This is a genomic window from Flavobacterium sp. (genome assembly GCF_041392085.1).
GTDB lineage: Bacteria > Bacteroidota > Bacteroidia > Flavobacteriales > Flavobacteriaceae > Flavobacterium.
Map to the genome: position 1 here is coordinate 115344 of NZ_JAWKMW010000005.1, position 115343 is coordinate 230686.

Below are 115343 nucleotides of genomic sequence, written 5' to 3' on the forward strand. Positions count from 1 at the left end.
CGGATGAATTTTACTTCCACTTTAGCATTTTTTGCACCTCGCATTAAGGCAGAAGCATCTTCTTTATAATCTCTTAAATTTACATCGCCAATTTGAAAAATTTCATCACCGGCTTTTAATCCTGCTTTGTCGGCCGGATAATCTTTGTAGGGTTCTTTAATAATGATTTTGTCGTCTTTTCGGGTAATCATCGCTCCAATTCCGGTATACTCACCCGTGTTGTTGATTTTAAATTTTACTACATCTGCTTCGTTGAAATAGTTAGTATACGGATCCAAATCGGCCAACATACTTTTGATGGCTTTGTCCATCAGCTCACCCGGATTGGTCTCGTCAACATAGTTCATGTTCACGGTTTTAAACAAATTGGTGAAGATTTCAATTTGCTTGGCAATTTCAAAAAAGTCTTCTCTAAAACTACTACCAACAAATAAAAATCCACTTAAAACTACGGGAATGATATAGCGTTTTTTGAGTTTTTTTAATGGGGAATTATACATTTTTCTTTCTCAGTTTTTTTCTAATGAATAAAATAACAGCCACTAAAATAAGAATAAATGGCCAAATATGAAGCAATCCGATAAAGAAACTCGAAATTCCGTTCCAACCCGATTTAATGGCGTTCCACATTTTGGTGCCATACGAAACTGTGGCATTGTCTGCGTTGGCTACTTTTTTATAAAATTCGATGGTCACGGTGCTCAACGAAACGCGGTTTTGTAAATATTTTAATTGTCCTTCTTTCGCTTCAATTTCTTCCCGAATGACCGATAATTCTTTTTCAATTTCCAAAATTTCGGAAACTTTGGTCGCCTTCGAAAGCAACTCAAGATAACGAGCTTCCAACGTTTTTTTGGCTTTTAATCGGGCTTCAATATCGATAAATTCGGCCGTAACATCTTGGGCAGAAATTTCTTTTCGGTCAAAATAGGCGACGCCTTTTCCAACATCCGCCAAAAAAGCATCAAAATTAGCGTTTGGAATGCGAACCGTAATCGTTCTGTAGAGCGAATTGTAGTCTTTTCCTTCCGCATCACTTTGTACATAGGCTTTGTTTTTCTTGACGGATGCGATAATTTGCTGATAGGTAGCGTCTAAATCTTGCGTTTCATAGCGAAGATTGCTCTGTTTGATGATTTTTTGTTCGGTTTGGGCTTCAAAATTACCTGAAGTGACCTTGTCGTCTATCATTGCCGGAGCGGCTTCTTCCATTACTTCGGTTGCATATTCAGTAGTATCTGAGCCTTTACTGCACATTAGAGGAAAAACCAAGAGGGAAAGGTAGGCTATTGCTAATTTCATAAAGAATTGATTTAGAAGTAAAACGAAAATTTCTCAAAAAACGTACAACAACAATCGAACCAATTTTTACGACTGAATTTCCTTGATAAATTTCTCAAACAATTGAATCGTTTTTTCGTTCATCTCGGTAAAAGTCATCGCCTCTTTGCTTTGGTAAAAAAACATGATGGCGTATGGTTTATCAAGATTTTCCAACAAGATTTTTTTATTCAACCGATAGCATTCGCGAAGCAACCGTTTGTAGTAATTGCGATCGACTGCTTTTTTAAAATATTTCTTAGAAACCGAAACCCCAAACTTAATTTTCTCGTCGTTCTCCAATGCCACCGGAGCAAAAACCAACCGCAGCGGATACTTTGAAACCGATTTTCCATCCGAAAACAGTAAATCAATCTGCTTTTGACTTTTGAGTTTTTCGTGTTTGGGATAGGTGAATGACATGAGGCAAAAGTACTAAAAGCTTTTTAATGATTTTGTATTTGTTATGCACGAATACATTTGAATTGCAGTTGTAAAATTTGATAGTATACTTAAATTGCTGCTACTTACTAATTAATACGTCCCTGCAGTTTTTTATTGATTGTATCCACGCTCGTTAAAACATAAAAATCCGAACGTACTGTCCGGATTTTTAATTTAATTTGTAGTTTGAAAGACTTAAATTTATAACCAGCTAAGTAAAACGTGGTCAAGAAAAAAATAAAACGGAGCTTACGCATTTCACGTTATGTGATTTATAAAGAAACCCTGGTGGACTACAAAGAACACTTTTGGTCCTTTGTGGGAGCGTTTGTGGGCATTGGCCTCATTGCCTATTTTCAAAGTCATTGGTTAACCAAAGAAGAAAACATCTTCCTGATTGGCTCTTTTGGAGCATCGAGCGTGTTGTTGTATGGGGCTATCCAAAGTCCGCTTGCTCAACCTCGAAATTTAATTGTGGGTCATTTAATTTCGGCCTTTATTGGCGTAAGCATTTATAAACTTCTACCGGATATTATTTGGGTTACTGCTCCGCTTGCGGTGGCTCTTTCTATTGTTGCGATGCAAATGACAAAATCGCTTCATCCGCCTGGAGGAGCAACTGCACTAATCGCTGTTATTGGCACAGAAAAAATTAAAGCATTGGGTTATTTTTATATTATATCGCCGGTATTAACGGGCACGTTAATTCTGTTTGTGGTTGCGTTAGTGTTCAATAATATTACAAAACAAAGACATTATCCAGCAGATAAAAAGCTGCGAGAAATCTTTTGGAAATGGAGGTGATTTCTAGTCGTTAAATTGTCAAAGATGTTTTTTAGCATTGTGAAGCAGAGCTGATATCTTCCAGCTAAATAAAAAAACAAAAAATCCGAACTCATCGTCCGGATTCTCTTATTATTTCGTTTTAGGATAACTATTATTCTCTTGATTCACATCGGCCATTAAACCGCTCGGGTCAATCACCACCGATTTAATTTTCGCTTTTGCTTGTGAAAGTGAAAATTCATACGTTGGATACGCCCAATCCCAGCCTTTCAAAACGGTTCGTTTTACTTGTGGGTACGGGTTTTCTTTTTCCCATCGCATCAACGGGTTGGGGATGTAAAAACTTTCTACCGTGCCGTCTTCGTAGGAAACTAAAATATCCAACGGCATGGGCATTCTTCCGATGCGTTCTAAGGTAACTTTTCCGTTATCGTCGATGTTTTTAATGCCGTAATCAATGGTGTTGGTGGTTTGCGTCCAATCGACCAAATACCAGTCTAACACCGCACCTGAAACGCGTTCTGCCGAACGTTTAAAATCATTGGGCGTTGGATGCGTAAATTGATAATCGTGGTAATAGCGTTGTAAGGTTTTAAACATGTTATCCATGCCAATCACATATGCCAATTGGGTCAGGAAAACGGTCCCTTTGCTGTACGAAGAAATACCGTACACCATATTTTCATCATACCGATCAGCATGCGTAGATTGCGGTTGCTCACGACCGGTGCTCACCATATAGAAATAGTTGTTGTACGCACTTTGAAACGGGTTTTCGTCATCCTTTTTGTTTTTAGGGGGCATCACTTGCGTCATCGCCATGTCGGAAATAAATGAAGTAAATCCTTCGTCCATCCATTCGTGCTTACTTTCGTTGGTCGCCAATACGTGCTGAAACCAAGTGTGAGCCAGTTCATGAGCGGTAACGCCTACTAAACTGCCTAACGAACGTTTTCCGGTGATGAGCGTACACATGGCATATTCCATTCCGCCATCGCCACCTTGAATGACTGAATATTGTTTATAGGGATAAACGCCAATTGTTTTATTGAAAAAGCTCAATAATTCCGCTGTTTTAGGTTGTAAAGCTTTCCAGTTTTCAAGAATTTCTTTATCGTTTTTATAGAAGAAATGAAGCTCAACACCATTTTCTCCGATGATTTTGTCGTGGATGTAATTGTTATCGGCACCCCAAGCAAAATCATGTACTTTAGGAGCTACGAAATGCCACGTTAAGGTTTTGTTTTTTTTCGGATGATTCACCACCACGCCTTCGTCTTGATAACCGTGACCAATTTCGTTTTTGTTTTGCAAATAGCCGGAAGCACCAATCGTGTAGGTTTTATCAATCGTAATTTTTACATCAAAATTACCCCAAACACCGTGAAATTCTCTGCCAATGTAAGGGTCAGCATGCCAGCCTTCAAAATCAAATTCACAGATTTTCGGATACCATTGCGTCATCGATAGAGCCACCCCTTCGGAACTATTTCTTCCCGAACGACGAATTTGCTCCGGTACTTGTCCGTCAAAATCCAACGTAAAAGTCGATTTTGATTTGGGAAGAATGGGTTTTACTAACGTAACTTCTAAAATGGTTCCCACCACTTTTGTCGTAGCAACTTGTCCGTCTTGTTTAAAATTAGCGATTTTTAAATAGCCAATTTGCTCCGGTTTCAAGGTAGAAATTCTACTTTCTTTGACTTCTTTGTCGCCTACTTTGAAGCTTTTTACCATTCGTTTATCCGGGTCGGTTATCGTTTGTAAACGAATATCCATTTCGCTTCCCGGTTGAAAGGCATTAAAATACAAATGATAAAACACTTTTCGAAGTGTGTCATTTGAATTGTTGGAATATTCTAATGTTTGTGTTCCTTTGTATTGAGAGGTTTTCACATCCATAGACAACTCCATTTTGTAATCGGCTTGTTGTTGCCAATAACCAGGATTGGGGTTGTTTTGGGCAAAAGCAATTCCAGAAAGTAGACCAATAGAAAGGATAAAAAGTTTTTTCATCGTTTTTTATTTTGACATTTTTTCTGCCATTAAAATAGCATTATACGCATTCACAATTTTTCCTGTTCCTGATAATTCAGTAAAGTTAGCTTTGTTTGAATTTTCTCCACCAATAGCAATCGTTCTGTTGATTAAAATGCCACTTTCTTTAAGGATTTGTTTTACTTGGGCCGCTTTTAAATTGGGATAATACGAACGAATCAAAGCCGCAACACCTGCCGCATTGGGCGAGGCCATCGAAGTACCTTGCTCGTATTTAAATTCTTGGTTAGGCACAGTGGCATAAATTTTTACACCGGGAGCAAAAACATCTACATCTTTTTTTCCGTAGTTAGAAAAAGTGGCAACCATCTTCGTGCCATATTCATAATTTAATGCTCCGATTTTAATGAAATTAGAAGCAATTTCTTGTTCACCTACTCGGTCGTTTGGATAGCTTTCCACCACATCTAAATTGTCGGTGTCGTTTCCGGCTGCGTGCACGAACAATACATCTTTGCTTTCCGCATATTTAATAGCGTCATGCACCCATTCTTTCTGAGGAGAATAGCCTTTTCCAAAACTACCGTTGATCACTTTGGCACCGTTGTCAGCCGCATAACGAATGGCAAGAGCGATGTCTTTGTCATATTCATCACCATTTGGTACTGCACGAATGGCCATGATTTCAACACCTGTAGCCACACCGTCGCCGCCTAAATTATTTCCACGTACTTGGGCAATAATTCCGGCTACGTGAGTACCATGCATAGCATATTTTTTATCCGGTCCCCAAACTTGGTTGTTGCCATAATATTTGGTGGAAAAATCTTCAGCATTGTCCCCTAAAATCTTGCGACCGTCATATTCCAAATTTAAATTATAGTTCAATTGGTCATAGATATAATCTTTGAAGTCATTGATTTCTTTTTTAAACTCTTCAACCGTAGTAGTTGAAAGTACTTGAAGCATAACCAATTTGTAATTTCCCAAAGTAGCATCAGTTGTTAAAATCGATTTGATGTCTTGAAGGGTGTAATTTTCTTTTTTCAAATGGTCGGAAATGGCTTTATCAGCCGCAAGGATAAAATCCAATTGCTGTTTGTTACCCAAAATTTCTTCTTTTTTGCTATCGTATTTTGCTTGAAGCTTTTTATATGCTTCTGAACCGTCATCCCCTTTTTTAAGCAAACGAACAAACTCATAATTTTCATGAATGATATCTCCAAGGAAATTCCAACCGTGAATGTCATCCACATAACCATTTTTATCATCATCGATTCCGTTTCCGGGAATTTCTTTAGCGTTTGTCCAAACGCGACCTTTTAAATCATCGTGTTCAATGTCAGTACCGCTATCGATTACTGCGACAATTACTTTTTGACCTTTTTTACCTTTCAAAAGTTCATTATACGCTCGGTCAACACTCATGCCCGGAATCGTATCTTTGATGAGGTCTAAATGACTCCAACGCAACAATTCTGCATCAGTTATTTTGGCGTTTTTTAAAGGAACGCTTTCAGATGTAATCGGTTTTAATTGTTGGTAAGCTATATTTTTTTGGGTACCGCAACCGGTTAACAAAACACCGGAAACAGCTAAGATAGATAAAGATTTAATAGAATTCATTAATTTGATTTTTTGGAGTAAAAATAGGATTTTTAAAAGCGAAAGTAATGAGATTAACACTATGTTAAGACATCTTCACAACGGAAAACTTCTTTCAAACGAACACCTTTTTCGGTTTTTTCAACCGTGATGATTTCGTTATGAGCATCGTGTTCTAAAAATAAATAGTAATTGTTTTCGGCTGCGGCATTCATGAATTTTGCTTTTTCATCCAAGGTTAAAAGCGGTCGGGTATCATAACCCATCACATACGGAATCGGGATATGTCCGGCTGTTGCCAATAAATCCGCACAAAAAACAATGGTTTTATCTTGGTATTGGATGTGAGGCAACATTTGTTTTTCAGTATGTCCATCCGCATAAAAAATGCCAAAATTTAATTCTTCAGAAAAGCCAAAATCTGAATTTGGTCTTTTGATAAAATTTAGCTGACCACTTTCCTGCATTGGAAAGATATTTTCATGCAAAAAAGAAGCTTTTTCACGTGAATTGGGTTTGGTTGCCCATTCCCAATGGTTTTCGTTCGTCCAAAATTTCGCATTTTTAAAAGCGACTTCGTAACCTGTGCGGTCTTTGTTCCAATTAACACTTCCGCCACAGTGATCAAAATGCAAATGCGTCATAAAAACATCCGTTACATCATCCCGATGAAAACCATATTTTGCCAAGGATTTATCTAATGAATGTTCGCCCCAAAGCGAATAATAACCAAAAAATTTATCCGATTGTTTGTTGCCCATTCCGGTGTCAATCAGGGTCAATCGATTTCCGTTTTCAATCAATAAACAACGAGCCGCAATATCGATGAGGTTGTTTTCGTCTGCCGGATTGGTTCGGCTCCAGATGGTTTTTGGTACTACGCCAAACATGGCTCCACCGTCAAGTTTAAAATTTCCGGCTTCAATGGGGTATAGTTTCATAATCGTAATTTGAAGTAAAATGTTTCGCAAATTACTAAAAACTTATCTTTTCAAAGCGGAATTATAACTATTTTCTATCAATCCATTCGTTATAAAAATGTTAGCAACGCTTTTAAAATTCTTAATTTGATGTATCTTTGCAGTTAATTTAGACAAAATCAAAATAACGCATGATAAAAGTTTCAGATACAGCCAGAAAAAAAATCATCGATTTGATGCAAGATGATGGTTTTGATGCCGCTCGTGACTATGTTCGTGTTGGCGTAAAAAGCGGTGGATGTTCCGGTTTGTCTTATGAATTAAAATTTGACAAAGAAATAGGAGAAAACGATAAAGTATTCGAAGACAACGATATAAAGGTAGCCGTAGAAAAGAAAAGTTTTCTCTACTTAGCCGGTACAATTTTAGAATTTTCAGGGGGATTAAACGGAAAAGGATTTGTATTTAATAACCCGAATGCAAATAGAACATGTGGGTGTGGAGAATCATTCTCACTTTAATTAGACTACAATGGCAAAATATACAGAAGACGATTTAAAAGTTGAACTGGAAACCAAAGAATACGAATATGGTTTTTATACCGAATTAGATTCGGAAACGTTTCCGGTGGGCTTAAATGAAGATATCGTTCGGGCAATTTCACTCAAAAAAGGAGAACCTGAATGGATGACCAATTGGCGTTTAGAAGCCTTTCGTGCTTGGCAAGAAATGAGCGAACCAGAATGGGCTAACGTACGTTATGAAAAACCTGATTTTCAGTCGATTTCATATTATTCTGCTCCAAAAAAAGCAGATCCGAATAAAACCCTTGATGATGTGGACCCGGAATTACTAGCGATGTACAAAAAGTTGGGAATTTCCATCGATGAACAAAAAAAATTGAATAATGTTGCGATGGATATCGTAGTGGATTCAGTATCTGTGGCAACAACCTTCAAAAAAACATTGGCTGAAAAAGGCATCATTTTTATGAGTATTTCGGAAGCTATCAAAGAGCATCCGGAGTTGGTTCAAAAATACATCGGTAGCGTTGTGCCGCCCAAAGATAATTTTTATGCGGCATTGAACTCCGCTGTTTTTTCAGATGGAAGTTTCTGTTATATTCCTAAAGGCGTTCATTGTCCGATGGAATTATCCACGTATTTCCGCATCAATCAAGCCGGAACAGGTCAGTTTGAACGTACGTTAGTTATTGCCGATGAAGGCAGTTATGTGTCCTATTTGGAAGGTTGTACAGCTCCAAGTCGTGACGAAAATCAATTGCATGCTGCAGTAGTGGAATTGATTGCGTTGGACGATGCCGAAATAAAATATTCCACCGTTCAAAACTGGTTTCCCGGAAACAAAGAAGGAAAAGGTGGCGTTTATAACTTTGTGACCAAACGAGGTTTGTGCGAGAAAAATGCCAAAATCTCTTGGACGCAAGTAGAAACAGGATCAGCCGTAACATGGAAGTATCCATCTTGTGTATTGAAAGGCGACAACTCTATTGGCGAATTTTATTCGATTGCCGTAACCAATAATTACCAACAAGCCGATACCGGTACCAAGATGATTCATTTAGGAAAAAACACAAAATCGACTATCATTTCCAAAGGAATTTCAGCCGGAAAGTCACAAAACAGTTACCGAGGTTTGGTTCAAATTTCGTCAAGAGCTGATAATGCTAGAAACTTTTCACAATGTGATTCGCTTTTAATGGGTAATAATTGTGGAGCCCACACCTTTCCGTATATCGAAAGTAAAAATACATCCGCCAAAATCGAACATGAAGCAACGACTTCAAAAATCGGAGAAGATCAGGTTTTTTATTGCAACCAACGTGGAATTCCAACTGAAAAAGCGATTGCTTTAATTGTCAATGGTTTCAGTAAAGAAGTATTGAATAAATTACCAATGGAATTTGCGGTTGAAGCTCAGAAATTGTTGGAGATTTCACTTGAAGGCTCTGTTGGATAATTTGAAAATGAGATAATTTGAAAATGGAAGAGAAAGAAAACGTAATTATAAAATTTACTTTTCAGTTTGCCTTAGATATTATAAAGTACTCTGAGGGTTTGCAAGAAAATAGAAAATTTGTAATTGCTAATCAGCTTTTAAAATCAGGTACTTCTATAGGAGCAAATATCAGAGAAGCTCAAAATGCTGAAAGCAAAGCAGATTTTATTCATAAGTTTAAAATAGCTGCTAAAGAAATTGAAGAAACGATTTATTGGTTAGAGCTCTGTAAATTTTCAGATAATTATCCAAATGTAGATCAATTAATTGAGCAAGTTAACAGTATATCAAGAATAGTCAATAAGATAATAATAACATCAAAACAAAAATAATTTGAAAATTTCAGGGATTCAATTAATTCCAAATTTCCAAATTAACTAATTTCCAAATTAATTATGTTATCAATAAAAAATTTACACGCTTCCATTGAAGACAAAGAAATATTAAAAGGCATCAACCTTGAAATTAAAGCCGGAGAAGTACATGCCATTATGGGTCCAAACGGATCAGGAAAAAGCACACTTTCTGCGGTAATTGCCGGAAATGAAAATTATGAAGTAACCGAAGGTTCTGTTGAATTATTAGGCGAAGATTTATCCGATTTAGCTCCGGAAGAAAGAGCTCACAAAGGCATTTTCTTATCGTTTCAATATCCCGTGGAAATCCCTGGAGTTTCGGTAACGAACTTTATGAAAACGGCCATCAATGAAAGCAGAAAGGCTAACGGAAAAGAAGAAATGCCAGCCAACGAAATGCTGAAATTGATTCGTGAAAAATCAGAATTATTAGAAATTGACCGCAAGTTTTTATCTCGTTCGTTAAACGAAGGTTTCTCGGGAGGAGAGAAAAAGCGGAACGAAATTTTTCAAATGGCGATGTTAGAACCCAAATTAGCCATCTTAGACGAAACTGATTCAGGTTTAGATATTGATGCATTGCGAATTGTAGCAAATGGCGTGAATAAATTGAAAAGCCAAGAAAATGCCGTTTTAGTCATCACGCATTATCAACGTTTATTAGATTATATCATCCCTGATTTTGTTCACGTTTTGATGGACGGAAAAATCGTAAAATCAGGTGGAAAAGAGTTAGCATACGAGTTAGAAGAAAGAGGTTACGATTGGATAAAAGCGGAATTAGTTTAAAATTTGTTTCAGGTTTCAAGTTTCAAGTTTTTCTCGTTTAATTAGTATAAACCATTTAAATATTTATAAGCCATGGCAACAATTACAAAGTTTGAAGATTTAGAAATTTGGCAAGAAGCCAGAAAACTTGCGAAAGAAATTTACATTATTTCTAAAGAAACTGATTTAAAAACAGATTTTAGATTTAAAGAGCAAATAAAAGCATCATCTGGTTCAGTGATGGATAATATTGCTGAAGGGTTTGAGAGAGATGGAAACATTGAATTTCGTCATTTTTTATCCATCGCAAAAGGATCTGCCGGAGAATCAAGATCACAAATTTATAGACTTTTCGATTACGAATATATTTCAGAAGAAAAGTTTGAAGATTTGAAAACAAAATATGAAATTTTAAGCGGTAAGATTAAAAATTTTATAACCTATTTAAACAAAAAAGATTTTAAAGGGAACAAATTTCAATAACTTGAAACTTGAAACCTGAAACTTGAAACCAATAAAATGGATTTAAAAGAAAAACTCATATCATCCTTCATGGCTTTTGAAGAAAAAGTTGATGTAACTGCACAGTTGCATGATATCCGAACTTCTGCCATCAAAAACTTTGAAAATAAGGGCTTCCCCACTAAAAAAGAAGAAGCTTGGAAATATACATCACTGAATTCGGTCTTAAAAAATGATTTCTCTGTTTTTCCTAAACAGGAAAATGCAATTGAATTTAAAGATGTCAAGCAATTTTTTCTACACGAAATTGATACGTATAAATTGGTTTTTGTGGACGGTAAATTCAGTTCGTTTTTATCGTCAACTACGCACGAAGGAATTGATGTTTGTTTACTTTCTTCTGTGTTGACAAAGCCAAAATACAAAATGGTTTTGGATACGTATTTCAACCAAATCGCCAGTAAAGACGAGAGTTTAACTACTTTAAATACTGCTTTTGCACAAGAAGGAGCGTTCATCAACATCCCAAAAAGCAAAGTAGCCGACAAACCAATTGAAATCATTCATTTCTCCACCGGAGTCGAAAGTGCGTTGATGGTGCAACCTCGCAATTTGATTATCGTGGGCGAAAATGCTCACGTGCAAATCATCGAACGCCATCAAAGTTTAAACAGCAATCCGGTTTTGACCAATTCAGTAACCGAAATTTTTGCTCAAAAACGAGCCATTGTCGATTATTATAAAATTCAAAACGACGAACAAACGGCCAATTTGATTGACAACACGTATATTTCTCAAAAACAAGAGAGTAGGGTAGCGGTTCATACGTTTTCATTTGGTGGAAACATTACCAGAAACAACCTGAATTTCTATCATTTTGGCGAACGAATCGATTCCACCTTAAAAGGAATTACAATCATTGGCGACAAGCAACACGTGGATCATTACACGTTAGTGAATCACGCCACACCCAATTGCGAAAGCCATCAAAACTATAAAACCATTTTAGGCGGAAGTTCCACCGGCGTTTTCAACGGAAAGATTTTCGTAGAAAAAGAAGCCCAAAAAACCGATGCTTTTCAGCAAAACAACAACATTTTGTTGAGCGACAAAGCCACCATCAACGCTAAACCACAATTGGAAATTTTTGCCGATGATGTCAAATGTTCACACGGTTGCACAATTGGTCAATTAGACGAAAGTGCAATGTTCTATATGCAACAACGCGGTATTCCGCAAAAAGAAGCCAAAGCGTTATTGCTGTATGCGTTCTCCAAAGAAGTCATCGAAAGCATCAAAATACCGGAACTCAAACAACGCATCATGAAGATTATTGCGACGAAATTGGGAGTGAATTTGGGGTTTGATTTGTAGGGTTTAACCGCAAAGGAAGCTAAGATTTTCACAAAGGACGCAAAGTTTAGATTGTTGACTTTGCGTCATTTGCGATTTTACTTTGATTAAAAATTAGAAAAATCTCTAAGAATTTATTTTTGCTAAGACAATTTTTAGTTTTAGTTCTTCACTAAAATCGTATTCATACAGTATGGAATAAATAATTTCTAGTAAAAGGTCTTTTTCGATTCTATTGTCAGCAACATCGACTGCAATATTCTCCATTTTATCAATAAACTTTGGAACTATAAAACCACAGTTGTTTATTTCTAAGAAATATGCTGAAAGTGCAATAGAAGCTCTTTTATTACCGTCATTAAAACAGTGATTTTTATTTATTGAAAAAAAAAGATGAGTTAGTTTGTCCTCGAAATTAGGATAATATAGGTCATTTTTCGTGTGTTCAATAGAACTTTCAAGTAAGCCATAATTGATTATTCCTAGGATACCGCCTGAATTAATAATTATTTGGTCATGAACTTTTAAGCATGTTCTGCATCAAAATAGATATATTCATTCATTATTTATCTATCTTTTAGTCTCTTGAATATTTCAAGTAGTTGTTCGTCTTCCATAACTCTATCAATTAATTCTTTGCTTTTATCTCCTAAAAAACGATCATATTCATCTCCATTTAATGATCCAATATATGGTTTTAGTCTCTCATGAATTATATTTCTTAAACCATAATCTCTACAAGCCATTTTTGTTCTCACATCTTCTAATTGAGGTATCCAAAACCGATTATTAGAAAAATCCTCAATTAAGGCATCTAATTCAGTTGGTTGAAGTTTCCTTTTTAATTCATCAAATTTAATTCTCATTGCATCTGCAATTCCAATTTCAAAAGAAGCAATAAGTTTTAAAACCTCAGAATACATAGTGTCTCGAGGATTTTCTCTATCTTCAAGTTGCAAGATTTGTTTATATTCTTTCGAGTTTTCATGAAAGATTGCTTCATAGATTTTATCAGTATACATTGAGTATTTGTAATTACCCATATCTAAATATAAATTTAGGGCGTTAGTGAATTCTTTTCTATAAACAGGCTCTCGCATTATCGCAACGATAAAATCTTCATCACGTTGATTTATATATTTTGTTGAACCTCCAACTTTTTGATTTAAAGTATCTATTACAATATCAAGAACAACGCTTCTTAAAGCTTTTGCTTTTTCACTTTCTGTTAAAAGCATTCCAAGATTTAAAAAGGCTCTAAAATTAAACACGCCTAGTTGTGGTGCTTTTGCCCCTTCTCTCAGCATCCAACCAAATTCTTCTTTAAATTCTTTTAATGATTTTCCTTTTAAATTTTCATAACCATTATGCTTTAATTCCTCTTCATTACTCGATAAATATCTTTCAATAGTTGATATATCTACACCATAAAAATCAGAAACTTGTAATTTTGTGAATCTATATTCTCCCTTAAAAAACATACCGCTGACACCTATATATTCTTGAATATTCTCTATAGCTATTTTGTTGTTTAAAATATTCTGTCTGTCAACGGCAGACATAGTTAAATCTTTTTTCATAAACAAAAATTGTTAATAACTTTTATTGTTTCCCTTATTTATGAGGGGAACATTCTTTAAAATACTGATTTTACTGGGGTTTACACAACTTAAAAATATTAACAAAAAGAAAATAATTTTAGTTAGTAAAATAAATTATACAAAGGTATGAAATACTATAGTTCTTTATTTATTCAAACTCCCCAAAACATCCCTCATCATCCCATTAAAATCAAAATCCTCATCTTCCGTCAAACCAAAACGAACAATCACCATTTCTTTAGAGGGAATAATGATGACTTTTTGCCCTTGATAACCACTCGCATAATACATGTCTTTCGGAACATCAGGATAAGTTCCGCCGGCATTTAACCAAAAATGACCACCATAAGCACCGTTGGAAGTAGGAGTAGGTGTTGCCACATACTTTGCCCAATTTTTATCAAAAAGCTGTTCACCATTCCAATTGCCTTCTTGCAAATACAATAAGCCAAATTTTGCCCAATCGCGAGTGGTGGCCCAACCATACGATGAACCCACGAAATTCCCGGCCATATCCGATTCAATCAACATCGAATGCATACCGATTTTATCAATTAATGACGAATACCAAAAATCTAAATATTCCTGATGGGTTGCAAATTTTCTTCGCAAAATTCCGGAAAGCAAATTCGTTGTTCCTGAAGAGTAATTCCAATGCGTGTTAGGGGCAAAAGCAGCCGGTTTTTCCAATTGCACTTTAGGCATATCTTCGGCCAAGAAAAGCATTTCTGTTACATCACAAATTTTTCCATAATCTTCTTCCCATTCCAAACCGGAATTCATTTGAATCAAATGGTGTAATGTAATCTTAGAACGTTCATCTTTCGCCCATTCCGGCAAACCAACGGGTTGATTAATGTCAATTTTTCCTTGTTGCTGTAAAATTCCAAAATAAGTCGCTGTGATACTTTTGGTCATCGACCAACCCAAGAATTTGGTGTTTTTAGAAAATCCGTCTTCGTATTTCTCAGCAATGATTTTGTCTTTATAAATGACCAAAAGAGCTCGTGTTCGTTTGTTTTTTTTACCTTTTTTATCAAAAGCATTCGCAACCGCTTGATTCAGTTTTTCGTAATTCACTTCCGGAAAAACGCTGTCTTTGGGTTCCAAATTTCCATACGGAAAAGGTAAATTAAGAGCTGTTTTATTTCGTTTCGGAACCAAATACGGTTTTGTTTCATCAAAATCATCATTTATTAAAGTAGCTCCCAAACCTTCTCGGTAAATGGCTTTGCGTTTTTTTAATCCGAAAGCAGAAGAAATAACAAATTTTCCTTGTTCATTGATTTCATTGGTTGCCAATCGAACACTTTCAATGTCATTGTCGCCACTTTCAATAATTTCGAGTGATCGTCCGTCAATAAAATGTCCGGAAGCTACACTTTTTGCCGAAAATCCGGAAACGATATCTAATTTTGGATAGGTCGTTATACCAACATAAACGACAGCTAATAAAAGCAAAACACCTAAAAATTTAAAAAACTTTTTCATTTGAATTTTATTTTTTGCAATGTATAAAATAATAGGAAATAAAAAACAGCATTTGAGGTCTTTCAACTCTCACAATTCATAAAAATTCGTGAATTCGTGGCAGATACGCAATCCTTTTTACTACTTTTGTATTTAGAATTTTTCTAAATAAAAAATGATAAACATTCAGAAAATCAGAGCCGATTTCCCGATACTTTCGCAAACCGTAAACGGAAAACCGCTTGTCTATTTCGATAACGCCGCCACTTCGCAAAAACCTCAAGTAGTAATTGATGCCGAAGCGAACTATTACAAAGAAATTAATGCCAATATTCATCGTGGAGTGCATACTTTAAGTCAATTGGCTACCGATGCATATGAAGCGTCTCGTCAAAAAATTCAACAACATATCAATGCTAAATTCAGTCACGAAGTGCTTTTTACTTCTGGCACTACACACGGTATTAATTTGGTAGCGAATGGATTTGCGAGTTTTCTAAAACCGGGTGATGAGGTCATGGTTTCTGCATTAGAACACCACAGCAACATTGTCCCTTGGCAAATGCTTTGCGAAAAAACGGGAGCGAAATTAGTCGTGATTCCGATGAACGAAACCGGCGAATTAATTCAATCTGAATACGAATTATTACTTTCACAAAAAACCAAAATCGTAACCGTTAATCATATTTCAAATGCGTTGGGGACCATCAATCCAATCAAATGGATGATTGAAAAAGCCCGCGAAGTTGGAGCAGCCGTTTTAATCGATGGAGCACAAGCAACTCCACATTTGAAACCCGATGTGCAAGACTTAGATTGTGATTTTTATGTATTTTCCGGACACAAAATCTGCGGACCAACAGGAACCGGAATTATATATGGTAAAGAAGCTTGGTTGAATAAACTGCCACCCTATCAAGGGGGCGGCGAAATGATTTCCACCGTTTCGTTTGAAAAAACCACGTATGCAGAATTGCCACACAAATTTGAAGCCGGAACACCCAATATTGCGGGAGGAATTGTCCTTGGAACCGCCATTGATTATCTCAATGAAATTGGTTTTGAAAACATTGCCGCCTACGAACACGAATTGTTAGAATACGGAACCAACCGATTATTAGAAATTGAAGGATTAAAAATTTATGGCACTTCTAATCAAAAAACTTCCGTAATTTCGTTTAATCTTGATGGCATTCATCCGTATGATGTTGGTACGATTATTGACAAGTTAGGTGTAGCGGTTCGCACCGGACATCATTGTGCTCAACCGATTATGGATTTTTATCAAATCCCGGGAACGTTGAGAGCTTCGTTTGCGTTTTATAACACCAAAGAAGAAATTGACGCCTTGGTGGAAGCCGTTAAAAAAGCAAAACTAATGTTGTCTTAAAAAAAACAGATTATGAAAACGATTACAATGATTTTTCTGTCGCTTTTTTTAGCGAATGATTGCAGTCAAAAGGAAAAAGAAGAAATGAAAAAAGCGACCATCGAATACCAAGCCATTTCGAGAGGAAGCTATTTCAATATACAAATTCAGAATGAAACACTTTCCATTGTTAAAAAAAGAGATGAAAAGACAAAAGATTACAAACTAGCAAAAGAAGATTGGAAAGAATTGGCAGATTTGTTCATGAAATTAGATTTAGACCAATTAGAAAATTACAAAGCACCAACCGAAAAACGATTTTATGACGGTGCCGCAATGGCCAATGTCAGAATTGTGTATGAAGGTAAAGTTTACCAATCTCAAACCTTTGATCATGGTAGTCCGCCAGTTGAAATAGAAGGGTTTGTAAACAAAATAGTTTCGTTTGTAAAAACAGAAAGTAATGACAATTAAAGAAATACAAAATGAAATCGTTGACGAGTTTTCAATGTTTGATGATTGGATGCAACGTTATGAATACATCATCGAACTCGGAAAATCATTACCGTTGATTGATGAGAAATTCAAAACCGATGAAAACATTATCAAAGGATGCCAATCAAAAGTATGGTTACAAGGAGAAGAAAATGACGGAAAAATTATGTTTACAGCCGATAGCGATGCTATTTTAACCAAAGGAATCATCGCCATTTTAATCCGAGTATTTTCTAACCAAAAACCATCTGCCATTTTAGAAGCCAAAACCGATTTTATTGATGAAATTGGTTTAAAAGAACATTTGTCACCAACCAGAGCAAACGGTTTGGTTTCGATGATCAAGCAAATAAAAATGTATGCATTAGCTTTTGAAGCTAAAAATTAAAAAAACAATGTTCAGCGAAAGATGCAGAACTAAATTCAGCATAAAATGGAAGAATATAAAGACGAAATAAACCTAGGCGAAAACGTTGTAAAAGTCCTCAAAGGAATTTACGACCCGGAAATACCAGTCGATATTTATGAACTCGGATTAATTTATGATGTCATGATTAACGAAGACAACGACGTGAAAGTGTTAATGACCTTAACTTCACCCAATTGTCCCGTTGCAGAAACTTTACCACAAGAAGTGGAGGAAAAAATAAAATCCATTGATGCCGTTAAATCATGTGAAGTGGAAATCACTTTCGATCCGCCGTGGAGTAAAGATTTAATGAGTGAAGAAGCAAAATTAGAATTAGGGATGCTGTAACAGTTATCAGTTGTCTGTTATCCGTTTTTCAGACAACCGGCAACCGTCAACCGACAACAAAAATGAACGAAATCATCAACAAAGTAGCCAATTCACCCCTTGAAGTGTTCGATTTAGAGGATTATTATCCTGCCGGAATTCGAACACAAATTGATATTGCTCAATGGTTGGAAAAAGGTTTTTTACTAAAAGAAAAAGACTTCCGCGAAGCCTTAAAAAACCATGATTGGTCGCAATACCAAAATCATTTTGTGGCGATTTATTGTTCTACTGAGGCCATTTTACCGGCCTGGGCAACGATTTTAGTAACGGTACATTTGCAACCCTTTGCCCAAAAAATCATTTTAGGGAAAAAAGAAGAAATCGACACTTTGTTATATAATGAATTACTCAATCAAATCGATTATTCCATCTACAGCGATAAACCGGTAATTCTAAAAGGATGTTCTAAAAAACCGGTACCGGAATCAGCGTATATTTTTGCCATGCAAAATCTTCAAAAAGTAGCCAAAAGTGTGATGTTTGGGGAAGCATGCTCTGCTGTTCCGTTATTCAAAAATAAAAGTTAAAAAAAAGCATTACTTTTGTGCTTATTTTTAACACTAAAATTATGTTTAAAAAATTACTTTTAATGGTATTAATGGTTGGGTCAACAGTGATGGCTCAAGACGGAGTGGTTAAATCTGTTGAAGAAGTGGCAAAAAAAATTGAGGACACCACTGCAACAAAAGGATGGACTAAAAAAGGAAATTTCAATTTTTTAGCCAATCAATCAACCTTTTCAAATTGGTTAGCGGGTGGACAATCAAACCTGGCTATTTCAGCGGGAATTAATTATGATTTCAATTACAAAAAAGAAGATTGGAGTTGGGATAACAAATTAATGGTAAATTATGGCGTTACCAAAATTAAAGGTCAAGAAATTCTTAAATCGGATGACCGTTTTGAATTCAATTCCTTAGCCGGTAAAAAAGCAACCGGTTATTGGTATTATTCAATGTTTTTAAACTTAAAAACACAATTAACAACAGATTTAGGAAATCCGGCACCCGGCTTTACTTTACCTAAATCAACCAGTTTCTTCTCTCCGGCATTTTTACAAGTTGGTCCCGGTATGATGTGGAGAAAAACTGAAAATCTAAAAGTAAATATCGCACCGTTAACTTCTCGTTTTGTTTTTGTAATGGATCAAGATTTGGCTGACTTAGGAGCATTTGGAGTTGATCCGGGCGATAATATGCGTTTTGAATTTGGAGCCTCGCTTTCCGCTTACTACAAAACTCAACTTTTTGAAAATGTAAGCATGGAAAACATTTTGAATTTATATACCAATTACCTTGAAGACCCACAAAATGTTGATTTAGACTATCAAGTAAATATTGTGATGAAAATCAATAAATATTTGTCAACCAATCTTGCCTTTCAAACCATTTATGACGATAATGCTTTTGAAGGATTTCAAACCAGACAAGTTATTGGGTTGGGCGTGAATTTCGGATTTTAAAAAATATTTTCTATAGAATCTTATCATTCCGAGGAACGAGGAATCTCATAAAAAAAATTATGAAATTTTTCGTTTCTCGGAATCTTTTTTGGCCGAACGGGCGGGCTTTCCGTTCCAAGTTTTTCAAAAAAAATTAAGTTTTGCAAGCCACCCAAAGAGCTTCCGTTGGTAGCTTTTGTTTGTCAGCAAAACTAAAAATTTATTTCAAAAAAGCTTTCCACTGCAATCCCTGTCGCAGACAGTGCTAAATGCTATTCTTCATCCACAGCATCCTTATAATCCGGATACAAAAATTTGTTGTAAGGGAATCGAGTAACATGAATTTCCCTCACAGCTTCATAGACTTTTTCTCTAAATTCTTCAAAGTTTTCTTTTTCAGTAGCCGAGATAAAAAGGGCATTTTTTTCACCCACATTGCTCATCCATGTGGTTTTCCATTCTTCTAATGAATAATGTTTTGAGGTTCGCTCAATCATTAAATCATGCTCATCAAAATAAGCGGGTTTATACGCATCTATTTTGTTAAAAACCATGATGGTTGGCTTATCAACACTTTTTATATCTTGCAAAATCTGATTTACGGAAGCAATATGATCTTCAAAATCCGGATGTGAAATGTCTACTACGTGAAGCAACAAATCGGCTTCGCGAACTTCATCCAGCGTACTTTTAAAGGATTCTACCAATTGCGTAGGCAATTTTCGAATAAAACCAACTGTATCCGAAAGTAAAAAAGGTAGATTCTTAATTACCACTTTTCGAACAGTGGTGTCTAAAGTAGCGAACAATTTATTTTCCACAAAAACGTCACTTTTTCCAACAGCATTCATCAACGTTGATTTCCCTACATTGGTATAACCCACTAAAGCTACCCGAACCATCGCTCCACGATTACTGCGTTGAACCGACATTTGTTTGTCAATCGTTTTGATTTTGTCTTTCAACAATGCAATTCGATCACGTACAATCCTTCTGTCGGTTTCAATCTCTGTTTCACCAGGACCACGCATCCCGATTCCACCTCGTTGACGCTCTAAATGTGTCCACATTCCTGATAATCTCGGTAGTAAATATTGACATTGAGCCAATTCCACCTGCGTTCTCGCATACGAAGTTTCTGCTCGCTGAGCAAAAATATCTAAAATTAAGTTCGTGCGGTCCAAAACTTTACAATCTAAAATTTTGGTGATGTTTTTTTGTTGGGCAGGAGAAAGCTCATCATCAAAAATAACGGTTGATACGCTATTTTCTTTGATATAATGATGTATTTCCTCCATTTTTCCTGTCCCAACAAATGTTTTGGGATTGGGTTTTTCCAATTTCTGCCAAAAACGCTTAATCACTTCACCTCCGGCAGTAAAAGTCAGAAATTCTAATTCATCTAAATATTCATTTAATTTAGATTCGTCTTGTTCTTTCGTAACAATTCCTACAACAACCGTTTTCTCAAAATTTATTTTTTCTTTTTCTAACATAGAGCATCTAAAGTCTTGCAAAAATAAGCAATTCAGTCACTTTTTTGACCAAACAGCTTGAACAAATACACTAAATTTATTGAATTATTTAGTTAAATATAAAAATATTGTTACATAATTCTTAATTTTTGTTAAATTTGGCTCTCTAAACCTACGAAAAAATATTTCAAAACAATTTAAACTTTCATTTTATGAAAAGAATTACATTACTTTTACTGTTGTTTATCATGACAGGAACGGTTGCGTATTCTCAGATTCCTCAAAATTTTGAGGGAGGAATACCGACTGGCTGGGCAAGATACAACAATGCATTCGGTAATAACCAATGGACTACCGTAAACACCGTTACAACACCGCCAATTGTTTGTGAAGGGACCATTTCAGCTTTTGTGAATGGAACTGAAAATATTGGAGTAGGAAACACGTCCGAAAAATGGTTAGTCTCTACTGAGGTTACAGTGCCGGATAATGGGCAACTTGTATTTTCAACTCGCTCTACAATTAATGGGTTTCAAAACACCACCTATCAGATTCGGGTTTCAACCGTTGACCAATTTAGTGGATTCCAAATTGTTGCATCATGGACTGAGGCTGAATTAACAGATGTTTTTAATATTTGTGAGGAAAAAACAGTAGACCTTACCGGATTTCAAGGACAAGACATTTATATAGCTTTTGTATTATTAGTGACTCAACCTACAGCAGCTCCAACCGGAGACAGATGGATTGTGGATGATGTTCGTGTAGTAGAAAGATGTTTAAATCCTGAAAATATACAAGTAGGAATGATTAGCCAAGTTGGTGCTACCATTACATGGGATAACCCAAGTGGTGCTCAACTTTTTGAAGTTGAAATCGTTGAGTTTCCAAATGCTCCAACCGGAGTTGGTGTTCAAGTAGGCCCTGCTACGTCTTATTCTCCAACTAATTTAAACCCTACTACGCAATATGAAGTATATGTAAGAGCAATATGTTCTGAAAGTAGTAGTGAATGGGTTGGGCCAGCTAACTTTACAACCTCTTCACCGGGGTTAACATGTGATTCCGCTATTCCAATCGATAGTGGTTTGCCTTATTCTACAACAGATAATACGTCAAATTATTCAGATGATATCGATGGTTCTCCGGGCTCATCGGGTTGTGGTGCAACAGGTAATTTCTTAAACGGGAATAATGTTTATTACAGCTACACAGCCGATTTTGATGGTGTTGTGAATGTAACAATGACACCAACCGGTAACAATTCAGGGTTATTTATTTATAATAGTTGTGCTAATGTCGGGGTAAGTTGTATTGCCGGTGTAGCAAATAATACCGGAACACCTCGCGTTATTGATTTGCCTGTTGTTGCAGGACAAACCTATTATATAGTGATTTCAACCAGTGGTACTCCTGCTACAATACCATATACGTTAGCATTACAAGTAGTTAATTGCCCGCCACCAACCAATTTAGGAGCTGTAGGAGGACAAACAAGTGCTGTGTTAAATTGGGATGCAAACGGAGCAACCTCTTGGGAGTATGTAGTTCAAACGGCTGGGTCTGCTGTACCTGCCGGTGCGGGAGTTCAAACAAATAGTTTTGAAAATGTTACCGTTACTACATTATTTGACAGTACACCGCTTGTAGCTTCTTCGCAATACCAATATTGGGTGAGAAGAGATTGTGGCGATGGTACTTTTAGTGCTTGGGCTGGTCCATTTTTATTCAACACTACAATTTGTGAACCAAATGAGCAATGTTTGTATACATTCAGAATGAGCGATAGTTTTGGTGACGGATGGAATGGAGCCCGAATGGAAATAAGACAAAACGGATTGGTTATTGCTACAATCGGAGAAACATTTACCGGAGGTAATGGTCCTGTGGATGTTACGGTTTCACTTTGTACAGGTGTACCTTTTGAATTATTTTGGACAGTCGGTGGAGGTTTCCCTGGAGAGGTGCGTATTCAAGTAATTAATCCATTTGACCAAATATTATATAACATGAATACTGCTTCAGCTGGTTTGGTGAATACTGAGTTGTATAGTGGTTTGGTCGATTGTGATAATCCTGCGTGTCTACCTCCAGATGGGGTTACGGTTGATAATATAAGTGATGTTTCTGCTGAAGTTTCATGGACTCCAATACCTGGGATTACACAATACGAAGTGATTGTTTTACTAAATGGAGACCCTGCACCAGGAGCTTCAAGTACTGGTACAATTACTTCGGACAGTCCTTTTTTAATTGAAGGATTAACAGCTGCTACCATTTATAATGTATATGTAAGAGCAATTTGTTCTACACCAACACCAAGTAATTGGACACCCGTTACGGTGTTTAATACAACTATTTGTCCTGTTGAAGATCAGTGTGAGTATACATTTAGAATGACGGATAGTTTTGGTGACGGATGGAATGGTGCCAGAATGCAAATTAGACAAAACGGAATTGTAGTAGCTACAATTGGTGCAACTTTTACAGGAGGTACTGGTCCGGTTGACGTAGTTGTTCCTTTGTGTGACGGATTACCGTTTGATTTATTTTGGAGTGTTGGAGGAACATTTGCAGGTGAGGTTCGTATAGAGGTTATCAATCCATTTGATCAAACCTTATACAACATGAACGTAGCATCAGCAGGATTAGTTAACACTGTTTTATATACCGCTATGGTAGATTGTGATAATCCGGCATGTTTACCACCAAACAATATTGTTGTGTCTAATGTTGGTCAAGAAAATGCACAAGTAAGTTGGGATGCAATTCCCGGTTTCGATAATTACGAAGTAATTGTTGTGCTAGCAGGATCTCCTGCTCCTGCAGATACTGATACGGGTACAGTTACTACAGATAATCCGTTTTTGTTGGAAGGATTAACTCCTTCATCAAGTTATACTGTTTATGTTCGAACTCTATGTAGTGATACAAGTATTAGTCCATGGACAATTGCACCGGCTACATTTATTACTACTCAAATTCCGGCAGAATTAAATTATGCTGAAGATTTTGAAGGAACACACGGATGGTCATTTGTCAACGGAGCATCTGTCAACAGATGGACAGTGGGTACAGCTACAAACAACGGTGGTACTCATGCCATGTATATTTCAAATGATAACGGTGTTTCAAACACGTATACTGTCGGAAGTGCAGCTACTACGGTTCATGCTTACAGAGACATTGCCATTCCAACTGCGGTGAACGAAGGTACACTTTCGTTTGATTGGAGAGCTCTTGGGGAATCAACATTTGATTATTTTAGAGTTTGGATTGTTCCAACTTCTTTCAATCCAACGCAAGGAACACAAATTACCGCTGGTGCAAGTGGAGGGGTTCAATTAGGAGCCAACTTCAATCAAAATGGAAATTACACGACTCAGTCATATATTTTGTCTCTTGCTCCTTATGCAGGAACAACAATTCGATTGGTTTTTGAATGGAGAAATGATGGAAGTGGAGGTACACAGCCACCAGCAGCAATTGATAACATCAATTTAAGTTTGGTAACTTGTCCTTCTCCAATTGATTTATTGCCACAAACTGAAATTGGTTCTTTTGCTGTTGATTTATCTTGGACACCTGTGGGAACAGAAACACAATGGGAAGTATTTATACAACCGTTAGGTTCTGGTGCTCCTGCTCCTGATGCAGTTGGTATTATAGTTGATCAACCTAATTATAATTTCCTTGCGGAAGAGGATGTGTTTTATGAATTTTATGTGAGAGCAATTTGTTCAGAAGATGATAAAAGTTTTTGGGCAGGCCCTGAGCAGTTTTCAATTTTTATTCCACCAGGATGTGCTTCTGTAGATGTAGTGGGAGTTGGAGTTGATATTGTGGATGGTTCTGTAGTTGTTTGTCCGGATTCTGATATTGAAGAAATTAACCTCTCTGCTTCTTTTTACGGAATTGCAGCAACGACTTCTTATGCAGTTGAATCTATTGAATATGCTCCACCATTCCCATTTGTTGGTGGAATTCAAACTTCGGTTAATACCGATGACGTTTGGTCAAGTGCAATTGACTTGCCTTTTAACTTCTGTTTCTTTGGACAATCCTATACGCAGGCAAAAGTAGGCTCAAATGGTGTTGTCCAATTTGGGAATGGAATGGCTGATGGAGGATTCTGTCCATGGGCATACACCCAATCTGTTCCGGATCCTGCCTTTCCAATTTTAAATGCAATTTATGGAGTTTACCAAGATATTGACCCAAACATCAATAATGCTTTTGCTAATCCAGATATTAATTATCAAGTATTAGGAACATATCCATGTAGAGCATTGGTTGTTAATTATTCGGAAGTTGCTCAGTTCAGTGGAGCATGTAATAACAATCCTACTGTAGGAGCACAAACAACTCAAATTGTTATTTATGAAATTTCAAATATCATTGAGGTTTATGTTCAACGACGAGTTCCTTGTACTTCATGGAATGGCGGGAGAGGAGTAATTGGTATTCAAAATGCGACAGGAACAGAGGGTTATACGCCTCCTGGACGTAATACTGGAACGTGGTCTGCTACTGATGAAGCATGGAGATTTTTACCAAACGGCGAGTCAGATGTTGATTTCCAATGGTTAATGAATGGAGCGTTTTACAGTGATCAAGAAGATATTTCCATTGTTTTAACACCTGAACAACAGCAAGAATTAGAAACAAACTTGTCTTTAACACTTGAAATGGAAGCGGTTGCAACTTATGCTACTTGTACTCCTGGAGAAGAGGTAACGACTTCTAAAACAGTTGATATTGTTTACATCATCGAATTCCCTAATAATGACCCAATTGATTTAGAGTCGTGTAGTGCAACTAGTACAGCTATTTTTGATTTAACTCAAAACAATGAAGTTATATTGGGAACTTTTGATCCTGCTTTATTCCTATTCAGTTATTATTTGTCAGAAGAAGATGCATTGGTTCCTCAAAATCCAATAGAGAATCCTGAAGCTTTTGAAGGAACGGATGGTCAACAAATTTGGGTACGTGTTTCTGATTTAACCAATACTTGTTCGTTGGTGAAATCCTTTTTCTTAATGTTTGGGGATGATATTGTTACACCAATTGTAGAATTTGAATATGATCCGGCCGTTATTTGTGTGTCAAGTACCAGTGGGCTTTTATTGCCAACGTTAGCTACTGATTTTAATACCGGCGGAGAGTTTACATCTACTGCAGGCTTAGTAATTGATTCAACTACCGGTGAAATTAATCTAGGAACAAGTACCGCAGGTATTTATGATGTTGTATATACATTAGAACCTCAAGGTTGTACCGATGGAGGGACATTTACATTTACAGTAGAATTAGTAAATGCGGTTACTCCAATTACAGAATTTAGTTATGACGACACAGAATACTGTAAGTCCGGCACCAATCCGGTGCTTCAACCTGCTGTAGATTTTGATACGTCAGGTCAATTTTCTGCATCTCCTGATGGTTTAGCAATTGATGCCTCTACAGGTGCTATTGATTTGGCAACCAGTGCAGCAGGAACCTATGAGATTACCTATTTAATTTCATCGAATACAGGAGTATGTGAAATCAATGAAAGTTATACCGTAACGCTTACCGTTATTGATGTTGTAGATCCTGTTTTTGACCCAATAACATTAACTTATTGTATTGGTTCAACCCCAGATGTATTATTACCAACTTCAACAAATGGTATCACAGGGACATGGAGTCCGGCTGTAATTGATACGTCAGTAGCCGTTGTTGATGCAACCTATGTGTTTACACCTGATGAAGGACAGTGTGCCAATACAGTTACGTTGTTAGTTACTGTAACTGAAGAAGTCACACCAACATTTGATCCAATTGGTACGGCTTATTGTTTAAACGCAACACCGGATGCTTTACCAACCTCTACAAACGGTATTACAGGGACATGGAGTCCTGCAACGATTGATACGTCAATAGCCGTTGTAGATGCAGCCTATGTATTTACTCCGGATGCAGGTCAATGTGCTGTTTCGGTTACTCTTTTAATAACCGTATCCACTGAGATTTTACCAACGTTCGATGTTATATCAGTATGTCAGGGAGTAGAGCCACCGGTTTTACCGACTACTTCTTTAGAGGGCGTAACGGGAACTTGGAGTGGAGTGATTGACACGAGTGTACCGGGAATGTTTGATTTCACATTTACACCGGATGGCACACAAGAATGTGCTATTGCGACAACAATAAGTGTTGAAGTTCGTCCTACTGTTGTGGCTACATTTGAACCGATAACTACCACGTATTGTCAGGGAGCTATGGCAGATGCTTTACCGGTTTCGAACAATTCTGTACCGGGAACATGGTCACCGGCAGTCATTGATACGGCTACCTTGGGAGAAGCTACTTATACCTTTACCCCTGATGCGAGTGTTGAGTGTCAAGATACAACAGTAATAACAATAACAATCAGTACCCCAGCAACGCCTTTATTTACGGCTTTAACCACAACGTATTGTTTAGATGATACTCCGAATGCTTTACCTTCTGTATCAGAGAATGGTATAAATGGAACATGGAATCCTTCGGCAATAGACACTTCTGTTCCTGGAGAAAATGTAGAGTATGTATTTACTCCTGCTATGGGTGAATGTGCTGATGTTGTTTCGGTGTTCATTACAATCAACGATAGAGTTGTGCCAACTTTTGCACAAGTAGGTCCATTGTGTGTGGGAGAAACAGCAAGTTTACCCCAGACATCACAAAATGGAATTACAGGAACATGGAGTCCTGCCTTTAGTAGTGCAACAGCAGGACAAACCACGTATACTTTTGAGCCAAGTGAAGGTATTTGTGCTACAACACAGACGATGACTGTTGAGGTTATTGCCCGACCATTGGTTGATACAAGTGTAGACCAAATACTTTGTGCTACAGATGGAGACTATGTGTTACCGGCGTTAACCAATGGTGTTTACTATTCAGAGCCAAACGGAATGGGTAATGTACTTACCACAGTTACCGTTAGTACTACTCCGCAAACGGTTTATATCTTTGCTCAGGGTACTTTAGCAGGATGTTCATCAGAGTCTAGCTTTACGGTTACTTTTGTATCAGTAGAGGCAGATGAGTTAAGTGATGTTGAAGAGTGTACACGCTACTTCTTACCGGAATTATCAACAGGTAATGCGTATTACACAGGTCCCGGTGCCACCGGCACTCAATTATTTGCCGGACAAGCTCTGGAAGAAGATCAAATGGTATACATTTATGCCGGAACATCGCAAGGATGTTTTGACGAATCATCTTTTGAGGTAGTGATAAAGAATTGCGGCATTCAAAAAGGGATTTCACCAAACGCTGACGGGCTGAATGATTTCTTTGATTTAACAGACTTTGATGTTCGAAAGTTATCTATCTTTAACCGTTACGGAACTAAGGTATATGATAGAACAAACTACAGCAATCAGTGGTATGGACAAACCAATAGCGGTGATGAATTACCCGATGGTACGTACTACTTTGTGATAGAGTTCAATAACATTGAAGCTAAAACCGGTTGGATTTATATCAACAGAGAGCGTTAGTAGATATACATAACTCACCATTACAGAAAAACAGTAATGGTGAGTTTAAAAAAATAAACCCTATAAAGAAATGAGAAAAATATATTTTGCAACATTGATCGCCGCGATTAGTTTCTTTGAAACCAAAGCCCAGCAAGATCCACATTATACACAGTACATGTATAATATGAACGTAATAAACCCGGCCTATGCAGGGAGTAAAGAGAATCTATCCTTTGGATTACTTTACAGAAAACAATGGGTTGACATTGAAGATGCTCCCACCACAGCTACTTTTTCCGGACACATGCCCGTAGGAAGAAATGTGGGGTTAGGATTGAGTGTTATCTCGGATAAGATAGGACCTGTAGAAGAGAACAATGCGTATGCTGACTTCTCCTATACGCTTAACTTAGGCGGAGAGCACAAATTGGCTTTTGGATTAAAAGCGGGGCTTACCTTTCATAATGTTGGTTTGTTTAGCGATGTATACAACACGCTCCCACAGGAAAACGACCCGGCTTTTAGTGAAAACATCAGTAACACGTATTTGAACATTGGTTCAGGACTCTTTTATTACACCAACAAGTATTACATTGCTTTTTCGGTTCCCAATATGCTTAAGTCAAAACATTTGGATTTACGCGATAATGGACAAGAGAGAGAATTTGGTTCGGAGGTTTCGCACTACTTTTTAACAGCGGGATATGTCTTTGATTTGAGTCCGAACACAAAATTCAAACCCTTTGCAATGTTAAAGTCAGCTTTTAACGCACCTACTTCCTTGGATGTATCGACCAACTTTTTATTCTTTGAGAAGTTTGAAATTGGAGCGACCTATCGTCTAGAAGACAGTTTTGGAGCGATGATTAATTATGCCATCACCCCCAATCTTCGTGTTGGTTATGCCTATGATCACATCGTCTCAGATTTGAATATCACCACTCCTTCTTCACACGAGTTTTTCTTGTTGTTTGATGTAAATTTCCCCAAGAAAGTATCCCGTTCACCACGATTTTTCTAACCTAAAAAGCAACTCAAACGATGAAAAAAGTATATCTATCGATTCTAAGTATTGTAAGTTTAAGTCTTACCTCACTTAGTGCCCAAAATAAAGACACCCAAAAAGCCGATAAGCTTTTCAAACGATTGGAATATGTTGATGCCGCCCAAGAATACCTTAAACTGACCGAGAAAGGAAAAGCAGACGGGTATGTTTACAAACAGTTGGGCGACAGTTATTTCAACACCTTTAACGCCTCGGAAGCCTCCAAGTGGTACGCCAGAGCCGTTGAAACACCACAAGATGCCGAAACCTACTACCGTTATGCCCAAATGCTCAAAGCACAAGGTAAGTATGAAGAGGCCAACAAACAAATGCAAAGTTTTGCCTCCAAAGCACCTAGTGATCAACGAGCAAAAGATTTTAAAGCCAATCCAAACTACCTTCCGAGTTTACTAGACAAACAAAAGAAGTTTGATGTAAAGTCACTGGATATCAATAGTGAAAAATCAGATTTTGGAGCGGTATTACACCAAAATAACCTTTACTTTACCAGTGCCCGAAACGGAGCCAGAAAGAACTACGGTTGGAACGAAGAGCCCTATTTGGATATTTATAAAGCCACTTATAATGTAGATGGAACCATCACTAATGCAGAGCCGGTAGGCGATTTAAATTCAAAATGGCACGATGGCCCTTCTTCCCTTAGTGCTGATGGAAACACGATTTATTTTTCAAGCGAGAGTTTTAAAGAAAAAGACGGCTATGAGAAAGACAAATCCATCAATGCCAAGTTAGGTCAAGTCAACTTGTTTAAGGCTACCATGGCCAACGGGAAATGGTCAAACATCACCCAATTGCCATTCAATAGCAATACCTACTCTACCGGAAACCCTTCCTTGAGTAAAGACGGTAAAACGTTGTATTTTGCTTCCAACAGACCCGGTAGTATCGGTGGAACAGATATTTGGAAAGTGGCCGTTAATGCAGATGGTTCTTATGGCGAACCGGAGAACTTAGGACCTAAAGTAAACACCGAAGGCGAGGAGAACTTCCCGTTTGTTACAGAAGACAACAAAACGCTTTATTTTGCCTCAAGTGGCAGACAAGGGTTTGGTGGGTTGGATGTCTTTGCCTATGATATGACCAAAGGTGAATCAACCAACTTAGGAAAACCAATTAACAGTGAGAAAGACGATTTTGCATTTTCGTTAAATGCAGAGAAGAACATCGGATTTTTGTCTACCAACCGCTCGGGTGTTGATAATATTTACCTTGCTACACCCGTATGTGGCGTAGAGGTAATCACAGTAGTTACTGATGCTAAAACAGGCAAAGTACTTGCCAATGCTAAAGTAGCCATTGTGGATGATAAGAAAAACGTGATTGCTACAGAAACATCAGGAGCCAATGGTGAGGTGGCGTATTATGTAGAGTGTAACAAAGCCTATACGATACAAGCCTCAAAAGACGGTTATGAGAGCAATACCTTCCCGGTAGCAGCCAGCAAAGGCGAGGCAAGAAAAGTAGAAGCCGCCTTGAACCCAATTGATGTAATTGTGACCGAGAAAGAGATTATCCTTAACCCGATATTCTTCGAGTTTAACAAAAGTAACATCACCCAAGAGGGAGCCTTTGAGTTAGACAAACTGGTTCAAGTTTTACAAAACAACAAAGCGATGGTTATCTTAGTTAAATCACATACCGATAACAGAGGTAGTGATGCATACAACTTACGATTATCCGATGCCAGAGCTAAATCAACGGTTCAGTACATCCTGTCAAAAGGAATTGCAAAAGAACAAATCTCCGGTAAAGGAATGGGTGAAACAGAACCTAAAACAGACTGTAAAGACGCTTGCACCGAAGAACAACACGCAGAAAACAGACGAAGTGAGTTCTTGATTGTGAAGAAATAAAATAAACCCTTTTAAACAAAAAAACGGACAGTTCTTGTGGATTGTTCGTTTTTTTGTTTTTAGACCAACACGAGGCTTAAAACAAGCACAGAAAGGCATTAATTCTTTAGGTAACTACAAGGTTTTGGCAAGGCTTTAGTTTAAAAGTTTAAAAGCATTGCTTATAGTACTAAACATGAATAATGTTTATCTTTTACAAGGCTTTGACTCGGGTTTGATATGGCTTTTATCAGGCTTTGGTATGTTATACTACTACTATACTAGTACTATATCTATTCTATAACTGTACTATTAAAATTTGGAAAAAAGAGGGAAAGCGATAAAAGAGAAAGAAATACTCACTTGAAACAAAGATAGTTTTTTTAGTGAAATAGTGTTTTTTTTTGATTATTATTGAGTTAACTTGTAAAAAAAACAGTAGTTTGATTTTGAAAAATTGGTTTTCTAAAAGGAGTAACAAAACCCCAAACCAACCTTGAACAAAACCTCTATAAAGCCATTAAAAAAACCTGAAGAAAATTTAAAAAGGATTATTTAAAAAATATTTGATGGTATCATTTTAAAAGAAAGTTATTTGTCAAATGAATTAATCACTGATAAAATAAAATTTATCTTAAAAAGGAAAACAAAGTTTATTAAGGTTTGTTTAAAACTATTTAAGCAGATTTATCACATAAAAAAAGCGGAACAATTTTGTTCCGCTTTTTGTTTTTTGTCTATCGTTTATTTAATTTACAACAATGTTATCAATTTGCATGGTTGTTGTTATTCCACCACCGGCACCAACGTATTCAAATATAAAGAATCCATTTCCGGTCACAGAAGCAGGAATATTATAATTTCCACTATTTGTAAAGTTTGTAGGATAACCTGATGCTTGACCCGGAGAAATAGTAAAGTTTGATGTAATGTCAACCAAGGTTGCGTCGTTTATGTTTCCACCAACGATATAATCAGTAGAATAATATACTTTTAAAACACTACCATTAACAAATCCGGCTTTTGACTGAAATGATAATGTGTTTGCTGCGGTCATATCAACAGGAACAATGAATAATGATCTGTTGTTTTCAGGTGTTCCACCAAAAGAAGTCATTTGAATGTATTTGTTTCCTCCAAAAGTTGTATTTGCCCAATATCTTGAACCAATGTTTGCATCATTAATGTAATTTGGAAATTGTCTGTTACCAGGAGAGGAAGTTCCGTAGCTTTCAAAGTTTTCTGTAAAACTTCCCAAATACTGAATATTGTTACCCACAAGAGGAGGAAACAAGTCTATTTCAACTCTTTCATTTGTCATTTGGACATCTTCTAGGGTTCTAATCATAAACTGATAGGTTGATGAAAACTTGGTTAAAACACCTCTTAATTTACCATTACCAGATGGTATCTGAGCAGATGCGAAATTAGCATACTGGCTAACTCTCACAACAATTTTATTTCCGTTGATGTCTGTTATTTCGTGATTAGTTCCTCCTCCAATAGTATAAACATCTTCATCATAATAATTTTGTCCCAAGGATTCATCCGTGAATTGAACAGCATCAAATTCAATTAATTTATTAATATAACTATCGTTTGCCGCTTGTGCTACCGTAATATTATTTACTAATTCGTCTTCATTCACTTTTGTACATGAGCGAGTTATTACACTTTCAAATTCTACTCCGGATATTCTTCCCACATCATCATCAGTATCATCCAAGGGAGTTTCATTGTTATAAAGAGAACCAATAATCGTAGAACCAAAATCTTTCATAAAATAACGATTATTCAAGTTAATGAATACTTTTCGTCCGGGTTCAAATTTTGTATACAGATTATACGAGTCAACAGGAACACTAAAACCAACAGATCCATCCAAAGAAACAAAAGAGATGGATTTATAAAAATTCCCACCTTCATCACTAGAAGTTACATAAGCTTCAATAATGTCTTTAACCTCATCATTGTTTTCATCAGGTTGTGGATAAAATTGGATTGTTGAATTAGCAAGATTTGTAATATCTGTTACAAGCTTGTTGGCAGTAAGGTCATTACACTCTCCACTTAAATCAGGAGTGTCGTAATTATCGCTATTAACACAACCAATTAGTATTGCGGAAATGGCAGCTGTTAGTAAAAATTTTATATTTTTCATAGGTCAATTTTTAATTGTTTGTAAACACTTTTACATCATCTACTTGAAATAATCCGTCAAGTGTGGAACCATTTCCGGTTACTTTAAAAGCAATATAAACTGTTCCTGAATATCCTGAAATGTCAATATTTCCTGAGGGAATGTAAAGATAACCATTTGTAGTGTTGTCAGCAACAACGGCTTCTAATTGAGTCCAAGTAGCGGCAAGCACATTAGTTCCATCAAAATCAGAAGAAATAAAAACTTCTAATTTATTAGCAGGATTATCAACAAAATTTGAGGCAGAACTAAAAGTTAAAACTTCATTTTCTGTTGAATCAAGGTTTATGCCAGGCGTTATGGCCCATCCAATATTAGAGTCTTCACCACTTTGGTAAGAATTAAATTGAATATATCCTGAACCATCAAAATCTCTTTCAGTCCAAAGCTTTGATCCCGCTTCAGCGAAATTAACCCAACCCGGAAAATCAAAATTAGCATTAAAGTTTATATCTTCTTCAGGGAAAGATTCCGAAAAGATTAATGGTCTAAAAGGAGGGGTTTCAAAATCATCCTCTTTAACGCAACTTGAAAACATCCCTGCAGTAAAAACTGTAAAAAGAATTATTTTAAATATATTTTTCATAATCTATTTTTTAAAAATTAAAGTAGAAGTTAACAAAATAGGTTCTACCATATCCATAAAAGTATTTAGGACCAAATGAAGGCGTTCCATTTGCTAAATCTGCCTGTAAATCAGGATATGTTGCTTTTCTTGATTGTTCGAAACCGCCTGTTTTGTATTCAATATCAAAAACGTTATTGACGGTTGCAAAAAAACCAATTATATTTCTGTTTTTGTTACTCACTCTCCATGATTTTCCACCTACTAAGTTTACCAAAGTGAAATTGTCGAATTTTTCTTGTTTTAACAGATTCCTGACATTTTCTTCGGTTGCCCCATCAAAGCCTAATCCATCTCCAGCATCTACAAAGTTAGTTGTTCTTAAAATATTAGAAACATCAATATATGAATCTGCTAAATAATTAACATTTGCCCCAATCCACCAGAAGGCAGGAGCACGATATTCTAAACCTAATGAATATGCTTGTTGTGGAATACCCGGCTGTCTGTAATCTTTTAAATAGGCCGTGCCAAAATCGGTAATTGGAGATGAGTTTTGAGAAGTAGCTTGACCATCATCGTTTAGTTTAACATTTGGATTACCGTCAAAGGTATATTCTCCATAAGATGCAGCTACGGTAGCTTTAATTGTTGAAGTAATTTGATATTCAAGACCAAGTTCTGCACCAATATTTTTTTTGCTGATTCCTGTTACAATTTCACTTATGAAAGAATCTTCGTTTCCATCTCCAACGATATCTTCATCAAACAGACCTTCTCCATAAAAGAAAGATAATTCTGTTGCGTTTCTAACTCTAGACATAAAAGCCGTTAGGCGTAATTTTAATTTTGGTGCTCTGATGATATAACTTGCGTCTAAACTCAATATGTTTTCGCTTGTTAAATCAGGTGTAATATTGTTATTTAAACGTGCATTAGCAAAGGTGTTTCTCAAGTTTGGAGCCTTTGTCATATAAAGTCCGTTAAAGTCAAATAAATGTCTCCCTGTTAGTTTATACGTTAGACCTCCTTTGAATCCAAAATTTTCAAAGACTTCTTTGTCGCTTTTACCAAATGAGTTATTTGCGTATATACCATTTTTATACAAGCCTTCTCTTTGGTATTGTGATCTAGAAAAAGATTGAGCGAGATAAAAATCGACTTTTGAATAGGTAAATTTAAATTGTGTAAAAGCATCGATGTTATCACTAAATAAATTATAGTTATAACCATATTTATCGCCCACACCAACTGTCCTGTTTGGGTTATTTAAATCAGACTGACCTAAATCGCCTTGAAAAAAAGGATCAATATCTACAAAAAATTCACCACCTAGTAAATCTAAAAGGTTTTGGAAATTATTAGATTTTAACTTTCTGTAAGCAACACTTGCATTAAATATAATATTATTAGAAAGTTGAGAGTTTAAGATTGAGTTTGCTGAAAAAAGTTTGTCATCTGTTCTGTCTTCATATAAGGCATATACACTTCTTCCCGGTATAGCACTTGTTGTATTGGCAAAGTACATAGCATTCCAATCAATTTGACCATTGTTAATGAAGTTTTGTCTCGCAATGTTTGATTGAGGATTTAACAAGGTTGGGTTTCCGTTTTCATCAACGCCTGGGACATAATAAGCCTGTGAATTAAGGAAAAAACTAGGTAGATTTTGGTAATAAGTTGGATCAGGATTATTTGAACCTTGGTTATCAATTCTTGAGTTCCCAATGGAACCAAATTGATAAGAAACATTTGTATTTAATCTGTTTCTATCATTAATCTTCCAAAAATGACTCAAAATAAAAAGGGGTTCTTCAATGTCTTTATCTCTTGAATTTCTTTTTTTACCGTCTTGCCATCCCCAATAAGAATTATATTTAACTCCTTTTAAATCATTCACTTCTTTTGTGTTAGGAGAAGATTTTCCTCTGCTGTTTTGAGCATATATGGTAGTTAGGTTTAAACTATGGTTTTGTGTTAACTTTTTCTCAATACTAGCAAAAACAGAGTTTGCTGAATAATCTGTTCCCTCAAAATAACCCTCTTGAGCCCATCTTCTTGAAGCAGAAATTACATAAGCCCAGCCGTCTTTAGACATGCCAGAAGCATGAGTAGCCATCGCTCTCCAACTATAATTTGTATTAGTCCCCGAAAATGAAATTCTACTTCCGGGTCTGTAAATAGAAGCTCTTGTATTAATTTCTTGAGTTCCTAAAATACCCCCAAAAGTATAATCAGAAGGGGCAGAACCCATGGTAAACTCTTGGTTTCTGGTGGCGTCATTCAATCCTCCCCAGTTACTCCATTGCGGTCTTCCATCATAAATTTTATTCATGATAACACCGTTAATCATAGTGGTTCCGTATTCATTATCTAGACCCCTAATTCTAAAGCGAGCTTGACCCCAATTAAAAGCGGCGGCCTGTTGATATATATCTCTTGTTGCTTGAAGGAGCCCTGAGGTGCTCTCTGAACCACTGTTGTCGTCTCCTAAATCTCCTTCAGTAATGGTTATTAAACTTAGCTGCTGCTCTGTTGTGATGTCTTCTTCTATAGCTACAACGCCTAAGTCTAACGATTGATTTGCCATCACTTCAATTGACAATAGTTTCGGATTATAACCGTCACTTTTTATTTCAACTAATTGGTTCCCGGCCGGAACATTTTCTAAGACAAAAACACCTTCAACAGTAGTTAACTTCATTAAAGTAGTGTTTTGAATAGTTACAATAACACTCTGTAATGGTTTTTGTGTTTTAGAATCAACCACAACCCCTTTGACTTCTCCGGAGTTTTGTGCAAATCCAAAAAACACTTGCATTACCAACAAAATACTAAAAACAAGTTTTTTCATAAATAAAATTAAAATTATTTTTCTTACCTGTTAAGTTAATTATTTCTTAACAGCCTGCAAATGTACATTATTTAATAATATTATTTACTTTTGGTGCGAAGTTTGTATCAAACTTGACAGTAATTTAATATACAATTTATGAAAATTAAACAATTTATTGCCGCTATTCTTGTGATTTATTCAATGAATAGTGTCAGTGGGCAGGACAAAAAATTTATTATGCATACCGTGGCATTCTATAACCTTGAAAATCTTTTTGATACAAAAGATGATGAAAATGTAAACGATGAAGAATACACACCGGCCAATGGATGGACCTCCGAAAAATACCAGCAAAAGCTTCAAAACTTAGCTAGAGTAATTTCTGAAATTGGCACAAATGAACAACAAAACAACTCACCAGTAGTTCTTGGTGTTTGTGAAATCGAAAACAGAGGTGTTTTGGAAGATCTTATCAAACAACCCAAATTGGCAGCTAAAGATTATGGTATTGTACACTACGATTCTCCTGACGGAAGAGGAATTGACACCGGTTTTCTTTACCAAAAGAAACATTTTACACCAACGAGTTCTGTTAATATTCCGTTGATGATTAAAAATTATGATGGAAGCGGTAAACGGGTTTACACCAGAGACCAATTGTTAGTTACCGGTTATTTAGACGGAGAAGAAATGCATTTTATAATCAATCACTGGCCATCTCGTTCCGGAGGTGAAAAAAGGAGTAGCCCTTACCGTGAAGCGGCCGGAGCGTTGAATAAAAAAATCATCGATTCGCTCCAAAAAATAAATCCGGATGCCAAAGTAATTACCATGGGCGATTTAAACGACGGGCCTTATAATAAGAGCGTTAGAAAGTTCTTAGGTGCAAAATCCAAGAAAGAAGATGTACAACCCGGAGGAACCTACAACCCCATGGAAGAAATGTCAAACAAAGGAATCGGTTCACTTGCTTATCGCGATGCTTGGGATTTGTTTGACCAAATGATTTTTACCGAACCGTTTATCAGAAAAGATTATTCCTCTTTCCGTTTTTGGAAAGCCGGTGTTTTTAATAAACCTTATTTGGTGCAAACCACGGGTCAATATAAAGGTTATCCACTGCGTAACTCTCCGGCAGAACCGGGCTATAGCGATCACTTTGCCGTGTATTCCTATCTCATTAAAGAAGTAAAATAAATTCCAAAGCCGATTCCCTTCGGCTTTTTTTATTTTGTAAATTTACCATTCAAAAAAATCGATACAAATGGCCATTCAAAAACCATTCAATCTTAACCAATGGATTGAAGAAAACCGTCACTTGCTTAAACCACCTGTTGGAAACAAAAACCTATATGTAGATTCCGGTGATTATATTGTTATGATTGTGGCCGGACCAAATGCTAGAAAAGACTATCACTACAACGAAACCGAAGAATTATTCTACCAACTCGAAGGAAACATCACCGTTTATGTGCAAGACAACGGAGAAAAAATTGCCATGCAACTTGGTCCGGGCGATATGTTTTTATTACCCGCCAAAACGCCACATTCACCCGTGCGAGAAGAAAATTCAATCGGATTAGTGGTCGAACGAAAACGTGCCGGACAAGACATACCCGACGGATTGCTTTGGTTTTGCGACAACTGCAACCATAAATTATACGAAGTGTATTTTGAACTCAAAGACATCGAAAAAGATTTCTTAGGCCATTTTCAACACTTCTATAATTCCAAAAAACTCAGGACCTGCCAGAATTGTGGTACCGTCATGGAAACCGATCCGCGATTTGTCGCCAAAACAGAGAACGGATAACCGACAACAGATTTTCGGCAGACAATTCCCGCTGTCCGCTCCAAGCTTGTTTGCAAAAACTGTTTTTTCTAAGTTGCCTTAAGAGCTTCCGTTGGTCGCTTTGGTTCAACAAGAAAAAATCAGTTTTTGCTGCACAAGGCTTTCCACTACCATCAGGGCTGTAATTCTCTGCTGTGTAACACAAGTGGTTTTCCAAAACAAAAAAAATCGGTATCTTCGCAAAAAAATATAACAAAAACCTTTAAAAAAGTTATAATGTCAACCATCGCACAACAATTCGGCATGACCGAAGCCCTAGAAATATTAGGCATAAAACCCATCAACGAAGGAACTTCTACCGGAAATCACCACTTTTCCAATGGTGAAATCATTGAAAGTTATTCTCCCGTAGACGGCCAACTGATTGCCAAAGTAAAAACCACCACCGAAGCCGATTACGAAAAAGTAATGCAAACCGCTACCGAAGCTTTTAAAACGTTTCGTTTAATGCCGGCTCCAAAACGAGGCGAAATCGTTCGTCAGTTTGGTGAAAAATTAAGAAAATACAAAGAACCACTCGGGAAATTAGTTTCCTACGAAATGGGAAAATCACTTCAAGAAGGCTATGGCGAAGTGCAGGAAATGATTGATATTTGTGATTTTGCAGTAGGTTTATCACGTCAATTACACGGGTTAACCATGCATTCCGAGCGTCCCGGACACAGAATGTACGAGCAATATCACCCACTTGGTGTAGTCGGCATCATTTCTGCGTTTAACTTTCCGGTGGCCGTTTGGTCTTGGAATACCGCATTGGCTTGGATTTGTGGTGACGTTTGTGTTTGGAAACCTTCTGAAAAAACTCCACTTTGTGGTGTGGCATGTCAAAACATCATCGCCGAAGTATTAAAAGAAAATAATTTACCTGAAGGAATCTCTTGTTTAATCAACGGTGATTATAAAGTAGGGGAATTGATGACGCACGATAAACGCGTTCCGTTAGTTTCAGCAACCGGTTCAACCCGAATGGGAAAAATTGTTGCCCAGGCTTGTGCCGCTCGTTTAGGAAATTCATTGCTTGAATTAGGAGGAAACAACGCCATCATCGTCACTCCGGATGCCGACATCAAAATGACGGTTATCGGAGCTGTTTTTGGAGCCGTTGGAACAGCAGGACAACGTTGTACTTCTACCCGACGATTAATTATTCACGAAAGTATTTATGATAAAGTAAAAGACGCTATTGTTTCAGCCTACAAGCAATTACGTATCGGAAATCCATTAGACCAAAACAACCATGTGGGTCCGTTAATTGATGTTCACGCGGTTGAAATGTATAAAAAGGCGTTAGAAAAAGTAGTTGCCGAAGGCGGAAAAATTATTGTAGAAGGCGGTGTATTGTCTGGAGAAGGATATGAAAGTGGTTGTTATGTAAAACCAGCCATCGCCGAAGCAGACAATTCATTTGAAATTGTTCAACACGAAACCTTTGCTCCTGTTTTATATTTACTAAAATATTCCGGAGATGTGCACAATGCCATCGAAATTCAAAATGGTGTAGCCCAAGGATTATCTTCTGCAATTATGACAAATAATCTTCGTGAAGCAGAAGCTTTCTTATCCCATGCCGGTTCAGATTGCGGAATTGCAAATGTAAACATTGGAACTTCCGGAGCTGAAATTGGAGGTGCTTTTGGTGGTGAAAAAGAAACCGGAGGTGGTCGCGAATCAGGTTCGGATGCTTGGAAAATTTATATGCGAAGACAAACGAATACAATCAATTATACTACCAGTTTGCCTTTGGCACAGGGGATTAAGTTTGATTTGTAGTTTTTGAGAGAATAGAAGAAAGAGAAAAGAAAACCCTGCAAAATTTATTATTTGCAGGGTTTTTTACTTCGTAATAGCAAACAAAGCATGAAGAAAAAGTCAATTATTTCGTCTTCTTCACATACTGCGTCAAAATATAAATACTTTGGTTTTCCACTCTTCCTTCGATTAGGTTAGCATCATCCCAAACCAATTTAATATTGTGTACAGCAGCACCGCGTTTAGCAGTGAAGTTTGCTCCTTTTACATCTAAATCTTTAATCAAAACCACAGAATCACCATCTTTGAGAATATTTCCGTTGGAATCTTTATGGATGATTTTGCCTTCGTCGTCATCGGCTTCTCCGGTAGCTTTTGCCCATGCTAAGGCATCTTCATCCAGATACATCATGTCGAGTAAATCGTGGTTTTTTAGTCGAGCCAACATTCGCCAACATACAATTTGTATTGGTAGATGTTCGCTCCACATGCTTTCATTCAAACCTCGCCAATCGTCGGGATTTGTTGTTTCCGGATTCTCGATTTGATTTTTTAAGTTTTGGGTAATTAAAATGCTGTTTTCTAAACTTTCATCGGTTTTAGGTGGAACGGTGTACACCACTAAATTTTCCTCTGAACCACTTATTTCACATTTAGAACCACTACGGTCTTTTAATTTTTTTTCTGTAATGCTCATTTATGTTATTAAATTACAAATTAAAACAAGCTCCAATATTAAATTGAAATTGGTTGTTTAATTTTTCATAACCCACTACATTGTTGTCGTATTTTGCAATTGGGAAACCAACTTCAGAAAACACGCCAAATCCTTCAGAAAAGAAATAGCGGGCACCTACGTGACCACCAAAGTTTCGTAATCCTAAGTTTAGACCAGGATACACATCCATTTCTGTTGGCAAACCAATTACGCTTCCAATGTTTGCGTTAAAACGAGCTTTTAAATCAAAACGATCTTCAAATTTGGCTTCAAATCCTGCGGGTTCATCAACACCCAAGAGGTAACCTGTTTGTACACCTATAGACATGTTTTCGCCAATTCCATGATCATAAAACAAAACAATTCCGGTTCCGTGATTTTGAATATTGGCTCCTACTTGAAATTTTTGATCTCCTTTTCCGCTATACGCTTGAGCACTAGCAAAAAGAGAACCGAACAAAAGTCCTACTAAAAATAATTTTTTCATGGGTATAAAATTTTTACAAAGGTATGATTTTTACTAAAAAAGCTATTTAATTTCTTCCTTTTTCATTTGGATACAATTGAGGCAAGGGTTCACTTTGCCAGTATTGCTTTGAGTCAACATCTAGAATGGTAAGTGGTCCGTAAAAAGCAGCTCCGGTATCGATATTCCATACACACGCTTTGTTGATGGGAATTGTTTCATTGATGCGAGTGGTGGGCGTATGACCAATATAAATTTCGTTGTATAAAGTGAATCGTTTTGGATAGAATACATTGTTTTTTGATAAACTTGGATTCAATGAAAGAGCCGTTTCCCATAAGGTTCTATCCCAGTAGAACAAGCGAGGATAATATTCATACGCAATACCATTAACATTAGTAAAACCGGCATGAATGAATAAACGATTTTGTTCGTCTAAATAATAATCTTTTAATTGGTTTTCTAAAAAAGCAATATGTTCTAAGCGAGTGATATCCGAAATTTTTTCATAAGCATCAATAGTAGATTGACCGCCATGTTTAAACCATTCTTGGTTGTAATCGTTTGTTTTTAAGTAATTGAGTAGCAATTCATCATGATTTCCTCTGATGAAAATACAATTTTGTTTTTTTCCTAAATCAATTAAAAAATCCAATACCTGAGGAGATTCACTCCAACCGTCTACATAATCACCTAAAAAAATTAAAGTATCATTAAGGGTTGTTTTGCTTCTTTCCAGCACTTGATGCAATGCTCGAAGTCCGCCATGAATATCTCCGATTACGAATGTTTTAGTCATTGTTTCTGTCATATTTTACCTTCCTTAAAATCCGCATGGTTTCTTTGAAATTTACATAAACCATTGGGTTTTCTAGGGTTTTAAGTAGTGGTTTGGCTTCAATTAATTTTTGTTTGGCTTCATCAAATCCGTTTAAATAACAAATCATCAACGTAGAGGGCAAATTTAGTAAATCTCGTTTTTCATTTTCGGATAAGGTAGTTGCTTTTATTAGTTTTTGCAACAAAGATAAGTTGGAATTATAAATATGAAACATCATTTTCCTATTGTATTGAGGTGGTTCAAACAGAAACTCATTTTCAATTTTATAATAACCGTTATCAAAAAAAGTCAGCGTTTGTTTTTCTAACGGATAATAACTCGTTTTGTCATTCAATCCCAGCGGAACATATTCGGTAATTGAAAAAGTTTTATCATCATATTCAATTGAAACTTCATCAAAAGCGGAATAGAATAGTTTGATTTGTTCGTTAATCAATTCAATATCAACTCTTGAATAAAAAGTTTTATCGCGAACTTTTTTCTTGTTTCCTGCCCAGCAAACAACAAACAGTTCTTTAAAAACATAGTATTTCGTATCCATGTCTTTGTGGCGATTATTCATAAAATCCAAAACACCTTCTAATGTATAAGAAATACTGTTTCGTGAATTATTCTCAATCCCAATCACCGTTTCTGTATTCATTTTAGAAAACGGAATTTTATCATCCGTAGGAATAGAATTACTTCCTCTTCGCACAAAAACTGTTCGAGCCGGAATGGTGTAAATTCCTTTTTTAAAAAAAGAAACCTTACTTTTTGGCTTTATCGTGACTAAACCCACTACTTTATCTTTGGGTAAATTAGGAAACGGTACATTTTCATACTGTATTTTGGGAGGATTTTCTAAAAATGCGTTCACTAGATTTTGGATTCTACTGTCATCAAAAAAATCATTTCCCACAATTTCATTGTCTTGGTCTTCTACACCTACTACAATATATGAATTGTTGGTTGGATTAGAATTAGATAAAGCACAAATATGCTTTAAAAACTTAGCTTTACCTTCTTTAGTATGTAAATTCAATTGCCGCTTTTTGTCATAAAAACTGTTCTCATCATTGTGAGCTAAAAGATTTTTGATAAGAAGGCGTTTGTTGATCATTTTTTTTAGTTTTCATTCGCAGTCGCAGTTTTCAGTGATATTGATAGCTTGAAAACTATTTAAGCGACTGAAAACTTCTTTAAGGAACTTCATTTCCCATACTTTCTGTCCAAATTTCAAACCAGTCTTCTTTATCCAAAACCAAGCTCATTGCTTTCTGCAATTGTTGAATTCGGGCCACATTTACAGTACCCGCTACAGGGATAATTTTTGAGGGATGCTGCATAACCCAAGCCAGTAAAATAATATCGGAACCGAAATGATACTCTTCAACTAATCGGGCCAATAATTTTTTCAATCGTCGAGTTTGTTCGGTATCTTCTCTAAAAATTGTTCCGAGCGGATTCCATGCCATTGGACGAATATTATGTATTTGCATATAATCCAAACTTCCATCTGTCATGGGATTAAAATGCGTGGCAGAAAATTGGATTTGATTATAAGCAACTCTAGTTTTTTGTTGAATTAAATCCGTTTGTGAAGATGTAAAGTTAGACAACCCAAAATCTAAAATTTTACCCTCTTTTTTTAATTTTTCAATCGCCTCGGCAATTTCATCAGCGTTCATTAATGGGCTAGGACGATGTAAAAGAAGAACATCCAAATAATCGGTTTTTAAATTCTTTAAAGAGTTTTCTGCAGACCAAATGATATATTCTTTTGAATAATCATAATGTTTAATCTTGTTGTTTCGATTATCAGTTATCAATTGAATACCACATTTTGTAATCAATTGAATTTTTGTTCGTTCAATTTTACTACGCTTAAGAGCTTCCCCAAAAGCAGCTTCTGTTGTGTAACCACCATAGATATCGGCATGATCAAATGAAGTTATCTTGTTTTCTAAACAGACCAAGATGAGATTGGCTATTTCAACAGTGCTTAGATTTTTATCCCAAACACCCCAGTTCATAGTTCCTGCTACAATAGGCGATAATGTTGTTGTCATAAACTAAAAGAATAAAATGTATTTGTTTTGTTCAAAAGAAACGAGGTTATTTAAAATTGAAATAAAAACAGTGAACTGTACAACTCTTCCCAAGAGGTCTTAAAATTATGAAAACTAAATCACAAATCACTCTTAAAACCCATGATTTTATTGAAGTTTTAACGGTATGTTAACATTTTGAAACGAATAAAATTTTCAATTTGCACTGTTAATTTTTACATGCTAAATTCGAGTGCTCAAAACAGAAATTATGGAAGAAAATACAACTACGCTTGATATTCGAGCGATTAATGAAAGAATAGAAAAAGAAAGTGCTTTTATAGACCTTCTTACGTATGAAATGAACAAAGTAATCGTTGGTCAGAAGCATATGGTGGAACGTTTGTTGATTGGCCTTTTGGGACAAGGACATATTTTATTGGAAGGAGTTCCCGGTTTAGCAAAAACCTTGGCCATAAATACGTTGTCACAAGCCGTTCAAGGAACTTTTAGCCGTGTACAATTTACACCGGATTTATTGCCCGCCGATGTGGTTGGAACAATGATTTATAATATTAAACAGAATGAATTTTCTATTAAAAAAGGGCCTATTTTTGCCAATTTTGTTTTAGCTGATGAAATCAACCGTGCTCCGGCAAAAGTACAATCGGCTTTGCTTGAAGCGATGCAGGAAAAACAAGTAACTATTGGCGATACCACTTTTAAATTAGACAAACCATTTTTGGTTTTAGCTACTCAGAACCCAATAGAGCAAGAAGGAACGTATCCGTTACCGGAAGCTCAAGTTGACCGTTTTATGTTGAAAACAGTAATTGAATACCCAAAAATGGAAGATGAACGTTTGGTGATTCGTCAAAATTTAAAAGGTAGTTATGAAAAAGTAAATCCGGTTATTTCAATTGAACAAATTCTAAAAGCTCAGCATACCGTTCGAGAAGTGTATATGGACGAGAAGATTGAAAAATATATTTTGGATATTATTTTTGCAACTCGATTTCCGGAAAAATATAGATTAGAAAATTTAAAACCGTTAATCAGTTTTGGTTCTTCTCCACGGGGAAGCATTAATTTGGCAACTGCAGCAAAATGCTATGCGTTCATCAAACGTCGTGGTTATGTAATTCCGGAAGATGTTCGTGCCGTAGTGCACGATGTATTACGTCACCGTATTGGTGTTACGTATGAAGCAGAAGCAGAAAATATTACATCTGTTGAAATTATCAATAAGATTGTAAACGAAATAGAAGTGCCTTAAAATTTAGTTGGCAGTTATCAGTTATCAGTCGGCAGTTTATCTGCTTAACCGATGACAAAAAACAGACAACCGACAACTGAAAAAAATGGAAACAAAAGAGCTACTCAAAAAAGTACGAAAAATAGAAATCAAAACCCGACGATTGAGCGATCATATCTTTTCGGGAGAATACCATACATCTTTCAAAGGTAGGGGAATGACTTTCTCAGAAGTACGTCAGTACCAGTTTGGCGATGATGTTCGTGCTATCGATTGGAACGTGACTGCACGCTATAATGAACCCTACATCAAAGTTTTTGAAGAAGAGCGTGAACTCACAATGATGTTGATGGTTGATATTTCCGGTTCTGAAAGTTTTGGTACAAAAAATCAATTAAAAAGCGAAATTGTAACTGAAATCGCTGCAACCATGGCGTTTTCGGCTACGCAAAACAACGATAAAATAGGATTGATTTTGTTTTCAGATGAAATTGAGCTTTACATTCCACCCAAAAAAGGAAAATCACATGTGTTACGAATCATTCGGGAGTTGATAGAATTTAGGCCTAAAAGCAATCGAACAAATATTTCTAATGCGTTGAAATTCCTTTCGAGTGTAATGAAGAAAAAAGCCATCGTATTTTTTATATCTGATTTTATTACGGATGATAATTACGAACACACCTTAAAAATAGCCGGAAAAAAACACGACATCACCGGAATTAGGGTGTTTGATGTTCGCGAAGAAAAAATGCCAAATATCGGAATGGTCAATATGTTGGATGCAGAAACCGGTGAAACAATGTTGGTGAACACCAATTCAAAATCTATCCGGATGGAATATGAAAAATATTATCAAGAGAAAGTGGCTTTTTTCAAAGAAACTTTTTCTAAATGTGGCTCAGGAACAGTAAATACTAGAGTTGATGAAAGTTACGTAACCAAATTGCTAACCTATTTTAAATCGAGATAATCATACGACAATTTTTAAAAGAAATTGTAAATCGCTGTGAAACAGACAATGAAAAGTAAATTATACATATACTTTCTACTCTTATCAACTTTTGTTTTTGCTCAACAAAAAAGAGTAATTACTTCGGTTGACAGTACCAAAGTGAAAATTGGAGCACAAATTAATTTAACACTTAAGACAACGGTAGATACTTTGTCCAAAGTTGCCTTTCCGGAGGGAAAATTATTTGGTAGTTTAGAAGTATTAGAAAGTTATCCCACCGATACTATCAAAGAAAACGATAAGTATCAACTCATCAAAAAATATGGCTTAACACAATTTGACAGCGGAAGTTATACCATTCCTTCTTTGCAAGTTATTATTAATTCAAAACCCTATGTGACCGATAGTGTTTTGGTAGAAATTCTGCCGGTTATAGTGGATACTTTAAAACAACACATGTATGACATTAAAGATATATCTACCGTTCCGAATGATTATTCGTATTGGTGGATTATTGTCATAATTTTGATTGGACTTGCCGGATTGGGCTATCTTATTTATTACTTTATCAAAAGAAATAAAAAGGCGGTTTTGGAAGAAATTGTTTATACTACTCCAATTGAAAAAGCTACTGCACACTTGAAATCATTAGAAAAAAAGAGTTTGATTGAACGTGGAGAAGTCAAAGAATATTATTCCGAATTAACCGATATTGCACGAACATATATTGAAGAAGCCATTGAAATTCCTGCAATGGAAAGCACGACAGACGAATTAATTTCTGCTTTTAAAATTGCCATTGTCAAAAAGAAACTTTCACTTTCGGAAGAAACGATTAAAAATCTGGAAAAAGTTTTGAAACAAGCAGATTTAGTAAAATTCGCCAAATCAAAGCCATTAGAATTTGAAATTGCAGACGATAAAATTAAAATCGAAAAAACAATTTTCAAAATTCATCAGTCCATTCCGGAGGAAATTGAAGACGAAGATGAATTAGAGACTAATGAAGCGAATAAAGCAAAAACTTTAAAACGAAAAAAAGCAAGACAACGAAATATCATAATTCTCTCTTCTGTTGGGGTTTTTCTACTTTTATTGGGGATTTTGGTAGCTGTTAAAGGTTTTGACTTTTTAAAGGACAATATCATTGGTCACCCAACGAAAGAATTATTGGAGGGAGAATGGGTATCAAGCCAATACGGGAACCCTGCAATCGTTATTGAAACACCAAAAGTACTTAAACGGATGGATGTGTCGAAAATGATAGGCAAAGAATTAGGAGAAATGGCCAATATGCAAATGTTTGGTTATGGTTCGATGATGGATGACTATTATATTGCAATCATGACAACGAATTTTAAGCAAGAAGTAAACGTAGATTTAAACCAAGCTTTCGAAGGTTCTCTAAAAATGATGGAAGCCAATGGGGCTCAAAACATCTTAGTTAAGCAGGAAGAGTTTTCAACTCCTGAAGGCATTAATGGGTTAAGGGCATATGGGACAATGAATATCTTGGATAAGTTAACCAAAAAAAGCAGAAAAGCCTATTACGAAGCCGTTTATTTTGCTCAAGAAGGAGGTTTGCAACAGATTGTAGTGATGCATGAAGAAGGCAATGAGTTAGCTAACCAAATTACAGAGCGAATAATGAATTCTGTTGAACTTGCCAAATTAAAACAATGATGGAAAATATTACTTTTTTACATCCACAGTTTTTTTGGTTGTTTACTCTTTTACCGGTAGCAATAGCATGGTATATTTGGAAGCGAAACAAACAAACACCTACTTTAAAAGTTAGTTCTTTAAAAGGATTTAAGGTAAGAAGCTCAATTCTTCCAAAATTGAAACCAATTCTTTTTGCTATGCGAATCGTGGCATTGAGTTTCATTATTGTAGCGTTGGCAAGACCAAGAACAGTTGATATCAGCAATAAAACTAAGACAACAAGAGGAATTGACATTGTAATAGCGACTGATGTTTCAGGTAGTATGTTGGCTAAAGATTTAAAACCCAATCGGTTAGAGTCATTAAAAAAAGTAGCAACAAAATTTGTCAAAGATAGACCTAATGATCGTTTTGGAATAGTGGTTTATGCCGCAGAGAGTTATACTAAAACACCGGTAACAAGCGATAAATCCATTGTGGTTGAAGCTATCAAAAACATTAAGTATGATAATGTTCTAAAAGACGGAACAGGTATCGGAATGGGATTGGCTACAGCAGTGAACCGATTAAAAGACAGCAAAGCAAAAAGCAAAATTGTTATTTTGTTAACCGATGGGGTAAATAATGCCGGATTTATCGAACCGGAAACAGCTGCAGACATTGCCAGAGAATACGGAATTAAAGTGTATACGATTGGAATAGGAACCAATGGAATGGCAGAATTTCCCTATGCCTATGCACCAAACGGTGGATTTTTATTTCAAATGATGCCGGTTGAAATTGATGAAGCACTAATGAAAAGCATCGCCAAAAAAACCGACGGAAAATATTTTAGAGCAACCAGTAATAATAAATTACAAGCAATTTATGACGAAATTAATAAGTTAGAAACCACTGAAATAGAAGAACAAAAGTTTTATAATTATGATGAAAAATTTCGCCCTCTGATTTGGGTTGCCGGATTGCTTTTGTTAATAGAAATTTTATTAAGACAAACCATTTTTAGAGGTTTTATATAATATGTATTCACAGATAGACGAAAAAATATATTTATACTTTTTAGCTGTTATCCCAATAATAGTGATGCTTTTTTTAATTAATTTATATTGGAAAAGAAAAAAGCAACGCGAATTTGGGGATTTGGAATTGGTTAAAAAATTGAGTCCTGAAAAGTCTGTTTTTAAGCCAGTTTTGAAAATTACCTTTTTACTTTTGGCTTTAACGAGTTTAATCATCGGCTTGGCCAATCCCAAAATTGGCAGTAAAATGGAAACCGTAAAAAGGGAAGGAATTGATGTAGTTTTTGCCATCGACGTTTCCAAAAGTATGTTAGCCGAAGATATGGCACCCAACCGATTAGATAAAACAAAACAAATTGTTTCGCAAATCATTAATCAATTGGGTAGTGATCGCATTGGAATGGTCGCCTATGCCGGAAGTGCTTTTCCTGTGCTTCCCATTACAACCGATTATGGGGTAGCAAAAATGTATTTACAAAGTATGAATACCGACATGGTTTCGTCGCAAGGAACATCGTTAGAAGAGGCCATAAAATTATCGGCTAATTATTTTGATAAAGGAAATGCTACCAACAAGTTAATTATTCTAATTTCCGACGGAGAAGATCATTCCGATGGTGTGGAGGGAGCCATTGAAGAAGCTCTCAAAATAAAAGCTAAAGTAATCTCTATTGGTGTTGGAACAGAAAAAGGAGGCCCCATTCCAATCAAACGAAATGGTGTAGTTGAAAATTTTAAACGCGATCAAAACGATGAGGTTGTGGTAACCAAAATGAACCAAGAAATACTGAAACAAATAGGAAAAGGAACTAAAGGAGGGTATGTTTACGGCGGAAACACAAAAGAAGTCTTGGATTATGTAAAAAACGCTTTGGATAATATTGAAAAAACCGAATTTGAAACGACACAAGTAGCCGATTTTCAATCACAATTTCAATGGTTTTTAGGTATAGCATTTGCACTTTTGTTTATCGATATTTTTCTGTTAGAAAGAAAAACAGGTTGGATCACTAAGTTGAATTTATTTAATGAAAAGGAATCATGAAGCAAATCGTTTTTTTAATTAGTTTATTATTTTCTTTATTTACTTTCGCTCAAGTGGAGGTGAAGAAAGAGAAGGATAAAATTTTGCCTAAAGCAAATGAAGCTTTTGCTGAAAAAAAATATGCTGAAGCCGAAGCACAATACCGTATTTCCAACTCAAAAGGATTATCCGGTGCAACACCATCTTATAATTTAGGGAATTCGATTTATCGGCAAAAACAATTTAGCGAATCCAAATATGCTTATTCACAAGCCTATGAAAAAGCGACTACGAAAGATGAAAAACATAAAGCGTTGCACAATTTGGGTAATGTTTACATGAAAGAAAAACAATATGGCAAAGCGGTAGAAGCCTATAAAAACGCTTTGCGAAATAATCCTTCCGATGAGCAAACCCGTTATAATTATGCTTTAGCGAAAGAATATTTAAAAAACAATCCGGAAGATCAAAATCAAGATAAAAAAGACGATAAGAAAGACGACCAAAAAGACGACCAAAAACAAGACAAAGGCGACGGAGATAAAGACAAAAAAGACGATAAAAAAGAAGGCGACAAAGACCAAGGAAAAGGCGATAACAAAGAAGACAAAAACGAAGGTGACCAAAAGAAAGATGAAAAACAAGGTGGTCAACCAAAACCGCAACCGTCCGGAATTTCTAAAGAAAGTATCCAAAATCTATTAGATGCCGTTAATAACGAAGAAAAGAAGATACAGGAAAAAGTAAATCTTCAAAAAGTAAAAGCAAAACCTGTTCAAACGGAAAAAGACTGGTAATTAAAAATGAAAAAATTAGTATTCTTACTATTAATCACTTGTCAAGCTATTTTTGCTCAAGTTCAGTTTGAAGCCAAGGCAAGCAAAACTTCTTTGGGCCTCAACGAACGCTTGCGTATTGATTTTACGATGAATGTGGACGGTGATAATTTTGATCCCCCAACTTTTGAAGGTTTTAGAGTTATTGCAGGTCCTAGTCAGCAAGTAAGTCAATCATGGGTTAACGGAAAAAGTTCGTTTAACAAAACGTATTCTTATTTTTTGTTACCCACGCAAAAAGGTACTATTTCCATTAAACAAGCATCAATTGAACACAATGGACAAGTTTATAAAACTACACCAATAAGCATTAAAGTTACCGATGCGGTACAGCAACCACGTGATCCAAACGACAATTCAATCTCCATAAATGATGCGTTGCATTTAGTGGCCGAAGTCAGCAAAGCCAATCCGTATCTAAATGAACCTATTACTGTTGTTTATAAATTATATTTCAGTCATAACATCGGTATTTCTAATTGGCGAGAACTAGACAAGCCAAAATACAATGATTTTTGGAGTCAAAACATCGACATCAAACAATTGGTTGCCGAAGAAGGAACGTATAACGGTGAACGTTTTCGTTATGTAGTACTTCGCAAAACGGTTTTATATCCGCAAAAATCAGGGAAGTTAGAAATTGAACCGCTTTCTTTAGATATTGATGTAGAATTACCAACTAATCGACGCAATATTTTTGGTCAGGTAATGTTAACCAAAGACCACAAGCGGGTTTCTGCCGGAAGCAAAATTATTAATGTGAAACCACTTCCCGAAAACGGAAAACCAATTGATTTTTCTGGTGCTGTTGGTAAATTTGATTTTAAAGTAACACCATCTAAAACCACCTTAAAAAATGGCGAAAGCATGGATTTGGAAGTGAGTGTTTCCGGTTCAGGAAATTTAAAATTATTCAGTTTGCCCAAACCGGTTGTTCCAACTGCTTTAGAAATGTATGATCCGGTTCATTCCGAAAATGTGAATACGCCTTTGAGCGGAATGAACGGTAAAATCTCCGATAAATACACCATTATTCCACAATTCAAAGGAAATTATACGATTAAACCGTTGCAATTTACCTATTTTGATTTAGGAACGAGCAGTTATAAAACCATCACTTCTAACGAAATTACTATTAATGTGGCGGACGGACCAGCATCGCCAAATGCAGGAAATGAAAATCAAGGTAATGCTTCTGTAATGAAAAAAGCAGTGGATGCTCAAGAGCAGTTCAAATTTATTCATTTAAAAACCAAATTATCTCAAACAAATAAAGAAGATTTCTTTGGTTCAACAATGTATTATGTTTTGTTGGGAATTCCGTTTCTGTTGATTCCATTTATCATTTTATTTAAGAAGAAAAAAGAAGCAATTGATGGTGATGTGATTGGGAATAAATTGAAAATGAACAATAAATTGGCTAAAAAATATTTATCCGAAGCTAAAAAACAACTTGGTAATAAAGAACCATTTTACGTGGCATTAGAAAAATCATTACACAACTTTTTGAAAGCGAAATTAAAAATTGAAACCTCAGAAATGAGCAAAGATTTAATCAAAGAATTTTTAGCCGATAAAAAAGCACAACCGGAAACGATTGAAAAATTTATTCAAATCACTGAGAATTGCGAGTTAGCTCGTTATGCACCATTTTCAAACGTAGCAATGCAACACGATTTTGAAAAGGCAGCAGAGGTAATTTCGGAATTAGAAAAACAAATTTCTTAATATCAAAACCATGAAGAATATCATCTATATTTTACTCTTGATTTCCCAAACATTTTGGGCTCAGAGTGTTTTTGATAAAGGAAACGAACACTATCGAAAAGGCAATTACCAAGAAGCGATAAATGCTTACGAAAGTATCTTAAAAGATAAAAAAGAGTCATGTGATTTGTATTATAACCTAGCCAACAGTTATTATAAATTGAATCAAATTGCACCAGCAATTTATTACTATGAAAAAGCACTTTTGATTAGTCCGAATGACAAAGACATTCAAAATAACCTCAAATTCGCAAAAAACAGCACTATAGATGACATAAAAACAATAGAAAAAGTGGGTTTTGAAAAAATGGTGAGTAATTTCACCGGGCTGTTTCACTATAACTCTTGGGCGTATATTTCGGTTGGATTGGCCATTTTGTTTTTGTTGTTTTTTATAGGCTATTATTTCTCACAAACAACTTTAGTAAAACGTATCTTTTTTATAGGAATGTTTATTGTTCCCATTTTTATATTAATGGCCGTTGGAGCAGCTGTTTTTGAAAAAAGTCGATACAAAAACATAAAACCGGCCATTGTGTTTGCCGATGTTATTTCAGTTAAAAACGAACCTCGTGAAAACGCAACAGACGCTTTTATTCTTCACGAGGGGACCAAAGTCTTTGTTTTAGAAAACGTTGATAATTGGAAAAAAATTCAACTCACCGATGAAACCGAAGGTTGGATTTTGAGCGAAGCCATTAAGGAGTTGAAGTAGTTTCTTCATATGTTTTTTTCACATTGTCAATCCAATTGGTAACCATTGGCATCATAAAGGAAGTTGTTTCTAAAATAGGACGATAGAAAATAGACTTGTCTTGCTTTTCTTTAGAAATGAGTTGATTTTCAACATTTATTTTTTGAATTAAATTCAATACAATTCCAATTAACAAAGTGGTTTTTAAAACACTAAAGATTCCACCCGCTAATTTATTTGCCCAACCTAAAAAAGCAAAATCGGCAATTTTTGTAAAAATCTTTGCTAACAGATGAACGGCAATTACAACTAAAATTAAGGTTAAAACGAAAGATGTAATTTGAATCGTTTGCGGATTCCAACTGACAAAATCGTCTAAAAAACCTTTCACCAAATAAGAAAATTTAATTGCCAGAAAAACACCTAAAATAAACGAAATGATAGAGGCAATTTCCACAAACAAACCGTTTTTGATGCCCTGATACAATCCGATAATTAATAAAACACCAATAGCAAAATCCATTTTAAAAAAATAAGTTTACTAAAATACTAATTTCCGTTTAATCTGTGGCAACTTCTTATCTTTGCAAAAAAATAATGGTGATTGATGGTAGAAATTATTCTTCCACCTTCCCACTTCCATCTTCCATCATGTCAAGAGATCTACAATTAAAAGAACGTTGGGAAAACGTTGTCACTATTCTCTCCAATCAATTTGCCGATGGCGAAGAGCTTGACCTCGATGCCATTATTTACTTAATTGGTGTTCAAGAATTGGGTAAGTTCAAACAAACATTCAAGAAAGACGAAAAAATTAATTTAATGCATATTGCTATCTGTCGTTTATTGGAGCCCTATGGTTACTATGAATTTGATTTTTACGATAACGACGGTTGGCCGCATTACAAAGTAAAAGAAGAACTACCGCCATTAAAAGCAGGTGAACAATCCGTTTTGATGAAAGAAGCGATTGTGCATTATTTTTTGGAAAGGGAACTGATTAAATAGTTGTCAGTTTTTATAAAAACTCCCAACTTCCAACTTCCAACTCCCAACTTTTTCCTAAATTTGCACCTTTCAATGCACGAAAGATGATAGACAAAATCAAAGAATATATCGCCGAAGCACAAGCGTTTCAAACAGATAATAAAGATTCGCTTGAACAATTTAGAATAAAATTTTTAGGAAGCAAAGGGCTGTTGAAAGACTTATTTGCCGAATTTAAAAATGTTCCCAACGAACAGAAAAAAGAGTTCGGTCAAGTGATTAATACCTTGAAAAACACCGCAGAAGAAAAAGTAAAATCCATTCAGGAAATGTTGGAGAGCAAAGAAGAATCGGTGGGTATTTTTGGCGATTTAACTCGTCCGGGTGAGCCTTTCCCAATTGGGTCACGTCATCCTATTTCGCTGGTGAAAAATCAAATTATCGATATTTTTTCAACGATAGGTTTCAACGTTTCCGAAGGGCCGGAAATTGAAGACGATTGGCATAATTTTACGGCTTTAAACCTTCCGGAATACCATCCGGCAAGAGATATGCAGGACACGTTTTTTATTCAAACCAATCCCGATGTTTTGTTGCGAACACATACATCATCCGTGCAGGTCCGATATATGGAAAACAACAAACCGCCAATAAGAACGATTTCTCCGGGACGAGTTTTCCGTAATGAAGCTGTTTCCTCACGTTCTCATTGTATTTTCCATCAAGTGGAAGGTTTATATATAGACAAAGATGTTTCGTTTGCCGACTTGAAGCAAACACTTTTATATTTCACTAAAGAAATGTTCGGCAAGTCAAAAATTCGTTTAAGACCTTCTTATTTCCCTTTTACTGAGCCAAGTGCTGAGGTAGATATTTATTGGGGTTTAAAAACCGAAACCGATTACCGCATCACCAAAGGAACCGGATGGTTAGAAATCATGGGTTGCGGAATGGTTGACCCAAATGTGTTGAAAAACTGTGGCATCAATCCGGATGAATACAATGGTTTTGCTTTTGGAATGGGTATTGAACGTATTGCGATGCTTTTATACCAAATTGGCGATATTCGTATGTTTTATGAAAATGATGTTCGCTTTTTAGAGCAATTTAAAACGAGTATATAAGAATTTAGAATTATGATTAACGATTTTTGATTGCAGATTTAATTCCACAATCAAAAATCGTTATTCTTCAATCGTTAATCCCATGAAATCCGACATTATCATCCCCAAAGTAGAAAACGTCTTTTTAGCCGCCATCCAAGAATGGAACGACGACTTTATGGACAACGTTTGGAATGTCTATCTAATTAATGACAGTGACTACAAATTAGACAGCGTGATGGTCGTTTCAAAAGCATTTGGAACCGTTAATGGAGAAATGAAAAAAACATCACTTTTGCGACATGCTTTTGTGGAAATACCTTCTGTTTCTGCTGTCAAAATTGAAATGATTGAAGCCAGTGTTTTGGCTCTGAACAACGAATTTATGGTAACCTATTTCATTGGAAACACTTTATACGATAAAAAATTTACCTTTAGAACCAATACCATCAACGAACGAGCAACGGAAGAAGTGCCTGTTTTGTTTAAGAATGGGGTGGTAGTAAGGTAACTGCTTATTCTTTTTTCTGAAGTTTCACTTTTTCTTTCCAACTGAAATATCCTATAAAAAAAGTTCCAATTAGAATATATCCCAAATACCTTAAGTAATACTTAAAACTTGAAATTTGGTCATAAAATGAATTTTCTTTTAAATCAAATAACGTCATAATAACACACATGACAGAACCCCATATAATTCCTGTTTTTATTTGATATTTCCAACGTGAATTCATCTAATCTAACTTATCCGTCAATTTTTTAAACACGCTTTTCGGGTCTTTACTTTCGTATAGAATTTGATAAACCGCATCAATAATTGGGGTTTTGGCTTTGTATTCTTGGTTGAGTTTATATGCACTTTTCACGGCATAATAGCCTTCGGCAACCATACTCATTTCCATCATAGCACTTTTCACGGTATAACCTTTTCCAATCATGTTTCCAAACATTCGGTTGCGTGAAAAAACAGAATAACCGGTTACCAATAAATCACCCAAATAAGCTGAATTATTGATATTGCGTTTCATTTTATGTACTTTTCGGATGAATTTCTTCATTTCTCTAATCGCATTACTCATCAACAACGCTTGAAAATTATCCCCATAACCTAAACCGTGAGCCATTCCGGCAGCAATGGCATAAATGTTTTTTAGCATTGCCGCATATTCGGTACCGATAATGTCATCGGATATTTTGGTTTTGATGTAATTGCTGTTCAAATTCTTGGCTACAATTTTGGCTTTTGACGCATCGGCACACGCTATTGTTAAATACGATAGACGTTCTAACGCCACCTCTTCTGCATGACACGGACCGGTAATTACACCAATGTTTTCATACGGAATGTCATATTGTTTATGAAAATGTTCGCCAACAATCAAAAACGTTTCGGGAACAATTCCTTTAATGGCAGAAAAAATGATTTTATCATTTAATGAAGTTTTTAATTTGGCTAATTCAGCACTCAAAAAAGCCGAGGGGATAGCGAAAACAAGAATATCGGCAAAGTTAACAGCTTCGTTTATATCTGTAGTTAAGTGCAATTTTTTAGTATCAAATTCAACGGAGCTAAGGTAATTGGGGTTGTGCTTTTCGGTTCTGATGTGGTCAATTGCATTTTGATTTCGCATGTACCAACAAATTTGCGGTTGATTAACACAGAGCATTTTTGCTATGGCTGTAGCCCAACTTCCGCCACCAATTACTGCAAATTTTGGAGAATTGTTCATTTTGTTTGTTTAGTTTGCAAAGGTAAATTTAACCTAATTTTTTAAATTCATAGTTCAAAATTGTAATCAATTTATTTGAAGAAACCGTTTTGCCAACTGAAAACTGATTTTCAATAAATTGAGGCGGAACTAAATTCAATTCCAACGCTTTTTCTGTGTAATATTTTTTTCGACTGAGATGAAAAGGAGTGACCGCATTAAAAACAGTATTCCATACCTCTTTTTCAATAATTTTGTGAATGATTTCAATACAGTCGATTTGATGAATTAAGTTGATGGGAGCTTCCGGATTTTCTAGATTATTTTTTCCTGCTAGAAATGTAATCGGATGACGGTCTTCGCCAATTAATCCACCAAAACGGAGAATTGTAGTTTGAAAATTGGTGTTTTGTAAAAGTAAATTTTCAACTGTAAGTAATTGTTTTCCGCTTTCCGTTTCCGGATTTGGAACAGTTTCTTCGGTTACAATTTGATTTTCATCAGCATAAACCGAAGTAGAACTCACAAAAATCACTTTTTTAACCGACGATTTTTCGATAAACGGAATAAAATTCTCCATTTTCGCCACAAAACTTTCACTGGAACTTCCTCTTAATCCGGGTGGAATGTTGATGATTAAAATCTCTGAATTTTCTAAAAAATCGACAATTTCTTGTGAAATATCATTCGCTTGAAGCGAAATTAAAAAAGGTAAAATGCCTTCATTTTGAAGTAATTCTAATTTTGTTTCGGTTGTGGTTGATCCTTTTATCGAATAGCCATTTTGAAGCAAATGTTTCGCCAAAGGCATTCCCAGCCAGCCACAACCTAAAATGCTAATTTGTTTCAAGACTGTCTTTTTGAGTGATTAAAGAATCTGTTTCAGTGGCCATACTTTCTTTGATTTCTACCTTGTTTGGTTTCGCTTTATAAAGTTTCTTCTTCACGACAATTGCATCATTTAACACAAAAGGCATGGGTATAAAAGCACTCGGTCGTTTAGGAATGCTAAACTGCGGATTTTCCAATAAATCAAATGAAGAAACCATAATGTCTAATTCTAACTTGTCTTCTTTGTGAATTTGAAAACTCAATAGTAATGGTTTGTTATTAATCGGATAATAATTCAAAAGGTTGGATTTTTTTCGTTTAAATAAGCTTCCTTCTTGATTGATATTTTGCATACCATTTGCTTTCAAATGGTGGATTTTTAATTTTTCCGGAGCAAAAATATCCATGCGGTTAACGTTTCTATTAGCATCAATTCTTATTGTAAGTGCTCGTTGATTGCCCACCACTGTATCTCTTATAAAAGTAAATGTTGGTGTGGGTATGTTTTTCTTTGGAGCTTCAGCAGAATAACTATAACCGGAATTGTATTTACTAGTCAATCCGTGTTGGTTTAAACTGTTGTCTAAATTTGGTTTTTCGCCTACATAATTTTTGGTCCAATTGTCTAAAACTTTGTTATAGGTTGCCCAATTGGATTTGTCTTTATCAGCATCGTAAACATAAAGTAAGCTGTTGGGTTTACCTTTTCCTTTTTCAAAATCACTGTCAACATGAGCTTTAATAAAAAAACCAATGGAAATGATAAACATAAAAGTTCCCCAACCGGCTTTCATCGAAAAACTACCAAAAACAGGAAGCAAAAGCGTAAAGGTCAGCACAACTAAAACGGCACTTCCGGCAAGCATTTTTAACCCTAAACCAATTGGGAACAATTGAATGAATGGAACTAAAATCATCAAAGCCGGAATACTAAAAGCAACATTGATAAATGGATTTGATTTTTCTTTAAAAACAAAAAAAGCAAGTGTAAAAACAGCAAAATAGGCTGGGAATACAAAAAAAGCGGCTCCTTGTAAATAGAAACAAATTAAAAAATTGAGAATAAACCACAAAAATACCGGAGCTACAAAATGACTTGGCACCAATTTTATTTTGGTAAATTTGGCATATATCCAAAAGCAAATAGCCAACGAAAGCAATACAAATGCAGCAATATAACTATGTCCGTTATAGGTGAATCCATGCAACATATCTTGGTATTGTGGATAAAGCGACTGAATCATTTCCCAACCAAAAAAAGTAACCAATTCTACAATAATGAGGGATAAAAATAAAGGAACAAATCCTCGGATAATTTCTTTAAAATCTAATAAATGTTTCCCTAAACCAATGGTTACAATGCCTATAAAAAATACAAAAGCCACAATTAATAGCGGAAAATTCCATGAAAAAGGATAATGAAAAAAACCAATTGGAGAACTGAAATAAACGTGTTCTTCATCTGTTTTAAGATTACTCAAATCAGCATTTGAATAATAATTCAGCAATGGCATTAAATAAGTTGCTTGATGTTCAATGGATTCGGGTGTAATGTTTTCAAAATTATCTTGAACCGTATGATAATCAAAATGGTCATCAATAAACGCAAAGTTAAAACCGGGGATATCGGCTTTTTCTCGAAAAGCGGTTAAATCGGTGTCGTTAGGCAACATTTTGTAAATGCTGTACATCAAGGAATTAGAAACCGGATATTTTGGATTGGCTTCACTAAATGTTTTAATTAAATTGGCATTTCCGCCATTAGTTTCTGCCAACATCATGGATGGCCCTGCTGTTCCACGAGCTTCAAAATTGATGACTAAACCCACTTCTTTTGCCCAAGGATGTTCGGAAGCAAAGGCATACGCACCGTTTAAACCCAATTCTTCTGCATCTGAAAAAACAATAATTATGTCGTTTTTTGGTGTTTTGTTTGAATGCAAAAAGGTTCTGATACCTTCTAAAATAACGCCCAAACCATTTGCATCATCACTCGCACCATATGATTTGGTATGAGGAGCACTGTCAAAGTGAGTGAGTAACAAAAGTGATTTTGAAGAATCGAAACCTTTAACTTTGGCTATAATATTTTGTGTTTCCACTAAATTATTCCATTTACTTAGAATGGTACTTTTTTGAATTTGTGGAGAAAGACCTAACTTTTTCAATTCCCCTTCTAAATAATTCATAACATTTTGATGGTAGGGTGAACCCACATAATGCGGTTCTTTTGAAATTTCTTTCACATGTTTTAAAGCTCTTTCAGTTGAGAATTCTGAAAGCGGCAGATTTCCTTTTGAATAATCAGAGGGCATCATTCGGTAAAAAATGAACCAAATAATTCCGATCAACAAAATGGAAATGAGAAACGATGCGTAATTTTTTTTCATGATTGAAAGTGATTGTGGTTAGTGGTCTCTTTTGACTAACATGAAATAGTCGTTTTCTAATGCCAGATAGCCCTGATCATACAAAAAATGATAAGTGTTTCCTGTTTTGGTGTGTAAAGCGGAAGTGAAAAATTCAAAATCAAAACCTTTGCTGAGTAATTTTGATTTGGTGGTTTTACTTTTTCCTTCCACATTTAACTCACATAAAATACGATAATTTTTTCGTAACTTGTTGTTAATGTTTCGCATCAAATTGTTGCTGTCTTTGTTCATTTTGTTGTTGTAGGCATTTCTACAACCGTCGCTGCAAAACTTTTTATCTTCGCGGCCCATAATTTTTTCACCACATTCTAAACAGTTTTTCATGTTATTTTAACTTTTTGATATTATATAAATCATGTCGTCTATCTTTTAAAATTCGAACCGTTCCAAATTCGTGCAATTGTTTCAGTAAATCCAAATCAACATCAACAATTAAGGTCATTTCTGTGTTTGGCGTGGCTTCGGCCTTTATTCCATTACTTGGGAAAGCAAAATCAGAAGGCGTAAAAACCGCCGATTGAGCATACTGAATATCCATGTTATTTACTTTTGGTAAGTTTCCAACACAACCGGCAATGGCCACATAACATTCGTTTTCAATGGCTCTGGACTGTGCACAATGTTTCACACGGGTATAACCATTCTGAGTATCCGTTAAAAACGGAACGAAAAGAATATTCATTCCTTCATCGGCCATTAAACGTGATAATTCCGGAAATTCCACATCATAGCAAATCATAATCCCAATTTTTCCACAATCGGTATCAAACGTTTTAATTTGCGAACCGCCTTTCATTCCCCAATGCAACGATTCGTTGGGTGTGATGTGAATTTTAGTATACATTTCGCTGCTTCCATCTCGTTTACACAAAAACCCGACGTTATACAAAACACCATTTTCTAGATAAGGCATACTTCCTGTAATGATGTTTATGTTATAGGAAATAGCATATTCTTGAAATCTTTTTCGAATAGGCTCCGAATGTTTTGCCAATTCACGAATGGCATCAGCTTCTGAAAGATGGTTGTAATCAGCCATTAATGGTGCCGTGAAAAGTTCGGGGAAAAGTGCAAAATCACTACCGTAACCGGAAACCACATCAATAAAAAATTCGGCTTGTTCAAAAAGTTGTTCCAAGTTGTTTAGCGGACGCATTTGCCATTGAATCAATCCTAAACGAATTACACTTTTTTTAAGGTTGATTAAATTCGGGTTTTCATCGTAATAGATGTTGTTCCATTCCATCAAAACCGCATATTCGTTTGAACTTGTATCGCCAACCAAATAGTTTTTCATGATTTTTTTTACGTGAAAATCGTTGCTGATTTGAAATGATAGAACCGGATCATACAGTTCTTTTTGTTTTACTTTTTCGATGTATTGTTTGGGTGAAAGTTCTTCTTTATAATCGATATAATTGGGAATTCTTCCGGCGAAAATGATGGATTTAAGGTTCAATTGTTCGCATAATTCTTTTCGGGCATCATACAAACGTCTTCCTAAACGCAAACCTCTAAATTTTGGATGAATAAACACGTCAATTCCATATAATACTTCACCCGAAGGATTGTGTGTGTCAAAAGAATAATTTCCGGTAATTTGAGCATAAGTGTGATTAGCAATCACTTTTCTATAATCAATAATCAATGAAAGTGCGGAACCAACTACCTTTCCATCTACTAAAACAACTAATTGTCCTTCGGGGAAAATGGAAAGTAATTTTTCGATGTGATGTTCCTTCCAATAGGAGTTTTCCAACTCGCTATAGGCTTCCATCATCGAGTTTTTTAATTCTTTGTAATCTTCAATCTGTAAATTTCGTAATTCAATTTTTTTAATCGTTTCCTGCATATAGTTTTGTTTTTCTGCAAGATACAAAAAATATTTTCCGTTTACAAACGTTTACAAATATTTACAACCGAAAGTAAATGATTTTATACCGAATAAATTTTGCAAACCGTTAAATCTTTGCATTGTCGAAAACAAACAACGACAAAAATTAATTTATAACCATTTAAAATTTTACAAGCCATGAATGCATTAAAAAACAAAGTACAGTTAATCGGACACGTAGGAAAAGATCCAATTGTCAGAGATTTAGAAGGAGGAAAAAAAGTTGCATCCTTATCACTTGCTACCAAAGATATTTATGTAAACAAAAGTGGAGACCAAAAAGAACAAACCCAATGGCATAATGTAGTTGCTTGGGGCAAAACAGCCGAAATCATCGAAAAATTTGTTGATAAAGGAAAAAAAATCGGATTGACCGGGAAGTTGACTTCCAGAAGTTATGACGACAAAGAAGGCAACAAACGTTATGTAACCGAAGTAGTCATCAATGAACTTCTTTTGATGAACTAAGCATCAATTTCAATATCAAAATTCAAAAATCAATATTAATTATTAAATTTTATACGCCATGAACACTATGAAAAACAGAGTACAGTTAATCGGTCACGTTGGGAATGACCCGGAAGTAAAAACCTTTGAAGGAGGAAAAGTAGCTAATGTAAATATTGCTACTAATGAAACCTACACCAACAAGAAAGGTGAAAAAGTAGAGCAAACCGAATGGCACCGTATCGTTGCATGGGATAAAAATGCTGAAATCATCGAAAAGTTTGTAACCAAAGGAAAAGAAATTGCCATTGAAGGCAAACTTTCCACTAGAAGTTATGACGACAAAGAAGGAAACAAACGTTATATCACAGAAGTAGTGGTGAGCGATGTAATGGTCTTGGGTAAAAACTAAAATTTAATTTTCATTATGAAAGTAAAACATTTTAGAGTTCGTGTGAGTGGGGAGCACTTGCAGAACGATCAAGACGCTATTAATCAATTTTTAAGGGAAGTAACAGTTGAAAAAACGGCAACCAACTTTATCTCAGGAATGATTGATTATTGGTCGGTTTTGGTTTTTTATTCGCCAAAAACTGAGAAAACTAAAGAGTCCAATGAAACAGAAAAAGTAGCCGTGTTGAATTATGAAGAGTTAACGCAAGAAGAAAAAAACACATTGAATTCGCTGAAACATTGGCGAAGCGAGAAATCATCAAAATTAGGATTGCCGCAATATATGATTTGTCATAATTCTGAATTGATGACGATAGCAAAATTAAAACCGGATTCTGTTGATGAACTGAAAAAAATCAAAGGTTTTGGTGAGAATAAAATTTCACGATATGGTAACGATATTATTTCATTATTAAACGCCAGTTAAAACCAATTTAATTTAGACCAAAGCGACAATCGAAAAAATTGTCGCTTTTTTTATGAAAATAGGAATTTGTACACGTTTAAATTATAAAGTTTTCAACACGAAAACGTTTTCGATGAGGTGTTGTGTATTTTTGATGTTAAATTATTGAACAGTTTGTTTAACTTTACTGTAAATTAACATAAATCATATGAGCCAGTTAAAAATTATTTTTATTTTAGTATTGATGTGTTTGCTTTCAATTAGTTCCTTTGGACAAGTTGGAATTAACACGACTACGCCTTTAAGTACTTTAGATATTAATGGAAATTTATCCGTTAAAGTCGTTTCGTTAAATGGTGGTCCGGCTTTTGGTGCAACATTAATAAACGATGGTGTTTATATAAATTTAACTCCAACTCCAGGAAATCTTCAATTTTACTTAAATGATCCAGCAACTACACCCGGAAGAGTTTATATTTTAAGAAATATAACAGATTTTGAAACTGTAGAATTGTATACCGCCGGCGGAAAAAGATTTTTCAATAAAACCACAAAAGTTGGCTCAGCAGTAAACGGCCCCATCTTTTTACCACCCAATAGCGTTGGAAAATCAATAATTATTGTGAGTGATGGTATAAATTGGACTTATTTCGACTAAATAATTCAACCCTAATTATTTGTTAAGCAAAATCGGCAAAACTTCTGTAATTTTTTCAATTGTTTTAAAGTTGGGATGTTCTACTTTGTGATCAATTCGTTCGTGAGCCCAAGTGGTATGAAAAGGAACGTGAACGGCATATCCTCCAATTTGCAAAACCGGTAAAACATCCGATTTTAGTGAATTTCCAATCATAAAAAATTCTTCCGGTTTAATTTCAAGTCGTCCAATTAATTTTTGATAATCCAACACTTGTTTGTCCGACATCACTTCAATATGATGAAAATATTTCCCCAAACCCGAATCGTGTAATTTACGTTGTTGATCTTTTAAATCGCCTTTAGTTGCAACAACCAATTTGTATTTTCCGTGTAACTCTGCCAAAGTTTCCTCAACTCCATCTAACAATTCAATTGGTTTTTCTAATAATTCTTTACCGTATTGAATAATTTTTTCGACAATTTCGATTGAAATTGTGTTATTCGAAATTTTCATCGCTGCTTCAATCATCGACAAAATATAGGCTTTAATTCCATAACCATAAACCGGTAAATTTTGAATTTCCGTCCGAAATAATTCCTGCGATAAACTTTGATGTGATAAATAATCTTCCATCAAACCACAGAATTTCTTCTCCGTTTCTTCAAAATAAGGTTCGTTGACAAATAAAGTGTCGTCGGCGTCGAATGCGATTACTTTTAGGTTCATATATTGTTTTTTTAAGAAATCATTGCCCCATTATCCACCCCATCCGCATCCGGATTTACAAAAACCAATTTTCCTTCTGCATTGTTGGTCATTAAAATCATACCTTGGCTTTCTACACCACGTAAGGCTCTTGGGGCTAAATTTACTAAAACGGTCACCCGTTTTCCAACCACTTCTTCCGGTGAAAAATGCTCAGCAATTCCAGAAACAATGGTTCGCACATCCATTCCGGTATCCACTTTTAAGACCAATAATTTATTGGCTTTTGGCATTTTTTCGGCTTCTAAAATCGTGCCGACACGCAAATCCAATTTTGAAAAATCTTCAAACGTGGCAGTTTCTTTTTGGGGTTCAACGGTTTTGTTTTCCATTTTGTTTGCAGTTTTGGTGGCTTCTAATTTGTCTATTTGTTTTTGAATCTCGGCATCGTCAATTTGAGCAAATAATATTTCTGCCTGACCGATTTTGTGACCGGGTTTAACTAATTCGGATGATTTGGAAACTTTCTCCCAACTAATCAAATCATTTTTTAAAATAGTGACCATCTTTTTCGCCGTAAACGGTAAAAACGGTTCCGATAAAATTCCCAATGCCGTCGCAATTTGCAACGCTACATACATCTGTGTTTTCACCCGTTCCGGATCTGTTTTCACCATTTTCCATGGTTCTTCGTCAGCTAAATATTTGTTTCCTAAACGAGCCACATTCATCAATTCGCCCAAGGCTTCTCTAAACCGGTAACGTTCAATTGAACTTGAAATCACTGCCGGATAGGCTTTTAATTCTGCTAAAGTTTGTTCGTCCACTTCCGTAAATTCATTCGGCTGAGGCACTATTCCATCATAATATTTATTTGTCAATACCACTACGCGATTAATGAAATTCCCATAAATAGCGGCCAATTCATTATTGTTTCTCGCTTGAAAATCCTTCCAAGTAAAATCATTGTCTTTGGTTTCCGGTGCATTCGCAGTCAAAGCATATCGCAACACATCTTGTTTATCCGGGAAATCAATCAAATATTCGTGCAACCAAACCGCCCAATTTTTAGACGTTGATAATTTATTGCCCTCCAAATTCAAAAATTCATTCCCCGGAACATTATCAGGCAAAATATAGCTTCCTTCGGCTTTTAACATCACCGGAAAAATGATACAATGAAAAACAATGTTATCTTTTCCAATAAAATGAACCAATTTCGTATCGGCATCTTTCCAATACGGTTCCCAATCTTTTCCTTCTTTAGCAGCCCATTCTTTGGTTGAAGAAATATATCCAATCGGAGCGTCAAACCATACGTATAACTTTTTGCCTTCGGCACCTTCCACCGGAACATCAATTCCCCAATCCAAATCTCGCGTTACGGCTCTTGGCTCCAAACCTCCATCTACCCATGATTTTACTTGTCCGTAAACATTGGGTTTCCAATCGTTTTTATGGCCCTCCAAAATCCATTCCCGTAAAAAAGCTTCGTAACGATTCAATGGCAAAAACCAGTGTTTGGTTTCTTTTTTCACCGGAGTCGTGCCGGTTATGGTCGATTTGGGGTTAATCAAATCTGTCGCATTCAACGTGGAACCACATTTTTCACATTGGTCGCCATACGCTTCTTCGTTGCCGCATTTCGGACACGTTCCCATCACAAATCGATCGGCCAAAAACTGCTGAGCTTGCTCGTCAAACAATTGTTCGGTGACTTCTTCCACAAAATCGCCGTTTTCATACAATTTTCTAAAAAAAGCCGATGCTGTTTCATGGTGAATTTTAGCCGATGTCCGCGAATAATTATCAAACGAAATCCCAAAATCCATAAATGATTTCCGAATAATTCCGTCGTATTTATCAATCACTTGCTGAGGCGTAATACCTTCTTTTTTGGCTTTCATCGAAATCGCCACGCCGTGTTCATCGCTACCGCAAATAAACGCCACATCTTTGCCTTGCAAACGCAAGTAGCGGGCATAAATATCAGACGGAACATAAACGCCCGCCAAATGTCCAATGTGAATTGGGCCGTTCGTATAGGGCAAAGCCGCCGTAATCGTATATCTTTTCGGATTTTCTATCATAATTTCGAAATTGTATGCAAAAATAAGTTTTTTATCGCAGAGACACGAAGCAATGACTTCAGAGATTTCATTTTATTTTTTTCAAGAAGCTATTCCGGCTATTCGTTCCAAGCTTTTTTGTCTTGTTGTTTTTTTCTAAGGCAAAAAAAGAGCTTTCGTTGGTCGCTATTTTTTGCCAATAAAAAATACAACCATCCTGCAAAAGGCTTTCCACTACTATCCGGGCTAAAAAATTCGGGTAACAAATCATTTCAAAACAAATCAACTTGCTAAACCAAAGGATAATTTGTTTATTTGTTAAAAGAAAACCGGTGAACATGAAAAACGTTATAACCCTTTTATTCCTTTCACTTTTTTTCACCACCAAAGCTCAAATGGAAAAAAAAATGATAACTCCACCGTATTTACAAAAAGGCGACACGGTTGCCATTGTTGCCACCGCCCGAAAACACCTTAATGACGACCTAAAATTGGCCCAAGAATTTTTGGAAAACTGGGGATTAAAGACTGTTATTGGTTCTTCTATTGGGTTAGATAATCACCAATTGGCCGGAACTGACGAAGACCGAGCAAAAGATTTTCAAACGCAAATGAACAACCCGAATGTAAAAGCTATTTGGTGCGTTCGTGGCGGCTACGGAACCGTTCGGATGGTTGATTTGATTGATTTTTCAACCTTTAAGAAAAATCCTAAATGGGTGATTGGGTTTAGTGATGTAACGGTTTTACACAGTCATTTGAATACGTTAGGTTTTCAATCCATTCACGGAATGATGCCGGTTAATATCCCGAGAGCCACACCCGAAGCCAAAGAAAGCTTACGCAAAGCCTTATTTGGCGAAAGTCTTTCCTATTCGATTCCATATGATAAAATGAACAAATTAGGCAAAGCCAAAGGTGAATTGGTTGGCGGCAATCTTTCCATTTTATACAGTTTGTTTGGGTCGGCTTCTGCGATAGATTGCACCGATAAAATTTTATTTTTAGAGGATTTAGACGAATATTTATACCACATCGACCGCATGCTGATGAACCTCAAACGCAACGGATGTTTAGAAAGTTTAAAAGGTATTGTAGTAGGAAGCATGACCAAAATGAACGATAACGAAATTCCGTGGGGCAAAAACGCCTTGGAAATTATTCAAGATATTACCCTAAAATATAATATTCCGATAGTTTACAATTTCCCGGCAGGACATATTCCGGATAACCGAGCCTTGGTTTTTGGAAGGCAGGTAATGTTAGAAGTGACAGAAAACGGTACGAGTTTGAAGTTTGAATGAAAATAGATTACTTTATATATTCGGTTATACTTTTAGTACTTGCATATTTTTTATTTAAATCTATGCTCAAGTGGGAACAGTTTTTAGCAAGTAAAAACGAAAGGAGTTCAATATTTATTAAATCAAGAAAGATTAATAATAGAATTTTTTTAGCTTTCCTGATAATAGTAGCTGTCATTTTTCTATTAAAATCTTGGGTAGAAAATGAGTAATTAATTTTATTTACTATGGCAAAACACAATGAACTTGGTCAAAAAGGAGAAGAAATAGCCGCTGATTTTCTACAAAAAGCAGGTTATGAAATCTTGGAACGCAATTGGGTTTTTCAAAAAGCCGAGTTGGATATCGTGGCCCAAAAAGATAACATTTTAGCCATAGTGGAAGTCAAAACCCGAACTTCTGCCGATTTTGGTTTACCACAAGATTTTGTAAAAGGAAAAAAGATTCAAAACTTAGTCAAAGCCGTTGATCAATACATGACCGAAAAAGACCTGGATTTGGAAGTACGTTTTGACATTATCGGGATTGTGCTCAACAATTACGAAACTTCTATTGAACACATTGAAGATGCTTTTTATTATTTTTAATGTTATATCTGTAACAAATTGTTTTTATTTATATCTTTGTGACGTTTTTTAAACGAAATGATATGAAAACAATTTCTTCGGTTGTAGAACATTACATTAAAACCAAACCGTTTTTATTGAGTGCTTTGTCGCAAGGGATCATCAATCTTACTTCATTATCCCGAAACATGATGCCCGAATTAGAGCAGGAATTGGGTAAAGATGTCAAGCAAGGAGCGGTGGTCATGGCTTTAAAACGCCTATCAGAAGAATTGGATTTTAAAGTGAATCACAAAATTTTAAAAGTCTTAAAAAACATTGGTGAAATCACGGTTCGTTCCTCATTAATCGATTATACGTTTGCGGTTTCCGAAACCATTTTAGACAAACAAGCGGCTTTGATTTCAGAAATCAACAAAGAAAATGGTATTTTTTACACGTCATCCCGTGGCGTAAATGAAACCAATATTGTGGTAAGCAATAGTGTTGGTTATTTAGTTGACAAACATTTTTCAGGTGAAAAACTGATTCAAAAATTGGATAATTTAGCCTCCATTACTGTAAAATTACCTAAAGAAAACATCAGCATTCCCGGGATTTATTACTTCATTTTTCAACGTTTGGCTTGGGAAGGAATTATTATTAATGAAGTCATTTCAACCTCCAACGAATTTACCATTTTAGTAAGCGAAGAAGAAGTTGATGTGGCGTTTAAAGTTATTAAGGACTTGAAGAGTTTGTAAACGTAAAAGGTTTGTGGAATGGTTACCTCCCCATCATCGCCATTAATTCCAACGCCTTTTTAATCGATTTTACATTCTCAAACGTCAACAACAAACGCAAACCGCTTTTGGTTTCTTTCTCTTTCATTTTGCAGAGATTGCCGTTTTGTTGCACAAATTGAAGTACTTTATGAAAACGAGCCGATTGGTAATAATCACTTTGTTGGTCGCCCACAAAATAACCAATCATCTTGTCTTGTTTCATAATGAGTTTTTCAATACCTAATCGGGTGGCAATCCATTTGATGCGAATGCTGTTTAACAAGGCTTGAGCTTCTTTTGGTAAAGGTCCAAAACGGTCAATAAGTTTTTGTTCATAAGCTAATAAACCTTCTTCATCTTTTACATTTCCGAGTTCGTTGTATAGATTCAAACGTTCATTAACGCTATTGATGTAATCATCCGGAAACAACAATTCAAAATCCGTATCAATTTGAAGATCTTTGACAAATTCTTTGGTTTCAATATCATTTTCCTCCTGATACAATTCTTTGAATTCGTTTTCTTTTAATTCTTCAATGGCTTCGTTCATGATTTTTTGATAGGTTTCAAAACCAATTTCATTGATAAAACCACTTTGTTCACCCCCTAATAAATCGCCGGCACCCCGAATTTCTAAATCTTTCATGGCAATGTTGAAACCGCTTCCCAACTCGCTAAATTGCGTTAACGCATTGATTCGTTTTCGTGCATCTTCTGTCATTACGGATTGAGGCGGTGTGATGAAATAACAAAACGCTTTTTTATTGCTTCGACCCACACGACCCCGCATTTGATGCAAATCGGATAGACCAAAATTATTGGCATTATTAATAAAAATTGTGTTGGCATTCGGGACATCTAAACCACTTTCGATAATGGTTGTAGCAACTAAAACATCAAATTCACCATTCATAAAAGCCAGCATCAATTCTTCCAATTTTTTGCCGTCCATTTGTCCGTGACCAATGCCAACGCGAGCATCAGGAACCAATCGTTGAATCATTCCGGCTACTTCTTTGATGTTTTCAATACGATTATTGATGAAAAAAACCTGACCATTTCGTTGAATTTCATACGAAATAGCATCTCGAATTAGTTCTTCATTAAACCCAACTACTTGCGTTTCGATAGGATAACGATTCGGTGGCGGTGTTGTGATAACCGATAAATCTCTCGCTGCCATTAACGAAAATTGCAACGTTCTCGGAATCGGAGTGGCAGTTAACGTCAACGTATCGACCGTGGCCGAAATCGTTTTGAGTTTATCTTTTACATTTACGCCAAATTTCTGTTCTTCGTCAATGATTAATAAACCTAAATCTTTGAATTTCACATCTTTGTTAACCAATTGATGGGTCCCAATGATGATGTCAACTTTTCCTTCAGCCAAGCCTTTTATAGTTTCGGTTTTTTGTTTAGCGGTTCTAAATCGGTTTAAATAATTTACGGTCACAGGCATGTCTTTCAAACGTTCGGTAAAAGTACGATAATGTTGATAAGCCAAAATTGTGGTGGGAACCAAAATGGCGACTTGCTTTCCGTTGTCAACGGCTTTAAAAGCGGCACGAATGGCGACTTCTGTTTTTCCAAATCCCACATCGCCACATACTAATCGATCCATAGGGCGGTCGCGTTCCATGTCGTTTTTTACATCTTGTGTAGCCGTAATTTGGTCCGGCGTATCTTCATAAATAAACGAACTTTCCAATTCTTTTTGCAAATAACTGTCCGGTGCACAGGCAAAACCTTTCTCCAAACGCCTTTTGGCATACAATTGAATCAAATTGAAAGCAATGTGTTTAACGCGAGCTTTGGTTTTTTGTTTTAAGGCTTTCCACGCATTGGAACCTAATTTGTAAATTTTTGGGGGCGTACCGTCTTTGCCGTTGTATTTTGAAATTTTGTGTAGCGAATGAATACTCACATACACAATGTCATTGTCAGCATACACCAATTTGATGGCTTCTTGCAGTTTCCCTTCTACCTGTATTTTTTGTAAACCTCCAAATTTCCCGATCCCGTGGTCAATATGCGTGACATAATCGCCAACCGAAAGTTGGGTTAATTCCTTAAGCGTAATGGTTTGCTTTTTGGAATAACCATTTTTGATGCTGAATTTATGATACCGTTCAAAAATTTGATGATCGGTGTAGCAAGCCAATTGATTTTCCTCGTCAATAAAACCTTGAAAAAGTGGAAAAACTATGGTTTTGTATTGTTTTCGGATGTTTTCGTGATTTTCTTCATCCAAACTTTCAAAAATATCATGAAAGCGATTGGCTTGATTTTCATTGGAACAAAACAAGTAATTCTTGATTCCGTTAAAGTGATTTTCGTTCAAATCATTCAACAATAAATCAAATTGTTTGTTGAATGAAGGTTGCGGTTTGGTATGAAATTCAATTGTTTTTTCTGTTTTAAAAAACGATTTCAATCCGATTTCAACTAACGAAAAATCGAGAGCTTTTTTTACAAATGACGATTGATTGATAAAAAGTTCTTCGGGCGAAGCCTGTTTTATTTGATTGGAAAGTTTGCCAAAAGCTTCTGTTGCTTTATCAAATAATTTATCAAACTGACTCAAAACCATTTCTGTTTCCTGAACAAAAAGAACTGTTTTGGGGTTGATATAATTAAGGAAACTCTCTCTGTTTTCTTGTAAAAATTTATTTTCAACGTTGGGAATGATGGCAATTTTCTTCTGTTTTTCCAGTGAAAGTTGGGTTTCCACATCAAACGTTCGAATACTATCTACTTCATTGCCAAAAAATTCAATTCGGTACGGATTGTCATTGGAAAACGAAAATACATCGATGATTCCGCCACGAACGGAAAATTCTCCGGGTTCCGATACAAAATCGACTCGTTTGAAATTGTATTCAAATAATACTTCGTTGATAAAATCAATCGAAATTTGGTCGGCAACCGCCAATTTTAATGTGTTTTTATCCAATTCTTTTCGCGTAACCACTTTTTCAAAAAGAGCTTCCGGATAGGTCACAATAATTGATGGTTTTTTGCGGGAATTGATGCGGTTTAACACTTCGGCCCGAAGCAAAATATTGGCATTGTCTGTTTCTTCAATTTGATATGGTCGGCGGTACGAACTCGGATAAAACAGCACATCTTGGTCGTTGATGAGGTTTTCTAAATCATTCAAATAATAAGCGGCTTCTTCTTTATCATTAAAAAGCAATAAAAAAGGTAATTCTGATTTTTCAAAAAGAGCTTGAATCACAAATGAAAGGGAAGAGCCAACCAATCCTTTGATTTGCACTTTTTTTTCAGGAACAGCAATGTTTTCCGCTAATTGAATAATTTTAGCAGAAGGATGATAATTAGATGAAATGTTTGAAACGTTCAATTAGTCTAATTTTTTTGGTGTTTCCCGAACGGCTCTGGAAGTATCTAACATTCTGATCATTTCTGCTTCGCCATGTTCTGTTGGAATTTGTCTTTTTCTAATTAACTCGTTCATTTGTAACTCTATAGAAGCCAATTGCAAGTTTATAGCCGAAATTAAATCAATTACTTTTTTTTCAGGAATAGCATCTAAATGGATGTATAATTCTAATGAACGAAAATTATTTAACAAAACGGTAAATCTACTTTTAAACTCCGGATTGGATAATGATGGAGGAATACTATTCAAAAGAGCATCTGCCTTTTGAGTTAGGTCTTTTGATTTTTTTTGAAAAGCCCCAATGGAACTAGTTGGTTTTTGTTGTAATTCAGTTAAAAACAATCGCCATTCTGCCCAATCTTTCACTAAATTTTGCGAAGAAGATTCTAAATTCATTGTTCTAAAACCCCACGCCTTGTTTATTTTTTTGAAGATTTCCTCTTTTTTGGCTACTTCTTTTTGTTGTTGAATCAATCGTTTCTCATTATCCTCTTCACAGGAAAAAAGAAATAAGGTAATAATAAAGATAAAAAGTAAGCGGATTTTCATCACATTTAATTTAGATTTTCAAAAATACAAAGGTAAATCGAAACTTGGTTATTCAAGTTAAAGCTTTCTGAAATAAATACCCCGTTGCCCATTTTTTACTTTACGAAAACGTTATATTTGCATTCTAAAATACATAGAGCCAAATGAGCACAAAAATTTTAATTATTGGTGCGTGCGGTCAGATAGGAACCGAATTAACACAGCAATTACGAAAACAGTTCGGTGTAGGCAACGTAATTGCATCTGATATCAGAAAACTGAATAATGATGTGGTTAATGATGGAATTTTCGAAGTGTTAAACGCTCTTGATTTTAATCAAATTGAACATATTGTTGAAAAATATAAGATTGAAGAAGTTTACTTGATGGCTGCTTTGCTATCGGCTACAGCTGAAAAAAACCCTGCTTTTGCTTGGGATTTAAATATGAATTCACTTTTTCATGTATTGAATTTGGCGAAAGCCGGAAAAATAAAAAAAATATTTTGGCCATCGAGTATTGCTGTTTTTGGCCCTACAACGCCAAGAGAAAATACACCACAATATACCATTATGGAACCCACAACGGTTTACGGAATTTCAAAACAAGCCGGAGAAAGATGGTGTGAATATTACCATCACATTTTTGGTGTAGATGTTCGTAGTGTTCGATATCCCGGACTTATCAGCTGGTCAACGCCACCGGGTGGAGGAACAACCGATTATGCTGTAGATATTTATCACAAAGCATTAAGTGACGGTCAATTTGAGTGTTTTTTATCGGAAGAAACGCGTTTACCCATGATGTATATGGATGATGCCATTAGAGCAACAATTGAGATTATGCAAGCCCCGGCGGAAAGTATTAAAATACGTTCGTCTTACAATTTGTCCGGAGTAAGTTTTACACCGAAAGAAATTGCGTCAGAAATTAAAAAGCATATTCCTGATTTTACTATTTCCTATCAACCCGATTTCCGTCAAAAAATTGCAGACAGTTGGCCCGGATCGATTGATGATTCTGCTGCAAGAGCCGATTGGGGATGGAAGCACAATTTTGATTTGGATTTGATGACCGTTGAGATGTTAGAAAACCTAAAAAAAGTTAACTAGTTTAATTTCAGTTTACTAATTAAAGGCGTTTCAATAGAATCTTTTGATTTAACAATCTCATCCGAAATTTCATTAGGAATGGTCATTGAAAGCACATAGTGTTTTATTTTCCATTTTCCGTTCACTTTTTCAAGTACACCTGAGCCTCTACAAATTTTAAAGGAAGTGTCCAATAGTTCATCAAACCAAGCTATTTCATTAGATTTATCTAAATAAATATTACGTTCTAATGAATAAAATGTCCATGCTTTTCCTTTGTCAAAATACGGTTTTGAAAAAGCTTCAAACTCTTTTCTGTTCCAATTTTCGGTAGCATCCGTTCCAATGAAAACTGCATCGTAAGTCATTAAACCAAAATAATTGTCAAAGTTTGCTTCCGCTGCAGCCTCATGCCATTGATTTATAACCGAATCAATTTCCTTTTTTTCTTGTTCTGAATTAGAACTAGAAAAAACACTAAAAATTGCTAGTAAAGTGATTAAATATGCTTTCATCTGAGTTTATTTTGAAAGTTAAAGATACAAAAAAAGAGCACCAAAACCGGAAGTGCTCTTTTCTCTTTGTTAATACTGATGATTACAAAAGTAATAACGAACTTAACTAAAAAACTAAAACATTTTAAGCTAAACCAACAAAGCTTTTTGTTTTAAAAACGATAACTGACACCGGAATATAAACCAATAAAATAGGGTTTAAATCCACCATCATTATTGCTAAATGTATTGAGTTGATATTTAAAAGTAGGTTCAAAATTTGCTTGAAATGATTTCCAAAATCTATACCTGAAACCAAGCCCAACATTTGTGCTAAAATGAACTGAACTCAGGTTATTTGCTTTTCCTAATTCGGCAGAAAAACCATCGGAAACTATCATTAAGCTATTATTATTGAGTAAGAGTGTACTAAATCCGCTAATGACGTCTATGCCAAACTTTTTATTCAAAATTTTATAAGATACCTCAAGTGGAATTTCATAGTATTCCATATTTTGTTGAATAGCTCCTTGCTGAGTCCAAGTTGATAAAGAAACTTCACTACTAGCAACATCTGTGTTAAACACCACAATTGGTGCGGTATTTGAGGAGCTTGTGGGACTTAACGACACCATTTCTCTACCTTCAAGCGAGGCATAAAATTCTACACCGTTGGTTAAATATTCAAAATTAACTTTATTAATACCGGTTCTTAAGGTTAATTTTTTACTAACATCGTATTGAAAACCGAGGCCGTAACTGATCGTGTTTTGATATTCCTTACTGTTATTTGCAAATTGACTGTCAATTGGAGAACCGTTGGAAGATGAACCTAAATAGACAGGTGCAACATTTGAGGTAATTTGCCATCTGTTTTCTTTAGGTTCAACTTTAGGTTTTTGGTCTTTTTCTTTTTCTTGTAGCAATTCTCCCAACGTATTCAATTCTTCTTTTGTTGTTTTTGAAGAGGCAACAGCAGTTGAATCGATTTTATTTTCATCAATTTTCTCAGAATGATTTTCCAACACAAATTGATTGTCATTTATGATACTATTTTTTTCCGATTGTTGTGTTTTTGTATTGTTTAAAGACGCATTAACAATAACTTTATGCGTTTCAGAAATTGTTTTTAATTTAGTATTCGAATTATCAACTAATTCCGAATTATTTTTTTCGTTTAAATTCTTTTCAGTTTCTTGTCTGGTTCGTTCTGTTTTATCGATGGAATTTGATACCAATCCTGTATTTTCTTTATTTTTTTGGTTTACTTTGTCAAGGTTACTATTCTGATTATTTTGTTTTTTGGAGTTTTTTTCAATGTTTAAATTTCCATTAGCAACAGTTTCATCATTTGAAAACAATTGTTTTTCTTGGGGATTATTTATTTTATTTGAGACATTTTCATCAGAATTCAATTCATTCTGATTGATTTTTTCTTCAGAATCAACAGCGCTGTTTTGATTTTTGGTTGAATTTATTTTTTCTTCAATTACAACCGGATTAGTTTTTTCAATTTTAGGTTGATTTAAAATAACTCGAGTTCCTAAAAATCCAAAAATCAGCAAAGCAGCAACACCCGAAAGTTTATACCAAATCGGGATAATTCTTCTTTTTTTCTTTTTAGTCAGTTCTGCTTCGATGTTTTTCCAAACAATTTCCGGTGGAATTTCTTCAAAATCTTTAAATTGTTCTTGAAACAATCGGTCTAAATTCTTTTTATTTTTCATTTGGCTTCATTCATTTCATTCGACGCCTTGTTTTCTATTTTTTCTTTTAAAATAGCTCTTGCTCTTGATAAATTTGATTTCGATGTTCCTTCCGAAATGTTTAACAATTGAGCTATTTCTTTATGAGAATAATTGTCTAAAACATATAAATTGAAAACCAAGCGATACTTGTCTGGTAACTCTTGAATTATTTTGGTCAAAAAATCCATTGACACATTTTCTTCATCAACTTCTACATCAACAACATCCGGATAATTTTCGGATACAATTTCAAAAACTCCTTGTGTTCGGTATTTTTGAAGGATATTGTTAACCATCACTCTTTTTGCCCAACCTTCAAAAGAACCTTTGTTGTTAAATTGGTTTATTTTATTAAATATGATTAAAAACCCATCCTGTAAATTATCTTGAGCTTCAACATAACTCTTTGAATACTTAATGCAGACACTAAACAATTTTGGAGAAAATAATCTAAATAATTGTTCTTGTGCTTTAGTATTGTTGCTTTTGCATTCATGTATGAGTAGTTCTAGATTCACTCGCCGTTTACTATTGGGGTTTAGTCACTATTTACCGGAATTTCTACTTCTTCAAAAATATTATTTCCATCTGCATCTTTACCTTTATAAAATTTAAACAAATAGGTTTCTGTGCTTATTACTTCAAAGTTAAAATCAACTTCGTAAACTTCTTCATAAGGGTCACAATTTGTTGAATTAAGCACTACGCATTGGAGTGCTATAGTTCGTTCGTTTAAGTATTTGTCAAAATAAATTCCTGATAAATCGTAACATGAATTAGGTTTTTTATAGAATAGTTTTATCTGGTGTATATTCAAATAATCAAAAGTGTCAGGAACTATAAAATCTTCAACGGGTAATATTTCAAAATGATAAGCCTGAGGGGTGTCATCTTCTAAACCACAAGAGATTAAACTAAAAAGAATAACAAAAAACAATACTAACTTTTTCATAAATAGGGTAATTATATTTTTTAGATACAAAAAAAAGAAATAGGTTGCGTTGTGGATATAAAAAAACCCGAAATTTTCGGGTTTACAATTTATTCAGTTTCTTTAATTTTTTCTTTAATTTTTTGTTCTAATTCATCTCCTAATTCCGGATTATCTTTAATAAGTGCTTTGACTGCATCTCTTCCTTGTCCAAGTTTTGTTTCTCCATAACTAAACCATGACCCTGCTTTCTTGATAATATCAAACTCAACCGCTAAATCAAGAATTTCACCGGTTTTAGAAACTCCTTCACCGTACATTATATCAAATTCTGCGGTTCTGAAAGGCGGGGCTACTTTGTTTTTAACAACCTTTACTTTGGTACGATTTCCGATTACGTTTTCACCTTCTTTGATTTGAGAAGATCTTCGGATGTCTAACCGAACAGAAGCATAAAATTTTAAAGCATTTCCACCCGTTGTGGTTTCGGGATTACCAAACATCACACCGATTTTTTCGCGTAATTGATTGATAAAGAAAACGGTACAATGTGTTTTGCTAATGGTTGCAGTAAGTTTTCTTAAGGCTTGAGACATTAATCGGGCGTGTAATCCCATTTTAGAATCACCCATTTCACCTTCAATTTCACTTTTAGGAGTTAATGCTGCGACGGAGTCAATTACAACAACATCTATCGCTCCTGAGCGAATTAAATTTTCGGCAATTTCAAGGGCCTGTTCGCCATTATCGGGCTGCGAAATGATTAAATTTTCAATGTCAACCCCCAATTTTTCGGCATAATAACGATCGAAAGCATGTTCAGCATCTATAAAAGCGGCAATTCCACCTGATTTTTGGGCCTCAGCAATGGCATGAAGCGTCAGGGTTGTTTTACCGGAAGATTCGGGACCATAAATTTCAATAATTCTTCCTTTAGGATAACCGTTTACACCTAAAGCTAAATCGAGACCTAAAGAACCTGAAGAAATCGTTTCAACTTCTTCAACCGCTTTATCTCCCATTTTCATCACGGTGCCTTTTCCGTATGTTTTATCTAATTTGTCTAACGTTAATTGCAAGGCTTTTAATTTGGCTTCTTTCTCTGAACTCATAATAGTGTGGCTTTAATTAATTAATGTGGTAAAATTACTTTTTTTTTTCATCTCTTTCTAATTTATTTTTCCACAAAAAGTAACTCAAAAAGTTAATTCGATTTCCTATTTTTGCAATCATTACAAAAACACTATGCATAAGTTAATTTCTTATCCAATTTCAATTTTATACTACCTCTGTTTTGGGTTGTTTTTATGTGTTTTTCATCCTATCCAATGGTTTTGTTTTACTGTATTGGGATACCAAGCACACAAAAAAAGCGTAGATTATTTAAATTTTTGTTTGGTTAGAAGTACGCACTTATTAGGAACAACGTATGATTTTCAAAATCGAGAAAAATTACCTAAAAACGTTCCGTTAATCATTGTGTCTAATCATCAGAGTCTGTATGATATTCCACCTATCATTTGGTTTATGCGTTGGTGGCATCCGAAGTTTATTAGCAAAAAAGAATTAGGCAAAGGAATTCCGAGTGTTTCATACAATTTAAGACATGGCGGTTCCGTTTTAATAGATAGAAAAGACCCTAAGCAAGCTTTGCCAGCCATCAAAGAAATGGCTGAATACATTGAAAAAAACAAACGATCCACAGTGATTTTTCCAGAAGGAACCCGAAGTAAGACAGGTGTTCCTAAAAAATTCTCAGAAAATGGATTGAAAATTTTATGTAAATACGCTCCATCGGCTTATATTGTTCCAATTTCGATTAATAATTCATGGAAAATGGTCCGTTTTGGGATGTTTCCAATGGGTTTGTGTAACCGATTAACTTTTACGATACAAGAGCCTTTTCCTATTAAAGGAATTCCGTTTGAAGAAGTAATGCAAAGAACCGAAAACGCCGTAGTAAACGGAATAAAACATTAACAATATGTCTATCAAAAACATTCGTTTAGAAGTAATGCAATTATTGGAAAAAAAAGTAGATTCTTTTATGAGTGACTTTTTGATTCCGGTAGAAAAAATATGGCAACCTTCCGATTTATTACCGGATTCCGAAAAAGAAACTTTTTTTGATGAGGTAACCGAGCTACGTGAAATTGCTAAAGAATTACCTTATGATTTTTGGGTTGTTTTGGTTGGAGATACAATTACTGAGGAGGCTTTGCCTACTTACGAATCTTGGCTAACCGAAGTAGAAGGTGTAGATAGCGAAGGTAGAAATGGATGGTCTAAATGGGTAAAACATTGGACAGGAGAAGAAAATCGTCACGGGGATGTACTGAACAAATATCTTTATCTCTCCGGAAGGGTAAATATGCGAGAAATAGAAATGACTACGCAACATTTGATTAACGACGGTTTTGATATTGGTACCGGTAAAGATCCTTATAAAAACTTTGTTTATACCAGTTTTCAGGAATTAGCCACGTATATTTCTCACAACCGCGTTTCGCAAATAGCTAAAAAATTTGGAGATAATAAGTTGTCAAAAATGTGTAAACTTATTGCAGGAGATGAAATGCGTCATCATCATGCCTATGGAGAATTTGTGAATCAGATTTTTAAAGTAGATCCAAGCGAAATGATGTTGGCGTTTCAATACATGATGAAACAAAAAATTACTATGCCGGCTCATTTTCTTCGTGAATCAGGTCAAAAAATTAGTACTGCCTTTGAACAGTTTTCAGATTCAGCTCAGCGTATTGGCGTTTACACAGCAGCAGATTATGTTGTCATTCTTCAAAAATTAATTGACAAGTGGAATATCGATAAAATAAACGGACTAACAAGCGAAGCTGAGAAAGCCCGAGATTATTTGATGAAGCTTCCCGAAAGAATGGCTAGAGTTTCTGAACGATTGGTCATACCGGAAACCGGACATATATTTAAATGGGTGCAACCGGCTTTGGTGAAATAAAAATGACACTTATTGACAAAACAATTCTTTTTGTAAAACAACAACTCCAAGACGCTGAGGGAGGTCATGATTGGTTTCATATCGAACGCGTTTATAAAAATGCAGTTTTGATTTCCCAAGAAGAAGATTGTGATGTCACCGTTGTGAAATTAGGTGCTTTGTTACACGATATTGCCGATTCTAAATTTTATGAGGGTGATGAAGAAATTGGTCCAAAGATATCCCGAACATTTTTAGAAAGTGAACATATTTCTCAAGAAATTATTGAGCATGTAGTTCAAATCATTAGAAATATTTCTTTTAAAGGCGGAAATTTTGAAAAAACCTTTTCATCCAAAGAATTAGAAATTGTGCAAGATGCCGATCGATTGGATGCATTAGGAGCTATTGGAATAGCCAGAACATTCAATTATGGGGGTTTTAAAAATAGAGCTATTTATAATCCAAGTATTCCACCCAAACTCAGTATGACTAAAGAAGAATATAAAAACAGTGATTCGCCTACGTTGAATCATTTTTATGAAAAACTACTTCTGCTAAAAGACAAGATGAACACAAAAACCGGTAAAAAATTGGCCCAAGAACGTCACCGATTTATGGAAACATTCTTAAGCCAATTTTATGCGGAATGGGAAGGGGAAATGTAGTTATTCTCCTTTAAAATCAGCTTTTCTTTTCTCTAAAAACGCCGTTGTTCCTTCTTTAAAATCGGCTGTACCAAATGATTTACCGAAGTTTTTTATTTCTGTTTCATAGCCGTTAATACCGTCTTTGAAATTGGCATTAACTGCTTCTATTGCATTAGAAATGGCAACAGGAGAATTTTTGGCGATTTTTGTTGCAATTCCTTTTGTAAATTCTATCAATTCCGCTTGCGGAACCACGTGATTAACTAAACCATAAATTTTAGCTGTTTCGGCATCAATCATCGTGGCACTCATAATCATTTCCATGGCACGACCTTTCCCTACTAATTGGGGTAAACGTTGTGTTCCTCCGTAACCGGGAATTACACCAAGAGTAACTTCGGGTAAACCCATTTTGGCATTGTCGGAGGCAATTCTAAAGTGAGCCGACATCGCTAATTCTAATCCGCCACCTAAAGCAAAACCGTTAACGGCTGCAATCACTGGAGTAGAAAGGTTTTCGACAAAGTCAAACAATAATTTTTGTCCTTGTGCGGCTAATTTTCCACCTTCTTCCACAGAAAAATGAGCAAATTCGGAAATATCGGCTCCTGCAACAAATGCTTTTTCACCACTTCCGGTAATGATGATTACCCGAGTTGATTTATCTTTATTTTCAGTATCAAAAGCATGATGCAGTTCCTCAATCGTAGCTTTATTTAATGCATTTAATTTGGTAGGACGATTGATAGTAATTATCGAAAACCCATTGTTTTTTTCTACTAAAATATTTTCGTAATTCATGATTTATGCAATTTGTTCGTTTGTATTAATTGGTAATGTTACCTTAAAAGTAGTGCCATTGTCTTGCTGAGATTCAAAGGTAATTGTTCCGTTGTAATTTTCGATAATTTTTTTGATAATACCCAGTCCAAGCCCCATACCACTGTTTTTTGTTGTGAATTTAGGTTCAAAAATGTATGTTTTATTTTCATCCGAAATACCAATACCATTATCTTTCACTTTAATAACAACATTAGAATGTTCTTTTAAAACAGAAATAATAACAGATGGTTGATGATTTTCAATTGGAATTGCTTGTATAGCATTTTTTATCAAATTAGTAATAATTCGAATCAATTGTGATCGATCCATCATCATAAAAATTTCTTTTTCAGTAGATTCAAATTGGATATAATTTTCGTTGAATATTTCCAACCCAAGTTGAACTACCTCTACTACATTGATACGTTCGTTTTGCTGAGCCGGCATCGACGCAAAATTAGAAAATGCATTAGCAACCGAACTCATTATGTCGATTTGCTGCAATAAAATTTTGGTATAATCGTCTAATTTTTGTTTGATATTCGGATCCTTTTCATCAAACTTTCGTTGAAAACTCTGTACCGTCAATCGCATTGGGGTAAGCGGATTTTTAACCTCGTGAGCCACTTGTTTTGCCATTTCACGCCAGGCTTGTTCACGCTCACTTTGGGCTAATTTCACGGCACTTTCCTCCAATTTATCTACCATGTTGTTGTAAGCCTCAACCAATAGTCCAATTTCCCTACTATTAGTTTCTAATTCAATTTTTTCATTCTTTTTGGTTAACTGTGTTTCAGTAATCTTATCAGAGATAGTTTTGATAGATTTGGTAATAAAACTTGATAAAAAGTAGGCTAAAACAACAGAAAGCACCAACATAAAAGCATATACTTGCCCAAATCGAATCATGAATTTTCGCAATTCACGTTCGTAATATCCATCATCTTCAATGTAAGGAAGGTTCAAAATGGCTAATGGCTTGAATTGTAAATCTTTTATTTCGCTGTAGGATGATAGATTTTTAACACCATTGATTTCTTTGATATCAACATACCTTTTGTCCATGCTAGATTGAACCAGTCTAACGATGTATTCCGGAATTGATTTAGGCTCTTCATCTACTGCAAAAGAAGATTTGGAGGATTTTAAGAGCTTTCCGTTTAAATCATAAAAATTTATTTCTAAAGAATGAATATCAGCAATTTCATGAATTTTATCTCTTTCTGAAAAAATAAGCGGAATATTCTCTGTTGTTAATGGATACGTTGTGTTTTTAAGAATGTAATTAATGTTTTCCTTGATTGCGGTTTCTTTTCTCTCTAATCTTTCTTGATGGTATTCTTTTGCTTCATTTCTAAATTGAAAAATTGATACCGAAGCTATTAAAATAGACGAAATTACGGTTAGAAAAATCATTGAGATGAAAATTCTAACGCGAAGCGAAAGAGTACTTATTTTATAAGGGAAACTCACTACTTTTTTTCTCTAAATCGTTTATACATTTTAAAACCAATCATAAGCGAAATTGACAGGAAGAAAATTCCGATTACGCCAAAAATCCAGTTGAAAGCATCTTTGAGAATTACTAAAAAAACAACAGCAAATAAAATAAGTGTTGCCCCTTCATTCCAAAGGCGAAAAAAATTGGAACTGTTTTTTACTTCATTTTTTTGTAATTGCTTAAAAATCAAATGACATTTCATGTGATAAGCATATAATAGAATCACAAAACCTAGTTTTACTAACATCCAATCTTGTTCTAACCAAGCTGGAATTAAGTACAACAACCAAAAGGCAAATACACTAGCTAGAACACCACTTGGCCAAGTAATGATATACCATAGCCGGTATTGCATCAGTTGGTATTGTTTGATTAAAATACTTTTCTCCGGTTCGGACTTGTCTTTTGTTTCGGCATGATATACAAATAAGCGAACGATATAAAACAGCCCCGCAAACCAAGTGACCACAAAAATGAGGTGTAATGCTTTAATATAGTTATACAATTCCATTTATTCTATTTCAATTAATTGGGTAGTCATTTCTTTTCGCAAAAAATAGGCCGTAATTAGTGTTGAAAGAATATCGGCAATTGGGAAAGCCACCCATACTCCAAAAACACCAAAATAATTTGGCAAAATAAGCACCAACGGAATGAGAAAAAAGCCTTGTTTGGTTAATGTCAACAACAGAGCGGGGATTGCTTTTCCAGCAGCTTGAAAATAAGCAGCTCCAATAAGTTGTAAGGCAATTATTGGTGTGGCAGCAAAAACCCATCGCATTGCATCAGGTGTTTCTGCAATTACATCTATATCATTTGTAAAAACTGCAACAATAGGTTGAGCAAAAATTAAAATAAGTAAAAATATAAAGGTAGCTAAAAGAGCAGCATATTTTATGGAAATAGAAATGGTTTCTTTCACCCTAGTGAAATTTTCTGCACCGTAATTGTATCCGGCAATCGGTAAAAACCCTTGTGTGATTCCCAAAATGGGGAATAAGGCAAACATCAACATTCTACTGATGATTCCATAAACCACGACCGAATGTTCTCCTCCGTAAACAAACAATGTATGGTTGATAATGATTGCTAAAATGCTCACAACACCTTGTCGGGAAAAGGTTACCAAACCTAACGAAGAGATTTCTTTAACCAATGAAAAGTCTAATCGATAATGATAGGCAGAAGGTTTTAATTCACTTTTTTTAATAAAAAACCAAAGAATGAAAACAAAGCACATGAAATATGAAATGGTTGTTGCCAAGGCAGCTCCAAACATTCCCAAATTCATAAATTTAATAAAAACAATGTCGAGAAAAATATTTCCAAAAGCCGGAATAATCATCGCCATCATTGCAAATTTTGCTTTTCCTTCAGCTCTTATGACGTTATTTCCCATCATACAGAGTGCTAAAAAAGGTACTCCGATTAGTACCGGAATAAAAAAGGCTTTCGCCGGCACCATGATTTCACCATTTGCACCAAAAAGTAACAAAATTTCATCGGAATATGAAAGTCCTATCACCACAAAAAACAAGGCTAAAAAAAGGGTCATCATAATTTGATTGCCAAAAGTCCGATAGGCTTTTTCTTTGTCTTTAGCTCCTAAAGCTCTTGAAATGATTGAACTTCCACCAATTCCGATTGCCATTCCCAACGAAGAAATTAAAAAGGTAATCGGTAAAACCACGGTAACTGCTGCAATGGCTAACGATCCAATCCATTGGCCCACAAAAATGGTGTCGACTAAAATGTTAAGCGACATAAATAAAATCCCAATAGAGGCAGGAACTGCTTGTTTAATCAAGAGTTGTTTGATGTCATCGGTACCTAATGCTCCTGACGATTTTGTCATTATTTACTTGTTTTTATTTCGGCAAAAGCCCACTGATCAATCCATCTACTCATGGTCTTTACCCAATCTTCTCTATCATTTAAACACGGAATGGACAAAAATTCTTCTCCACCGTTTTCTTTAAAACTATGAGCGGCCTCCATGCCAATTTCTTCCAACGTTTCCAAACAATCACTCACAAAAGCAGGGGTAACAACAGCTAATTTTTTTATTCCTTTTTGAGCCAAACCATCAATTGTTGCATCAGTGTAAGGTTGTAACCAAGGATCACGCCCTAAACGCGATTGAAAAGAGGTACTGTATCTTCCTTCTTCTAAATTCAAAAATGCGGCAACTTGACGGGTGGTTTCATAACATTGATGGCGATAACAAAAGGCATGAGCATCTGAGGCCGTTTGACAACATGAACCGTCAATTTTGCAATGATTTTTTGTTATGTCCGATTTTTTTATGTGTCTTTCCGGTACACCGTGATAAGAAAATAAAAGATAATCAGGTTGGAAAACAGTCAATGATTCTTGAATCGAAATAGATAAATCCCTTATATAATCCGGTTGATTATAAAAGGATGGAACGATGGTAAAGGCCATGTCCGGAAATTGTTCTTTTCTGATTTTTTCGGCTAAAACTAAAATGGTTTCCGTGGTAGCCATTGCAAACTGAGGATACAAGGGAACCAAAAGTACTTCCTTAATTCCTTGATTGTACAAATTTTTTAGTCCCGACTCAATACTAGGGTTTCCGTATCGCATGGCCAATTCAACCGGAACGCTGACTTGCTTTTGAATTTTTTCTTGTAAACGTTTTGAAAGCACAATCAATGGAGAACCTTCTTCCCACCAAATTTTTTTATAGGCTTTCGCCGATTTTTTCGGGCGTGTATTCAAAATAATTCCCCTTACCAAAAGCACACGCAAAAGATAGGGAACATCAATCACGCGTTCATCCATTAAAAACTCATCTAAATACCTCCGAACGTCTTTAGGTTCAGGACTATCGGGCGAACCGAGATTGATTAATAATACTCCTTTTTTCATTTTGTAAAAGCAAATTTCTTTTTTAGTTGGACAACGACATTAAATATTTTTTTGGAGTTGTTCCGAATTTCTTCTTAAATGCCGCAATAAAATGCGAAGCGGTACTGTATCCGATTTGAACACCTACTTCGTTTACGTTATAGGTTCCACTGTCTAATAATTTTCGGGCATATTCTAATTTGTAATCAAATAAAAAGCCATAGACACTGTCGCCATAAACTTGTTTAAAACCGGTTTTCAGTTTTTTTAATGTTAGGCCAACCATTTCAGAAAGTTCTTGTAACCCCGGTGGTTCAGCCATGTTATTGATGATAATTTGTTTCGCTTTTTTGATTTTGGCAATGTTTTCTTCATCCATCAAAAACGGACATTGTTCGATGTTTGGGTCTTCGCTTCTGTTGAAATACAGACTTAATAATTCATACCCTTTTCCTTTAAAATATAGGTTTCGAATGGAAGTGTTGAGGTTGTAATGAAATAATTGATTGAGTACAATAGCCATAGACGGACTAATATCATCTTCGGTGTAATATTTTTTTTCTTTGTTTTCATCGCTCAGAAAAGGAATATGTTCCGCTTCATTTGAAAATAAGCTATGGAGTTTTTTAATCGAAATTAGCACGGATATCATCCATGTGTTTGGGCCAATTTCAAGATGAATAGGCAATTCTTTTTGTGGATTATAAAATAAAAGCGATTTTTCTTCATTCAAATCCAACGCATAATTTCCTTGGTTAAAAATGAATTTCGCTTTTCCTTTTAATCCATAGTGAAATTGAATCAAATTATTGTTTACTGGCCGTTGAAAAATCTCGGTTGAAGTACTATTGTTTTGAAAGCGAATCAAATAGAAATCATTTTCAATTTTTATTTCTTCATTTGAACCCATAGCGATACTTTTTTAAAATCTGATTATTCTTTTATTTAGAACAAATCTAAATAAAGTACAGAAAACTCCTTTTTTTAACCAATAAATTAGAATGATTATAAACTAACACAAAAATAATTCTTTAAACGATATAAAAAGAACTTTGAGCGTTATTTTTTTGAAAAGCTTAACTATAATTTTGTTCTGTTTTTAGGTAAATACATTCATGAATCATTTAAAACTGTCAAAGTTTCCCACTTTTTATGCCATTGGCTTAAGTTATAAAAAAGCAGATGCGACCATGAGAGGAAAGTTTAGCTTAGACGAAATAGCTAAAACTAAGCTATTGGAGCAAGCCAAATTAGAGGGTTTAGACAGTTTGTTTGTAGTGTCCACTTGCAACCGAACTGAGATATATGGTTTTGCAGAGCATCCTTTTCAACTCATCAAGTTATTGTGCGACAACAGTCAAGGAACTGTTGAAGAGTTTCAAAAAATTGCATATATATACAAAAACCAAGAAGCTATTACGTTCTTATTTCGAGTAGGAACCGGTTTAGACAGTCAGATTTTGGGTGATTTTGAAATCATTAGCCAAATTAGAAATAGTTTTGTAGAAAGTAAAAAAGCCAATTTAGCCAATGCTTTTTTAGAGCGTTTGGTAAATGCTGTGATTCAAGCCAGCAAAAGAGTAAAGAACGAAACCGAATTGTGTAGCGGAGCTACTTCCGTTGCCTTTGCAGCCGTAAACTATATTTTTAATACAGTTGATGATTTAGAAAATAAAAACATATTGTTATTTGGTACGGGAAAAATTGGCAGAAATACTTGTGAAAACTTAGTAAAACACACCAAACACAAAAATATTACCTTAATCAATCGAACCAAAACCAAAGCTGAGATAATTGCCGGAAAGTTCAATTTAATTGTAAAAGATTATATTAATCTGCCAGAAGAAATTCACAAAGCGGATATTTTGGTTGTGGCAACAGGTGCTCAAAATCCAACCATCGACAAGAATTTATTGAATTTAAAAAAACCTTTATTGATTTTAGATTTATCCATTCCTAAAAATGTGAATGAAAATGTAAAGCAAATAGAAGGTGTTTCATTGGTTCACATGGATTTTCTCTCTCAAATAACGGATGAAACTTTGGAAAAACGAAAAGAGCAAGTGCCTTTTGCGGAATCCATCATCGAAGAAATAAAAGAAGAATTTAACGCGTGGATGAGAGCCAGAAAGTTTGCACCCACTATTCATGCCTTGAAAGAAAAATTAAATGCAATTAAAGAAGGTGAATTAGATTTTCAACGCAAAAAAATAGCTAATTTTGACCAAGAACAAGCTGAACTTATAAGCAATAGAATCATTCAAAAAATTACCACTCATTTTGCCAATCATTTAAAGAACGACAATTCAATGGTAGACGATAGTATCGAATGGATTGAAAAAATATTTCAAATAGAAACCACCGTTAAATGAGTAAAATCATCAAAATCGGAACCCGCGACAGCGAATTAGCACTATGGCAAGCGACTACTGTTGAAAAAAAATTAAACGAACTAGGGTATCTAACTGAAATAATTCCCGTTAAATCTACCGGTGATATTATTTTAGACAAACCACTTTATGAACTCGGAATTACCGGAATTTTTACCAAAACGCTTGATGTTGCCATGCTGAAAGGTGAAGTAGATATTGCAGTACATTCTATGAAAGACGTTCCAACCGCTTTGCCCAAAGGGATTGTACAAGTAGCTGTTTTAGAACGAGCTTCTCCGGTTGATATTTTGATTCACAAAGGAAAATTATCTTTTTTGGAGAAAAATGATACCAATGCCACTATTGCCACAGGAAGTTTGAGAAGAAAGGCACAATGGTTAAACAAGTTTCCAACACATAAGGTAGTTGATTTGAGAGGAAATATAAACACCAGAATGCAAAAATTACATGATAATGATTGGGATGGGGCTGTTTTTGCCGCAGCCGGATTGGAAAGAATCAATCTGAAACCTGAAAAATTTCTTAATTTAGATTGGATGATTCCCGCCCCGGCACAAGGTGCAATGATGGTGGTTGCAATCGAAAATGATATGTTTTCAAGAAATGCACTCGCACAATTGAACCACAATGAAACCGAAATCTGTACGTTTGTTGAGCGACAATTTTTAAAAACCTTAGAAGGAGGGTGTACTGCACCAATTGGAGCTTTAGCTGAAATAAATGAAAATTTAATTACGTTAAAAGGAGTCCTTTTGTCATTGGATGGAAAACACAAATTAGAAATAGAAAAAACGGTAAAAATTAATTTATATCAAAATTTTGGCGAACTTTGTGCAACTGAAATTTTAGAAAATGGTGGTTTTGAATTAATGAAAAGTATTAAAACATCATTAAACCAAAAGCACTAAAGGTTGCTGTATGGAAAAAGATTCAATATTCAAGATAATTTATCGATTTTTTGATCTTATTGTATTAACCTACATCGTTTTTGATTTTGGTTATAGTATTCACGAAGAATATCATACCCCAAAGTTTATTGGTTTAGTGCTTATTGCTATTGCATTATTTGCATTTAATATTTTCAAATATTTTTATTATAAATCTAAAGGAAGAAAAAAAGTTGCTTTAGTTAATTCAATTATTATTGGTGTCTTGTTATTTGTTTCGTTGATAATATCATTAACCAATATTGATTTACACTATCTTGATGTTTTACGAAAAATTCGTCCAATTTTAGAATCGGGATTAATTTTTTATTTTATCATTCGATTAATGATTTTAGTTCGGTATGTGTATGAAGTATATTACAATCCGGCTATTGTGTTTGTTGGCAGTTTTTTTGCAATTATCATTTTGGGCTCTTTTTTATTGATGCTTCCAAATGCAACCACAAATGGAATTTCGTTTACTGACGCCCTTTTTACCTCAACAAGTGCCGTATGCGTTACAGGTTTAATTGTTTTGGATACTGCAACAGATTTTACAACAATTGGACAAACTATAATAATTAGTTTGATACAAATAGGCGGTTTGGGTATTCTAACGTTTACATCGTTTTTTGCTTTCTTTTTCAGAGGTAGTTCTTCTTTCAAAGAAGGATTAAACGTTAGAGATTTTATTGCCCAAGACACTATAAAAGATGTTTTAAAGACAGCTCTAAACATTGTAATTTTTACAATAAGTGTGGAATTAATTGGAGCAATTTTTATTTATTCGTCTATTTTAGAAAATCCTCATATTACTGACAAAGTTTTCTTTTCGGTATTTCATTCTATTTCAGCATTTTGTAATGCCGGGTTTTCCACAATGTCTGCCGGATTGAGTGAAAGTCATCTTCAGTTTAATTATTTTATGCAATGGATTTTAATTGTAATGATTGTATTTGGGGGATTAGGTTACAATATTATTTTTAACTTTTATCAATACTTAAAGACATATGTATTGGAATTCTTTGATCGTAAAAGAATACACAAACAAGTGAGTATCATGACATTGAATTCTAAAATAGTGTTATATACAACAGGAGCTTTATTGTTAGGAGGGTTTATTTTTCTTTGGATATCTGAGTACAACAACACTATAAATTTACATTCAACAGGTTTTGGAAAAATTACTGCAACAGCGTTTAATACTGTTACGCCCAGAACAGCAGGTTTTAACACAATTGATTTTACAGAATTATCTGTGCCAACCTTATTGTTTATAATTTTTTTGATGTGGATTGGTGCCTCACCTGCTTCAACCGGTGGTGGAATCAAAACGAGTACATTTGCTTTAGCAACGCTAAACATATTTAGTATTGCTAAAGGGAAATCGAGAATCCAAATTTTAGGCAGAAGAATTTCAAGCGAATCAACCTCAAGGGCGTTTGCTATTTTATGTATTTCATTAATCGTAATTGGATTTGCTATTTTGGCCTTGTTGATATTTGAACCGAAAGGTACAGATATATTGTCTGTTGTTTTTGAATGCTTTTCAGCTTACAGCACGGTAGGATTATCGTTAAACTTTACGCCTACGTTATCAGAACCTAGTAAATATGTGTTGATTTTAACCATGTTCATTGGAAGAATTGGAATGCTCAACTTAATGATTGGAATGCTTAGACAAATCAATCATCAGTTTTATGAGTTTCCTAAAGAAAATATTTTAATTAACTAAATTAGATAAAAATGAAAATAATCATTTTTGGATTGGGAAATTTTGGAATGTCATTGGCATTAAGTCTGACAGAAACCGGAAATGAGGTAATAGGAGTAGACAAACAAATGGATAAAGTAAATTTAATCAAAGATAAAATTTCACACGCCATTTGTATGGATTCTACAAATGAATTGGCTTATGAATCCTTGCCGTTGAAAGATGCCGATAAAATTGTGGTGGCCATTGGAGAAAATGAAGGAGCAGCCATTATTACGACTGCCATTATCAAAAAATTATCAAATGTAAAAATCATAAGCCGTGCGTTGTCTCCTATTCACGATACCGTTTTGGAAGCAATGGGAATTTATAGCATAATACATCCGGAACAAGAGAGTGCGGATCGATTAACCAAGCAAATCAACTTTAAAACTACCTTAGAAAATTATCAATTAGATAATAATTATACCATTTCAGAAGTTAAATCAAAACCTGAATTTCACGGGAAAACGCTTTCAGAATTGAATGCTATTGATAAGTATCATTTGAATTTGGTAACCATTATTCGCAAAAAAGAGAAAACAAATTTAATTGGAAAAAAAACAATCGTAAAAGAAACAATTGGATTGCCAACTCCTGAAACCATTATTTATGAAGATGATATTTTAGTGGTTTTTGGTGACAACAAAAACATTTCTATTTACTGCGAGGGACAAGATTAAGTTGGAAAAATCGATTAGAATACTATCAACAAAGAGACTAAAATCCAATCAAAAACAATTTTTGTTAAACGCTGGTTTTCGATTGGTTGAAGCCGATTTTATTCAAATAGTGTTTCATAAAATCAATTTAGAAAAAACATTTGATTATATGATTTTTACGAGTCAAAATGCGGTTTTAAGTATTTTGAAAAATGAAAATCACCTTGTTTTAAAAAGTAAAATCTCTTTTTGTGTTGGAATAAAAACAAGGCATTTACTTGAAGAAAACGGATTCCAAGTTGAACAATCGTTTGATTATGCGGAAGAATTGGTTGAATACTGTGTAAAATATCATTCCGATAAAAAATTTACTTTTTTTACAGGAAATTTAAGAAGAGATACGATTCCAAATGCTTTTCAAAAAAACAATATTATTTTTGAAGAAATTGAAGTGTATCAAACCTATTTAACACCACATAAAATTGATAATCAAGTTGATGGGATTTTGTTTTTTAGTCCGTCGGCTGTTCAAAGTTATGTTAAGGAAAACACGATTACAAATGAAATTTGTTTTTGTATTGGTACAACAACTGAAGCGGAATTACAGACAAAGAATAAAATAATTGCAAAGCAACCCACAGTTGAAAACGTAATTATTCAGTGTATAAATTATTTTAATAAATCATAAGTTTTAAAAATAGAACATGATAAAGAACGATCTTTTCCTAAGAGCTTTAAATAACGAAACCGTTGAGCGTCCGCCCGTTTGGATGATGCGTCAAGCCGGAAGATATTTACCCGAATTTAGAGCTTTACGCGACAAATACGATTTTTTTACCCGTTGTGAAACACCTGAATTGGCAGCAGAAATAACCGTTCAACCGATTCGAATTGTTCAACCGGATGCAGCCATTTTGTTTTCAGATATTTTAGTAGTTCCCAGGGCAATGGGCATTCATGTAGAATTGAAAGATAATTTAGGGCCTATTATTCCGAATCCTATCCGAACACTGGAGCAAGTAAATGAAGTAATTGTTCCTAATATCGATGAAACGCTAGGATATGTAATGAATGCCGTGAAATTGACCAAAGAAATGTTGAATGATGAGGTGCCGTTGATTGGTTTTGCCGGCTCACCGTGGACGATTTTTTGTTATGCTGTAGAAGGAAAAGGCTCCAAAAGTTTTGATACTGCCAAAGGATTTTGTTTTTCCAACCCAATTGCAGCTCATACCTTATTGCAAAAAATTACAGATACCACAATTCTATACTTAAAAGAAAAAGTAAAGGCAGGTTGTAATGCCATTCAAATTTTTGATTCGTGGGGTGGAATGTTATCGCCGGTAGATTATCAAGAGTTTTCGTGGTATTATATCAATCAGATTGTAGAAGCATTAGCCCCTTATACCAAAGTAATTGTGTTTGGGAAAGGCTGTTGGTTTGCATTAAATGATATGGCTAAATCAAAAGCATCTGCTCTTGGTGTAGATTGGACCTGTTCTGCCCGAAATGCCAGGTATTTATCAGGAGGAAAAATCACTTTACAAGGAAACTTTGACCCATCACGACTATTGTCGCCAATACAGACAATCAAAAAAATGGTGCATCAAATGATTGATGAATTTGGTAAGGATAACTATATTGTTAATTTAGGTCACGGGATTTTACCAAATATTCCGGTTGATCATGCAAAGGCTTTTGTAGAGGCGGTAAAAGAGTATTCGAAATAAATAATTTTCAGGGTAAAAGAATCAAGTTCCCTCATCTACAAAATTTTAAATAATGCATATTAAATAGTGAATCTGTTTTGAGAACAAGATAAAGAGTTTATTATCAATGTTTTTTTATTATTTTCAACTGTTTTTCTCCGTTATCATAAAATAGCCGCAGAGTATAAATTCCGTTTGAAAATGAGTTCAAATCAATTCTAATTTCACTTTGATGCAGATTTTGAAAGTTGGCTAGTTTCCTTCCGTTAAAGTCAAAAAGTTCAATCGTATATATATTTTCGATATTTTTTATAAAACAGACAGACTTATTGTTTTCCGGATAATAAATCACAACATCGGGTTTATCGTTATCATATAAAGATAAAATAGTTGGGATACAAGTAGTTACTTCTGGCGTTAAATTAGAGTAGAAAAGCTCAGTGTTTTTAAAGAAACAATTTAAGAGTCCTGCGTTATCTATATCCGGAAATCCACCCGGAGCATTAATCATTGATAATGAACCGACTCCCTCAACCCAAACTGCATTTTGCGAGCTTATTATATTGGTTTCATGAGGAGAGAAATAAAAATGTTTTCGAGTTTCTCCTTCCCAAATATCAACGTTTCTAATTGAATCTAAAACAAATAATCCACCTTCTTCCGGAAAAGGGGTAATGGGGTTTTTCATTTCAAACGTATCACCTTCGTTAAGGCTAAAATCATACAACAAGTATTCATCAATTCGGTTTGGACTTATTCTTGTGAGTGTAACTTTTTTTTCTGCGGTATTTTCATGCAATAAAAATGTCCTTGAAATGTAATGGTAGCCATCGAGTATTTTGTGGGTTTTATTATTTACTAATGTATCACCATCAGTATAATAAATATCGGTAATACAACCTTCGTAGCAAGTTGTAAAGTGCCATTCATTTTGTGTGTCTAACATTGGAATATAAGTTTGTCCCAACAAGAAAAAACAATTTAAAAACAAACTTATATTGATAAATTTTTTCATTATGATTGGTTTAAATTATAAGAACAATCGTTGACTTAGTAGTCTTAAATATATAAAAAATGAGCTTAATGTTAGATCAAGCTCATCGTTGTCAAAATTAGTACAAATTAGACTAAACTATTGCAAACAGTTATTTTTATATCCTTTTTTACGAAATATCAGAAACACGCAGGGTATTTACCATCCCTTTTTCAGCGATAGGCATAGCCGCTAAGTTGATAACCATATCACCCTTCTCAACAAACCCTTTTTCTTTAGCCAATTTATTCACATCTTCCACAGTATCATCTGTACTAGAAAACTTATCGTAGTAAAAAGAACGAACTCCCCACAGTAAATTCAATTGCGTTAATATATGCTTATTAGACGTAAATACCAAAATATGGGCACTTGGTCGCCATGCTGAGATTTGAAAAGCAGTATAACCACTGTTTGTTAGAGTGGAAATGGCTTTTGCTTTAATTTCATTAGCCATAATTGCCGCATGGTAACAAATGGATTTAGTTATAAAACGTTTTGTACGAACATGGGGCGGATTATGTGGAACTTGAATAAGCGGACTGTCTTCTACGGAGCGAATAATTTTTGACATGGTCTCTATAACTTCTACAGGATAATTTCCAACCGAAGTTTCACCGGAGAGCATGACCGCATCTGCACCGTCCATTACAGAGTTTGCCACATCATTTACTTCAGCTCTGGTAGGGGTGAGGCTGGTAATCATAGTTTCCATCATTTGTGTGGCTACAATTACAGGAATTCGAGCCGTTTTGGCACGGTGAATTAATTTTTTTTGAATCAAAGGAACTTCTTCAGCCGGAACTTCAACACCTAAATCGCCTCTGGCAACCATTAATCCATCACAAAAAGCAACAATTTTATCAATATTTTCAACTGCTTCTGGTTTCTCTATCTTGGCAACAATTGGAATTTTATACGAAGAATGTTTGGCAATTAAATCTTGTAGTTCTTCTAAATCTTTTGGTGTTCGAACAAAGGAAAGTGCTATCCAATCTACCTCATTTTCAATAGCAAATAAAGCATCTTTAATGTCTTTTTTTGTCAAAGCCGGTAAAGATACTTTTGTATTGGGTAGGTTAACCCCTTTTTTAGATTTCAATGGACCGCCTTGTAATACTTTACAAATAACCTCTGTGGAACCATTTGTTTCTAAGGCTTCAAAAATTAATTTTCCATCATCCAATAGAATTTTCTCACCGGGATTCACATCACTCGGAAATTCTTTGTAATTCATATATACACGATCGGCAGTTCCGGGAGCGTCTTCAGCTGTTTGAAAAGTGATGATGTCTCCTTTACTTACCACAACATCTTCTTTCATCACACCTACACGTAATTTAGGGCCTTGTAAGTCAGCTAAAATAGCGGTGGTATATCCAAATTCTTCATTCAAACCACGTATGATGTTGATACGTTCTTTCACATCATCGTAATCAGCGTGCGAAAAATTGATACGGAATACATTAACACCGGCATCAATCATATTTTTTATGACTTCTTTAGTGCTGCAAGCTGGCCCTAATGTGGCAACAATTTTGGTTTTTTTGTTGATTGGCATATTCGTTTAGAAAATTAAATTGTTTTTAGATTTTATACGACTTTTTAAAACACCGTAAACGGTTGTAAATTGGTCGATGGTATTTAGTTTAGTAATGATGGAATTAAGCAATATTTGATTTTCGTCACCTTCAATTTTTAGAAAAAAATCAACAGTTTTTATTTCAGGTAAAAAATAAAGGAGATTACTAAATTCAGACACTTCATTGAATAGATTGTTTGTCTTAATTTTTTGGGGAAGAGAAACTTCTTTTTTATTTTCTATCAAAGTCCAATATATCCCTTTCTTAGTATCTTCAAATTGAAAATTTGGGAAGCCAAATTTCTGCTTATCAGTTCCAATTAAAATATCTTTTTTGTTTCGATGGAGTAAAATCGGCAAATTTTGATTAATAAGATACGCAACACGATAATTCTCTAAAGCAGTATGAATAGCAATAAGCTGATAATCAGCTTCTTCAAAATCATCAATGCTTAATTTATGAATTGCCATACTTTTCACTCAAACGAGACGTAAATATAGTGTTTTTAGCCTACAAAAACCGGTAGATTTAGTAACTTAACGATAATTTATGAACGAAAACGATGTAGTTTTTGAGATTTCTATAATTTTTTGTCCATTTTTTCTTGGAATGCGAAAAAAGCACGTTTGGAAGCAATTTCTTCCGCCTTTTTTTTAGAAGTGGCTCTCGCTTTAGCAATAACTTTATTATCAATACTCAATTTTACCCCAAAGTATCGTTGTCCATCATTTCCATTGTCGTCAAAAACGCTATAATTAAAGGTCTTTTTCTCCTTTTGACACCATTCAATAACCAAACTTTTGTAGCTAATGACTTTACCTTCTAGTTTTGCAATATCTACATAGGGAACAATAACTTTTTTGTAAATAAACTTTTCGCAATAAGTATATCCTTTATCCAAAAAAATGGCTCCAACTAAAGCCTCAAAAATATTACCGTGAATGTTTTCTCCAAAATGCTGTGATGGGACTTTGCTATCAACGAGTTGAATTAAGTTTAAGTCTCTTCCCAATTCATTCAAATGCTCTCGACTTACAATTTTTGAACGCATTTTGGTCAGATACCCTTCATCTCCGGTAGGAACCTCATTATATAAGTGACTGGCTATAACAGCACTTAACATGGCATCACCCAAAAATTCCAAACGCTCATAGTTTATTGGGTTTCCATTTGTGTCTAATTTGTTAGAAGAACGGTGCGTGAAAGCTCTTTGGTAGAATTCAATATTAATGGGTTTAAATCCCAATATTTTATGAATAGATTCAAAAAAAATCCCGACTTCGAGAGGACGGGAATTTTTGGTGAATATTTTTTTAAAAACGTTCATAGAAAATTAATCTTCCACTTTTTTAAACAAAACACAAGCATTGTGGCCACCAAACCCAAAAGTATTACTCATGGCCACTTTAATTTCTCTTTTTTGTGCTTTATTCAAAGTCAGGTTTAACTCCGGATTGATATTTTCATCTACAACAGAATGGTTAATAGTTGGCGGAATAATTCCGTGTTTAATAGCTAGGATAGAGGCAATTGCTTCAATACCACCAGCGGCTCCTAACAGGTGTCCTGTCATCGATTTGGTAGAATTGATGTTTATCGTTTTAGCATGATCTCCAAAAATAGCGGTAATAGCCTTTAACTCAGCTACGTCTCCTAATGGAGTTGAGGTTCCGTGTGTGTTAATATGATCTATTTCTTCCGGATTCATTTGGGCATCACGTAAACAATTTTGCATCACAGCAATTACACCAATTCCCTCAGGATGAGGAGCGGTAAGATGATACGCATCAGATGACATTCCGCCACCCATGATTTCACAATAAATTTTAGCTCCACGTGCTTTAGCATGCTCATATTCTTCTAATACTAATGCACCGGCACCTTCGCCTAAAACGAATCCGTCTCGGGTGGCATCAAAAGGTCTTGAAGCTGTTTCCGGACTTTCATTTCGTGTAGAAAGAGCGTGCATGGAGTTGAATCCGCCCATTCCGGCTATGGTTACGGCAGCTTCAGAACCACCGGAAATAATTACATCGCATAGACCTATTCGAATATAGTTAAATGCATCAATTAATGCATTAGCAGAAGATGCACAAGCAGAAACCGTAGTATAATTAGGCCCCATAAATCCATTTTTGATAGAAATTTGTCCTGGAGCAATGTCCGCAATCATTTTTGGGATAAAAAACGGGTTAAATTTAGGCGTTCCATCTCCTTTCGCATAATTGAGCACCTCTTCTTGAAAGGTTTCTAAACCGCCAATCCCGGCACCCCAAATTACTCCAACGCGGTATTTGTCAACATTATCGGGAGTAATTCCGGCATCTTTGATGGCTTCGTCACTGGCAACGATAGCATATTGCGTAAACTTATCCATTCGCCTAGCTTCCTTGCGATCGATAAAATCTTCCACATTGAAATTTTTTACTTCACAAGCAAACTTTGTTTTGTGTTTTTCCGTGTCGTAATAGGTGATGGGAGCAGCTCCACTTTTACCGTTAATGAGTCCGTTCCAGTATTCTTGAATATTATTACCAATAGGTGTTAAAGCACCTAATCCGGTCACAACTACTCGTTTTAACTCCATTTTGTAAAAATTTATTGGTACGAATATAAACAAAAAAACCCTGAAATTTATGGAATAGTAAAAATCAGGGGAGTTTTTTTATGTATGTGTGCGATTGATTGACAATCTGTAATTTAAAAATTAATTAAAATAATAACACCCGCTCTGTACATCAGAACGGGATGTTGTTAGTTATTATTTTTTAGCTTCCTCAATGTAAGAAATAGCTTGACCTACAGTAGCAATGTTTTCAGCTTGGTCGTCCGGAATTTGAATATCAAATTCTTTTTCGAATTCCATAATTAGCTCAACAGTGTCTAATGAATCAGCTCCTAAATCGTTTGTGAAGCTTGCCTCTGTTACAACCTCGTTTTCGTCAACACCTAATTTGTCTACGATAATCGCTTTTACTCTTGATGCAATGTCTGACATAATCTTTTAAATTTTAGTTTAATTGTTGGCAAAAATAAAAAACTTTATTTTAATACAACATTTTAGTTAATAATTCTGACTACGAATTTAAAAAATTAATTTGAGAATAGAAGCTCAATCCCTATAAATTATCGTTTCTTTTTCGTTTTTTTGCGTAATAAAAATTACAGGAAACATGAAGAACATCGTGATTTTTGCCTCCGGAACGGGTTCCAATGCTGAAAATATCATTCACTATTTCAAAAATAACAACTCAAAATCGGTAGTCGCTGTGTTTTCAAACAATTCTAATGCCAAAGTTGTAGAGAAAGCAAAAAAATTGAATATTGAAACAGTTGTTTTCAATAAAGACGAGCTTTACGGTGATGTTGTACTTTCTAAATTAAATGATTTTAAACCCGATTTAGTTGTTTTAGCTGGATTTTTGTTCAAGTTTCCTGAGCATATCATCGCAGCATTTCCTAACAAAACTATCAATATTCATCCTGCGTTATTGCCTAAATATGGCGGAAAAGGCATGTATGGTAACCATGTTCATCAAGCTGTTTTAGACAATAAAGAAACCGAAACAGGAATCACCATTCATTTTGTGAATGAACACTATGATGAAGGAGGAATAATCTTTCAAAAATCTGTTTCCATCATAGATTGTACTACTTTTGAAGAAGTTTCAATGAAAGTGCATCAATTAGAACAGGAATATTTTCCAAAAGTGATTGATAAACTCCTTTAAACTCTAACCTATCCCATCAACTAAAATAGACATGTTACACGAAGTCCATATCTATACAGACGGAGCAGCCAAGGGAAACCCGGGACCGGGTGGTTATGGTGTGGTGATGGAATTGGTGGGTTCACCCTATAAAAAAGAGTTTTATGAAGGGTTTCGTTACACGACCAACAACCGCATGGAATTATTGGCTGTGATTGTAGGTTTAGAAAAACTAAAAAACCCAAATACGACTGTTTTAGTGACTTCCGATTCCAAATATGTGGTAGATGCGGTAGAAAAAAGATGGATTTTTCAATGGGAAAAGAAAGGCTTTGCCGGCAAGAAAAATCCCGATTTATGGTTGCGATTCTTGAAAGTGTATCGTCAACATCAAGTGGATTTTAAATGGATAAAAGGACATAACAATCATCCGCAAAACGAACGGTGTGATGAATTGGCGGTGTATGCTTCCTCTTTGCCAAATTTATCTGTGGATGCGTTTTATGAGAAGGAGGAGGGAAAGTTGTTTTGAAAAGGACATGTTTCTGAAAAGTCGGAATAATCTTTACAGCTTATGAAATATTCATTAATAAAAATAGTTGGATTTTTGTTTTCTACTTTTTTAATAAATTCTTGTAAAGAAGTTAAAGTATCTGAGAAAAACAATTTTAATAGACTAGAGGTATTAATTTTGTTAACAAAAACCATTCATTCTTTTGAAATTAACGAAAATGGTGAGGTGATAGAATTAGAAAAGAGTCAAAATGAACAAAAGTTTTTCAAGTATAAATACAATCAAAAACAATTGGAAATTTTCAAAGAAAAAATCAACACTATTCTTAGGAATGGTAAAAAGAAACGATACAGCCCCATTAATTTTGTAGACGGTACATCTTACATTTTAAGTATAAAAAAAAGAGATAAAGTTTTATTTGAAATGGAATCTGTTTTTGGTGACGAACTGAATGAAGTAGATGAATTAATTGTTTTTATTTTAAGACAAAATGATAATAATGAAAAGCAAATGTTATTTGAAGAATATTTGGAATATGAAAAAACTATAAAAATTTTAAATGAAAGATTAAAAATCAAATAAAAATTAAATTTATTTTAACGTGAATTTTATTCAAATCTATACTCAATTTCCGCTTTCAAACCTAAAACAAAAACCCTATCTTTGCACCTTATTTCAAACCATAATCCATGAACAAACTACTCATCGTAGGAACGGTTGCTTTTGATGCGATTGAAACCCCTTTCGGGAAGACAGACAAAATTTTAGGCGGAGCCGCGACTTTTATTGGCTTATCAGCATCTTTTTTTAATGTAAAATCGGCGATTGTTTCTGTTGTTGGAGAAGATTTTCCGCAAGAATATTTAGATTTATTATCCGATAGAGATATCGATATTTCCGGCATTGAAATTGTAAAAGGGGGCAAAACGTTCTTCTGGAGTGGTCGTTACCACAACGATTTGAATTCAAGAGATACGTTGGTTACAGAATTAAACGTGTTAGCCGATTTTCAACCGAAAGTACCAGCCGATTACAAAGATTCAGATGTGGTTATGTTAGGCAACTTACACCCGATGGTGCAAATCAGTGTGTTAGATCAAATGACTTCCAAACCAAAATTAGTGGTGTTGGATACAATGAATTTCTGGATGGATTGTGCGTTAGCGGAATTACATGAAGTGATGAAACGCGTAGATGTAATCACCATTAACGATGAAGAAGCTCGTCAATTATCCGGTGAGTATTCATTGGTGAAAGCGGCAGCGAAGATTCATACGATGGGACCTAAATATGTAGTAATAAAAAAAGGAGAACACGGAGCCTTATTATTCCACGGAAATGAAATTTTCTTTGCACCGGCCTTACCTTTAGAAGAAGTATTTGATCCAACAGGAGCAGGAGATACATTTGCCGGAGGATTTTCCGGATTCATTGCTCAAAGCGAAAATATTTCGTTTGGCAATATGAAAAATGCGATTATTTATGGGTCCAACTTAGCTTCGTTCTGTGTGGAAAAATTTGGAACCGAGCGTATGCTTGACCTGGAAAAAGAGGAAGTATATGACCGCTTGAAACAGTTTAGAGCCTTAACACAATTTGACATTGAATTAGAATAAAAAAAGTGTGCCCCGAAATTACGGGGCATTTTTTATAAATATAGCTTTTAAAATCAACCTACAAAACGAAACTGAAACAAGTTCAGTTTAAACAACAACAATGAGTGACAATTTAAAACACGAATGCGGAATCGCTTTATTACGATTAAAAAAACCGCTTCAGTATTATAAAGACAAATACGGAACAGCCTTCTATGGAATCCAAAAAATGTATTTGTTGATGGAAAAACAACACAACCGTGGTCAAGATGGTGCCGGTTTTGCCAGTATTAAATTTGATGTTGAACCCGGACAACGTTACATCAGTCGGGTTCGTTCAAATAAATCTCAGCCGATTCAAGATATTTTTGCACAAATTAATGAACGGATTAATGAAGAACTAATTCAAAACCCAACTTTTGAAAATGATGTGGAATGGCAAAAAGAAAACATCCCTTATATTGGAGAGTTATTTTTAGGTCATGTTCGGTATGGAACTTTTGGTAAAAATAGTATTGAAAGTGTTCACCCGTTTTTAAGACAAAATAACTGGATGCACCGGAATTTGATTGTGGCCGGAAATTTTAACATGACCAATGTAAAAGAGCTCTTTGATAATCTGGTAGAATTGGGTCAGCACCCTAAAGAATTAGCAGATACGGTTACTGTGATGGAGAAAATAGGCCATTTTTTAGACGATGAAGTGACTGATTTATATCAAGAATGTAAAAACAATGGTTTGTCTAAACGCGAAGCATCTCCAGTTATTGCTGAAAAGTTAGATATTGCTAAGATTTTACGAAAAGCATCAAAAAATTGGGATGGTGGTTTTGCTATGGCCGGATTATTGGGTCATGGTGATGCATTTGTGTTTCGAGACCCGGCCGGAATTCGTCCTGCGTATTTTTATGAAGATGACGAAATCGTGGTGGTTGCATCCGAAAGACCGGTAATTCAAACGGTTTTCAATGTACCTTTCGAAAAAGTACTAGAGTTAGAGCCCGGTAGAGCATTGATTGTAAAGAAGTCCGGAAGTTTTTCGATTGAACAAATTTTAGAACCGTTGGAAAAAAAATCTTGTTCGTTTGAACGTATTTATTTTTCCAGAGGAAGCGATGCTGAAATTTACAGAGAGCGAAAAATGCTAGGAAAATTAATTCTTCCAGCTGTTTTGGAGGCTATTGATAGTGATACTGATAACACTGTTTTTTCATACATCCCAAATACAGCCGAAACTTCTTTTTATGGGATGGTGGAAGCCGCACAGGATTTTTTGAACCAACGAAAAAACAAATACATACTGGATAATCGGAAAACCTTAACAAAAGAAAAATTAGAAGAAATTCTTTCTGTAAAAATCAGAACAGAAAAAGTAGCAATTAAAGATGCTAAACTGCGAACATTCATTACTGAAGACAGCAGCCGCGATGATTTGGTTGCTCACGTCTATGATGTAACGTATGGTGTAATCAATCCGGAAGATAATTTAGTAATTATTGACGATAGTATCGTTCGTGGTACAACCTTAAAGAAAAGTATTATTCGAATGATGGATCGTTTAAATCCAAAACGAATCGTAATTGTATCCTCGGCCCCACAAATTCGCTATCCGGATTGTTATGGAATTGACATGGCCAAGTTAGAAGGGTTGGTTGCTTTTCGTGCGGTTTTGGAATTGTTGAAAGAAAACAATCATTATCATTTGATTGATGAGGTTTATGAAAAATGTAAACAACAAGAAAAATTAAAAGACCGAGAAATAGTCAACTATGTCAAAGAAATTTATGCACCATTCAGTGACCAGCAAATTTCTAATAAAATTGCCGAGATGTTGAGTTCATCGGACATTAATGCAGAAGTAAAAATTATTTTTCAATCTGTGGATAATTTACACATTGCTTGTCCTAAAGACTTGGGCGATTGGTATTTTACCGGCAACTATCCAACTGCTGGTGGTAACCGTGTGGTGAATAGGGCTTTTATGAATTTTTACGAGGGTAAAGACGCAAGAGCCTATTAGCTAATTAAGGTTTTTGCCTTTTAACGATTTTTGTTGCATTTCATCTAATTTATTTGTTAACAAAATAGTGTTGATATACATTTGTTTCACCATAGCATTAGTAGGTTAAGTTTATGGTAGATTTGGGGCAAAAAGGGTACGCTATGCGTACCTTTTTTATTTTACATTGATTACAATGCTTTTAAAAACAAGTCAAAAACCCACAAAAACATACAATGTACCCTTTATTCCCTAATTGTTAAAATTTATCTTTCCAAACAATAGTTTCGTGTCTGTATCCGTTGTACATTTGTAATTACCATAGTACGCACGGTTAAGTTTATGGTAGATTTGGGGCAAAAGGGTGGAAGAAATTCCACCTTTTTATTTTTATACAAAAAAAGCGACATCAAATAAGTGTCGCTTTTTTTTGATTAAAAAAGAAATAGTTTTATTTTTCTACAGCAAACCTTCGGGAAACTTCTGCCCAATTTATAACGTTGAAAAAGGCCTCAATATAGTCCGGTCTTCTGTTTTGGTAATGCAAGTAGTAAGCATGTTCCCAAACGTCCATTGCTAAAATAGGAGTTCCGCCACAACCTACACCAGGCATTAACGGGTTGTCTTGATTTGGAGTTCCGCACACTTCTAATTTTCCGTCTTTTACACATAAAAAAGCCCATCCGGAACCAAACTGAGTTGCTCCAGCCTTAGAAAACTTAGCTTTAAATTCAGCAAATGAACCAAAATCTCTTTCGATTGCTTCTGCTAATTCTCCACTTGGTTCTCCACCGCCATTAGGAGACATTACTGTCCAAAATAGATTGTGATTATAAAAACCACCACCATTGTTACGAACAGCCGCATTGGTTTTGTCTAGATTAATTAATATGTTTTCAATTGTTTTACCTTGCATATCGGTTCCCTCAATAGCAGCATTCAGATTATTTGTATAGGCTGCATGATGTTTAGAATGGTGAATTTCCATTGTTCTGGCATCAATATGTGGTTCCAATGCATTATATGCATAAGGTAACTGTGGTAGTTCAAATGTCATGTTTTAAAAATTTATGTTTAACAATAATGAGCATCAAAATTAATCAATTAACTTTGGAAAAGGAAATTCTATTTTGTTATTGTTGTATTAATTTATCTTATAATCTTGCATAAACCAGCCTTTTCAATTTATGATGCTTCTGCCGGCTCCGGTAAAACATATACTTTGGTAAAAGAATACCTTAAAATTATTCTCTTATCCAAAAAAGAAGATGCTTATAAAACTATTTTAGCCATTACGTTTACCAACAAGGCGGTTGGTGAAATGAAATCCAGAGTGGTTGAAACGCTTTCTCAATTTGCTTCAGAGTCACCAAATGTCAAAGCAATGTCTGTAATGCAAGCTATTGTCTCAGAAACAGATTTGTCTATACGAGAAATTAAACAGAAATCTAAAACAATCATTCGAAATATTATTCACAATTATGCTGCTTTTGATATTTCTACTATTGATAAATTTACACACAAAGTCATTCGTACTTTTGCTAATGATTTAAATTTGTCTTCCACTTTTGAAGTTTCTTTGGAAACAGACAATCTATTGCAAGAGGCTGTAGATGCTATTGTTGCTTTGGCCGGCGATGATGAAATGCTCACACACTTATTAGTTGATTTTTCTCTTGAAAAAACAGATGATGATAAATCATGGGATGTTACTCGAGATATTAAAGAAATCTCAAAGTTGTTGGTGAATGAAAATAATCGTAACGAAATTCTTCATTTCAAAGAAAAACAAATTCAAGAGTTTGTTGATGTAAAGAAAAAAGTACACAATAAAATCAAAACCATCGAAAACGAATGTAAGACTTTAGGACAAAAAGCTATGCAACTAATCAATGCAAAAGGGTTAGATTCTAAATCGTTCAATCGTAGTATGGTTTATAATTATTTTTCTAAAACAGCTCAAGGTAAAATTAACTACAATCCTAAAATAGAATGGTATTTAGAAGAAGGTAATAGATATTCCAAATCGCTACCTCAAATACAAAAAGATGCTGTAGATTCTATTTCAGCAGAGTTAGTACAATTTTTCAAACACTTACATTCTTTGATTAAAGAATATTTGTTTTACCTAGCTTTCTTAAAGAATATTACACCTTTATCATTATTAAACAAGGTGAGTCAGGAGTTGGAAAAGATTCAGGAAGAGCAAAATATTTTGTCGATTTCAGAATTTAACGCCATCATTCACAACGAAATTCAAAACCAACCGGCCCCTTTTATATATGAACGAATGGGTGAGCGGTATAAACATTTTTTTATTGATGAATTTCAAGACACCTCTCAAATGCAATGGGAGAATCTAATTCCATTGATTGACAATGCTTTGTCTAGTGAGGACTTAAATCAAGAAAGAGGTTCTTTGATGATTGTGGGCGATCCGAAACAATCCATTTATCGTTGGCGTGGAGGTAGGGCGGAACAATTCATTCAATTGAGCAAAGATGAAAATCCATTTGTGAATCCTGAAAAGCAACTTTTTCATTTAGATACTAATTGGCGTAGTTACAGCCAAATTATTGATTTTAACAATCAGTTTTTTTCCTTTTTGGCTCACAGTTTTGAACATCAAGATTACAAAGATCTATATTTAAACCATAGTTATCAAAAGGATAATGATAAAAAAGGAGGGTATGTTAAACTTTCTTTTATTCCATCCAAAGTAGAATGGGAAGACGAGGTTGAAAAAGATGATTTGTACCTAGAAGCCGTTTTGCAAACAATAGAAGAGTTAAAATCAAAAGGGTTTTCGTATCGTGATATGGTTATTTTGACCCGGAAAAAAGAATCGGGAACCAAAATTGCCGGATTTTTAACAGAGAAAAGTATTCCTATTGTTTCTTCGGAATCACTGCTGTTACAAAATTCTTCAGAAGTAAATCTGATAATTTCATTATTACGGTTTTTAAAAAACGGTGGTGACAAACAGTCAAAAGCAGAATTTTTATATTATGTAGCTAAGTATCTTCAACATGAAATACCAACGCATGATTTTATAGCAAAAGGAATGGCGTTTGAGAAGGAAAATGATTTAGAAAATTGGCTAACTGCTTTAGACTTATCTTTTTCGTTTTACCATATTAGAAAAAAATCATTATTTGAAGCGGTTGAAATCATTATCCACACATTCTTAAAACTTAATCAATCAAACGCATATGTCCAAGATTTTTTGGATAGGGTTTTGGATAGAGATATAAAAAACCAATCCGGCATTTCCGACTTCTTAGCGTATTGGGATACAAATAGTGCTAAATTTAGTATTCCTTCACCTGAAGGGAACAATGCTATTCGAATCATGACAATTCACAAGTCCAAAGGATTGGAGTTTCCGGTAGTTATTTTTCCGTTTGCCGAAGAAAGTTATGCCAATTCTCCCAAAGATAAATTGTGGGTTGAACCTGAATTTGATTTAATTGAATTGCCTAAAATTTTAATAGACAATAATAAAGATGTTGAAGAATTAGGAGAATTAGCCTCAGCAGTATATCATCAAAAGAAGGAAGAGGAATTATTGGACAACGTAAACATTTTATACGTAGCACTCACACGAGCAGAAGAACAATTGCACATCATTTCAAGTATGAATTTGACTTCAAAAGGAGAAATTGTTTCCAATAACATGTCAACTTTCTTTCTTTCTTTTTTAGAAGAAAAAGAAATGTTCAATCCTCAAAGAAAAGAATATGAGTGGGGTAGTGCTGAAAAAGTGTCAACAGAAAGTAAAAAAGTTCAAGAGTTAATTCCGATTAACTTAGTTCAGAAAAAACTTAATCCAAGTTCGATAAAAATTGCCCAGCGAGAAAATCTTATGTGGGGAACAAACCAACAAAAAGCAATCGAATATGGCAATGTGATTCATGAAATAATGTCTTATGTACGAACAAAAAATGATATCGATTTGGCTATCACAAAAGCATTAGAAAACGGAATTATTAAATTGAATCAAAAAGAAACAGTTTTATCTATTGTTAAACAAATATGTTTTCATCCGGAATTATCCATCTTTTTTTATGAATCAAATAAAATTCTAAACGAACAAATTATTTTACAAAAGGAACACACCATTGTAAAACCTGATCGTATAGTAATCAGCCAACAAAATGAGGTATTTATTCTTGATTATAAAACAGGAGAATCAAACGTAAAGCATCACAAACAACTTATGCTTTACGAATCTGCTCTCGAAAATATGGGTTTTTTAGTGGTGAAAAAAACATTGGTTTACATTGGAGAAACATTGGAAATAGTAACTTTGTAAAAAAATAAAAGCAATATGTACGGTAAAATACAACAACATTTACAGCACGAATTAGAGACTATTCAACAAAACGGATTGTTTAAAAAAGAGCGAATTATTACGTCGCCGCAAGGTGCAGAAATCACTATTTCAACCGGTGAAAAAGTGTTGAATTTTTGTGCAAATAATTATTTAGGACTTTCGTCTCATCCGGAAGTGGTTCAAGCAGCCAAGGATGCCTTGGATTCGCATGGTTTCGGTATGTCATCTGTACGATTTATTTGCGGCACACAAGATATTCACAAGCAATTAGAACATAAAATAGCTACATTCTACGGAACAGAAGACACAATTTTATATGCTGCCGCTTTTGATGCCAACGGAGGTGTTTTTGAACCTTTGTTAGGTGAAGAGGATGCAATTATTTCAGACAGTTTGAATCATGCTTCTATTATTGATGGTGTTCGATTATGTAAAGCAGCTCGTTATCGCTATGAAAATAATAATATGGAAGAGTTGGAACAACAACTTGTTAAAGCTAATCAAGAAGGCAGACGGTTTAAATTGATTGTAACTGACGGTGTTTTTTCAATGGATGGAATAGTTGCTTCGTTGGATAAAATTTGCGATTTAGCCGATAAATACGATGCAATGGTAATGGTGGATGAATGTCACGCAGCCGGATTTATTGGAGCAACAGGCAAAGGCACTTTGGAAGCTAAAGGAGTTATAGGTCGAGTTGATATCATTACCGGTACATTAGGAAAAGCCCTGGGCGGAGCAATGGGCGGATATACTACTGGTAAGAAAGAAATTATAGAGATTTTAAGACAGCGTTCCCGACCGTATTTGTTTTCAAATTCTTTAGCACCCTCGATTGTTGGGGCTTCTTTAAAGGTGTTTGAATTATTAGAAAAAGACACAACACTTCGCGACAAACTTGAATGGAACACTAATTATTTCAAAAAAAGAATGATTGCGGCAGGGTTTGATATCGTTGACGGAGATTCAGCCATTGTTCCGGTGATGCTTTATGATGCTAAATTGGCCCAAGAGATGGCAGAGGAATTATTAAAAAAGGGAGTTTATGTGATTGGGTTCTTTTTCCCGGTAGTGCCTAAAGGAAAAGCTAGAATTCGAGTACAACTTTCAGCTGCTCATACTCAAGAACATCTTGATAAAGCGATTGATGCTTTTACAAGTGTTGGAAAAATGTTGAAAATCATATAGTTTTCTTATTAATGTTTTTAACATTTAGTTTTGTAATTAAAATAAAACAACTTATTTTTGCATGAATTAACGACATATTGTAATCAAAACAAAACAAGTATGAAACATCTTAACAAATTAGTTGTCGCTATCTTTATGTTTGCTGGACTAAGTTCAACTGCTCAAGATAGTAATAACCCTTGGGCAATCTCTTTTGGAGCTAATGCCGTAGACGGAGGTAGAGTTAGTGCTGCCGAAAGCGTTAAAAATCAGTTTTCTGAATATTTTAATGCAAGAGATTTTTGGAACATTGTTCCTTCTGTATCTTACTTAACTGTTTCCAGACATGTAGGGGGTAATTTTTCTTTCGGTGTAACTGGATCTTTTAACAAAATTGACAAATTCGTAAGCCCTAAAGACGCAACCGGAGATTATGTTGTGACAGATATTGATGAAATGTATTATGCTGTTGATGGAACGATTAATTTCAGTGCAGGTACTTATTTAAAATTTATTGAACCAGTGTTACACATCGGTGGAGGTTATACTTTCTTAGGTGATAATAGTGCCGGAACAGTAAATGGAGGTTTAGGTTTTAATTTTTGGTTCTCTGAAGTTGTAGGTCTTTCTGTAAAATCTACATACAAACATTCGTTTGAAGATGATAGAACAGTTATGCCTGCTCATTTACAGCATTTTGCCGGTCTTACTTTCAAATTTGGAGGTAAAGATACTGATGGTGATGGTATTTATGATAAAGATGATGCTTGTCCTGAAGTTCCAGGGTTAAAACAATATAACGGATGTCCTGACTCAGACGGAGACGGAATTATTGATGGTGACGATGCTTGTCCAAATGAATTTGGTTTAGCTGAATTCCAAGGATGTCCTGACACAGATGGTGACGGCGTGCCGAATAAAGATGATGAATGTCCAGAAGTTGCCGGATTAAAATCATTGAAAGGTTGTCCTGATACTGATGGTGACGGAATTGCTGACAAAGACGATTCTTGTGTTAACGAAAAAGGACCAAAAGAAAACAATGGATGTCCATGGCCAGATAGAGATGGTGATGGGGTTCTTGATAAAGACGATAAATGTCCAGATGTAAAAGGAACTGTTGCTAATAATGGTTGTCCTGAAGTATCAGAAGAGGTTGTTAAAAAATTAAATGATTATGCAAAATCAATCTTATTTGATACTGGAAAATCTACAATCAAGTCTAGTTCATTCGAAACGTTAGCTTCTATCAAAAATGTAATGAATGAGTATACTCATGCAAGATTTAGAATTGAAGGTCACACAGATAGTACAGGTAGATTAGCTACAAACGAAAGACTTTCAAAAGAAAGAGCTGCGGCAGTTAAAGATTACTTAATTGCTAATGGCGTTGATGCATCAAGATTAGAATCTGAAGGTTATGGGCCATCTAAACCAGTAGCTGATAACAAAACAGCAGCTGGTAGAGCACAAAACAGAAGAACAGAGGTTGTTTTAATAAAATAATTTTAATTAAAAATAAATTTTGGAAACGCTCCGATTATCGGGGCGTTTTTTTATTTTTATAACATGAAGTCAACCTCTTTTATATCGTTACTTGCAAAGCATATTGTTATCAATTACGCTGCTACAATTGAAGAATTAGTGGTTGTTCTTCCTAACAAAAGAGCAAAAGTGTTTTTGTTAGAAGAATTAAAAAATGAAATTCAGCAAAATAGTTTTGCCCCCAAAATAATAAGTATTGAAGATTTTATTCAGGACATCGCGGGTATACGATCGGTTGATTCGATTGAGCTATTATTTGAATTTTACACTATTTATTCTCGTTTAGCTGATAATGACAAGCAACCTTTTGAGCAGTTTTCTAAATGGGGTAAAACATTGTTGCACGATTTTAATGAAATTGATCGCTACTTATTTGAGCCCAACTATGTGTTTTCCTACCTTAAAGACATTGAAGCTCTTAAAAGATGGAATCTTGAACCGCAAGATAAAACCAAATTAATTGACAATTACCTCCTTTTCTGGGAAAGTATCCCGTTATATTACCAAGAATTTTATAAACATCTATTGTCCAAAGGAATAGGATATCAAGGGCTAATTTATCGGGAAGCAGTTGACAACTTGAATTACTTTTCTGAAAACCTTAAACAGCAAGTGATTTTTGCCGGTTTCAATGCCTTGAATCAGGCCGAGGAAAAAATTATTCAACACTTGCTTTCAATTGAAAAAGCAGACGTGTTGTGGGATGTAGAAGAAACTTTTCTCAACGATTCGTATCATGATGCCGGTTTGTTTGCCAGAAAAATTAAAAAATCATGGCCTTATTACAAATCAAATTCCTATCAATGGATTTTTAATGAATTTAAGAAACCCAAGCAGATTCAAATCATGGGAACTCCAAAAACAATTGGTCAAGCTAAATTGGTTGGAGAAATAATTGAATCGATATCATTAGAGCACAAACTTCAAAACATTGCCATAATTCTTGGAGAAGAAAACATGCTAATTCCGTTATTACATTCTTTGCCGGAATCTGTTTCTCATCTAAACATTACAATGGGCTATTCCGGGAAAAATAATCCGGCTCAACTGTTAGTTGCTAAGCTATTTAAAATGCACCAGAACGCACATAAAAGAAGTCATACGAATAGTTATGTTTTTTACTATAAAGATGTGTTAGATGTGTTGCAAAATCCACTTGTTGACCCAATAGTACAAGCAGAATCAGTTGTTAAAAAAATAAACAATAATAATTATAGTTTTATCACCTTAACCAAATTGGTAGAATTTTACGAAGTTGATAATTCGTTTTTTTCGCTTTTGTTCCAAAGATGGGAAGCTAATCCATTGCAGATCTTACAAAGAGTTTCCTCCATTTTACTTCAAATCAGAAGTTTTTTGCAAGAAAAAACTCCTGAAGATAAGTTGACCAGTAGTTTTGTATTTGCCGTTTTTAAAGTGATTAATAAATTGACAACCTATTGTGAGCAACACAATCACATCACTACAATTGAAGGTTTGTTTTTACTTTATAAAGAAATTATCGATTTAGCAGAAGTTTCTTTTGAAGGTGAGCCTCTACAAGGATTACAAATTATGGGTGTGTTGGAAAGCCGCGTGCTTGATTTTGAAACCGTTATCATAACCTCTATGAATGAAGGAATTTTTCCTGCCGGTAAAAATCAAAATTCGTTTATTCCGCTTGATGTAAAAAGAGAAATCGGACTGCCAACATTCAAAGAAAAAGATGCAATTTATACCTATCATTTCTACCATTTATTACAAAGAGCCAAAAATATTTATTTGCTGTATAATACCGAATCCGAAGGGATTGATGCCGGAGAAAAAAGTCGTTTTATCACACAATTAGAAGTTGAAAAGCAACCTAATCATGTGTTAACGCATCAAGTTTATAATGCCTATTTACCTGAAAATGCCAGAAAACAAATTGTTGTAGAAAAATCAGATTTAATCATGAATCGTTTACAAGAAATGGCAGAAAGTGGATTCTCTCCTTCAACAATTACAACCTATATTAGAAACCCAATTCAGTTTTATTTTCAACGAATTTTGCGAATTTCCGAAATTGATGAGGTAGAAGAAAATATTGCGGTAAATACACTCGGAACAATTATTCATAAGGCATTAGAAGAATTGTACAAACCTTATTTAAATACTTTTTTAACCAGTTCCATGCTTGAATGTATGTTGCAATTGGTAAATGAGGAAGTCTTTAAACAATTCAAAGAAGTTTATAAAGAAGGCGAAATAGCAAAAGGTAAGAACTTATTGGCTTTTGAGGTGGCGAAACGAAATGTTTTTAATTTTATTCAACTCGAAAAACAACAATTGGAGTTTGGCGATGCTGTTAAAGTACTGTTTTTAGAACAAAATTTCGAACAAATATTGTTAGATGAACGCTTGCCTTTTCCTATAAAAATCAAAGGGAATGTTGATAGAATTGAACTTCGAAACGGAATGATACGGATTATTGATTACAAAACCGGAAAAGTAGAACAAAAAGATCTTTCTATTCAGCATTGGGAAGGCTTAATGGAGGATATCAAACACGACAAAGTTATTCAATTATTATGTTATGCATTGATGGTTCAATCTGAGTTCAAAGGTATGGAAGTTGAGGTAGGTATTATTTCATTTAAGAACTTAAAAGCCGGATTTATGCCTTTTCAAATAAAACAAGGTAGAGAAGTAATCAGTAATAAGGTAAATGCAAGTATAGTAGAGGATTTTAAAACAGAATTAATTAATTTACTTAATTTTATTCTTGAAAAATCAATTTCTTTCGAGGAAAAAATAAATTAAGATGGAAAAATTAAATGAAAAAATAGAGCAAATTTCTACCTATCTTCATGAAAATTGGACGGTGATATTGGTTGCATTTAGCGTTCTGATTATTGGTTTTTTGTTGGCTAATTTAATTAGTTCACTTTTGAATAAAAGATTAAAAAACAGAATTAAAAATAGCTTATCTGTACTTTTTATTGCCCAAATTATTCGTGTTGCTCTAAAAGTAATCATCTTTTTATTTTTTCTCAGTTTGCTTGGATTTAAAGATATTACTACCAACATTTTAGCCGGTGCAGGTATTTTAACTTTTATTGTCGGATTTGCCTTTAAAGATATTGGCGAGAACTTTCTAGCGGGAATAATCTTAGCATTCAAGAGTCCTTTTCAGGAAAATGATTTAATAGAATCCGAAAATATTGTGGGTTACGTAAGAGAACTACGTGTGAGAGAAACAGTTGTCAAAACGACCGATGGAAAAGATGTTTTTATTCCTAATTCGCAAATTTTAAAAAATCCTTTGATAAACTATACTATTGATGGCTTTTTACGATATGATTTTATGTTAGGACTAGACTACAGTAGTGATGTTAAAAAAGCAATTTCGGTAATCTTAGATTCTTTGCAACAAGTAGACGGTGTTATTCACGATACCAAAAAACCTACTGTAGTTATTGATGAATTGGCCGCTAGCACCATTAATTTGAAGATTCTATTTTGGATTGACACGTTTAAATCCAGTTCAAAAACGTATCATTTGAGCATAAAGAATGAAGTAATGCAAA

103 protein-coding genes (2 of these 103 cut by a window edge) are annotated in these 115343 nt (G+C 35.0%); 57 read left to right on the plus strand and 46 right to left on the minus strand.

Annotated features, from left to right (window positions below; all coding sequences use genetic code 11):
* The 3 genes from R2782_RS03500 to rnpA all read right to left on the minus strand — a co-directional run.
* Positions 1-500, minus strand: partial view of a S41 family peptidase gene (locus R2782_RS03500; RefSeq protein ID WP_371266689.1) — the start only. Its footprint begins 1150 nt before the window's first position; 500 of the gene's 1650 nt are visible here — the first part of the coding sequence; it begins with the start codon at positions 498-500; its stop codon lies beyond the left edge, outside the window.
* Positions 493-1302 carry a DUF4349 domain-containing protein gene (locus R2782_RS03505; RefSeq protein WP_371266690.1) on the minus strand — a complete coding sequence of 270 codons (810 nt, stop codon included), beginning with the start codon at positions 1300-1302 and terminating at the stop codon, positions 493-495. The genes R2782_RS03500 and R2782_RS03505 overlap by 8 nt, the downstream gene beginning before the upstream one ends.
* 66 nt (positions 1303-1368) lie before the next feature.
* The gene (gene rnpA, locus R2782_RS03510) at positions 1369-1743 is read right to left on the minus strand and encodes a ribonuclease P protein component (RefSeq protein WP_371266691.1); all 375 of its coding nucleotides are present in this window, start codon (positions 1741-1743) and stop codon (positions 1369-1371) included.
* Positions 1744-1986: 243 nt separating this feature from the next.
* On the opposite strand from rnpA, the gene R2782_RS03515 reads away from it, so the two are divergent.
* Complete coding sequence (locus R2782_RS03515; RefSeq protein ID WP_371266692.1) at positions 1987-2568, plus strand: HPP family protein; 582 nt, start codon at positions 1987-1989, stop codon at positions 2566-2568.
* 111 nt (positions 2569-2679) lie between these two features.
* On the opposite strand, the gene R2782_RS03520 is transcribed toward R2782_RS03515, so the two are convergent.
* The 3 genes from R2782_RS03520 to R2782_RS03530 are packed head-to-tail and all read right to left on the minus strand — an operon-like array spanning position 2680 to position 7094.
* Entirely contained in the window at positions 2680-4566 is a 1887-nt protein-coding gene (locus R2782_RS03520; RefSeq protein ID WP_371266693.1) for a M1 family metallopeptidase, read from the minus strand.
* A gap of 6 nt (positions 4567-4572) precedes the next feature.
* Positions 4573-6174, minus strand: a complete 1602-nt coding sequence (locus R2782_RS03525; protein ID WP_371266694.1) for a S8 family peptidase — start codon at positions 6172-6174, stop codon at positions 4573-4575.
* Between the two features lie 59 nt (positions 6175-6233).
* Positions 6234-7094, minus strand: coding sequence for an MBL fold metallo-hydrolase (locus R2782_RS03530; protein ID WP_371266695.1), 861 nt, complete (start codon positions 7092-7094; stop codon positions 6234-6236).
* Positions 7095-7264: 170 nt separating this feature from the next.
* Here R2782_RS03530 and R2782_RS03535 point away from each other — a divergent pair, with 170 nt between their 5' ends.
* The 6 genes from R2782_RS03535 (at position 7265) to sufD (ending at position 12052) form a co-directional block, all read left to right on the plus strand.
* Positions 7265-7594, plus strand: coding sequence for a HesB/IscA family protein (locus tag R2782_RS03535; RefSeq protein ID WP_371266696.1), 330 nt, complete (start codon positions 7265-7267; stop codon positions 7592-7594).
* A gap of 10 nt (positions 7595-7604) precedes the next feature.
* Complete coding sequence (gene sufB / locus R2782_RS03540) at positions 7605-9053, plus strand: Fe-S cluster assembly protein SufB (protein ID WP_371266697.1); 1449 nt, start codon at positions 7605-7607, stop codon at positions 9051-9053.
* Positions 9054-9076: 23 nt separating this feature from the next.
* Positions 9077-9424 (plus strand): four helix bundle protein, encoded by a 348-nt coding sequence (locus R2782_RS03545; RefSeq protein ID WP_371266698.1) that lies wholly within the window; start codon positions 9077-9079, stop codon positions 9422-9424.
* Between the two features lie 63 nt (positions 9425-9487).
* Positions 9488-10237, plus strand: a complete 750-nt coding sequence (gene sufC / locus R2782_RS03550; protein ID WP_371266699.1) for a Fe-S cluster assembly ATPase SufC — start codon at positions 9488-9490, stop codon at positions 10235-10237.
* A gap of 72 nt (positions 10238-10309) precedes the next feature.
* The gene (locus R2782_RS03555) at positions 10310-10699 is read left to right on the plus strand and encodes a four helix bundle protein (protein WP_371266700.1); all 390 of its coding nucleotides are present in this window, start codon (positions 10310-10312) and stop codon (positions 10697-10699) included.
* 36 nt (positions 10700-10735) lie between these two features.
* Positions 10736-12052, plus strand: coding sequence for a Fe-S cluster assembly protein SufD (gene sufD, locus R2782_RS03560; protein WP_371266701.1), 1317 nt, complete (start codon positions 10736-10738; stop codon positions 12050-12052).
* Positions 12053-12157: 105 nt separating this feature from the next.
* On the opposite strand, the gene R2782_RS03565 is transcribed toward sufD, so the two are convergent.
* From R2782_RS03565 to R2782_RS03575, 3 genes are all read right to left on the minus strand, one after another.
* A complete protein-coding gene (locus R2782_RS03565) occupies positions 12158-12541 on the minus strand; it encodes a type II toxin-antitoxin system death-on-curing family toxin (protein WP_371266945.1) in 384 nt (127 codons plus the stop codon).
* 56 nt (positions 12542-12597) lie between these two features.
* Positions 12598-13611, minus strand: coding sequence for a DNA-binding protein (locus tag R2782_RS03570; RefSeq protein WP_371266702.1), 1014 nt, complete (start codon positions 13609-13611; stop codon positions 12598-12600).
* Positions 13612-13776: 165 nt separating this feature from the next.
* Positions 13777-15123: a serine hydrolase domain-containing protein gene (locus R2782_RS03575; protein ID WP_371266703.1), complete on the minus strand. Its 1347-nt coding sequence runs from the start codon at positions 15121-15123 to the stop codon at positions 13777-13779.
* Between the two features lie 154 nt (positions 15124-15277).
* Between R2782_RS03575 and R2782_RS03580 the strand changes: the two genes are divergently transcribed.
* From R2782_RS03580 to R2782_RS03605, 6 genes are all read left to right on the plus strand, one after another.
* Positions 15278-16492, plus strand: a complete 1215-nt coding sequence (locus tag R2782_RS03580) for an aminotransferase class V-fold PLP-dependent enzyme (RefSeq protein WP_371266704.1) — start codon at positions 15278-15280, stop codon at positions 16490-16492.
* A 12-nt stretch (positions 16493-16504) separates the two neighbouring features.
* Positions 16505-16945, plus strand: coding sequence for a hypothetical protein (locus R2782_RS03585; RefSeq protein ID WP_371266705.1), 441 nt, complete (start codon positions 16505-16507; stop codon positions 16943-16945).
* Entirely contained in the window at positions 16935-17354 is a 420-nt protein-coding gene (locus R2782_RS03590) for a SufE family protein (RefSeq protein WP_371266706.1), read from the plus strand. The genes R2782_RS03585 and R2782_RS03590 overlap by 11 nt, the downstream gene beginning before the upstream one ends.
* A 45-nt stretch (positions 17355-17399) precedes the next feature.
* Positions 17400-17723 carry an SUF system Fe-S cluster assembly protein gene (locus tag R2782_RS03595; protein ID WP_333693585.1) on the plus strand — a complete coding sequence of 108 codons (324 nt, stop codon included), beginning with the start codon at positions 17400-17402 and terminating at the stop codon, positions 17721-17723.
* A 62-nt stretch (positions 17724-17785) separates the two neighbouring features.
* Complete coding sequence (locus R2782_RS03600) at positions 17786-18292, plus strand: DUF2480 family protein (RefSeq protein ID WP_371266707.1); 507 nt, start codon at positions 17786-17788, stop codon at positions 18290-18292.
* A gap of 41 nt (positions 18293-18333) precedes the next feature.
* Entirely contained in the window at positions 18334-19227 is an 894-nt protein-coding gene (locus R2782_RS03605) for a DUF3078 domain-containing protein (RefSeq protein ID WP_371266708.1), read from the plus strand.
* A gap of 251 nt (positions 19228-19478) precedes the next feature.
* On the opposite strand, the gene hflX is transcribed toward R2782_RS03605, so the two are convergent.
* Positions 19479-20702, minus strand: coding sequence for a GTPase HflX (gene hflX, locus R2782_RS03610; protein WP_371266709.1), 1224 nt, complete (start codon positions 20700-20702; stop codon positions 19479-19481).
* 191 nt (positions 20703-20893) lie between these two features.
* On the opposite strand from hflX, the gene R2782_RS03615 reads away from it, so the two are divergent.
* The 3 genes from R2782_RS03615 (at position 20894) to R2782_RS03625 (ending at position 31117) form a co-directional block, all read left to right on the plus strand.
* Complete coding sequence (locus R2782_RS03615) at positions 20894-28216, plus strand: fibronectin type III domain-containing protein (protein WP_371266710.1); 7323 nt, start codon at positions 20894-20896, stop codon at positions 28214-28216.
* Between the two features lie 70 nt (positions 28217-28286).
* A complete protein-coding gene (locus R2782_RS03620) occupies positions 28287-29219 on the plus strand; it encodes a type IX secretion system membrane protein PorP/SprF (protein WP_371266711.1) in 933 nt (310 codons plus the stop codon).
* Positions 29220-29239: 20 nt separating this feature from the next.
* Complete coding sequence (locus R2782_RS03625; protein ID WP_371266712.1) at positions 29240-31117, plus strand: OmpA family protein; 1878 nt, start codon at positions 29240-29242, stop codon at positions 31115-31117.
* 727 nt (positions 31118-31844) lie between these two features.
* Here R2782_RS03625 and R2782_RS03630 read toward each other — a convergent pair.
* From R2782_RS03630 to R2782_RS03640, 3 genes are read right to left on the minus strand one after another with little or no spacing between them, the layout of a single operon-like run.
* Entirely contained in the window at positions 31845-33257 is a 1413-nt protein-coding gene (locus tag R2782_RS03630) for a DUF5689 domain-containing protein (RefSeq protein ID WP_371266713.1), read from the minus strand.
* 10 nt (positions 33258-33267) lie between these two features.
* Positions 33268-33882 (minus strand): choice-of-anchor J domain-containing protein, encoded by a 615-nt coding sequence (locus R2782_RS03635; RefSeq protein WP_371266714.1) that lies wholly within the window; start codon positions 33880-33882, stop codon positions 33268-33270.
* 10 nt (positions 33883-33892) lie between these two features.
* Positions 33893-36715, minus strand: coding sequence for a carboxypeptidase regulatory-like domain-containing protein (locus R2782_RS03640; protein ID WP_371266715.1), 2823 nt, complete (start codon positions 36713-36715; stop codon positions 33893-33895).
* Between the two features lie 138 nt (positions 36716-36853).
* Here R2782_RS03640 and R2782_RS03645 point away from each other — a divergent pair, with 138 nt between their 5' ends.
* The 3 genes from R2782_RS03645 to R2782_RS03655 all read left to right on the plus strand — a co-directional run bounded on the left by R2782_RS03645 (position 36854) and on the right by R2782_RS03655 (position 40319).
* Positions 36854-37894, plus strand: a complete 1041-nt coding sequence (locus R2782_RS03645; RefSeq protein ID WP_371266716.1) for an endonuclease/exonuclease/phosphatase family protein — start codon at positions 36854-36856, stop codon at positions 37892-37894.
* A gap of 67 nt (positions 37895-37961) precedes the next feature.
* A complete protein-coding gene (locus R2782_RS03650) occupies positions 37962-38510 on the plus strand; it encodes a 3-hydroxyanthranilate 3,4-dioxygenase (RefSeq protein WP_371266717.1) in 549 nt (182 codons plus the stop codon).
* Positions 38511-38765: 255 nt separating this feature from the next.
* Entirely contained in the window at positions 38766-40319 is a 1554-nt protein-coding gene (locus tag R2782_RS03655; RefSeq protein WP_371266718.1) for an aldehyde dehydrogenase family protein, read from the plus strand.
* 103 nt (positions 40320-40422) lie between these two features.
* On the opposite strand, the gene R2782_RS03660 is transcribed toward R2782_RS03655, so the two are convergent.
* The 5 genes from R2782_RS03660 to R2782_RS03680 form a co-directional block, all read right to left on the minus strand.
* On the minus strand, positions 40423-40995 hold the full coding sequence (locus tag R2782_RS03660) for a PhnA domain-containing protein (RefSeq protein ID WP_371266719.1): 573 nt from the start codon (positions 40993-40995) through the stop codon (positions 40423-40425).
* Positions 40996-41008: 13 nt separating this feature from the next.
* Positions 41009-41503, minus strand: coding sequence for a DUF6646 family protein (locus R2782_RS03665; RefSeq protein WP_371266720.1), 495 nt, complete (start codon positions 41501-41503; stop codon positions 41009-41011).
* Between the two features lie 46 nt (positions 41504-41549).
* Positions 41550-42281 (minus strand): metallophosphoesterase family protein, encoded by a 732-nt coding sequence (locus R2782_RS03670; protein WP_371266721.1) that lies wholly within the window; start codon positions 42279-42281, stop codon positions 41550-41552.
* Positions 42274-43425 (minus strand): ATP-binding protein, encoded by a 1152-nt coding sequence (locus tag R2782_RS03675; RefSeq protein ID WP_371266722.1) that lies wholly within the window; start codon positions 43423-43425, stop codon positions 42274-42276. Before R2782_RS03675 ends, R2782_RS03670 begins: the two co-directional genes overlap by 8 nt.
* 79 nt (positions 43426-43504) lie before the next feature.
* Positions 43505-44374, minus strand: a complete 870-nt coding sequence (locus R2782_RS03680; RefSeq protein WP_371266723.1) for an aldo/keto reductase family oxidoreductase — start codon at positions 44372-44374, stop codon at positions 43505-43507.
* Between the two features lie 250 nt (positions 44375-44624).
* Here R2782_RS03680 and R2782_RS03685 point away from each other — a divergent pair, with 250 nt between their 5' ends.
* The 8 genes from R2782_RS03685 to R2782_RS03720 all read left to right on the plus strand — a co-directional run bounded on the left by R2782_RS03685 (position 44625) and on the right by R2782_RS03720 (position 53589).
* On the plus strand, positions 44625-45629 hold the full coding sequence (locus R2782_RS03685) for an AAA family ATPase (RefSeq protein ID WP_371266724.1): 1005 nt from the start codon (positions 44625-44627) through the stop codon (positions 45627-45629).
* Positions 45630-45714: 85 nt separating this feature from the next.
* The gene (locus R2782_RS03690; RefSeq protein ID WP_371266725.1) at positions 45715-46581 is read left to right on the plus strand and encodes a DUF58 domain-containing protein; all 867 of its coding nucleotides are present in this window, start codon (positions 45715-45717) and stop codon (positions 46579-46581) included.
* A 48-nt stretch (positions 46582-46629) separates the two neighbouring features.
* On the plus strand, positions 46630-48246 hold the full coding sequence (locus tag R2782_RS03695) for a hypothetical protein (protein WP_371266726.1): 1617 nt from the start codon (positions 46630-46632) through the stop codon (positions 48244-48246).
* A complete protein-coding gene (locus tag R2782_RS03700) occupies positions 48246-49247 on the plus strand; it encodes a VWA domain-containing protein (protein ID WP_371266946.1) in 1002 nt (333 codons plus the stop codon). Before R2782_RS03695 ends, R2782_RS03700 begins: the two co-directional genes overlap by 1 nt.
* Before the next feature lies 1 nt (position 49248).
* A complete protein-coding gene (locus R2782_RS03705) occupies positions 49249-50292 on the plus strand; it encodes a VWA domain-containing protein (RefSeq protein WP_371266727.1) in 1044 nt (347 codons plus the stop codon).
* Positions 50289-51068 (plus strand): tetratricopeptide repeat protein, encoded by a 780-nt coding sequence (locus tag R2782_RS03710; protein ID WP_371266728.1) that lies wholly within the window; start codon positions 50289-50291, stop codon positions 51066-51068. The genes R2782_RS03705 and R2782_RS03710 overlap by 4 nt, the downstream gene beginning before the upstream one ends.
* A gap of 6 nt (positions 51069-51074) precedes the next feature.
* Positions 51075-52835, plus strand: a complete 1761-nt coding sequence (locus R2782_RS03715) for a BatD family protein (RefSeq protein ID WP_371266729.1) — start codon at positions 51075-51077, stop codon at positions 52833-52835.
* A gap of 10 nt (positions 52836-52845) precedes the next feature.
* The gene (locus tag R2782_RS03720) at positions 52846-53589 is read left to right on the plus strand and encodes a tetratricopeptide repeat protein (protein WP_371266730.1); all 744 of its coding nucleotides are present in this window, start codon (positions 52846-52848) and stop codon (positions 53587-53589) included.
* Here the strand turns inward: R2782_RS03720 and R2782_RS03725 are convergent.
* Positions 53573-54091 carry a CvpA family protein gene (locus R2782_RS03725; protein WP_371266731.1) on the minus strand — a complete coding sequence of 173 codons (519 nt, stop codon included), beginning with the start codon at positions 54089-54091 and terminating at the stop codon, positions 53573-53575. The genes R2782_RS03720 and R2782_RS03725 overlap by 17 nt on opposite strands.
* Before the next feature lie 128 nt (positions 54092-54219).
* Between R2782_RS03725 and R2782_RS03730 the strand changes: the two genes are divergently transcribed.
* The 3 genes from R2782_RS03730 (at position 54220) to R2782_RS03740 (ending at position 56169) form a co-directional block, all read left to right on the plus strand.
* On the plus strand, positions 54220-54576 hold the full coding sequence (locus R2782_RS03730) for a hypothetical protein (protein ID WP_371266947.1): 357 nt from the start codon (positions 54220-54222) through the stop codon (positions 54574-54576).
* Between the two features lie 83 nt (positions 54577-54659).
* Complete coding sequence (gene pheS / locus R2782_RS03735; protein WP_371266732.1) at positions 54660-55679, plus strand: phenylalanine--tRNA ligase subunit alpha; 1020 nt, start codon at positions 54660-54662, stop codon at positions 55677-55679.
* Between the two features lie 82 nt (positions 55680-55761).
* The gene (locus tag R2782_RS03740; protein WP_371266733.1) at positions 55762-56169 is read left to right on the plus strand and encodes a hypothetical protein; all 408 of its coding nucleotides are present in this window, start codon (positions 55762-55764) and stop codon (positions 56167-56169) included.
* A gap of 223 nt (positions 56170-56392) precedes the next feature.
* Here the strand turns inward: R2782_RS03740 and R2782_RS03745 are convergent, their stop codons facing one another.
* From R2782_RS03745 to R2782_RS03765, 5 genes are read right to left on the minus strand one after another with little or no spacing between them, the layout of a single operon-like run.
* Complete coding sequence (locus R2782_RS03745) at positions 56393-57388, minus strand: NAD(P)H-dependent glycerol-3-phosphate dehydrogenase (RefSeq protein WP_371266734.1); 996 nt, start codon at positions 57386-57388, stop codon at positions 56393-56395.
* Between the two features lie 28 nt (positions 57389-57416).
* The gene (locus R2782_RS03750) at positions 57417-58217 is read right to left on the minus strand and encodes an SDR family oxidoreductase (protein ID WP_371266735.1); all 801 of its coding nucleotides are present in this window, start codon (positions 58215-58217) and stop codon (positions 57417-57419) included.
* Entirely contained in the window at positions 58204-60588 is a 2385-nt protein-coding gene (locus tag R2782_RS03755; RefSeq protein WP_371266736.1) for a M28 family peptidase, read from the minus strand. Before R2782_RS03755 ends, R2782_RS03750 begins: the two co-directional genes overlap by 14 nt.
* Positions 60589-60606: 18 nt before the next feature.
* Positions 60607-60954 (minus strand): hypothetical protein, encoded by a 348-nt coding sequence (locus tag R2782_RS03760; protein WP_371266737.1) that lies wholly within the window; start codon positions 60952-60954, stop codon positions 60607-60609.
* Between the two features lies 1 nt (position 60955).
* The gene (locus R2782_RS03765; protein ID WP_371266738.1) at positions 60956-62482 is read right to left on the minus strand and encodes a GNAT family N-acetyltransferase; all 1527 of its coding nucleotides are present in this window, start codon (positions 62480-62482) and stop codon (positions 60956-60958) included.
* A 180-nt stretch (positions 62483-62662) separates the two neighbouring features.
* Between R2782_RS03765 and R2782_RS03770 the strand changes: the two genes are divergently transcribed.
* The 4 genes from R2782_RS03770 (at position 62663) to R2782_RS03785 (ending at position 64488) form a co-directional block, all read left to right on the plus strand.
* Positions 62663-62992, plus strand: a complete 330-nt coding sequence (locus tag R2782_RS03770) for a single-stranded DNA-binding protein (RefSeq protein ID WP_371266739.1) — start codon at positions 62663-62665, stop codon at positions 62990-62992.
* Positions 62993-63059: 67 nt separating this feature from the next.
* Positions 63060-63383 (plus strand): single-stranded DNA-binding protein, encoded by a 324-nt coding sequence (locus tag R2782_RS03775; RefSeq protein WP_371266740.1) that lies wholly within the window; start codon positions 63060-63062, stop codon positions 63381-63383.
* A 15-nt stretch (positions 63384-63398) separates the two neighbouring features.
* The gene (locus R2782_RS03780; protein ID WP_371266741.1) at positions 63399-63851 is read left to right on the plus strand and encodes an HRDC domain-containing protein; all 453 of its coding nucleotides are present in this window, start codon (positions 63399-63401) and stop codon (positions 63849-63851) included.
* 187 nt (positions 63852-64038) lie between these two features.
* The gene (locus tag R2782_RS03785; protein WP_371266742.1) at positions 64039-64488 is read left to right on the plus strand and encodes a hypothetical protein; all 450 of its coding nucleotides are present in this window, start codon (positions 64039-64041) and stop codon (positions 64486-64488) included.
* Between the two features lie 15 nt (positions 64489-64503).
* Here R2782_RS03785 and R2782_RS03790 read toward each other — a convergent pair whose 3' ends face one another.
* Together R2782_RS03790 and metG are read right to left on the minus strand one after the other, a co-directional pair.
* Positions 64504-65196 (minus strand): HAD family hydrolase, encoded by a 693-nt coding sequence (locus R2782_RS03790; RefSeq protein WP_371266743.1) that lies wholly within the window; start codon positions 65194-65196, stop codon positions 64504-64506.
* Between the two features lie 11 nt (positions 65197-65207).
* Positions 65208-67265, minus strand: a complete 2058-nt coding sequence (gene metG / locus R2782_RS03795) for a methionine--tRNA ligase (protein WP_371266744.1) — start codon at positions 67263-67265, stop codon at positions 65208-65210.
* 386 nt (positions 67266-67651) lie between these two features.
* Between metG and R2782_RS03800 the strand changes: the two genes are divergently transcribed.
* From R2782_RS03800 to R2782_RS03810, 3 genes are all read left to right on the plus strand, one after another.
* Complete coding sequence (locus R2782_RS03800; RefSeq protein WP_371266948.1) at positions 67652-68548, plus strand: LD-carboxypeptidase; 897 nt, start codon at positions 67652-67654, stop codon at positions 68546-68548.
* A 227-nt stretch (positions 68549-68775) separates the two neighbouring features.
* The gene (locus R2782_RS03805; RefSeq protein WP_371266745.1) at positions 68776-69135 is read left to right on the plus strand and encodes a YraN family protein; all 360 of its coding nucleotides are present in this window, start codon (positions 68776-68778) and stop codon (positions 69133-69135) included.
* Positions 69136-69197: 62 nt separating this feature from the next.
* Complete coding sequence (locus R2782_RS03810) at positions 69198-69857, plus strand: aspartate kinase (protein WP_371266746.1); 660 nt, start codon at positions 69198-69200, stop codon at positions 69855-69857.
* A 22-nt stretch (positions 69858-69879) separates the two neighbouring features.
* Here the strand turns inward: R2782_RS03810 and mfd are convergent, their stop codons facing one another.
* Positions 69880-73197: a transcription-repair coupling factor gene (mfd, locus tag R2782_RS03815; RefSeq protein WP_371266949.1), complete on the minus strand. Its 3318-nt coding sequence runs from the start codon at positions 73195-73197 to the stop codon at positions 69880-69882.
* A gap of 45 nt (positions 73198-73242) precedes the next feature.
* Complete coding sequence (locus R2782_RS03820; RefSeq protein ID WP_371266747.1) at positions 73243-73830, minus strand: hypothetical protein; 588 nt, start codon at positions 73828-73830, stop codon at positions 73243-73245.
* 143 nt (positions 73831-73973) lie between these two features.
* Between R2782_RS03820 and R2782_RS03825 the strand changes: the two genes are divergently transcribed.
* Positions 73974-74921: an L-threonine 3-dehydrogenase gene (locus R2782_RS03825; protein WP_371266748.1), complete on the plus strand. Its 948-nt coding sequence runs from the start codon at positions 73974-73976 to the stop codon at positions 74919-74921.
* On the opposite strand, the gene R2782_RS03830 is transcribed toward R2782_RS03825, so the two are convergent.
* The 5 genes from R2782_RS03830 to recA form a co-directional block, all read right to left on the minus strand.
* Positions 74918-75415, minus strand: a complete 498-nt coding sequence (locus R2782_RS03830) for a nuclear transport factor 2 family protein (RefSeq protein ID WP_371266749.1) — start codon at positions 75413-75415, stop codon at positions 74918-74920. The two genes, R2782_RS03825 and R2782_RS03830, sit on opposite strands and share 4 nt — an antisense overlap.
* A gap of 152 nt (positions 75416-75567) precedes the next feature.
* Positions 75568-77121: a hypothetical protein gene (locus R2782_RS03835; protein ID WP_371266750.1), complete on the minus strand. Its 1554-nt coding sequence runs from the start codon at positions 77119-77121 to the stop codon at positions 75568-75570.
* Complete coding sequence (locus tag R2782_RS03840; RefSeq protein WP_371266751.1) at positions 77118-77660, minus strand: RNA polymerase sigma factor; 543 nt, start codon at positions 77658-77660, stop codon at positions 77118-77120. Before R2782_RS03840 ends, R2782_RS03835 begins: the two co-directional genes overlap by 4 nt.
* 20 nt (positions 77661-77680) lie before the next feature.
* Positions 77681-78094: a hypothetical protein gene (locus tag R2782_RS03845; RefSeq protein ID WP_371266752.1), complete on the minus strand. Its 414-nt coding sequence runs from the start codon at positions 78092-78094 to the stop codon at positions 77681-77683.
* A gap of 89 nt (positions 78095-78183) precedes the next feature.
* The gene (gene recA, locus R2782_RS03850) at positions 78184-79185 is read right to left on the minus strand and encodes a recombinase RecA (RefSeq protein WP_371266753.1); all 1002 of its coding nucleotides are present in this window, start codon (positions 79183-79185) and stop codon (positions 78184-78186) included.
* 133 nt (positions 79186-79318) lie between these two features.
* Between recA and R2782_RS03855 the strand changes: the two genes are divergently transcribed.
* From R2782_RS03855 to R2782_RS03865, 3 genes are read left to right on the plus strand one after another with little or no spacing between them, the layout of a single operon-like run.
* On the plus strand, positions 79319-80053 hold the full coding sequence (locus tag R2782_RS03855) for a lysophospholipid acyltransferase family protein (protein WP_371266754.1): 735 nt from the start codon (positions 79319-79321) through the stop codon (positions 80051-80053).
* 4 nt (positions 80054-80057) lie between these two features.
* Entirely contained in the window at positions 80058-81047 is a 990-nt protein-coding gene (locus tag R2782_RS03860) for an acyl-ACP desaturase (RefSeq protein WP_371266755.1), read from the plus strand.
* A 2-nt stretch (positions 81048-81049) separates the two neighbouring features.
* Positions 81050-81694, plus strand: a complete 645-nt coding sequence (locus R2782_RS03865; protein WP_371266756.1) for an HD domain-containing protein — start codon at positions 81050-81052, stop codon at positions 81692-81694.
* Here the strand turns inward: R2782_RS03865 and R2782_RS03870 are convergent, their stop codons facing one another.
* Genes R2782_RS03870 through R2782_RS03895 form a run of 6 tightly spaced genes read right to left on the minus strand, consistent with a single transcriptional unit; the run spans position 81695 to position 87780 of the window.
* On the minus strand, positions 81695-82477 hold the full coding sequence (locus tag R2782_RS03870) for an enoyl-CoA hydratase/isomerase family protein (protein ID WP_371266757.1): 783 nt from the start codon (positions 82475-82477) through the stop codon (positions 81695-81697). It abuts the gene before it with no gap.
* 3 nt (positions 82478-82480) lie between these two features.
* The gene (locus R2782_RS03875) at positions 82481-83914 is read right to left on the minus strand and encodes a PAS domain-containing sensor histidine kinase (RefSeq protein WP_371266950.1); all 1434 of its coding nucleotides are present in this window, start codon (positions 83912-83914) and stop codon (positions 82481-82483) included.
* Positions 83915-83970: 56 nt separating this feature from the next.
* On the minus strand, positions 83971-84510 hold the full coding sequence (locus tag R2782_RS03880) for a CopD family protein (RefSeq protein WP_371266758.1): 540 nt from the start codon (positions 84508-84510) through the stop codon (positions 83971-83973).
* Positions 84511-85854: an MATE family efflux transporter gene (locus R2782_RS03885; protein WP_371266759.1), complete on the minus strand. Its 1344-nt coding sequence runs from the start codon at positions 85852-85854 to the stop codon at positions 84511-84513.
* On the minus strand, positions 85854-86891 hold the full coding sequence (gene hemH / locus R2782_RS03890) for a ferrochelatase (protein WP_371266760.1): 1038 nt from the start codon (positions 86889-86891) through the stop codon (positions 85854-85856). The genes R2782_RS03885 and hemH overlap by 1 nt, the downstream gene beginning before the upstream one ends.
* A 22-nt stretch (positions 86892-86913) precedes the next feature.
* Positions 86914-87780: a helix-turn-helix domain-containing protein gene (locus tag R2782_RS03895; protein WP_371266761.1), complete on the minus strand. Its 867-nt coding sequence runs from the start codon at positions 87778-87780 to the stop codon at positions 86914-86916.
* Between the two features lie 205 nt (positions 87781-87985).
* Between R2782_RS03895 and hemA the strand changes: the two genes are divergently transcribed.
* The 6 genes from hemA to hemE all read left to right on the plus strand — a co-directional run bounded on the left by hemA (position 87986) and on the right by hemE (position 94334).
* Positions 87986-89242 carry a glutamyl-tRNA reductase gene (gene hemA, locus R2782_RS03900; RefSeq protein WP_371266762.1) on the plus strand — a complete coding sequence of 419 codons (1257 nt, stop codon included), beginning with the start codon at positions 87986-87988 and terminating at the stop codon, positions 89240-89242.
* Positions 89239-90171 carry a hydroxymethylbilane synthase gene (gene hemC, locus R2782_RS03905; RefSeq protein ID WP_371266763.1) on the plus strand — a complete coding sequence of 311 codons (933 nt, stop codon included), beginning with the start codon at positions 89239-89241 and terminating at the stop codon, positions 90169-90171. Before hemA ends, hemC begins: the two co-directional genes overlap by 4 nt.
* Before the next feature lie 10 nt (positions 90172-90181).
* Positions 90182-91924 (plus strand): TrkH family potassium uptake protein, encoded by a 1743-nt coding sequence (locus tag R2782_RS03910; RefSeq protein WP_371266764.1) that lies wholly within the window; start codon positions 90182-90184, stop codon positions 91922-91924.
* A gap of 11 nt (positions 91925-91935) precedes the next feature.
* Entirely contained in the window at positions 91936-92625 is a 690-nt protein-coding gene (locus tag R2782_RS03915; protein ID WP_371266765.1) for a TrkA family potassium uptake protein, read from the plus strand.
* A 61-nt stretch (positions 92626-92686) separates the two neighbouring features.
* Complete coding sequence (locus R2782_RS03920; RefSeq protein ID WP_371266766.1) at positions 92687-93292, plus strand: uroporphyrinogen-III synthase; 606 nt, start codon at positions 92687-92689, stop codon at positions 93290-93292.
* A 16-nt stretch (positions 93293-93308) separates the two neighbouring features.
* Positions 93309-94334 (plus strand): uroporphyrinogen decarboxylase, encoded by a 1026-nt coding sequence (gene hemE / locus R2782_RS03925; protein ID WP_371266767.1) that lies wholly within the window; start codon positions 93309-93311, stop codon positions 94332-94334.
* A 103-nt stretch (positions 94335-94437) separates the two neighbouring features.
* Here the strand turns inward: hemE and R2782_RS03930 are convergent, their stop codons facing one another.
* From R2782_RS03930 to R2782_RS03955, 6 genes are all read right to left on the minus strand, one after another.
* Positions 94438-95328, minus strand: a complete 891-nt coding sequence (locus R2782_RS03930) for a T9SS type A sorting domain-containing protein (RefSeq protein WP_371266768.1) — start codon at positions 95326-95328, stop codon at positions 94438-94440.
* Positions 95329-95476: 148 nt separating this feature from the next.
* Positions 95477-96907: a pyruvate kinase gene (pyk, locus tag R2782_RS03935; RefSeq protein WP_371266769.1), complete on the minus strand. Its 1431-nt coding sequence runs from the start codon at positions 96905-96907 to the stop codon at positions 95477-95479.
* 6 nt (positions 96908-96913) lie between these two features.
* A complete protein-coding gene (locus R2782_RS03940) occupies positions 96914-97399 on the minus strand; it encodes an IPExxxVDY family protein (protein WP_371266770.1) in 486 nt (161 codons plus the stop codon).
* 110 nt (positions 97400-97509) lie between these two features.
* Complete coding sequence (gene rnc, locus R2782_RS03945) at positions 97510-98256, minus strand: ribonuclease III (RefSeq protein ID WP_371266771.1); 747 nt, start codon at positions 98254-98256, stop codon at positions 97510-97512.
* 6 nt (positions 98257-98262) lie between these two features.
* Positions 98263-99516 (minus strand): beta-ketoacyl-ACP synthase II, encoded by a 1254-nt coding sequence (gene fabF, locus R2782_RS03950; RefSeq protein ID WP_371266772.1) that lies wholly within the window; start codon positions 99514-99516, stop codon positions 98263-98265.
* A gap of 174 nt (positions 99517-99690) precedes the next feature.
* Positions 99691-99927, minus strand: a complete 237-nt coding sequence (locus R2782_RS03955) for an acyl carrier protein (protein WP_007137004.1) — start codon at positions 99925-99927, stop codon at positions 99691-99693.
* Positions 99928-100102: 175 nt separating this feature from the next.
* Here R2782_RS03955 and R2782_RS03960 point away from each other — a divergent pair, with 175 nt between their 5' ends.
* The 5 genes from R2782_RS03960 (at position 100103) to R2782_RS03980 (ending at position 104768) form a co-directional block, all read left to right on the plus strand.
* Positions 100103-100660, plus strand: coding sequence for a phosphoribosylglycinamide formyltransferase (locus tag R2782_RS03960; RefSeq protein ID WP_371266773.1), 558 nt, complete (start codon positions 100103-100105; stop codon positions 100658-100660).
* A gap of 31 nt (positions 100661-100691) precedes the next feature.
* Complete coding sequence (gene rnhA, locus R2782_RS03965; protein WP_371266774.1) at positions 100692-101171, plus strand: ribonuclease HI; 480 nt, start codon at positions 100692-100694, stop codon at positions 101169-101171.
* A 42-nt stretch (positions 101172-101213) separates the two neighbouring features.
* Complete coding sequence (locus R2782_RS03970) at positions 101214-101735, plus strand: hypothetical protein (protein ID WP_371266775.1); 522 nt, start codon at positions 101214-101216, stop codon at positions 101733-101735.
* A gap of 107 nt (positions 101736-101842) precedes the next feature.
* The gene (locus tag R2782_RS03975; RefSeq protein WP_371266776.1) at positions 101843-102769 is read left to right on the plus strand and encodes a PfkB family carbohydrate kinase; all 927 of its coding nucleotides are present in this window, start codon (positions 101843-101845) and stop codon (positions 102767-102769) included.
* Between the two features lie 100 nt (positions 102770-102869).
* On the plus strand, positions 102870-104768 hold the full coding sequence (locus tag R2782_RS03980; protein WP_371266777.1) for an amidophosphoribosyltransferase: 1899 nt from the start codon (positions 102870-102872) through the stop codon (positions 104766-104768).
* A gap of 430 nt (positions 104769-105198) precedes the next feature.
* Here the strand turns inward: R2782_RS03980 and R2782_RS03985 are convergent, their stop codons facing one another.
* The gene (locus tag R2782_RS03985; protein ID WP_371266778.1) at positions 105199-105804 is read right to left on the minus strand and encodes a superoxide dismutase; all 606 of its coding nucleotides are present in this window, start codon (positions 105802-105804) and stop codon (positions 105199-105201) included.
* 105 nt (positions 105805-105909) lie between these two features.
* Between R2782_RS03985 and R2782_RS03990 the strand changes: the two genes are divergently transcribed.
* From R2782_RS03990 to R2782_RS04010, 5 genes are all read left to right on the plus strand, one after another.
* On the plus strand, positions 105910-109062 hold the full coding sequence (locus R2782_RS03990; RefSeq protein WP_371266779.1) for a UvrD-helicase domain-containing protein: 3153 nt from the start codon (positions 105910-105912) through the stop codon (positions 109060-109062).
* 15 nt (positions 109063-109077) lie between these two features.
* Positions 109078-110271, plus strand: coding sequence for a glycine C-acetyltransferase (gene kbl / locus R2782_RS03995; protein ID WP_371266780.1), 1194 nt, complete (start codon positions 109078-109080; stop codon positions 110269-110271).
* A 99-nt stretch (positions 110272-110370) separates the two neighbouring features.
* Positions 110371-111756 (plus strand): OmpA family protein, encoded by a 1386-nt coding sequence (locus R2782_RS04000; RefSeq protein ID WP_371266781.1) that lies wholly within the window; start codon positions 110371-110373, stop codon positions 111754-111756.
* Positions 111757-111819: 63 nt separating this feature from the next.
* Positions 111820-114576: a PD-(D/E)XK nuclease family protein gene (locus R2782_RS04005; protein WP_371266782.1), complete on the plus strand. Its 2757-nt coding sequence runs from the start codon at positions 111820-111822 to the stop codon at positions 114574-114576.
* A 1-nt stretch (position 114577) separates the two neighbouring features.
* Positions 114578-115343, plus strand: partial view of a mechanosensitive ion channel family protein gene (locus tag R2782_RS04010; RefSeq protein ID WP_371266783.1) — the 5' portion only. Its footprint extends 77 nt past the window's final position; 766 of the gene's 843 nt are visible here — the first part of the coding sequence; its start codon is at positions 114578-114580; its stop codon lies off the right edge, out of view.

Coding starts and splice junctions, on each gene's coding strand:
- pheS (WP_371266732.1), top strand. CDS start 54,660: ATGATAGACAAAATCAAAGAATATATCGCCGAAGCACAAGCGTTTCAA.
- R2782_RS03505 (WP_371266690.1), bottom strand. CDS start 1,302: ATGAAATTAGCAATAGCCTACCTTTCCCTCTTGGTTTTTCCTCTAATG.
- hflX (WP_371266709.1), bottom strand. CDS start 20,702: ATGTTAGAAAAAGAAAAAATAAATTTTGAGAAAACGGTTGTTGTAGGA.
- R2782_RS03700 (WP_371266946.1), top strand. CDS start 48,246: ATGGAAAATATTACTTTTTTACATCCACAGTTTTTTTGGTTGTTTACT.
- R2782_RS03895 (WP_371266761.1), bottom strand. CDS start 87,780: ATGGGTTCAAATGAAGAAATAAAAATTGAAAATGATTTCTATTTGATT.
- R2782_RS03980 (WP_371266777.1), top strand. CDS start 102,870: ATGAGTGACAATTTAAAACACGAATGCGGAATCGCTTTATTACGATTA.
- R2782_RS03820 (WP_371266747.1), bottom strand. CDS start 73,830: ATGAAAATCCGCTTACTTTTTATCTTTATTATTACCTTATTTCTTTTT.
- metG (WP_371266744.1), bottom strand. CDS start 67,265: ATGATAGAAAATCCGAAAAGATATACGATTACGGCGGCTTTGCCCTAT.
- R2782_RS04005 (WP_371266782.1), top strand. CDS start 111,820: ATGAAGTCAACCTCTTTTATATCGTTACTTGCAAAGCATATTGTTATC.
- R2782_RS03725 (WP_371266731.1), bottom strand. CDS start 54,091: ATGGATTTTGCTATTGGTGTTTTATTAATTATCGGATTGTATCAGGGC.
- R2782_RS03805 (WP_371266745.1), top strand. CDS start 68,776: ATGGCAAAACACAATGAACTTGGTCAAAAAGGAGAAGAAATAGCCGCT.
- R2782_RS03520 (WP_371266693.1), bottom strand. CDS start 4,566: ATGAAAAAACTTTTTATCCTTTCTATTGGTCTACTTTCTGGAATTGCT.
- R2782_RS03930 (WP_371266768.1), bottom strand. CDS start 95,328: ATGAAAAAATTTATCAATATAAGTTTGTTTTTAAATTGTTTTTTCTTG.
- R2782_RS03745 (WP_371266734.1), bottom strand. CDS start 57,388: ATGAACAATTCTCCAAAATTTGCAGTAATTGGTGGCGGAAGTTGGGCT.
- R2782_RS03545 (WP_371266698.1), top strand. CDS start 9,077: ATGGAAGAGAAAGAAAACGTAATTATAAAATTTACTTTTCAGTTTGCC.
- R2782_RS03870 (WP_371266757.1), bottom strand. CDS start 82,477: ATGAATTACGAAAATATTTTAGTAGAAAAAAACAATGGGTTTTCGATA.
- R2782_RS03875 (WP_371266950.1), bottom strand. CDS start 83,914: ATGATTTTTCTAACCGTAATTTCGTCTATTTTAATAGCTTCGGTATCA.
- R2782_RS03845 (WP_371266752.1), bottom strand. CDS start 78,094: ATGAAAAAGTTAGTATTGTTTTTTGTTATTCTTTTTAGTTTAATCTCT.
- R2782_RS03625 (WP_371266712.1), top strand. CDS start 29,240: ATGAAAAAAGTATATCTATCGATTCTAAGTATTGTAAGTTTAAGTCTT.
- R2782_RS03595 (WP_333693585.1), top strand. CDS start 17,400: ATGGAAGAATATAAAGACGAAATAAACCTAGGCGAAAACGTTGTAAAA.
- pyk (WP_371266769.1), bottom strand. CDS start 96,907: ATGCCAATCAACAAAAAAACCAAAATTGTTGCCACATTAGGGCCAGCT.
- R2782_RS03630 (WP_371266713.1), bottom strand. CDS start 33,257: ATGAAAAATATAAAATTTTTACTAACAGCTGCCATTTCCGCAATACTA.
- R2782_RS03975 (WP_371266776.1), top strand. CDS start 101,843: ATGAACAAACTACTCATCGTAGGAACGGTTGCTTTTGATGCGATTGAA.
- R2782_RS03755 (WP_371266736.1), bottom strand. CDS start 60,588: ATGAAAAAAAATTACGCATCGTTTCTCATTTCCATTTTGTTGATCGGA.
- R2782_RS03620 (WP_371266711.1), top strand. CDS start 28,287: ATGAGAAAAATATATTTTGCAACATTGATCGCCGCGATTAGTTTCTTT.
- R2782_RS03525 (WP_371266694.1), bottom strand. CDS start 6,174: ATGAATTCTATTAAATCTTTATCTATCTTAGCTGTTTCCGGTGTTTTG.
- rnhA (WP_371266774.1), top strand. CDS start 100,692: ATGTTACACGAAGTCCATATCTATACAGACGGAGCAGCCAAGGGAAAC.
- R2782_RS03740 (WP_371266733.1), top strand. CDS start 55,762: ATGAAATCCGACATTATCATCCCCAAAGTAGAAAACGTCTTTTTAGCC.
- R2782_RS03635 (WP_371266714.1), bottom strand. CDS start 33,882: ATGAAAAATATATTTAAAATAATTCTTTTTACAGTTTTTACTGCAGGG.
- R2782_RS03955 (WP_007137004.1), bottom strand. CDS start 99,927: ATGTCAGACATTGCATCAAGAGTAAAAGCGATTATCGTAGACAAATTA.
- R2782_RS03665 (WP_371266720.1), bottom strand. CDS start 41,503: ATGAAAAAATTATTTTTAGTAGGACTTTTGTTCGGTTCTCTTTTTGCT.
- rnc (WP_371266771.1), bottom strand. CDS start 98,256: ATGAACGTTTTTAAAAAAATATTCACCAAAAATTCCCGTCCTCTCGAA.
- R2782_RS03680 (WP_371266723.1), bottom strand. CDS start 44,374: ATGACAACAACATTATCGCCTATTGTAGCAGGAACTATGAACTGGGGT.
- sufB (WP_371266697.1), top strand. CDS start 7,605: ATGGCAAAATATACAGAAGACGATTTAAAAGTTGAACTGGAAACCAAA.
- R2782_RS03770 (WP_371266739.1), top strand. CDS start 62,663: ATGAATGCATTAAAAAACAAAGTACAGTTAATCGGACACGTAGGAAAA.
- R2782_RS03960 (WP_371266773.1), top strand. CDS start 100,103: ATGAAGAACATCGTGATTTTTGCCTCCGGAACGGGTTCCAATGCTGAA.
- R2782_RS03780 (WP_371266741.1), top strand. CDS start 63,399: ATGAAAGTAAAACATTTTAGAGTTCGTGTGAGTGGGGAGCACTTGCAG.
- R2782_RS03810 (WP_371266746.1), top strand. CDS start 69,198: ATGAAAACAATTTCTTCGGTTGTAGAACATTACATTAAAACCAAACCG.
- R2782_RS04000 (WP_371266781.1), top strand. CDS start 110,371: ATGAAACATCTTAACAAATTAGTTGTCGCTATCTTTATGTTTGCTGGA.
- R2782_RS03720 (WP_371266730.1), top strand. CDS start 52,846: ATGAAGAATATCATCTATATTTTACTCTTGATTTCCCAAACATTTTGG.
- recA (WP_371266753.1), bottom strand. CDS start 79,185: ATGAGTTCAGAGAAAGAAGCCAAATTAAAAGCCTTGCAATTAACGTTA.
- R2782_RS03985 (WP_371266778.1), bottom strand. CDS start 105,804: ATGACATTTGAACTACCACAGTTACCTTATGCATATAATGCATTGGAA.
- R2782_RS03825 (WP_371266748.1), top strand. CDS start 73,974: ATGAGCACAAAAATTTTAATTATTGGTGCGTGCGGTCAGATAGGAACC.
- R2782_RS03800 (WP_371266948.1), top strand. CDS start 67,652: ATGATAACTCCACCGTATTTACAAAAAGGCGACACGGTTGCCATTGTT.
- hemC (WP_371266763.1), top strand. CDS start 89,239: ATGAGTAAAATCATCAAAATCGGAACCCGCGACAGCGAATTAGCACTA.
- R2782_RS03655 (WP_371266718.1), top strand. CDS start 38,766: ATGTCAACCATCGCACAACAATTCGGCATGACCGAAGCCCTAGAAATA.
- R2782_RS03535 (WP_371266696.1), top strand. CDS start 7,265: ATGATAAAAGTTTCAGATACAGCCAGAAAAAAAATCATCGATTTGATG.
- R2782_RS03865 (WP_371266756.1), top strand. CDS start 81,050: ATGACACTTATTGACAAAACAATTCTTTTTGTAAAACAACAACTCCAA.
- R2782_RS03585 (WP_371266705.1), top strand. CDS start 16,505: ATGAAAACGATTACAATGATTTTTCTGTCGCTTTTTTTAGCGAATGAT.
- R2782_RS03675 (WP_371266722.1), bottom strand. CDS start 43,425: ATGATCAACAAACGCCTTCTTATCAAAAATCTTTTAGCTCACAATGAT.
- R2782_RS03570 (WP_371266702.1), bottom strand. CDS start 13,611: ATGAAAAAAGATTTAACTATGTCTGCCGTTGACAGACAGAATATTTTA.
- R2782_RS03590 (WP_371266706.1), top strand. CDS start 16,935: ATGACAATTAAAGAAATACAAAATGAAATCGTTGACGAGTTTTCAATG.
- R2782_RS03880 (WP_371266758.1), bottom strand. CDS start 84,510: ATGGAATTGTATAACTATATTAAAGCATTACACCTCATTTTTGTGGTC.
- R2782_RS03645 (WP_371266716.1), top strand. CDS start 36,854: ATGAAAATTAAACAATTTATTGCCGCTATTCTTGTGATTTATTCAATG.
- sufD (WP_371266701.1), top strand. CDS start 10,736: ATGGATTTAAAAGAAAAACTCATATCATCCTTCATGGCTTTTGAAGAA.
- R2782_RS03775 (WP_371266740.1), top strand. CDS start 63,060: ATGAAAAACAGAGTACAGTTAATCGGTCACGTTGGGAATGACCCGGAA.
- R2782_RS03670 (WP_371266721.1), bottom strand. CDS start 42,281: ATGACTAAAACATTCGTAATCGGAGATATTCATGGCGGACTTCGAGCA.
- R2782_RS03710 (WP_371266728.1), top strand. CDS start 50,289: ATGAAGCAAATCGTTTTTTTAATTAGTTTATTATTTTCTTTATTTACT.
- R2782_RS03660 (WP_371266719.1), bottom strand. CDS start 40,995: ATGAGCATTACAGAAAAAAAATTAAAAGACCGTAGTGGTTCTAAATGT.
- R2782_RS03650 (WP_371266717.1), top strand. CDS start 37,962: ATGGCCATTCAAAAACCATTCAATCTTAACCAATGGATTGAAGAAAAC.
- R2782_RS03615 (WP_371266710.1), top strand. CDS start 20,894: ATGAAAAGAATTACATTACTTTTACTGTTGTTTATCATGACAGGAACG.
- R2782_RS03695 (WP_371266726.1), top strand. CDS start 46,630: ATGAAAAGTAAATTATACATATACTTTCTACTCTTATCAACTTTTGTT.
- R2782_RS03860 (WP_371266755.1), top strand. CDS start 80,058: ATGTCTATCAAAAACATTCGTTTAGAAGTAATGCAATTATTGGAAAAA.
- sufC (WP_371266699.1), top strand. CDS start 9,488: ATGTTATCAATAAAAAATTTACACGCTTCCATTGAAGACAAAGAAATA.
- rnpA (WP_371266691.1), bottom strand. CDS start 1,743: ATGTCATTCACCTATCCCAAACACGAAAAACTCAAAAGTCAAAAGCAG.
- R2782_RS03580 (WP_371266704.1), top strand. CDS start 15,278: ATGATAAACATTCAGAAAATCAGAGCCGATTTCCCGATACTTTCGCAA.
- R2782_RS03640 (WP_371266715.1), bottom strand. CDS start 36,715: ATGAAAAAACTTGTTTTTAGTATTTTGTTGGTAATGCAAGTGTTTTTT.
- hemA (WP_371266762.1), top strand. CDS start 87,986: ATGAATCATTTAAAACTGTCAAAGTTTCCCACTTTTTATGCCATTGGC.
- R2782_RS03705 (WP_371266727.1), top strand. CDS start 49,249: ATGTATTCACAGATAGACGAAAAAATATATTTATACTTTTTAGCTGTT.
- R2782_RS03685 (WP_371266724.1), top strand. CDS start 44,625: ATGGAAGAAAATACAACTACGCTTGATATTCGAGCGATTAATGAAAGA.
- R2782_RS03765 (WP_371266738.1), bottom strand. CDS start 62,482: ATGCAGGAAACGATTAAAAAAATTGAATTACGAAATTTACAGATTGAA.
- R2782_RS03600 (WP_371266707.1), top strand. CDS start 17,786: ATGAACGAAATCATCAACAAAGTAGCCAATTCACCCCTTGAAGTGTTC.
- R2782_RS03730 (WP_371266947.1), top strand. CDS start 54,220: ATGTCAAGAGATCTACAATTAAAAGAACGTTGGGAAAACGTTGTCACT.
- R2782_RS03790 (WP_371266743.1), bottom strand. CDS start 65,196: ATGAACCTAAAAGTAATCGCATTCGACGCCGACGACACTTTATTTGTC.
- R2782_RS03940 (WP_371266770.1), bottom strand. CDS start 97,399: ATGGCAATTCATAAATTAAGCATTGATGATTTTGAAGAAGCTGATTAT.
- R2782_RS03715 (WP_371266729.1), top strand. CDS start 51,075: ATGAAAAAATTAGTATTCTTACTATTAATCACTTGTCAAGCTATTTTT.
- R2782_RS03885 (WP_371266759.1), bottom strand. CDS start 85,854: ATGACAAAATCGTCAGGAGCATTAGGTACCGATGACATCAAACAACTC.
- R2782_RS03605 (WP_371266708.1), top strand. CDS start 18,334: ATGTTTAAAAAATTACTTTTAATGGTATTAATGGTTGGGTCAACAGTG.
- R2782_RS03690 (WP_371266725.1), top strand. CDS start 45,715: ATGGAAACAAAAGAGCTACTCAAAAAAGTACGAAAAATAGAAATCAAA.
- hemH (WP_371266760.1), bottom strand. CDS start 86,891: ATGAAAAAAGGAGTATTATTAATCAATCTCGGTTCGCCCGATAGTCCT.
- R2782_RS03530 (WP_371266695.1), bottom strand. CDS start 7,094: ATGAAACTATACCCCATTGAAGCCGGAAATTTTAAACTTGACGGTGGA.
- R2782_RS03970 (WP_371266775.1), top strand. CDS start 101,214: ATGAAATATTCATTAATAAAAATAGTTGGATTTTTGTTTTCTACTTTT.
- fabF (WP_371266772.1), bottom strand. CDS start 99,516: ATGGAGTTAAAACGAGTAGTTGTGACCGGATTAGGTGCTTTAACACCT.
- R2782_RS03835 (WP_371266750.1), bottom strand. CDS start 77,121: ATGAAAAATAAAAAGAATTTAGACCGATTGTTTCAAGAACAATTTAAA.
- R2782_RS03575 (WP_371266703.1), bottom strand. CDS start 15,123: ATGAAAAAGTTTTTTAAATTTTTAGGTGTTTTGCTTTTATTAGCTGTC.
- hemE (WP_371266767.1), top strand. CDS start 93,309: ATGATAAAGAACGATCTTTTCCTAAGAGCTTTAAATAACGAAACCGTT.
- R2782_RS03915 (WP_371266765.1), top strand. CDS start 91,936: ATGAAAATAATCATTTTTGGATTGGGAAATTTTGGAATGTCATTGGCA.
- R2782_RS03785 (WP_371266742.1), top strand. CDS start 64,039: ATGAGCCAGTTAAAAATTATTTTTATTTTAGTATTGATGTGTTTGCTT.
- kbl (WP_371266780.1), top strand. CDS start 109,078: ATGTACGGTAAAATACAACAACATTTACAGCACGAATTAGAGACTATT.
- R2782_RS03855 (WP_371266754.1), top strand. CDS start 79,319: ATGCATAAGTTAATTTCTTATCCAATTTCAATTTTATACTACCTCTGT.
- R2782_RS03910 (WP_371266764.1), top strand. CDS start 90,182: ATGGAAAAAGATTCAATATTCAAGATAATTTATCGATTTTTTGATCTT.
- R2782_RS03760 (WP_371266737.1), bottom strand. CDS start 60,954: ATGAAAAACTGTTTAGAATGTGGTGAAAAAATTATGGGCCGCGAAGAT.
- R2782_RS03555 (WP_371266700.1), top strand. CDS start 10,310: ATGGCAACAATTACAAAGTTTGAAGATTTAGAAATTTGGCAAGAAGCC.
- R2782_RS03830 (WP_371266749.1), bottom strand. CDS start 75,415: ATGAAAGCATATTTAATCACTTTACTAGCAATTTTTAGTGTTTTTTCT.